Annotated in this window: 114 protein-coding genes, 1 tRNA gene, 1 other RNA gene and 1 pseudogene (1 of these 117 cut by a window edge); 22 read left to right on the forward strand and 95 right to left on the reverse strand. The window is 39.0% G+C overall.

Translation table 11 applies throughout. The features are described from left to right. A protein-coding gene (locus IHV12_RS12360) for a formate--tetrahydrofolate ligase (RefSeq protein ID WP_197127868.1) crosses the window boundary here: on the reverse strand, nucleotides 1–1,621 show its 5' portion. The gene continues 68 nt to the left of window position 1, outside the view; 1,621 of the gene's 1,689 nt are visible here — the first part of the coding sequence; its start codon is at nucleotides 1,619–1,621; the stop codon falls past the left edge of the window. A 179-nt stretch (nucleotides 1,622–1,800) separates the two neighbouring features. Here IHV12_RS12360 and IHV12_RS12365 point away from each other — a divergent pair, with 179 nt between their 5' ends. Further along, nucleotides 1,801–2,127: a 2Fe-2S iron-sulfur cluster-binding protein gene (locus tag IHV12_RS12365; protein ID WP_137789531.1), complete on the forward strand. Its 327-nt coding sequence runs from the start codon at nucleotides 1,801–1,803 to the stop codon at nucleotides 2,125–2,127. A 132-nt stretch (nucleotides 2,128–2,259) separates the two neighbouring features. Here IHV12_RS12365 and IHV12_RS12370 read toward each other — a convergent pair whose 3' ends face one another. Genes IHV12_RS12370 through IHV12_RS12380 form a run of 3 tightly spaced genes read right to left on the reverse strand, consistent with a single transcriptional unit; the run spans nucleotide 2,260 to nucleotide 4,014 of the window. Further along, nucleotides 2,260–2,904 (reverse strand): HD domain-containing protein, encoded by a 645-nt coding sequence (locus IHV12_RS12370; RefSeq protein WP_197191078.1) that lies wholly within the window; start codon nucleotides 2,902–2,904, stop codon nucleotides 2,260–2,262. Nucleotides 2,905–2,906: 2 nt separating this feature from the next. Continuing rightward, the gene (locus tag IHV12_RS12375; protein ID WP_197191079.1) at nucleotides 2,907–3,272 is read right to left on the reverse strand and encodes a DUF6123 family protein; all 366 of its coding nucleotides are present in this window, start codon (nucleotides 3,270–3,272) and stop codon (nucleotides 2,907–2,909) included. Further along, nucleotides 3,259–4,014, reverse strand: coding sequence for a reverse transcriptase-like protein (locus tag IHV12_RS12380; RefSeq protein ID WP_370568806.1), 756 nt, complete (start codon nucleotides 4,012–4,014; stop codon nucleotides 3,259–3,261). Before IHV12_RS12380 ends, IHV12_RS12375 begins: the two co-directional genes overlap by 14 nt. Between IHV12_RS12380 and IHV12_RS12385 the strand changes: the two genes are divergently transcribed. Further along, on the forward strand, nucleotides 3,998–4,405 hold the full coding sequence (locus IHV12_RS12385; protein WP_197127864.1) for a reverse transcriptase-like protein: 408 nt from the start codon (nucleotides 3,998–4,000) through the stop codon (nucleotides 4,403–4,405). The genes IHV12_RS12380 and IHV12_RS12385 overlap by 17 nt on opposite strands. Beyond that, nucleotides 4,398–5,327 (forward strand): DMT family transporter, encoded by a 930-nt coding sequence (locus tag IHV12_RS12390; RefSeq protein ID WP_197191081.1) that lies wholly within the window; start codon nucleotides 4,398–4,400, stop codon nucleotides 5,325–5,327. Before IHV12_RS12385 ends, IHV12_RS12390 begins: the two co-directional genes overlap by 8 nt. Here the strand turns inward: IHV12_RS12390 and IHV12_RS12395 are convergent. The 3 genes from IHV12_RS12395 to IHV12_RS12405 all read right to left on the reverse strand — a co-directional run bounded on the left by IHV12_RS12395 (nucleotide 5,324) and on the right by IHV12_RS12405 (nucleotide 6,649). After that, nucleotides 5,324–6,211 carry a 5'-3' exonuclease gene (locus IHV12_RS12395; protein WP_197127862.1) on the reverse strand — a complete coding sequence of 296 codons (888 nt, stop codon included), beginning with the start codon at nucleotides 6,209–6,211 and terminating at the stop codon, nucleotides 5,324–5,326. The genes IHV12_RS12390 and IHV12_RS12395 overlap by 4 nt on opposite strands. A gap of 82 nt (nucleotides 6,212–6,293) precedes the next feature. Beyond that, a non-coding RNA gene (gene ssrS, locus IHV12_RS12400) (6S RNA) lies at nucleotides 6,294–6,478 on the reverse strand. Nucleotides 6,479–6,508: 30 nt separating this feature from the next. Beyond that, complete coding sequence (locus IHV12_RS12405; protein ID WP_197127861.1) at nucleotides 6,509–6,649, reverse strand: hypothetical protein; 141 nt, start codon at nucleotides 6,647–6,649, stop codon at nucleotides 6,509–6,511. A 106-nt stretch (nucleotides 6,650–6,755) separates the two neighbouring features. Between IHV12_RS12405 and IHV12_RS12410 the strand changes: the two genes are divergently transcribed. Next, nucleotides 6,756–7,007 carry a DNA alkylation repair protein gene (locus IHV12_RS12410; RefSeq protein WP_197191082.1) on the forward strand — a complete coding sequence of 84 codons (252 nt, stop codon included), beginning with the start codon at nucleotides 6,756–6,758 and terminating at the stop codon, nucleotides 7,005–7,007. A 38-nt stretch (nucleotides 7,008–7,045) separates the two neighbouring features. On the opposite strand, the gene IHV12_RS12415 is transcribed toward IHV12_RS12410, so the two are convergent. The 14 genes from IHV12_RS12415 to IHV12_RS12480 form a co-directional block, all read right to left on the reverse strand. Next, nucleotides 7,046–8,482, reverse strand: a complete 1,437-nt coding sequence (locus IHV12_RS12415) for a hypothetical protein (protein WP_197191083.1) — start codon at nucleotides 8,480–8,482, stop codon at nucleotides 7,046–7,048. A 36-nt stretch (nucleotides 8,483–8,518) separates the two neighbouring features. Continuing rightward, nucleotides 8,519–9,973, reverse strand: coding sequence for a hypothetical protein (locus IHV12_RS12420; protein ID WP_197191084.1), 1,455 nt, complete (start codon nucleotides 9,971–9,973; stop codon nucleotides 8,519–8,521). 141 nt (nucleotides 9,974–10,114) lie between these two features. Further along, nucleotides 10,115–11,422 carry a 4-aminobutyrate--2-oxoglutarate transaminase gene (gabT, locus tag IHV12_RS12425; RefSeq protein WP_197127858.1) on the reverse strand — a complete coding sequence of 436 codons (1,308 nt, stop codon included), beginning with the start codon at nucleotides 11,420–11,422 and terminating at the stop codon, nucleotides 10,115–10,117. Next, nucleotides 11,419–12,681: a peptidase gene (locus tag IHV12_RS12430; protein ID WP_197191085.1), complete on the reverse strand. Its 1,263-nt coding sequence runs from the start codon at nucleotides 12,679–12,681 to the stop codon at nucleotides 11,419–11,421. The genes gabT and IHV12_RS12430 overlap by 4 nt, the downstream gene beginning before the upstream one ends. A 19-nt stretch (nucleotides 12,682–12,700) precedes the next feature. Beyond that, entirely contained in the window at nucleotides 12,701–13,363 is a 663-nt protein-coding gene (locus IHV12_RS12435; RefSeq protein ID WP_197127856.1) for a 3-oxoacid CoA-transferase subunit B, read from the reverse strand. After that, nucleotides 13,306–14,037, reverse strand: coding sequence for a CoA transferase subunit A (locus tag IHV12_RS12440; RefSeq protein ID WP_197191086.1), 732 nt, complete (start codon nucleotides 14,035–14,037; stop codon nucleotides 13,306–13,308). The genes IHV12_RS12435 and IHV12_RS12440 overlap by 58 nt, the downstream gene beginning before the upstream one ends. Before the next feature lie 14 nt (nucleotides 14,038–14,051). Then, nucleotides 14,052–15,419 carry an aspartate aminotransferase family protein gene (locus IHV12_RS12445; protein WP_197191087.1) on the reverse strand — a complete coding sequence of 456 codons (1,368 nt, stop codon included), beginning with the start codon at nucleotides 15,417–15,419 and terminating at the stop codon, nucleotides 14,052–14,054. 175 nt (nucleotides 15,420–15,594) lie between these two features. Then, the gene (locus IHV12_RS12450; RefSeq protein ID WP_197127853.1) at nucleotides 15,595–15,867 is read right to left on the reverse strand and encodes a YokU family protein; all 273 of its coding nucleotides are present in this window, start codon (nucleotides 15,865–15,867) and stop codon (nucleotides 15,595–15,597) included. Nucleotides 15,868–15,880: 13 nt separating this feature from the next. Continuing rightward, entirely contained in the window at nucleotides 15,881–17,308 is a 1,428-nt protein-coding gene (gene ablA / locus IHV12_RS12455; protein ID WP_197127852.1) for a lysine 2,3-aminomutase, read from the reverse strand. A 168-nt stretch (nucleotides 17,309–17,476) separates the two neighbouring features. Further along, complete coding sequence (locus IHV12_RS12460; RefSeq protein ID WP_370568807.1) at nucleotides 17,477–18,883, reverse strand: sigma-54 interaction domain-containing protein; 1,407 nt, start codon at nucleotides 18,881–18,883, stop codon at nucleotides 17,477–17,479. Between the two features lie 46 nt (nucleotides 18,884–18,929). Continuing rightward, entirely contained in the window at nucleotides 18,930–19,784 is an 855-nt protein-coding gene (gene ablB, locus IHV12_RS12465; RefSeq protein WP_197191088.1) for a putative beta-lysine N-acetyltransferase, read from the reverse strand. Between the two features lie 234 nt (nucleotides 19,785–20,018). After that, entirely contained in the window at nucleotides 20,019–20,615 is a 597-nt protein-coding gene (locus tag IHV12_RS12470) for a trimeric intracellular cation channel family protein (RefSeq protein ID WP_197128232.1), read from the reverse strand. Between the two features lie 70 nt (nucleotides 20,616–20,685). After that, the gene (locus IHV12_RS12475) at nucleotides 20,686–21,516 is read right to left on the reverse strand and encodes a PHP domain-containing protein (RefSeq protein WP_197191089.1); all 831 of its coding nucleotides are present in this window, start codon (nucleotides 21,514–21,516) and stop codon (nucleotides 20,686–20,688) included. Between the two features lie 43 nt (nucleotides 21,517–21,559). Continuing rightward, nucleotides 21,560–22,399, reverse strand: coding sequence for a sulfurtransferase (locus tag IHV12_RS12480; RefSeq protein WP_197191090.1), 840 nt, complete (start codon nucleotides 22,397–22,399; stop codon nucleotides 21,560–21,562). A gap of 95 nt (nucleotides 22,400–22,494) precedes the next feature. Here IHV12_RS12480 and zwf point away from each other — a divergent pair, with 95 nt between their 5' ends. Continuing rightward, nucleotides 22,495–23,997 (forward strand): glucose-6-phosphate dehydrogenase, encoded by a 1,503-nt coding sequence (gene zwf, locus IHV12_RS12485; RefSeq protein ID WP_197191091.1) that lies wholly within the window; start codon nucleotides 22,495–22,497, stop codon nucleotides 23,995–23,997. 3 nt (nucleotides 23,998–24,000) lie between these two features. Continuing rightward, nucleotides 24,001–24,612, forward strand: a complete 612-nt coding sequence (locus IHV12_RS12490) for a cyclase family protein (protein WP_197127848.1) — start codon at nucleotides 24,001–24,003, stop codon at nucleotides 24,610–24,612. A 59-nt stretch (nucleotides 24,613–24,671) separates the two neighbouring features. Here the strand turns inward: IHV12_RS12490 and IHV12_RS12495 are convergent, their stop codons facing one another. Beyond that, nucleotides 24,672–25,931 (reverse strand): MFS transporter, encoded by a 1,260-nt coding sequence (locus IHV12_RS12495; protein ID WP_197191092.1) that lies wholly within the window; start codon nucleotides 25,929–25,931, stop codon nucleotides 24,672–24,674. Nucleotides 25,932–26,092: 161 nt separating this feature from the next. Here IHV12_RS12495 and IHV12_RS12500 point away from each other — a divergent pair, with 161 nt between their 5' ends. Beyond that, nucleotides 26,093–27,250 carry an aminotransferase A gene (locus tag IHV12_RS12500; protein ID WP_197191093.1) on the forward strand — a complete coding sequence of 386 codons (1,158 nt, stop codon included), beginning with the start codon at nucleotides 26,093–26,095 and terminating at the stop codon, nucleotides 27,248–27,250. Between the two features lie 128 nt (nucleotides 27,251–27,378). Then, nucleotides 27,379–28,833, forward strand: coding sequence for a UDP-N-acetylmuramoyl-L-alanyl-D-glutamate--2,6-diaminopimelate ligase (locus tag IHV12_RS12505; protein ID WP_197191094.1), 1,455 nt, complete (start codon nucleotides 27,379–27,381; stop codon nucleotides 28,831–28,833). A gap of 155 nt (nucleotides 28,834–28,988) precedes the next feature. Here IHV12_RS12505 and IHV12_RS12510 read toward each other — a convergent pair whose 3' ends face one another. From IHV12_RS12510 to IHV12_RS12525, 4 genes are all read right to left on the reverse strand, one after another. Beyond that, on the reverse strand, nucleotides 28,989–32,510 hold the full coding sequence (locus IHV12_RS12510; RefSeq protein WP_197191095.1) for a dynamin family protein: 3,522 nt from the start codon (nucleotides 32,508–32,510) through the stop codon (nucleotides 28,989–28,991). 100 nt (nucleotides 32,511–32,610) lie between these two features. Next, the gene (locus IHV12_RS12515) at nucleotides 32,611–33,159 is read right to left on the reverse strand and encodes a GNAT family N-acetyltransferase (RefSeq protein WP_197127843.1); all 549 of its coding nucleotides are present in this window, start codon (nucleotides 33,157–33,159) and stop codon (nucleotides 32,611–32,613) included. Nucleotides 33,160–33,226: 67 nt separating this feature from the next. Continuing rightward, nucleotides 33,227–33,727, reverse strand: a complete 501-nt coding sequence (locus tag IHV12_RS12520; protein ID WP_197191096.1) for a metallophosphoesterase family protein — start codon at nucleotides 33,725–33,727, stop codon at nucleotides 33,227–33,229. A 149-nt stretch (nucleotides 33,728–33,876) separates the two neighbouring features. Continuing rightward, nucleotides 33,877–35,415 carry a DEAD/DEAH box helicase gene (locus IHV12_RS12525; RefSeq protein WP_197127841.1) on the reverse strand — a complete coding sequence of 513 codons (1,539 nt, stop codon included), beginning with the start codon at nucleotides 35,413–35,415 and terminating at the stop codon, nucleotides 33,877–33,879. A gap of 472 nt (nucleotides 35,416–35,887) precedes the next feature. Here IHV12_RS12525 and IHV12_RS12530 point away from each other — a divergent pair, with 472 nt between their 5' ends. Next, nucleotides 35,888–37,300: a Na+/H+ antiporter NhaC family protein gene (locus IHV12_RS12530; protein ID WP_197191097.1), complete on the forward strand. Its 1,413-nt coding sequence runs from the start codon at nucleotides 35,888–35,890 to the stop codon at nucleotides 37,298–37,300. Nucleotides 37,301–37,311: 11 nt separating this feature from the next. Here the strand turns inward: IHV12_RS12530 and IHV12_RS12535 are convergent, their stop codons facing one another. Further along, a complete protein-coding gene (locus IHV12_RS12535) occupies nucleotides 37,312–37,938 on the reverse strand; it encodes a uracil-DNA glycosylase family protein (protein WP_197191098.1) in 627 nt (208 codons plus the stop codon). Between the two features lie 99 nt (nucleotides 37,939–38,037). On the opposite strand from IHV12_RS12535, the gene IHV12_RS12540 reads away from it, so the two are divergent. Next, the gene (locus IHV12_RS12540) at nucleotides 38,038–38,331 is read left to right on the forward strand and encodes a HesB/YadR/YfhF family protein (protein WP_231619427.1); all 294 of its coding nucleotides are present in this window, start codon (nucleotides 38,038–38,040) and stop codon (nucleotides 38,329–38,331) included. A gap of 1 nt (nucleotide 38,332) precedes the next feature. Here IHV12_RS12540 and IHV12_RS12545 read toward each other — a convergent pair whose 3' ends face one another. From IHV12_RS12545 to IHV12_RS12565, 5 genes are all read right to left on the reverse strand, one after another. After that, nucleotides 38,333–38,629, reverse strand: a complete 297-nt coding sequence (locus IHV12_RS12545; RefSeq protein WP_137789564.1) for a hypothetical protein — start codon at nucleotides 38,627–38,629, stop codon at nucleotides 38,333–38,335. Further along, the gene (locus IHV12_RS12550) at nucleotides 38,629–39,051 is read right to left on the reverse strand and encodes an acyl-CoA thioesterase (protein WP_197191099.1); all 423 of its coding nucleotides are present in this window, start codon (nucleotides 39,049–39,051) and stop codon (nucleotides 38,629–38,631) included. The genes IHV12_RS12545 and IHV12_RS12550 overlap by 1 nt, the downstream gene beginning before the upstream one ends. An 86-nt stretch (nucleotides 39,052–39,137) precedes the next feature. Next, entirely contained in the window at nucleotides 39,138–39,374 is a 237-nt protein-coding gene (tlp, locus tag IHV12_RS12555; protein WP_066393949.1) for a small acid-soluble spore protein Tlp, read from the reverse strand. Nucleotides 39,375–39,440: 66 nt separating this feature from the next. Further along, nucleotides 39,441–39,950, reverse strand: a complete 510-nt coding sequence (locus IHV12_RS12560; RefSeq protein WP_066393947.1) for a hypothetical protein — start codon at nucleotides 39,948–39,950, stop codon at nucleotides 39,441–39,443. Between the two features lie 108 nt (nucleotides 39,951–40,058). Beyond that, nucleotides 40,059–40,202 (reverse strand): acid-soluble spore protein N, encoded by a 144-nt coding sequence (locus IHV12_RS12565; protein ID WP_066241162.1) that lies wholly within the window; start codon nucleotides 40,200–40,202, stop codon nucleotides 40,059–40,061. Nucleotides 40,203–40,349: 147 nt separating this feature from the next. Here IHV12_RS12565 and IHV12_RS12570 point away from each other — a divergent pair, with 147 nt between their 5' ends. Then, entirely contained in the window at nucleotides 40,350–40,478 is a 129-nt protein-coding gene (locus IHV12_RS12570; RefSeq protein WP_197127837.1) for an FbpB family small basic protein, read from the forward strand. Nucleotides 40,479–40,518: 40 nt separating this feature from the next. Here IHV12_RS12570 and acnA read toward each other — a convergent pair whose 3' ends face one another. Next, entirely contained in the window at nucleotides 40,519–43,245 is a 2,727-nt protein-coding gene (gene acnA, locus IHV12_RS12575; RefSeq protein WP_197191100.1) for an aconitate hydratase AcnA, read from the reverse strand. A 283-nt stretch (nucleotides 43,246–43,528) separates the two neighbouring features. On the opposite strand from acnA, the gene IHV12_RS12580 reads away from it, so the two are divergent. Further along, a complete protein-coding gene (locus tag IHV12_RS12580) occupies nucleotides 43,529–43,717 on the forward strand; it encodes a DUF378 domain-containing protein (RefSeq protein ID WP_197127835.1) in 189 nt (62 codons plus the stop codon). A gap of 81 nt (nucleotides 43,718–43,798) precedes the next feature. After that, complete coding sequence (sspO, locus tag IHV12_RS12585) at nucleotides 43,799–43,969, forward strand: small acid-soluble spore protein O (RefSeq protein ID WP_137789569.1); 171 nt, start codon at nucleotides 43,799–43,801, stop codon at nucleotides 43,967–43,969. Here the strand turns inward: sspO and IHV12_RS12590 are convergent. Next, nucleotides 43,966–44,223, reverse strand: a complete 258-nt coding sequence (locus tag IHV12_RS12590) for a hypothetical protein (RefSeq protein WP_197127834.1) — start codon at nucleotides 44,221–44,223, stop codon at nucleotides 43,966–43,968. The two genes, sspO and IHV12_RS12590, sit on opposite strands and share 4 nt — an antisense overlap. 280 nt (nucleotides 44,224–44,503) lie before the next feature. On the opposite strand from IHV12_RS12590, the gene IHV12_RS12595 reads away from it, so the two are divergent. Beyond that, the gene (locus IHV12_RS12595; protein ID WP_137789571.1) at nucleotides 44,504–44,644 is read left to right on the forward strand and encodes a small acid-soluble spore protein P; all 141 of its coding nucleotides are present in this window, start codon (nucleotides 44,504–44,506) and stop codon (nucleotides 44,642–44,644) included. Between the two features lie 46 nt (nucleotides 44,645–44,690). On the opposite strand, the gene selA is transcribed toward IHV12_RS12595, so the two are convergent. Continuing rightward, a complete protein-coding gene (gene selA / locus IHV12_RS12600; protein WP_231620734.1) occupies nucleotides 44,691–46,070 on the reverse strand; it encodes an L-seryl-tRNA(Sec) selenium transferase in 1,380 nt (459 codons plus the stop codon). 50 nt (nucleotides 46,071–46,120) lie between these two features. Continuing rightward, nucleotides 46,121–46,357, reverse strand: coding sequence for an Rdx family protein (locus IHV12_RS22900; RefSeq protein WP_305069352.1), 237 nt, complete (start codon nucleotides 46,355–46,357; stop codon nucleotides 46,121–46,123). Nucleotides 46,358–46,451: 94 nt separating this feature from the next. On the opposite strand from IHV12_RS22900, the gene selD reads away from it, so the two are divergent. Next, nucleotides 46,452–47,507, forward strand: coding sequence for a selenide, water dikinase SelD (gene selD, locus IHV12_RS12610; RefSeq protein ID WP_197191101.1), 1,056 nt, complete (start codon nucleotides 46,452–46,454; stop codon nucleotides 47,505–47,507). A gap of 36 nt (nucleotides 47,508–47,543) precedes the next feature. Here selD and phnC read toward each other — a convergent pair whose 3' ends face one another. Genes phnC through selB form a run of 5 tightly spaced genes read right to left on the reverse strand, consistent with a single transcriptional unit; the run spans nucleotide 47,544 to nucleotide 52,864 of the window. Further along, on the reverse strand, nucleotides 47,544–48,284 hold the full coding sequence (gene phnC / locus IHV12_RS12615; RefSeq protein WP_197191102.1) for a phosphonate ABC transporter ATP-binding protein: 741 nt from the start codon (nucleotides 48,282–48,284) through the stop codon (nucleotides 47,544–47,546). An 8-nt stretch (nucleotides 48,285–48,292) separates the two neighbouring features. After that, the gene (gene phnE, locus IHV12_RS12620; RefSeq protein WP_197127831.1) at nucleotides 48,293–49,051 is read right to left on the reverse strand and encodes a phosphonate ABC transporter, permease protein PhnE; all 759 of its coding nucleotides are present in this window, start codon (nucleotides 49,049–49,051) and stop codon (nucleotides 48,293–48,295) included. 9 nt (nucleotides 49,052–49,060) lie between these two features. Next, nucleotides 49,061–49,954, reverse strand: coding sequence for a phosphate/phosphite/phosphonate ABC transporter substrate-binding protein (phnD, locus tag IHV12_RS12625; protein ID WP_197191103.1), 894 nt, complete (start codon nucleotides 49,952–49,954; stop codon nucleotides 49,061–49,063). Nucleotides 49,955–49,975: 21 nt separating this feature from the next. Then, nucleotides 49,976–50,971, reverse strand: a complete 996-nt coding sequence (locus tag IHV12_RS12630; RefSeq protein ID WP_197191104.1) for a glycosyltransferase — start codon at nucleotides 50,969–50,971, stop codon at nucleotides 49,976–49,978. Beyond that, nucleotides 50,972–52,864 (reverse strand): selenocysteine-specific translation elongation factor, encoded by a 1,893-nt coding sequence (gene selB, locus IHV12_RS12635; RefSeq protein ID WP_197191105.1) that lies wholly within the window; start codon nucleotides 52,862–52,864, stop codon nucleotides 50,972–50,974. It lies immediately after the preceding gene. A 401-nt stretch (nucleotides 52,865–53,265) separates the two neighbouring features. On the opposite strand from selB, the gene IHV12_RS12640 reads away from it, so the two are divergent. Next, a tRNA-Sec gene (locus tag IHV12_RS12640) sits at nucleotides 53,266–53,362 on the forward strand. A gap of 28 nt (nucleotides 53,363–53,390) precedes the next feature. Next, nucleotides 53,391–53,816: a DUF2621 domain-containing protein gene (locus IHV12_RS12645; RefSeq protein WP_191753544.1), complete on the forward strand. Its 426-nt coding sequence runs from the start codon at nucleotides 53,391–53,393 to the stop codon at nucleotides 53,814–53,816. A gap of 44 nt (nucleotides 53,817–53,860) precedes the next feature. On the opposite strand, the gene IHV12_RS12650 is transcribed toward IHV12_RS12645, so the two are convergent. The 15 genes from IHV12_RS12650 to yneA all read right to left on the reverse strand — a co-directional run bounded on the left by IHV12_RS12650 (nucleotide 53,861) and on the right by yneA (nucleotide 66,428). Then, a complete protein-coding gene (locus tag IHV12_RS12650) occupies nucleotides 53,861–54,325 on the reverse strand; it encodes a CcdC family protein (protein ID WP_197127828.1) in 465 nt (154 codons plus the stop codon). A 2-nt stretch (nucleotides 54,326–54,327) separates the two neighbouring features. Further along, nucleotides 54,328–54,786, reverse strand: coding sequence for a Na(+)/H(+) antiporter subunit B (locus IHV12_RS12655; RefSeq protein ID WP_260858765.1), 459 nt, complete (start codon nucleotides 54,784–54,786; stop codon nucleotides 54,328–54,330). Nucleotides 54,787–54,810: 24 nt separating this feature from the next. After that, nucleotides 54,811–55,521: a cytochrome c biogenesis CcdA family protein gene (locus IHV12_RS12660; protein WP_197127827.1), complete on the reverse strand. Its 711-nt coding sequence runs from the start codon at nucleotides 55,519–55,521 to the stop codon at nucleotides 54,811–54,813. A 105-nt stretch (nucleotides 55,522–55,626) separates the two neighbouring features. Continuing rightward, entirely contained in the window at nucleotides 55,627–56,472 is an 846-nt protein-coding gene (locus tag IHV12_RS12665) for a M15 family metallopeptidase (RefSeq protein WP_231618139.1), read from the reverse strand. Nucleotides 56,473–56,565: 93 nt separating this feature from the next. Next, entirely contained in the window at nucleotides 56,566–56,694 is a 129-nt protein-coding gene (locus IHV12_RS22905; RefSeq protein WP_255552597.1) for a hypothetical protein, read from the reverse strand. 227 nt (nucleotides 56,695–56,921) lie between these two features. After that, nucleotides 56,922–58,724 (reverse strand): ABC transporter ATP-binding protein, encoded by a 1,803-nt coding sequence (locus IHV12_RS12670; protein WP_370568808.1) that lies wholly within the window; start codon nucleotides 58,722–58,724, stop codon nucleotides 56,922–56,924. Continuing rightward, a complete protein-coding gene (locus IHV12_RS12675; RefSeq protein WP_197191106.1) occupies nucleotides 58,721–60,472 on the reverse strand; it encodes an ABC transporter transmembrane domain-containing protein in 1,752 nt (583 codons plus the stop codon). The genes IHV12_RS12670 and IHV12_RS12675 overlap by 4 nt, the downstream gene beginning before the upstream one ends. 138 nt (nucleotides 60,473–60,610) lie before the next feature. Next, nucleotides 60,611–61,657, reverse strand: a complete 1,047-nt coding sequence (gene mnmH, locus IHV12_RS12680) for a tRNA 2-selenouridine(34) synthase MnmH (RefSeq protein WP_197127825.1) — start codon at nucleotides 61,655–61,657, stop codon at nucleotides 60,611–60,613. 88 nt (nucleotides 61,658–61,745) lie between these two features. Next, on the reverse strand, nucleotides 61,746–61,964 hold the full coding sequence (locus IHV12_RS12685; protein WP_066241071.1) for a YneF family protein: 219 nt from the start codon (nucleotides 61,962–61,964) through the stop codon (nucleotides 61,746–61,748). A gap of 77 nt (nucleotides 61,965–62,041) precedes the next feature. Next, nucleotides 62,042–62,482 (reverse strand): sporulation inhibitor of replication protein SirA, encoded by a 441-nt coding sequence (gene sirA, locus IHV12_RS12690; RefSeq protein ID WP_197127802.1) that lies wholly within the window; start codon nucleotides 62,480–62,482, stop codon nucleotides 62,042–62,044. A 150-nt stretch (nucleotides 62,483–62,632) separates the two neighbouring features. Beyond that, nucleotides 62,633–64,636 carry a transketolase gene (gene tkt, locus IHV12_RS12695; protein WP_370568809.1) on the reverse strand — a complete coding sequence of 668 codons (2,004 nt, stop codon included), beginning with the start codon at nucleotides 64,634–64,636 and terminating at the stop codon, nucleotides 62,633–62,635. 173 nt (nucleotides 64,637–64,809) lie between these two features. Then, a complete protein-coding gene (locus IHV12_RS12700; RefSeq protein WP_197127800.1) occupies nucleotides 64,810–65,094 on the reverse strand; it encodes a HesB/YadR/YfhF family protein in 285 nt (94 codons plus the stop codon). A 104-nt stretch (nucleotides 65,095–65,198) separates the two neighbouring features. Continuing rightward, nucleotides 65,199–65,438, reverse strand: a complete 240-nt coding sequence (locus IHV12_RS12705; RefSeq protein WP_197127799.1) for a DUF896 domain-containing protein — start codon at nucleotides 65,436–65,438, stop codon at nucleotides 65,199–65,201. Between the two features lie 60 nt (nucleotides 65,439–65,498). Next, entirely contained in the window at nucleotides 65,499–66,143 is a 645-nt protein-coding gene (locus tag IHV12_RS12710; RefSeq protein WP_197127798.1) for a YneB family resolvase-like protein, read from the reverse strand. 18 nt (nucleotides 66,144–66,161) lie between these two features. After that, a complete protein-coding gene (gene yneA / locus IHV12_RS12715; protein ID WP_066393884.1) occupies nucleotides 66,162–66,428 on the reverse strand; it encodes a cell division suppressor protein YneA in 267 nt (88 codons plus the stop codon). Between the two features lie 160 nt (nucleotides 66,429–66,588). On the opposite strand from yneA, the gene lexA reads away from it, so the two are divergent. After that, nucleotides 66,589–67,203 (forward strand): transcriptional repressor LexA, encoded by a 615-nt coding sequence (lexA, locus tag IHV12_RS12720; protein WP_197127797.1) that lies wholly within the window; start codon nucleotides 66,589–66,591, stop codon nucleotides 67,201–67,203. Between the two features lie 442 nt (nucleotides 67,204–67,645). Next, nucleotides 67,646–68,155, forward strand: a pseudogene (locus tag IHV12_RS12725) (hypothetical protein); the annotation flags it as partial. A 57-nt stretch (nucleotides 68,156–68,212) separates the two neighbouring features. Here the strand turns inward: IHV12_RS12725 and IHV12_RS12730 are convergent. Together IHV12_RS12730 and IHV12_RS12735 are read right to left on the reverse strand one after the other, a co-directional pair. Continuing rightward, a complete protein-coding gene (locus IHV12_RS12730; protein WP_197191108.1) occupies nucleotides 68,213–68,509 on the reverse strand; it encodes a rhodanese-like domain-containing protein in 297 nt (98 codons plus the stop codon). Nucleotides 68,510–68,602: 93 nt separating this feature from the next. Continuing rightward, on the reverse strand, nucleotides 68,603–69,445 hold the full coding sequence (locus IHV12_RS12735) for a sulfite exporter TauE/SafE family protein (RefSeq protein WP_197191109.1): 843 nt from the start codon (nucleotides 69,443–69,445) through the stop codon (nucleotides 68,603–68,605). A gap of 103 nt (nucleotides 69,446–69,548) precedes the next feature. Here IHV12_RS12735 and IHV12_RS12740 point away from each other — a divergent pair, with 103 nt between their 5' ends. Then, entirely contained in the window at nucleotides 69,549–70,388 is an 840-nt protein-coding gene (locus IHV12_RS12740) for a LysR family transcriptional regulator (protein ID WP_197191110.1), read from the forward strand. Between the two features lie 41 nt (nucleotides 70,389–70,429). On the opposite strand, the gene glnA is transcribed toward IHV12_RS12740, so the two are convergent. From glnA to spoVK, 5 genes are all read right to left on the reverse strand, one after another. Next, nucleotides 70,430–71,764, reverse strand: a complete 1,335-nt coding sequence (glnA, locus tag IHV12_RS12745) for a type I glutamate--ammonia ligase (RefSeq protein ID WP_191753558.1) — start codon at nucleotides 71,762–71,764, stop codon at nucleotides 70,430–70,432. Between the two features lie 73 nt (nucleotides 71,765–71,837). Next, complete coding sequence (locus tag IHV12_RS12750) at nucleotides 71,838–72,239, reverse strand: MerR family transcriptional regulator (RefSeq protein WP_066393870.1); 402 nt, start codon at nucleotides 72,237–72,239, stop codon at nucleotides 71,838–71,840. A 136-nt stretch (nucleotides 72,240–72,375) separates the two neighbouring features. Beyond that, nucleotides 72,376–73,644 (reverse strand): aminotransferase class I/II-fold pyridoxal phosphate-dependent enzyme, encoded by a 1,269-nt coding sequence (locus IHV12_RS12755; RefSeq protein WP_197191111.1) that lies wholly within the window; start codon nucleotides 73,642–73,644, stop codon nucleotides 72,376–72,378. Between the two features lies 1 nt (nucleotide 73,645). Further along, nucleotides 73,646–74,902: a GTPase HflX gene (hflX, locus tag IHV12_RS12760; RefSeq protein WP_197191112.1), complete on the reverse strand. Its 1,257-nt coding sequence runs from the start codon at nucleotides 74,900–74,902 to the stop codon at nucleotides 73,646–73,648. A 39-nt stretch (nucleotides 74,903–74,941) separates the two neighbouring features. Further along, nucleotides 74,942–75,895 carry a stage V sporulation protein K gene (gene spoVK / locus IHV12_RS12765; RefSeq protein ID WP_197191113.1) on the reverse strand — a complete coding sequence of 318 codons (954 nt, stop codon included), beginning with the start codon at nucleotides 75,893–75,895 and terminating at the stop codon, nucleotides 74,942–74,944. Between the two features lie 274 nt (nucleotides 75,896–76,169). Here spoVK and IHV12_RS12770 point away from each other — a divergent pair, with 274 nt between their 5' ends. Beyond that, complete coding sequence (locus IHV12_RS12770) at nucleotides 76,170–76,793, forward strand: YitT family protein (protein WP_197127788.1); 624 nt, start codon at nucleotides 76,170–76,172, stop codon at nucleotides 76,791–76,793. A gap of 127 nt (nucleotides 76,794–76,920) precedes the next feature. Here IHV12_RS12770 and IHV12_RS12775 read toward each other — a convergent pair whose 3' ends face one another. Beyond that, nucleotides 76,921–77,499, reverse strand: coding sequence for a YhcN/YlaJ family sporulation lipoprotein (locus IHV12_RS12775; protein WP_197191114.1), 579 nt, complete (start codon nucleotides 77,497–77,499; stop codon nucleotides 76,921–76,923). A gap of 102 nt (nucleotides 77,500–77,601) precedes the next feature. On the opposite strand from IHV12_RS12775, the gene IHV12_RS12780 reads away from it, so the two are divergent. After that, on the forward strand, nucleotides 77,602–78,579 hold the full coding sequence (locus IHV12_RS12780) for a tyrosine-type recombinase/integrase (RefSeq protein ID WP_197191115.1): 978 nt from the start codon (nucleotides 77,602–77,604) through the stop codon (nucleotides 78,577–78,579). 62 nt (nucleotides 78,580–78,641) lie between these two features. On the opposite strand, the gene hfq is transcribed toward IHV12_RS12780, so the two are convergent. The 31 genes from hfq to IHV12_RS12935 form a co-directional block, all read right to left on the reverse strand. Beyond that, on the reverse strand, nucleotides 78,642–78,878 hold the full coding sequence (gene hfq, locus IHV12_RS12785) for an RNA chaperone Hfq (protein WP_066393852.1): 237 nt from the start codon (nucleotides 78,876–78,878) through the stop codon (nucleotides 78,642–78,644). A 31-nt stretch (nucleotides 78,879–78,909) separates the two neighbouring features. Beyond that, nucleotides 78,910–79,860: a tRNA (adenosine(37)-N6)-dimethylallyltransferase MiaA gene (gene miaA / locus IHV12_RS12790; protein WP_305069389.1), complete on the reverse strand. Its 951-nt coding sequence runs from the start codon at nucleotides 79,858–79,860 to the stop codon at nucleotides 78,910–78,912. Nucleotides 79,861–79,869: 9 nt separating this feature from the next. Further along, nucleotides 79,870–81,744: a DNA mismatch repair endonuclease MutL gene (gene mutL, locus IHV12_RS12795; protein ID WP_197191117.1), complete on the reverse strand. Its 1,875-nt coding sequence runs from the start codon at nucleotides 81,742–81,744 to the stop codon at nucleotides 79,870–79,872. Nucleotides 81,745–81,758: 14 nt separating this feature from the next. Then, nucleotides 81,759–84,350 carry a DNA mismatch repair protein MutS gene (gene mutS / locus IHV12_RS12800; RefSeq protein ID WP_197127783.1) on the reverse strand — a complete coding sequence of 864 codons (2,592 nt, stop codon included), beginning with the start codon at nucleotides 84,348–84,350 and terminating at the stop codon, nucleotides 81,759–81,761. Between the two features lie 104 nt (nucleotides 84,351–84,454). After that, nucleotides 84,455–85,027 carry an outer spore coat protein CotE gene (gene cotE, locus IHV12_RS12805; protein ID WP_144700658.1) on the reverse strand — a complete coding sequence of 191 codons (573 nt, stop codon included), beginning with the start codon at nucleotides 85,025–85,027 and terminating at the stop codon, nucleotides 84,455–84,457. A 458-nt stretch (nucleotides 85,028–85,485) separates the two neighbouring features. Next, entirely contained in the window at nucleotides 85,486–85,920 is a 435-nt protein-coding gene (locus IHV12_RS12810; RefSeq protein ID WP_197127782.1) for a RicAFT regulatory complex protein RicA family protein, read from the reverse strand. Beyond that, nucleotides 85,920–87,440 (reverse strand): tRNA (N6-isopentenyl adenosine(37)-C2)-methylthiotransferase MiaB, encoded by a 1,521-nt coding sequence (miaB, locus tag IHV12_RS12815; protein ID WP_197191118.1) that lies wholly within the window; start codon nucleotides 87,438–87,440, stop codon nucleotides 85,920–85,922. Before miaB ends, IHV12_RS12810 begins: the two co-directional genes overlap by 1 nt. Nucleotides 87,441–87,669: 229 nt before the next feature. Further along, nucleotides 87,670–88,845 (reverse strand): glycine C-acetyltransferase, encoded by a 1,176-nt coding sequence (locus tag IHV12_RS12820; RefSeq protein ID WP_197191344.1) that lies wholly within the window; start codon nucleotides 88,843–88,845, stop codon nucleotides 87,670–87,672. A 23-nt stretch (nucleotides 88,846–88,868) separates the two neighbouring features. Beyond that, nucleotides 88,869–89,897: an L-threonine 3-dehydrogenase gene (tdh, locus tag IHV12_RS12825; RefSeq protein ID WP_231620735.1), complete on the reverse strand. Its 1,029-nt coding sequence runs from the start codon at nucleotides 89,895–89,897 to the stop codon at nucleotides 88,869–88,871. A 190-nt stretch (nucleotides 89,898–90,087) separates the two neighbouring features. Next, a complete protein-coding gene (locus IHV12_RS12830) occupies nucleotides 90,088–90,954 on the reverse strand; it encodes a 2-oxoacid:ferredoxin oxidoreductase subunit beta (RefSeq protein ID WP_197191119.1) in 867 nt (288 codons plus the stop codon). A 1-nt stretch (nucleotide 90,955) separates the two neighbouring features. Then, nucleotides 90,956–92,698, reverse strand: a complete 1,743-nt coding sequence (locus IHV12_RS12835) for a 2-oxoacid:acceptor oxidoreductase subunit alpha (RefSeq protein WP_197127779.1) — start codon at nucleotides 92,696–92,698, stop codon at nucleotides 90,956–90,958. Nucleotides 92,699–93,053: 355 nt separating this feature from the next. Further along, on the reverse strand, nucleotides 93,054–93,314 hold the full coding sequence (gene spoVS / locus IHV12_RS12840) for a stage V sporulation protein SpoVS (RefSeq protein ID WP_010193268.1): 261 nt from the start codon (nucleotides 93,312–93,314) through the stop codon (nucleotides 93,054–93,056). A gap of 340 nt (nucleotides 93,315–93,654) precedes the next feature. Then, entirely contained in the window at nucleotides 93,655–95,220 is a 1,566-nt protein-coding gene (gene rny, locus IHV12_RS12845; protein WP_197127778.1) for a ribonuclease Y, read from the reverse strand. A gap of 404 nt (nucleotides 95,221–95,624) precedes the next feature. Next, nucleotides 95,625–96,671, reverse strand: coding sequence for a recombinase RecA (gene recA / locus IHV12_RS12850; protein WP_197127777.1), 1,047 nt, complete (start codon nucleotides 96,669–96,671; stop codon nucleotides 95,625–95,627). 126 nt (nucleotides 96,672–96,797) lie between these two features. Then, on the reverse strand, nucleotides 96,798–98,039 hold the full coding sequence (locus tag IHV12_RS12855; RefSeq protein ID WP_197191120.1) for a competence/damage-inducible protein A: 1,242 nt from the start codon (nucleotides 98,037–98,039) through the stop codon (nucleotides 96,798–96,800). 154 nt (nucleotides 98,040–98,193) lie between these two features. Continuing rightward, the gene (gene pgsA, locus IHV12_RS12860; RefSeq protein ID WP_066393829.1) at nucleotides 98,194–98,772 is read right to left on the reverse strand and encodes a CDP-diacylglycerol--glycerol-3-phosphate 3-phosphatidyltransferase; all 579 of its coding nucleotides are present in this window, start codon (nucleotides 98,770–98,772) and stop codon (nucleotides 98,194–98,196) included. Nucleotides 98,773–98,814: 42 nt separating this feature from the next. Further along, nucleotides 98,815–99,684, reverse strand: coding sequence for a helix-turn-helix domain-containing protein (locus tag IHV12_RS12865; protein WP_197191121.1), 870 nt, complete (start codon nucleotides 99,682–99,684; stop codon nucleotides 98,815–98,817). 18 nt (nucleotides 99,685–99,702) lie between these two features. Beyond that, on the reverse strand, nucleotides 99,703–100,479 hold the full coding sequence (locus IHV12_RS12870) for a DUF3388 domain-containing protein (RefSeq protein ID WP_066393823.1): 777 nt from the start codon (nucleotides 100,477–100,479) through the stop codon (nucleotides 99,703–99,705). A 134-nt stretch (nucleotides 100,480–100,613) separates the two neighbouring features. Further along, nucleotides 100,614–100,871, reverse strand: coding sequence for a DUF3243 domain-containing protein (locus IHV12_RS12875; RefSeq protein ID WP_066393818.1), 258 nt, complete (start codon nucleotides 100,869–100,871; stop codon nucleotides 100,614–100,616). A gap of 69 nt (nucleotides 100,872–100,940) precedes the next feature. Continuing rightward, nucleotides 100,941–101,666 (reverse strand): elongation factor P 5-aminopentanone reductase, encoded by a 726-nt coding sequence (ymfI, locus tag IHV12_RS12880; protein ID WP_197191122.1) that lies wholly within the window; start codon nucleotides 101,664–101,666, stop codon nucleotides 100,941–100,943. Between the two features lie 60 nt (nucleotides 101,667–101,726). Further along, a complete protein-coding gene (gene yfmH / locus IHV12_RS12885) occupies nucleotides 101,727–103,016 on the reverse strand; it encodes an EF-P 5-aminopentanol modification-associated protein YfmH (RefSeq protein ID WP_197127774.1) in 1,290 nt (429 codons plus the stop codon). Next, nucleotides 102,997–104,301, reverse strand: coding sequence for an EF-P 5-aminopentanol modification-associated protein YfmF (gene yfmF, locus IHV12_RS12890; RefSeq protein WP_197191123.1), 1,305 nt, complete (start codon nucleotides 104,299–104,301; stop codon nucleotides 102,997–102,999). Before yfmF ends, yfmH begins: the two co-directional genes overlap by 20 nt. A 113-nt stretch (nucleotides 104,302–104,414) precedes the next feature. Beyond that, nucleotides 104,415–105,377 carry an ABC transporter permease gene (locus IHV12_RS12895; RefSeq protein WP_197191124.1) on the reverse strand — a complete coding sequence of 321 codons (963 nt, stop codon included), beginning with the start codon at nucleotides 105,375–105,377 and terminating at the stop codon, nucleotides 104,415–104,417. After that, a complete protein-coding gene (locus tag IHV12_RS12900; protein WP_197191125.1) occupies nucleotides 105,377–106,429 on the reverse strand; it encodes an ABC transporter permease in 1,053 nt (350 codons plus the stop codon). Before IHV12_RS12900 ends, IHV12_RS12895 begins: the two co-directional genes overlap by 1 nt. Beyond that, nucleotides 106,419–107,945, reverse strand: coding sequence for an ABC transporter ATP-binding protein (locus tag IHV12_RS12905; protein ID WP_197191126.1), 1,527 nt, complete (start codon nucleotides 107,943–107,945; stop codon nucleotides 106,419–106,421). The genes IHV12_RS12900 and IHV12_RS12905 overlap by 11 nt, the downstream gene beginning before the upstream one ends. An 82-nt stretch (nucleotides 107,946–108,027) precedes the next feature. Beyond that, nucleotides 108,028–109,095 (reverse strand): BMP family lipoprotein, encoded by a 1,068-nt coding sequence (locus IHV12_RS12910; RefSeq protein WP_305069354.1) that lies wholly within the window; start codon nucleotides 109,093–109,095, stop codon nucleotides 108,028–108,030. A 90-nt stretch (nucleotides 109,096–109,185) separates the two neighbouring features. Next, nucleotides 109,186–109,911: a GntR family transcriptional regulator gene (locus IHV12_RS12915; protein ID WP_197127769.1), complete on the reverse strand. Its 726-nt coding sequence runs from the start codon at nucleotides 109,909–109,911 to the stop codon at nucleotides 109,186–109,188. A gap of 196 nt (nucleotides 109,912–110,107) precedes the next feature. Beyond that, complete coding sequence (locus IHV12_RS12920) at nucleotides 110,108–112,468, reverse strand: DNA translocase FtsK (protein ID WP_197191127.1); 2,361 nt, start codon at nucleotides 112,466–112,468, stop codon at nucleotides 110,108–110,110. Nucleotides 112,469–112,587: 119 nt separating this feature from the next. Next, on the reverse strand, nucleotides 112,588–112,797 hold the full coding sequence (locus IHV12_RS12925) for a YlzJ-like family protein (RefSeq protein WP_197191128.1): 210 nt from the start codon (nucleotides 112,795–112,797) through the stop codon (nucleotides 112,588–112,590). Further along, nucleotides 112,794–113,537 (reverse strand): ClpP family protease, encoded by a 744-nt coding sequence (locus tag IHV12_RS12930; protein ID WP_197127766.1) that lies wholly within the window; start codon nucleotides 113,535–113,537, stop codon nucleotides 112,794–112,796. Before IHV12_RS12930 ends, IHV12_RS12925 begins: the two co-directional genes overlap by 4 nt. Nucleotides 113,538–113,628: 91 nt before the next feature. Further along, on the reverse strand, nucleotides 113,629–115,296 hold the full coding sequence (locus IHV12_RS12935) for a ribonuclease J (protein WP_197127765.1): 1,668 nt from the start codon (nucleotides 115,294–115,296) through the stop codon (nucleotides 113,629–113,631). Nucleotides 115,297–115,343: the final 47 nt, after the last annotated feature.

The following is a 115,343-nucleotide window of genomic DNA, read 5'->3' on the forward strand; positions in this document are numbered from 1 at the left end:
GTCCTGGCATCGTCATGACATCACCTGTAAGAGCAACGATGAACCCAGCTCCAATCGACGGTTTAAGTTCTCTAATCGTAATCGTAAAGTTTTCTGGACGACCGAGTTTTTTTGGATCATCTGAGAATGAATATTGAGTCTTAGCCATACATACAGGTAATTGATCCCATCCGAAATCAGTGTACTGCTTCATTTGCTTTACAGCTTTGGGTGAGAACTGTACTTCTCCTGCTCCGTACACTTTTTTACAGATCGTCTCTATTTTTTCCTGTAAAGAAACGTTCAGTTCATAAAGAGGTTTGTAGTTATTCGCTTCTGTTTCAATGGTTTCCAACACTCTATTCGCCAATGCCTCTCCACCTTGTCCGCCTTTAGCCCAAACATCAGCTTCTTCGGCAGCAACACCTTTTCTATTGCACCAATCTTTTATGAAAGCGACCTCTTCGTCCGTGTCCGTCACAAATTTGTTGATCGCAACAACAACAGGTACCCCAAATTCTTTCAATGTTTCTAAATGTTTCTCAAGGTTTGGCATCCCTTTTTGAAGAGCATCTAAGTCCGGGTTCTTCAAATATTCTTTTGCAAGACCTCCATGCATCTTAAGTGCTCTTACTGTAGCAACAATAACAACTGCACTTGGATGGATACCCGCATATCGCGCTTTAATATCTAAGAACTTCTCCGCTCCAAGGTCAGCCCCGAATCCTGCTTCTGTTACGACCATCTCACCGAGTTTAGAAGCTAGCTTTGTCGCGATAACACTGTTACAGCCATGAGCAATGTTTGCAAAAGGGCCACCATGTACAAGTGCTGGCGTGTTTTCTAATGTTTGTACAATATTCGGGCGAATCGCATCTTTTAAAAGTAATGTAAGTGCTCCATGAGCATTCAGATGTCCGGCGGTAACGGGTTGATTGTCGTAATCAAACGCCACTACCATCTTAGAAAGTCTCATTTTCAAGTCTTCTAGGTCATTTGCCAAACAGAAGATCGCCATCACTTCTGATGCAACCGTAATATCGAATCCATCCTCTCGTGGAACACCTTGAACGGGTCCGCCTAAGCCGATGACGATCTTTCTTAATGCTCGATCATTCATATCTAATGCACGCTTCCAAACGATTCGGCGCGGATCTATGTTCAATTCATTTCCTTGGTGTATATGGTTATCGATCAATGCTGCTAATGCGTTATTAGCAGTTGTTATGGCATGCAGGTCTCCTGTGAAGTGAAGATTAATATCTTCCATCGGCATCACTTGAGAGTATCCTCCACCTGCTGCACCACCTTTAATACCCATGCTAGGGCCAAGTGATGGTTCACGTAAAGCGATAATCGTTTTCTTTCCAACACGATTGAGTGCTTGTCCAAGCCCCACGGTTACCGTAGACTTGCCCTCTCCAGCTGGTGTTGGACTAATTGCTGTTACTAAGACGACTTTTCCATCTTCAACATTCTGAAGTTTTTGAAACAGATCTAATGATAGCTTTCCTTTGTATCTTCCATAAGGCTCCCAATCATCTTCTTCAATTCCTAGTTGTCCTACAATTTCTTCGATTCGAAGCATTTTCGCTGATTGGGCAATCTCGATATCACTTTTGAACGTAACCTTTTCTAGCATGTTGATTTAACCCTCCATCATATGTAATTGACTCCACTCTCTATTGTATATGAAACAAGTATGTGATGCGATTAGTTTTTCTATTACAACTTCTAATCATGTAGTTTACTTGCTAAGAGGTTATCGTATAATAAGAATGGAAAGAAATACTAAGTGTTAATTTTAAGGAGGCAGGTAAAATGGCAAAAATTGATGTACGTGGATTTGGTACATATGAGATTGAAAATGGAAAAAAACTTGTAAATGCACTTGAAGACAACGGAATTGACATTCTTCACCGCTGTGGAGGCAAAGCGAAATGTACAACATGCCGAGTGGAAGTATTGTCAGGAGATCTAGGACCGATCGGTGAGAATGAAGCTAATATTATCGCTACGAAGGGTCTATCAGGTAATGTAAGGTTGTCTTGCCAGATTTGTGTGAGTGAAGATGCATCGATCAATCCAGTTCTTACAGTAACATCAGAAGGATTAGACGCTGGACCTCGACCAGCAGAAGAGTGTTAGTCTAGATTCTAAATAACTAAAAAAGGCCATTATTTTGGCCTTTTTTTAATACAGATCATTCACTTTGTAATGACAACCTAAATTAAGAATGTTGATTTTGGATGTTTATTTTCTCTTCCTATGAAAACTTACTCACTTTTTGCCTTCCCACTCTCCAAAAAACTGCTCTAGAAAGTTTTCTAGAAAGGCATGCCGGTCATCTGCTAGTTTTTTTGCATAAGGAGTATTCATCCCATGCTTTAATTTTAACAACTTTTCGTAGAAGTGATTAATAGCTGTACTTCTTTCATTCCGATACTGCTCTTTTGTCATCGTCTCTCGAACAGGAATCGCAGGGTCATACATTAATTGTCCTTTTGCTCCGGAATACGCAAATGTTCTTCCGATTCCGATCGCTCCAATCGCGTCTAAACGGTCGGCATCCTGGACGACCTTACCCTCAATTGATTCCATCTCTTTTCCACTGCCGCCTTTAAATGACATCGTAGAGATGATCGTCATAATATGCGTGATGTATGCTTTTTCCACGGAAATGGATTCTAACCATTGTTTCACTTCTTTTAGACCTTCTTCTTCAGTTTCAGCAATTTTTTCGTCAGCTATGTCGTGTAAAAGTGCAGCCATCACACAAACAAAATGGTCTGCACCTTCTTTTTCTGCAATGTTCAGAGCTAGATTTTTAACACGATAGATGTGATACCAATCATGACCACTGCTCTCATCTCTTAACTTATCTTTTACAAACGTCTCTGTTTGTTCAATCATTTTCTCTTTCATGCTTACCCCACTGTACAAGAATGTTTTCTTTCGTTGTTGGTTTGTAACCGGTCTAGTAGTTCATACGCTTTTTGCTTTGAGGTGATATTTTCGTTTACTAAAGACTCTAGTACTGCAATAAAGTAACTTCCGTCAAACGATAACTGTTTAATTAATGTGACTTCTAATGCTATTTTCACTTGAGGTTCACTTGCGTCCGTGTAATGTCTCCCGAAATCTACAAAATGAAGGTCTCCATCACTTAGACGAAACCCTTTTGAAGCTAATAATGCTATATAGTCGTCTAGAACGTTCTCATTCATGTCTACCTCAACCCCAAAATCAAAAGATTCTAGTAAATTGTACCAGTTATATTTAGGAATTATCAATGACTTCTTTCTTAGCTCTTATGATTTTTCCGTTCAATGCTTGTGTTACAAGATGATCTGCATCTTTGTTCTTGTTTCTAGCCACCCATTCATAAACAGGTTCGATCTGAAGTTTCTTCAATAGTGTTTCGATTTTATCTGCCCAGTTCTGGAGGTTCGTTTCATAACATGGCCATTCCCCTTTGAGCTGCTCGATGACAACCTTCGAATCTCCTTGAATCCTAACTTCTTCATATTGGACGCCAAGTTCTTCAAGTTCTTTTACAGCAATCCACAATGCAGCATACTCCGATTCATTATTCGATTCAATATTGGTTAGACTTGCATTCTTTTTAATACGATAGGTTATACCGTTTTGAGAAAAATGAATAATAATGCCTTGACCACTAGTTCTCGTTTCCGACTTAAAACCTCCATCAAAATAAATAGAGATATCTTTTGGTTCTTCTTTTTTGACTTGCGTTAATTTAGTCAGCTCTTTCTTCGTCCAAGTTACATCTTTTGTATCGATGAAGACCAATTCAGACACTCTTCCGGTCTTCTCTAAATCAGTTGCAGTAAAAAGGGCTTCAGTAAGCGGCATAGGGTCAGAAACAAACCGAACCTTAAAGGGGGATTTTGGATGTTTATACATATACTCGATTGAGAAGTTCATAGTAATCTCCTTTTTGTTTTTTATAAAGTCCTTTATAATACGAATATAATCATATAGAGGAGAGAAAGAATTGATAGAGATATACATTGATGGTGCAAGTGCAGGGGATCCCGGGCTTTCAGGAGCTGGCGTATATGTAAAAGTCGGAAACGGCACTACACATTCGTATCGTTTTCCAATCGGTACGATGAGTAACCATGAAGCAGAATATAGAGCTCTTATACATGGTTTAGAATTATGTATTGAACATAATTGGAGAATCGTATCGTTCCGAACAGACTCTCAAGCAGTTGAGAGCGCTGTGGATAAAAAATTTGCTAAAGATAAACGGTATACAAAACTTTTAGAAGAAGCTCTAGCGCTTTCAGAGCAATTGGATCTGTTCTTTATTAAGTGGATTCCTTCAAAGCAAAATAAGATCGCTGACGAACTTGCACGACAAGCCATTCAATTAAACAAGAGACCGTCAGATGTTTAGAAAGACTTGGTTTGCAGACTTCAATCTACTCCTTGTAGCTCTGATCTGGGGTTCGACTTTCGTTATCGTCCAGAAAGCAATTGCATTTTTAGAACCTTATTCATTTAACAGCGTGCGTTTTTCCATTGCCGCCATAACATTATTGCTAATTATCTTCTTGTTTAACCGTTCGTCACTCAGTCATTTTACAGACAAAAGTATATGGATCAGCGGTATCATACTTGGCTTTTGGCTATTTTTAGGGTACGGATTTCAGACCGTCGGATTGTTATATACCACGTCTTCAAAAGCTGGGTTCATAACAGGATTAAGTGTTGTCTTAGTGCCTTTGTTCAGCTATTTATTGTTAAGAAACAAACTGAATTGGCAAGTAGGGATTAGCTCTCTTTTAGCTGTAATCGGTTTATATTTATTAACGATCCACAACAGCCTCTCGTTGAACACTGGCGATGGTTATGTACTATTATGTGCTATTTCATTTGCTCTTCATATCGTGTTCACAGGAAAGTTTGCTTCATCATACAACGCTATATGTCTAACGATTATCCAACTTGTGACCGTTGCTGTATTTAGTTTTATAACTGCAATCATGATGGAAGATTGGCAGCAGTTGTTCACGGCCCAGTTGGTTCAACAGCCGGAAGTAATCAGTGCTCTACTAATTACCTCATTCTTTGCAACTGCTCTCGCTTTTTTGGCTCAAACACACTTTCAATCGTTTACAACGCCTGCACGAGTGGCTTTAATCTTTGCGATGGAACCTGTTTTTGCGGCACTTACTGCTTATATCATGCTGAATGAACGACTGGGTTCAAAATCATTGTTAGGATGCGGGTTGATTTTACTCGGCATGATTTTATCTGAAATAAGGTTCAATAAAAAGTTGATAAAACGCAAACAAAAAGAGTGGGATCTTACTTAACCCACTCTTATTTGAATCTCTAATTCTTCTAATGCGCTTCGAACACTCTGTTTATCTAAAGTATATCTGCATTCTTCTAAGTCTCTGTCGACTACTTCAGGAACATCTGTAAAAATCGTACATAAATCTTTGCTAAGAACAGCCATCTCGCGCCCTGCTTCAAGTTTCTTCAGATACCTCTTATATCTAGGATCTAGAGTCTCAAAATTTTCATAAATCGATTCAACAGCACCATATTGTTGTATGAGTGGAAGTGCCGCTTTATCACCAACTCCCGCTACACCAGGAATATTATCACTCTTATCACCTAATAAAGCTTTCACATCAATCCACTGTGCAGGTGTGATTCCATACTCTTCTTGGAAGTGATTCAGTGTATACTTCAGCTCATCTCTTTTTACTGTAATAAGCTGCGAAGTCTTCTCGCATAGAAGCTGTAAAAGATCGCGGTCGTTGCTGTAGATGATACATTCTCCGTCACGTTCGTTTCTCCAGCGATACGCAAGTGTACCGATGATATCATCCGCTTCATATCTAGGAATCGTAAGCTGCGTGATTCCGATGTTATCAAAAAGTTGAACAAGTGTCTCAAATTGCTGGATAAGAGGCTCAGGCAACTCGTTTCTTGTCCCTTTGTAATCAGCAAACTTTTCTCTTCGGAGTGTCTCATCACGTTTAACATCCCAAGCTACTACAATGTGAGAAGGCTCATGATCTCGAACGAGCATAAGCAGTTTCTGAATGGTAACACGTATGGCATTCGTAAACTGCCCTTTTGAGTTTCGAGGAAGATCATGCATTTCTTTTCCATAAGCTGTTGCAAAATAACATCTGCTAAGGAGATTAAATCCATCAATTAACAGTAATACTTCTTTCTTTTCCATCTTCTTTTTATCCCCCGGTAGAAATATGTTATGAAAAAAGCGCATTTTACATGTGATGTAAAATACGCTTGTTGTCGTTTAAGTAAAATCCGCTCTGCCGTGACTTTATATGCCTTTGGAACCTGATCTCTCAGGTGGGTATCCGCAGCTGCCGTTACAGCCTTCCAAGTCGAATGCTAGGCTTGACTGTCTGACAGATCATATTGGATTCCCGTCATTAGCACATAGGTTAAAGACATGGAAAAGCCACGAACATCGCAGAATTTTATTATACTACCAGTTACTTAAGAAGTAAAATCATTTTGTTTTTTTGCCGTGATGCATCTTTTCCACTTCCATCTCAGCATAAGACGCAAATTCGGTTTGGTGTTCTGCACCATTTTCTTTCACGTTGTTATTACGCTGTGCATTAGCGTTGGCTTTTTTCTGTTTACCCATAATGTATCCCTCCTTTTTCTTACTATGGCTAAAGAAAATAAAAATATAACTTACATAATATTTCCTTGACTGGTTAACTTAAGACTAAAAAGGAGGGTTTCGTTAAATGGCAAATCCTTATTTATGTCCAAACTGCAAGACGAACAGAACGCGTTTTAACGTGATCGAACAAAATCCTGTAGCTGTTAAGCTAGATCCATCCACTGGTGATGTTGTTCAGCAATACGTTGATGGCGAGTTAGATATGTTTCATCTTCCGTATAAAGGTTCAGAACGATTGATTCAGTGTGGCGCATGTGGAATCGTTGGAGAAGAAGAGATGTATATCAAACGTGCTCAAAGTAATCCGAGAGCGTAGAAAAAAGACTGCCGTTTAGCATTGCGGCAGTCTTTTTTCTACTGTTTATTAAGTCCAGGAAGTTTTAAAGGAACTTCTACCTTTTCTTTTAAAGGGTGAATTTTTGCTATTTTTGAAAGAGTAACGGTGAGGTCACCTTTCGGAAGTCCGTCATGAAAAAATAATAAGAACCCCGATTGCTCACTGTCGTAAGTTCCCATCACATCAAAATTTTGCAGTGTTTCTCCTGATGAATTTTTGATCGTGACGAGGTTGTTCATAAAACGTTCTTCGTTTTGGATTCTATTCTCATTATAGTTGGGCTGAAAATAAAGGTATTCGTCGTGTCCTACATTCTCTACTTTGCTTTCTATAGAAAACCGAATTCCTTTTTCGTTATTGGAAACATCATTTTCAATTCCTCTGTAAACCACTTTAAAATCAGTGTCGTCAGCGATCACTTCATTTTTCTTAATATCTTTTTCAGGATTGCTGGCAAATTGCACTAGATCTTGTTTAGATACTGAAAATGCATACGATTTGTCCGTTCTATGAACGGAGTGAGTAAACGACAATCTTAAAGAATCTGAATCATTCATATTAAGAAGTTCATCTAGAGCTGAATACGTTTCCAGATAGTAATCTAAATCCTCATTTTCTGTGATATCTGTATGTAACGTGTAAAGACTCTGTCCATTTTCAATGGTTCCAAATAGCGAAACAAGATCCTGATCAACCTTTGAATCCAACTTGATTCTAGATCCCATTTGATAGACTTCAAATGCATCTAAATGAATCTTTTGGTCATTGAAAAGCTCTAGGGATTTATCAATCGTTTCGGTAGCCAGAACAGGCGGTACGTCAAAGACATTATGAGGCTTGATATTAAAAGTTAAGTTATCAATTTTCGTCTTTCCTTTGTTCGAAGTGAATGTTGGGTTAAGCAGCTTAACCGTCTCACTGCTAAGAACCTCTTTCCACTCTTCATCCGTTTCAACTTTATCGTATTGGATATGTATCGTCATGGACCGGTACAATTTATGCTTGTACACAACACCACCGATCGCGCCTTCTCCTTCATAGATATCGATAGGAAAATGAAAAGTTTTTCCCTTCTTGGATGTAATCTCAACTTGATTAAACGATAATCGAGGAATATCACTCTCCTCTTTATCCCGTTCTGCAAGGTCTACACTGTATAGTATGTACAGCTGTTGCCCGAAGCTATATGTTCTTTCAACCTGGAACTTCCGCTGATTATTCGCTAACGGAATAGAGATCTGACTATTTTCTAATAACTTGAAATGATCGGCAAACTTAAGGTCACTAAATTTTAATTTCTCTGCATCCATTAGTTCTTCCCAGTCTTTCATCACAAGAAAATTTTCATCGTTAACTTGCCATGTTGGCTCTGCATTTTTTTCATATTGCGTGTATATAACAAATCCAATTAATAACAAAAGCCCAATGATGATCTTATTTCGCTTGGTGCTCAAAGTAACCTATCTCCTTTACCACATTCATCGGTATGATCAGTTCACGATCATGATGTTCTTATACTTAATGTCCACCGGATTTTTAAGAGGCTTTAAATAAGAGAGATTCGATATCGTGATCGTCAAGTCACTCTCAGGAATCATGATTGGTTTCATCTCACCATTTTCCATCTCTTCTTTGTTATAAAACGTGATATAGTAGGTAGCTTTATTTTTTTCTTCTGAACTATGCACTTCAAAGTTATTGATTCTCGTTTTCTTCTCATCTGAAATCGAGATAGTATTGTTTTTATACACCCGTTCATAATCGTCAGGTACTTCGGCATCACTATAATAATGATCAGGAATAAGGCGCAGGTGATGTAAAAGCTGACTAGAATCCGTGGATATGCTCACCTTAATCCTAGGGCTCCCCTCAAACATGGTCATCCCTTCATAAACTATAATCGTATTACCGATCTTTATTATTTCTTGGTTTTTTAATTCCGGTTGATTTTTAGTCGCTAAAAACGTTTCAATATCTTTCTTTGGAATTGTCCATGAGAATGAACGAGGATCTTTATGTACAGAAGAAGTAAACGTGACAGACCTTTCTTTTTTCTTGTTAACATCGCCTGTCATATCATAGATGGGAATGTAAAACCCATTTTTATTAGTTCCAAGAATTCCATATGTCAAAGGTTGATCTTGTAATTGATTGTCTTTGCTAGAAAAGCCGATTAAATCTTCATCATTTGGGATTTCTACGCTTAGTCTCTGTTCATAAAGTAATGCATCTATTGATTTAATCTTTACTTTTTTGTTATCTTCATATGTAAACGTTTGATCGATCGGCTCACTTTTCAATACTTTTGTGTAAGGATCATCTGAGGGCAGCGTTAATGCAATATCCTCAATCGAGACTACCCCATTGTTTTTAGAAGAAATCGTAAGATCCTGTAGCCGAACGATGTTAGCTTTTGATACGATCGACCAATCGTTCTCTGAAGAATCGAACATACTAGGCATCAGCATCATAGAACGGTATAAACGATGCTTATAAACGAACCCTTCGTCCCTTGTACCTGGCTGACCCATCTCTTCACCAGCCTTGAGGACGAGCTCCTTACCTTCTTTTGTTCGAAACTGCATGTTATTAACAGAGAGCCGTGGAATATTATACTCGTCCTTATCTCTCTCTTTTACATCCACACTGTATAACAGATACATACGACCATTCATATTCCAAATCTTTTCGATTTTTAACGTCCGATACGATTCTTTTAGCGTCACTGTCTTGTTTACCTTTTTAAGAAAACCGTATCTATCTATCATCTCTAATTCATCGAACTTAATATATTCTCTTTTCATTCCATCTTTGAATGAGTTTACGACCGAAAATTGTTCCTTATTTACTGTCCAAGTTGGTTCAGCACTTTTTTCGTACTGTGTATAAACAACAAATCCTCCGATTAAGACAGAACCAATCATCAATTTTTTTATGATTTGCAAATCGTACAGCCCCTTTTGTATCTATACCATCATATTAGCATAATTTTCCGAATTTTCATTCCGTTAATATCCATTAATTTGAAAAAAACCTTTGAAATAATAAAGTAACCTCGTCTGAAGAGACGAGGTTACAATCCGTATTTATGACGATACCATTTCACTTACCTTTGCGAGCTGTTTCTCAATCACGTTCAAACCTTTAAGAAGCTGTTCATCAGAGATTACAAGTGGAGAAAGAATACGGATAACGTTACTGTAAAGGCCAGCCCCCATAATGGCTACACCATTTTGGTTACAAAGTGCAATGATTTTTTTCGCACGATCTGGGTCGGGGGTTTTCGTCACTTTATCTTTGACGATTTCGAGCGCACACATGGCTCCTATACCTCTGACATCACCGATAAATTCGTATTGGTCTCTCCATTTTGAAAAGGTATTGGTGATCATTTCACCAATCTGATTTGCTCTTGTCAACAATCCTTCTTCTTCAATCATGGAGATGACCTCTAACGCAGCAACGCATCCTAATGGGCTTCCTCCATAGGTACCCCCGATCTCACCAGGAGCTGGTGCATCCATGATTTCCGCTCTGCCTGTTACAGCTGAGATCGGCAGGCCAGCCGCTATCGATTTTGACAGGGTCATGAGATCTGGGACAACATCAAAGTGTTCCATCGCAAACATTTTTCCTGTACGGCCAAATCCAGTCTGTATCTCATCGGCGATTAACAGGATATTGTATTTATCACAAATCTCGCGAAGACCTTTAACGAACGTTTTAGAAGGAATAACGAATCCTCCTTCACCTTGAACGGGTTCAAAGATGATCGCTGCAATTTCCTCAGGTGGAACCTCTCCTAAGAAAAAGTCTTCGAATTTCTTTAAGATCGCTTTATCGGTTTCTTCAACGTTACGGTCTTCTCGGTAATAATATGGATAGGGCATCTTATATGTTTCTGGCGCAAAAGGTCCAAACTCAAACTTATATGGTTTTACTTTGCTTGTTAAAGACATGGCGAGCAACGTCCTGCCGTGAAATCCTCGTTCGAATGAGATGATGGCTTTTCTGCCCGTATATTTTCTTGCGATTTTAACCGCGTTTTCTACAGCTTCTGCACCACTATTCAAAAAGAACGTTTTTTTATGATGGTCTCCTGGTGTGATTTCGTTTAGTTTTTCTGCTAGCTGAACATAAGGTTCGTACATCATCACGTGAAAACATGGATGGATGTATTTTTCTATTTGGTTTTTTAGGGCTTCCACTACTCTAGGCGGACAATGACCGACGTTTAACGTTCCGATCGCTCCAGCAAAATCAATATATTCGTTACCATCAACATCAACCATCATACTTCCGCTAGCATGATCCACAAAATTTAAGACCGTATTAAAAGGGCCCCTTGGGACGTTTAATTCTTTTCGTTTTAATAGCTCTTCTGATTTCTTCATCCATTCTCGCCTCCACACCAGTCATAGATTGTTAAAGCTATGATTTCAGCTGCTTCCATGATCTTTGAAATCTCAATATATTCGTTCGGATAATGGGCGACCGAAGTAACGCCTGGCCCGAACACGATCGCCGGAGTGTCGCCTACATGAGATAATAAGCCACCATCCGTTCCCCATGGGGACGCTTCGATAATGGGTTGACCTCCAACTACATCTTCATAATTCTTTGAGAGCATGTTCATGAGGGGATGATGAGTTTCAATCAATCCTGGCAGCCACTGTGCACCGAACCATTCAACAGAGATCTTATGCTCTTCTAGCCACGGATCAGAAAGATTGGATAGATAGCTCTCTAGTTCGTTTTTTACTTCTTCCAATGTTTCATTAGGAGCAACGCCAATCCTTCCTTCAACTTCAACTGTATCTGGAACGGATGATGGCCAGTTACCTCCTGAGATCTTCCCTACATTGATCGGGACGGGGATAGGAATATCCTTGTATAGAGGATCTGTCACTCTATCATTTCTGATGATTTCCAATTGTTTAATAGCATCTAGTACGACTACCGCTTTTTCGATAGCACTAACTCCTTCATAACGAGTTCCGCCGTGTGCTGCTTTCCCTTTCACGGTTAACCGGAACCACATAGAACCTTGTTGAGCAGGAAAGATCTTCATATTAGTAGGTTCTGGAATAATAGCTGCGTCTGCTTTGTACCCGCGTAGTACCGCAGCAAGCGTACCTGCACCGCCACTCTCTTCTTCTATTACACTATGAAAAAATAAATCGCCTTGTAATTGGATCCCGGTTTCTTTAAGTGCTTGAATGGCTAGTAAAAGAGAGAGGTTTCCACCTTTCATATCTGTTGACCCTCTGCCGTAAAGTTTGCCATCTATTATTTTCCCACTGTAAGGATGGTCGTTCCATTGGTTCAGATCACCTTCTGGGACGACATCAACATGACCGTTTAGAACAAGTGAACGCCCGTTTCCTTTTCCCCGCCAGATCCCAACAACGTTAGGACTTGTACTGAAATCTGTCCGGCTAGCACAAAAATTAGGATGGCTCGCTAATTCTTCACCGTCCGGATACCACATATCCACCTCGAGTCCAATTTCCTTAAGTTTTTTTGCGATCAATTTTTGTACACCCGTTTCATTTCCAGTCGTGCTCGCTTCTTGAACCGTCTTTTGTAAAAAATGAATCGCGTTTTCTTGTTCGTTCATCAACCAGTTTGAGAGTTTTTCTTTAACTAACATGTTTTACCTCCCTAACTTCTCATTGGAAAACAGAAATGTGTTCATCTACAACGATAGAAGCACCTGTTGTCTGGATAACATCCTCTAACGTATAAGGACTCATGATCTCACGAAGAACTAGCTTTCCATCTTCACAATGAAAAACTGCTTTCTCTGTGATGATCATGTCTGCGCCTTCCTTGACAGTAAGCGGAAGTGAACAGTTTCTCACAATCTTAGGATTTCCATACTTATCGGTGTGGTTCATTAAGATGATGACTTTCTTTGCTTTTTGGGCAAGATCGATCGCACCACCCATTCCAGGAACCCGCTTTCCTGGTACGATCCAATTGGCAATATCACCACGTTCACTTACTTCTAGAGCTCCTAGTATCGTCACATCAAGCAATCCTTTTCTAATGATTCCAAACGCAGTAGCGCTATCAAAATAAGAGGCACCTGGGTGAATGGAAACGGGATATCCCCCTGCATTGGATAAGTTACCATCCTCACTGCCTGCTTCTGGTGACCCACCCATACCTAAGATACCGTTCTCTGTGTGCAGCATGATATGTAGGTCATTTTCAATATAATCTGCAACGAGAGTGGGAATACCGATGCCAAGATTAACGATCATTCCATAACTTATTTCGAGGGCTGCCCTTCTTGCGATCCTGTGCCTTGTTTCAATTCCCAGACCCATTTCCAGTCCACTCCTTTACTCTGAATGATATAGTCAATAAAGACACCTGGCGTGACGATCTCTTCCGGGTCAAGGGAGCCTACCGGCACGATCTCTTCTACTTCTGCAATCGTTATCTGTCCGGCTGTAGCCACGAGTGGATTCGTATTTCTCGCACTCTTATCATAGATAAGGTTTCCATACCGATCGGCTTTTTTTGCATATACGATCGACACATCTGCAATTAAAGCGGGTTCGATCATATATTCTTTGTTGTTTACACTAACTTTCTCTTTGTTCACTTCAACAACCGTTCCAAGACCAACATCGACCAATATACCGCCAAGCCCCATACCACCAGCTCTTATTTTTTCAGCGAGAGTGCCCTGCGGAACAAATTGCACTTCTAATGAACCTTCTTGCATCTGTTTACCCGCTTCAGGATTTGAGCCTATATGAGAGGCGATTAATTTCTTCACCCTTTTTTCCGTAATCAGCTTACCAGGTCCGATCCAAGGAAAACCTGTATCGTTACTAATAAGAAAGATATCGTTAATATTCTTTTCCAATATCAGATTAACAAGTGTAGGAGGAGCACCTACTCCTCCAAAACCACCGATCATTAGTGACATGCCATTACGAAAATAGGCAGAAGCACTTTCAAGTGTAATTTGTTTATCTACACCTTTGGCCATTCACAACACCTCTTTCAACTGGTCGCCTCAGTAATATATAAACCTTCTGTAATAAGCTCTTTGGTCAGTTCTCCGATGGATTGATCTAGGATCTCCATGATATCTGTAATCTGTTCCTTCGTAACGTTCAATGGTGGGGAGATTAAAATAGAGTCTCCTGAAAACCCTGTTACTCCACCTACTGCCGGGTAAACGAGCAGTCCGTTGTCAAAACAGATGGATAATAGCCGGTCTGTAACTTTTGAAGTGATCTCAAAAGGTTCTCTTGTGATCGGATCCTTAACAAATTCAATGCCACATAATAAACCCTTACCTCTTACATCACCGATTAACGGGTACTTCCACTGAAGACGTTGCAGATGATTAATCAGATATTGGCCCATAGCTTCTGCATTTTCCTGAAGTCTATTTCTTTCCATATAATCGATAACAGCAAGGCAAACCGCAGCTGATTGTGGATTTGCACTAAACGTGTGTCCGCTCATAATAACTTTACTTCCTGATTCGATGACGTTCATAATACGGTCTGACACGATGGTTGCCGCCATCGGTGTATAGCCTGCACTCATGCCTTTTCCTATCGCAATAATGTCAGGAGTTACATTCCAATGATCCATCGCAAACATTTTTCCGGTACGACCCATACCTGTCATCACTTCATCTGCTATCAATAAAATATTATATTTATCACATATCTCTCTTATTTTTCCGAAGTATTCGTCTGGTGGAACGATCGCTCCTCCAGATGCACCGATGATCGGTTCTGCTATAAATGCAGCGATTTGATCTGGACCAATGGCTTGAATCGATGTTTCCAAATCATCTGCACATTTCACACCGCAACCAGGGTATGTCTCTTTTAATGGACACTGATAACAATAAGGTGGGTGCGCAGCAGGGAAATCTTCAAGCAATGATGTGAATCGTTGTCGTCTTAATTTGTGACCAGACATTGATAGTGCGCCGAGTGTGATTCCATGATAACTGGTCCATCTTGATATGATTTTTGTTTTCGTCATGTTTCCTTGTTCTTGAAAATACTGAATAGCAACCTTTAGTGCTGTCTCGGTTGCTTCTGATCCACTATTAACAAAGAATACTGAATTTAAATCGCCTGGCGCATAATGAGCTATTTTTTCTGCTAGATGTTCTGCTGATTCACTCGTAAACTGCGAACGGTATACGAATGATACATGATTTGCTTGATTCCACATTGCTTCTGCAACTTCATGAACACCGTGACCGATATTACATGTGATCGCACCTGACGATCCATCAATATATTGCTTACCGTCTTTATCGTATAAATAGATTCCTTTGCCGTGACTAATTACAGGATAATCGCTTCCTAGAACCGGTTTGATGAGATGTGATTTTCTCATAAAAAAGGCTCCTTCCTCATGAAGGTTAAAAAGGAAATATCTTTATTTAAAGCTATTTTCACTGTCTCTATCAAAAAGTTTAGCGAGCAGCCTGAAACGGAATTCAACACTTCCAATAGCAACAAAGTTTGCGAAAACAACCATATAAAAAAGATATTTCCTTACTCTACTGATGTTACAACTTAAAATAATTTTTCTTTAAAAACCTCGGTATGCTCATTAATTCTGAATAGGAAATCTTTGAATCTATCTTCTTTGTATCTATTAACATGAGTTGATCTTCAATCTCATCTACAATATGATCCTCTTGATATTCCATACCACAAGAAGAACAGGATACAGAAGGGATTACAGTTATTTGAACGGCTCTTGAACCATCCGGCAGTTCCCAATACCCTGTTAATCCTGCCTGCTCTGCTTCTTCACTCTCACACCATAAGCACTTCATGTTATCCTCCTCTCTATGCATTTCTTTGTTCTTCAGTAGTCGCTGAAATTCCTTCGTCTTTTGTCTGTTCAAACTTATATTTTTTCTCTTTCAATTCATCACGTTTATCACGCTTATCTTTTAATGAACTATGCTCCGGATTCGTATCATAATTTTCTCTTCGTTCAAGGCGTTTTAATCCTTTAGGAACGAGGTTGAACGCTTCATCGCTCATGAGCGCCGAAACTCCAATCGCAGGTTTGATGTGATCTGTTCCCATCACTTCATTGAAATAAGCATCCGCTCTGCCAGCTTGATAGTTTTGAGGCTCAGGATAAGAGGTAATCACTCCTTCAAAGTTACGTAGCACTACTTTTTCTGGTGATTGAGAGATAAGATAGTTTGGTTGAACAGCTATTTTCCCTCCGCCTCCAGGAGCATCTACCACGAACGTTGGAACAGCATAACCAGACGTATGACCTCGCAAACCTTCAATAATCTCTAAACCTTTTGAAACAGGTGCACGGAAATGTCCGATACCTTCAGATAGATCACATTGATAGATATAGTATGGTCTGACTCTAATCTTAACGAGATCATGCATCAGCTTTTTCATGATAGGAACACTATCATTGATCCCTGCAAGAATAACAGATTGATTGCCTACAGGGACCCCAGCATTCGCGAGCATTTCACACGCTCTTTTAGACTCTTCCGTAATCTCGATTGAGGTGTTGAAATGCGTGTTTAACCAAACCGGGTGATACTTCTTTAAGATGTTGCATAAATTCTCTGTAATTCTTTGCGGAAAAACCACCGGAGCACGTGTGCCGATCCTAATGATCTCTAGATGAGGAATTTCTCTTAAGTTCTTTAATATATATTCTAAGATGTTGTCATTAATTAATAACCCGTCGCCGCCTGAGATCAAACAATCTCTAACTTGTGGATTATTTCTAATATAATTAATGGCTGCATCCAATTGTTTCTTTGGTACCCCCATACCGATCTGCCCAGAAAAACGTCTTCTCGTACAATAACGGCAATACATGGAGCACTGATTCGTTACAAGAAAAAGAACACGGTCAGGATAGCGATGTGTAAGACCTGGAACAGGCGAATCTTCATCTTCGTGCAAAGGATCTTCCAAGTCGTATTTCGTCTTTAAGATTTCTTTACCGATCGGAACGGACTGCATACGAATCGGACATCTAGGGTCATCTTGGTCCATGAGCCATGCATAATAAGGTGTAATGTTTAAAGGTATCGTCATCGTGGAAATTTTGACACCTTCTTCTTCTTCAGGCGTCAAGTTAATGATGCTCTTAAGATCTTTTAAATTTCTGATGGTGTTAGTAAGCTGCCACAGCCAATCATTCCATTGCTCTTCTGTGACATCTTTCCATAATTCAAATTCACTCCAATGTTTCTTCGGTTTGAATAATCCATTCACTACAGGCATTCTAATGACCTCCTTTATTTCTACACTATTGTTTCATGCAAGAAGCGTGCCAAGTTACAGAAATTTCAGAATATAACGATTAATACTATAGTTTATGCATACTCCTTTCAATGTGGGCCTTTAATTGAGAGGAATAAAACAAAAATGAACTGCCGAAAATTCGGCAGTTCATTTTTGTTTTATTTTATATTGCAGGGTTTGTCTCGGTACTCCTAGAATTTTTGCAGCTTGAAGAATATTGCCAGAAGTATGTTGGAGTGCCATCTCAATGATTTGTTTCTCATAATCTCCTAGCGCCTGTCTCAATGAAGGTATGGTTGTTAATTCTTGTCTTATTGCTACTTCAGGTTCATTATTGATCGTTACATGTTTCGGAAGTAATGAAGCCTCGATTAATGAATCATCTTCAGCAAAATTCATACAGTGCTCAATCGCATGTTTGAGTTCTCGAACATTACCTGGCCAGGAATAACGTTGTATGAGCTTTTCAGCTTCAGGTGTGAACCCTCTTACCTTTTTGCCGAACTTAAGATTAAAGTGGTTGATAAAATAATTCACTAAGTAAGCAATATCTCTTTTTCTATCCCTTAAAGGTGGGAGTTCAAAATAAACAACATTCAATCGATAATAAAGGTCCCTTCGCAACTTTCCTTTATCCATACAAACGTCAGGTCGTTCGTTTAACGCAGAAATAATCCTAACATCCACGCTTCGAGAAACATGACTTCCTATTCGCTCTACTACTCCTTCTTGAACGACCCTCAAGAGCTTTGCTTGTAGTTCAACAGGCATCGAATTGAGTTCATCTAAGAATAAAGTGCCTCCATCTGCCAATTCAAACACTCCTGGCCGATCAATGGCACCTGTAAAGCTGCCTTTAGTCGTACCGAATAAGATCCCTTCAAGCAGTGGCCCCGGAATCGCAGCGCAGTTTTGAACGACAAAAGGTTGGGAAACACGTTGAGAAGAATTGTGTATCGCTTGAACAAACATCTCTTTACCTGTACCTGTTTCTCCAAATAACATGATCGGCGAGTTGGTTTGAGAAGCTTGGTTACATTGTAGTTTAACCTCTTTTAGCTCGGAATCGGTCGTGATGATATCAGAAAAATGATAAGCAGCAAAAGGTTGATCTTTATTTGTTTTTTTCTTAACTTTCATCTTTTTTTGCAGATCGATCAGCTGTTCAGAAAGCACTTTTATTTTCGATAGATCTTTCGCTACCTCTACAGCCCCGACCAGTTCTCCATTCAACCAAAGTGGCAGCGTAGAATTCACCGTATCGATCTGTTTACCTTTGCGATTCGTGTAGGATTGATGTTCATTATAGATGGGTTTACCTGTTTCTATTACTTTGAGTAGTGTGCTCGTTTCCTTTGTTAGAGATGGAAACGCATCAAGTACATGATGATGATGAACCTCATCTGTTGTTAATCCATCTAATGAAGCCGCTACTGAATTATAAAAAATAGTGATTCCATCTGCATCCACGACATGAATTCCTTCATCAATCGTCTTTAAAATAGCATTTAGAGTTTCTGCCGTTTCTAATGATTTAGATATCAAAGTGATCACCACCAAGAGTGCTTAATTTTTGTCACTTATGCCTAAAATTCGGCACTCATACTGATAAATCCTTTACCCAAATGTTCATATCCTCGTATTTATCAAAAATCTTACAGTTGTTCGCGAGCCTTCCTTTATATACATAGCTTTTATGATGAAACACAGCATTCATTCCAAAAGATAGCGCTCTAGCGATCGAATAAGAACAATAGATGTTTCTTTGAAACAACTCTTTTTCAAGCTGATCGATCAAATGCTTCATAAGACCAAACTTTCGGTGCTCGGGTGTTGTTGCACAATCTGTTATCTCCGCGTTGTTATACGTTTCGTTCACATCTGCAGAAGCAGCACTGATGATTCTTTTTTCATGCTCAATTACACAAAAAAGAGTGCCTGATTCGATCATCTTCCTTACATACTCTGCATCGTTCATAGGTGTTGGATATACTTCAAACACTTCTCCATAAAGCTCTGCTAGGGACTTTGCATCCTGAATGTCAGCCATCCTTAACAAATAGTTGCTCGGTAAAGGAAGATTTTTTGCCCCTTTTGGTATCTTTATGACATCACTTAAAATGCGATCTTCGTCCACCCAGTACTCACTGTTTCTTCTTTCTTTTTTTAAGTATTTGCACATTGCGAATGCTGATCCACCATTAAAGTAACCTTTAAACTCACCTTCATTCACATAGCCAAGCTCCTGCCAATAAGAGACATCATCTACTTTGGATTTTACAATGATTTTATGAAAATTATTCTTTTGCGATTCTTCTTCAAGCCATTCTGCAAATAGAGTTACGTTACCTCGATAATCATCTGCTCTTAAGCGTTCGCTATAATAATCAAAACATATATCTGCGATAAAATGAGTCTCTTTGATTTTTCTGTTTTCGTAATATGTAGTCTTCATTGTTTCGCCTCCTATAACTTCCTGTTTCATAATTTCCATAATATATGCTTAAATTCCTGCACAAAAAACCACCCTCTCTATAGGGTGGTTAAGATCAAAGGCTATTAAATTTAGGTTGTTTTCGTATATTTGATGCTTTGACAGGAGTTGATTTCCGTTCACACTTGCTCGCATTCCATAGGGCGTGCTGTGAGCCTCTTGCTGATTCATTCTTTTAGAAAACATAAAATCAAATCACAAAGCTCTATGTGGAAGTCTCCAATTCAGTTTGAGTGACAACATTCTAAATATAACTAAAGAAACAAAGAGAATCATATATTCCACTGTGCTGTTCACTATGTTAAGGCCAACGACTAAACCGCCTAATAAGGCCCATACTGCATATATTTCTTCACGCAATACGACCGGCTTACGACCAGCCAACACGTCACGAATCATTCCACCGCCAATACCTGTTAAGATCGCGGCAACGATAACCGCACTTATAGGATGATTCATGCTTGAAGCAGCGATCGCACCTTGAATCGCAAATGCTGAAAGGCCGATTGCATCAAAAAAGTGAAGGCTTCTCTTTGAAAATTGAATCATGCTCTCTGGCATAAAGAATACGATCCCCATAGAGGCAAGTGCTGATTTTAAAAGAAGCCCTTGCTCCCAAATCGAATCTACAGGGAGACCGATCAATACATTACGCAATATTCCTCCACCAAATGCCGTGACTAGCCCTAAAATAAATACGCCTAGAATATCATAATCTTCTTCCATTGCAACTAATGCACCTGAAATGGCAAATGCGATCGTTCCAATGATGTTTAATAAATCCCAAGTCAAACCCTTTCTTCCTCTCCAATCAATATGTTCCGTATTGAATCTTATAAGGTTCTCGGCCGACTGGCAAGCATTATTTTCTAAAACTTCTCAAAACATCTAACGTGCTGATCGGGACAGAACAGCTGCCAAGGTCTCCATGAAAAACTTCTCCGTTACGGAACCCATGAAAATCACTACCTGCTGTTTTTATTAAGGAGTGTTTATCTGCTAGATCTTCATAAAAGGCAACTTGCTTTCTCGTATGATCAGGGTGATTATACTCAAGTCCAACCAAGCCGTTCTCACTTAAGATTGGAATGAGTTCATCTGCTCCGTAAATGCCAGGATGAGCTAGTACAGGAACTCCCTTAGCTTTCTTGATCATTTGGACCGCTTCGATCGGAGAGATGCGGTCAGTTGAAGCGTAAGCAGGTTTTCCCTTTCCTAAATACTTTTCAAAAGCTTCAGGAAGAGATTTTACGATCCCTTTTTCCATTAGAATCTCTGCAATGTGCCCTCTTCCTACATTTCCTTTGCCATGTCTTTTCGCTTCTAACTCAGATTCCTTTACAGGGATTCCAAGGTTGTTTAAATTTTCTAGGATCATTCTATTTCTTTTATCTCTGACAGAAGTTAGCTTGCTTAATGCTTCTAAAAATTCTACATCTTCATAGTCAATAAAATAGCCTAACATATGAATATCTTGACCTTCGTATAAAGTACTTATCTCAATACCTGGAATACAAGAAAAACCTTCATGCTTCTTGGCTTCTATCATCGCTTCATGAATTCCATTGACTGTATCATGATCTGTGATTGCTATCGCGCCAAGACCCTTTTCAACCGCTCGCCTAATATTTGAAGCAGGAGTAAAGGTCCCGTCAGATGCAGTGGTATGGGTATGTAAGTCGCTTTGTTTCATTTTCATCTCCTAAAAACATTATTTAATTACGGTACGTGAAATTTTATTTAGTGATTTCTTTTATTATTGGATTCTCATCATAGCTGATCCAATCACTCCAACTGCCAGCATATAAAGCTTTATTCGTGATTCCCGCTTCATCCATAGCCAGTATGTTGACGCAGGCCGTTACACCAGAACCACAATATACTACAACAGGTTTGCTTTCATTCATTCCACTATACTTCGCTTCTAGTTCTTGTCGGCTTTTCCACCATCCGGGCTTTTGTATATGACTTTCCCAAGGTATGTTTATGGCATTCGGTATATGCCCTGCCTTATGATCGATTGGCTCGATCTCTCCTTTAAATCGTTTTGGTTCTCGTGCATCTATGATAAGAGTATCTTTATTGTTCATTTCATGAATGACGTCATCTTTATTCCTTAACATTTCATCTCTTACTTTTGGTGTAAAATGTACAGGTTTTTCGACAGGCATTTTACTTGAGATGACATATCCTTTTTCTTTATAGTGTGTATAGCCGCCTTGCATGACATATACGTTACCGTGCCCTAAGTATTTCAAGATCCACCAAAGTCTTGCAGCCATGCTGCCGGATTGATCATCATAGGCGACGACAATTTTTTCTTCGTCAACTCCACAACGGCCAAAAAATTGTGATAGTATGTTTACGGAAGGTAATGGATGCCGGCCACCATGGGTTGATACGGTGCTCGAGAGATGTTGCTCAAGATCAGCATAAATGGCACCTTCGATGTGATCGTTCTTATACAGTTCATAACCCTTTAATGGTTCAGCTAGTGAGAATCTGCAATCAAAGATCACGATATCAGCACTGTTTACTTTTTGGTTCACCCATTCAGGACTTACGAAATTTGACATATTTGACCTCCTGTTTTATGAAGTAGTTCGTTATTTTAACTACATCTAGGGAAAGCTGTAACTATTAGAAAAAGATAGAAAGAAGTGACGTACAGATGATACATAGTATTCCTAACGCATCCATCGTTTTGTTCGGAGCGACTGGTGACCTTGCTCACAGAAAACTTTTCCCTGCTCTATATCAATTGTATCAAAAGGGACATATGAAAGAGAACTTTTCTGTTGTTGGTGTTTCAAGAAAAGAATTCTCTCACGAAGAGTTTCAAACTGAAGTTATATCTGCTATTCATGAACATGCACAAGGTGCAGATCAACAAATCGTAGAAAAGTTTGCATCTCATTTTTATTACCTAAAGATGGATGTATCGAGTGAAGCGAGCTATCATGAGCTCGAAGAACTATTGAACGTACTTGATAGAGATTATCAAACAAACGGAAATCGCCTGTACTATCTTGCGATGGCACCAAGGTTCTTCGGAACGATTCCTACTTTCTTAAAGTCAGAAGGAATCACGAACACTGAGGGCTGGCAACGAATCGTAATCGAAAAACCATTCGGTAATGACTTGCCTTCTGCGACAAAATTGAACGAAGAGATTCAACAAAGTTTTAATGAAAATGATATTTACCGTATCGACCACTATCTTGGAAAAGAGATGGTTCAAAATATACAAGTGATCCGTTTTGGAAATGCGATCTTTGAATCGATCTGGAACAACAAGTATATTGACTCTGTACAGATTACATCGAGTGAAACACTAGGTGTTGAAGATCGAGCCGCTTATTATGAAAAATCGGGTGCTCTACTTGATATGGTTCAAAACCATATGCTACAGATGGTCATGATGGTTGCAATGGAACCACCAGGTGAACTGAAACCTGAACATATTCGAGACGAAAAAGTAAAAGTTCTTCGATCCCTCCGCTTCTTTAATGAAGAAGAAGTGAAGAAGAATGTGATCCGCGGACAATACTCTGAAGGAACGATGAATGGCAAACAAGTACCTCGTTATTTGAACGAAGATAATGTTGACCCTGAGTCTAAGACTGAAACATTTGTTGCAGCTAAGCTATTTATTGATAATTTCCGTTGGACAGGCGTCCCATTCTACATCAGAACAGGTAAGCGCATGGCTGTGAAATCTACTGAGATCGTCATTCAATTTAAACAAGGTCCGATGGCACTCTATCATGCCAACACAGAAAATTATCAGCCTAATTTATTAAGAATTCATGTTCAACCAGATGAAGGTGTTAGCCTTACACTTAATGCTAAACCAAAAGGTGATACTCCTGATCTGTTACCGATCGATATGACTTACAACAACAATAATACGGCAGAAATGAATTCACCTGAAGCATACGAGAAGCTTCTGCACGATTGTCTTCTAGGTAATTCCACTTATTTCACAAGATGGGACGAAGTTGCACTCAGCTGGGATTTTATTGACCGCATCACAAAATCTTGGGCTGAAGGAACAGGAGCTCCGATCACAAATTATCCATCAGGCAGCATGGGACCCATCGAAGCAGACGAACTTTTAAAAGCTGATGGGCATTCTTGGTGGGAACCTACAAAAGTTAGAGAGGAATGTTAGTACGTGAAAATATTTGATGTTTCGTTACCGATTTTTGAAGGAATGCCAGTCTATAAAAACAAGCCTGAAAAACAACCAGAGTTCAACACAGCACAAAATGGTCATGTAACCGAAACACGTATTTCTATGGATGTTCATACAGGCACACATGTGGATGCTCCTCTGCACATGGTTCCTGGTGGAGATACGATTGAAACCCTTCCGATCGAAAAACTCGTTCGTAAAGCTAAAGTAATCGACCTTACAAGTTCCACAGGTTTCATTTCAGCTGAAGATCTGGCTGATAAAGATATTCAAAAAGATGATTTTGTCCTTTTTAAAACAAAAAATTCCTGGGACACAGAATTCAATTTTGAATTTATCTACGTTAACAGTGATGCGGCTAAAGTATTGGCTGAAATCGGTGTAGCAGGTGTTGGAATCGATGCTTTAGGTGTAGAGAGAGCACAAGAAAATCATCCAACTCATAAACAGCTTTTCCAAAACAACATCATTATTATAGAAGGACTTCAGTTAAAGGACGTTCCTGAAGGTGAATATTTAATGGTGGCTGCTCCTCTTAAAATAAGAGGGCTAGATGCATCACCTGCAAGAATCGTACTCATTGAACAATAATAAAAACAAGGGCTTGCATATATTTTCATGCAATGCCCTTGTTTTTTCACTGTCTTTTTCTATTCTAAAGCAGGTTTTAATGGTTGCGTTGGTTTAGGGTCTTTTTTCTCTTCGTCTCCCCCACCCTTTTCCTTTTCTGGCTTGATAGCAAAAAATGCAGCTATCGCACCAACCATACTCACACCTGCGGAAGTGTAGAAAACAATCTCATGTGACTGTTTCATCAAGATAGCATAGATGGGAGGTCCGAGCGCGACACCAACAAACCTCATCGAACTATAGATCGAGGTTATCGTCCCTCTTGCCTCTTTTTCAATTCCTTCTGTAATAAGGGCATCTAAACTCGGTAGAGCAGCACCAATCCCTATACCAGCCACAAATAGAGCACCTAAAAGAAAATAGACGTTCTCTGTAAACGTAATTAAAAAGACTGACCCGCCTAACAACGCCATAGAGATAAACGTACACCACTTCATGACGATTTTATTTTGTTTGATCTTCTTTCCTGCAATAAAGGAGGCTATGGAAAGTGCTAATAACGGTACAGCGATTACTAATCCTTTCATAACACCCTTCACACCATATTTCTCTTCTAATATGGTCGATAGATAAAACAAGATACCAAACAGAACAAACATGATGATGCCACCGATTAAAAAAATGGCAAACAGCCATCTTCCTTCGTTATGGAAAATTTTCTTTACATTTTTTAAATATTCTTTAAAAGGTTGTTGTTCTTGTTCCTTCTTTGGGACTTTGACTAAGAACATGACTAACAAAATAGAGAGAACACAAAACACAGGGATGAGCCAAAACGGTAAAAACCATACGATTGTTGCAAGAAATGCCCCTAGGATAGGACTTAATACTTTTCCGACTGTATTGGATGTTTCGATCAACCCTAACCCTGAACTCACTTCTTCTTCATCCTTAAACATGTCTCCTACTAATGGCAGGACGACGGGTGCAGCTCCTGAAGAACCAACACCTTGAAAAAATCTTCCAATAAGTATAAAAGTAAATGCATGATCGGATTGCCATGCTGCCCAACCACAGATTAAACCTCCGATTCCGGCTATAAAAAGACTTGGGATGATTACTTTTTTACGCCCAAAACGGTCTGACAGATATCCAGCGATTGGTATTAGCAAGATCGCAACGATCGAATACACCGTAATGATCAACGAAACCTGAAAAGAGCTTATATTTAGTTCTTTACCGATTTCAGGCAAAACGGGTATGAGCATAGAATTCCCCAACGTCATCACAAGGGGAATGGATGCGAGTGCAAGTAAGTCCCACTTTTTCTTTGCTTCCATAATTTCCTCCAAAACCGTACTATTACATCTTTAGTATTGTAAAAAGTCATAAAACCATACAAGAAAATCCACCCATTGACTCATGAAAGCAAATAAAGCTACACTAATGGCAACGTTTAATTTGTCAAATGGTGCTATATGAAGAAAGGAAGTTATTATTTGTGGAACATTTATTAAACAACAGAGCAAAAGACATACAAATTTCAGGCATTCGAAAATTCTTTAATGAAGTGACTCAGTTCCCAAACGCGATCTCTTTAACTTTAGGACAACCTGACTTTCCAACTCCAAGGCATGTAAAAGAAGCTGCGATAAGAGCGATACATAATAATCAAACGGTATATTCTCATAACGCAGGATATATAGAGCTAAGAGAAGCAGCATCTTCTTTCTTACAAGAAAAATATTCTCTTACTTATGATCCTGCTTCAGAAATAATCGTCACAGCCGGGGCGAGTGAAGCGATCGACATAACCTTGCGAACCATCTTAAGTGAAGGTGATGATGTTCTTCTTCCTGCTCCCATCTATCCTGGTTATGAACCCGTAATTACCCTTTGCGGTGCGAACACTATCTATATAGATACAACACAAACAGGTTTTAAAGTGACGCCCGAACTAATTGAAAAACATATAACAAAAAAGACGAAAGCCATCATCATTCCCTCTCCTTCTAATCCGACAGGTATTGTTTTAGAGGATCATGATTTACAGGCTCTTGCTCACTACTTTTCTAATAAAGAAATCTTTGTAATATCTGATGAGATCTATAGCGAACTAAAATACGAAGGTGAACATCGATCGATCGCGAACTATGAAGGCATGCGGGAAAAAACATTTGTTATCAACGGACTTTCAAAGTCACACAGCATGACCGGTTGGAGAATCGGATTGCTTTTCGGACCAAGTAATCTCATGCAGCATGTTTTGAAAGTTCATCAGTATAATGTCACATGTGCTTCAACCATTTCTCAGGCCGCTGCGATCCGGGCATTAACGGAAGGCAAGAATGACGCGTTCGATATGCGTAACGCTTACAAAGAACGGTTAGATTATTGTTACGATCGACTTCACGAGATGGGGTTAACGTTCGAAAAACCAAATGGTGCATTTTATCTCTTTATTTCGATAAAAAAATATGGACTCTCCTCTTATGATTTTGCTTTAAAGCTTTTACAAGAACAAGAAGTGGCTGTTGTACCAGGTGATGCTTTTACAGTTATCGGAGAAGGATATGTACGAATCTCCTATGCAGCTTCGCTAGAACAGTTAAAAAAAGGTATGGATGGCATAGAAAACTTTATAAATTCCCTTACGTAAACTGCCCTCAAACTGGGCAGTTTTTTCGAATAAGTTAACATAAACATATTACGGTTAATTTAAAGTTCCTGAATAAGAACTTAAATTAGAAAAAAACTAAAATTAATTTATTCAAAGGATGCGTTTTTGTGAAGTTAAAAGCTATATTAAGTCACTTATCTATACGATCTATCATTGAGGATGACCCAGAGATCACCGGCATTACATCCCACTCTAAGAAAGTTAAGCCCGGAAACTTGTTTTTTGCGATCTCAGGTGTTCAAGCTGATGGCCATCAGTACATACAAGAGGCATTTGAGAATGGGGCAGCAGCTGTGATCGGTGAATATGATGAGAACATCGGTCCTGGTGTTTATATTTACGCTGAAGAAACGAAGCGTTTATTAAGTCTAGCCGCTTCCTACTTTTATGAAGAGCCCTATAAGAAACATAAGATGACGGGTATTACAGGAACGAACGGAAAAACAACAACATCCTTTTTATTACAGCATATCCTCCATGTTCACGGTATGACTTCCGCTCTTCTCGGTACGGTATATCATTATATCAATTCTGAAATTGTGAAAAGTTCACACACTACACCAGATCCTGTTACTCTACAGAAGATGCTCTTAGAAAGTAATGATGATGTAGTTGTTATGGAAGTGAGTTCACATGGGATCGAACAGAATAGGATTGATGGGATTACGTATGATCAAGCGATCTTTCTCAATTTAACTCACGATCATCTTGATTATCATGGAACGATGGAATCATATTTCCTCTGTAAATCTAAATTATTTTCATATTTGAAGAATAGAGGAACGGCCATCATCTGCAGTGAAGGTGAATACGGCAAGCGGTTACGGGATGAACTGCGGTCAGAAAATGACTTGCAGATTTGGACCTATGGTAAACGAAAGTCTGATGATTTTTATATTGAAGACGTCGGAATAGATTCCTTTAACCTTGTGCATGAAACACTACAGGTAACCGTTTCGTTACCATTACCAGGAGAATATAACGCCCTTAACACGACTGCCGCGATCGCCGCTGCTTTAGATTATGGGATTCCTATAAAAAACTCTGTTGAATATCTAAAAAGCTTCGGTGGAATCCCTGGTCGCTTTGAAGAGATCACACTTCATAACGGGACAGAAGTGATCGTGGATTATGCGCATACTCCTGATGGAGTCTCTCAAGTGCTTGAAGCAGCGAGTAAAAAAGCGGGAGACAGACCCCTTTATCATGTATTTGGTTTTAGAGGAAACAGAGATCTAACAAAACGGACTGATATGATTAAGATCTCTTTAGAGTACAGTACGAAGACTGTCTTAACGGTAGATGATTTGAACGGTATAGATCGTGATCAACTTCTTCTAGAAACAAAAGAAGCGATCCCTAGATCTTCTCAGCAACCTGTAATCATAGGAGATCGGACTGATGCTATATTCTTTGCTCTAAAAGAAGCTCCAGCAAACTCAGTAGTAATCATAACGGGTAAAGGACCTGAAAAGTATAAAGAAACATACAATCATCCTTCAACCTCTGATCTTGCTTCTGTAGAGCTGTATAAGACTTTAAACAAACCGACTTTCATATAAAAAATAGCAATCCTTATAAAAGAACAGCATCCTCATCAATGAGGATGCTGTTCTTATTTTTTTAAAGTCTTTATGAAATCTTAGTTGCATTTGGATGTAGTTGGTCTTCGTTCCAGGTGCTTGCTTTCCACGAAGCTATCGAGTACATGTTAAGATTATTCTTCAAGTTGTTCAAACTTTGATAAAGATTGATTTAATTCTTGAATTCTTGCCTCTAGATCGCCAGGCTTTTTCAATTCTTCAAAGTAGGAAACTACCTGATTTACAATGTAAGTCTTTGCTTCTTTTTCTGTGTTGACTAACACATCTTCATAATGCTGTGTAAGCTTTTTATCAGCTTCTACCAACCAATTCTCTACTTCATGATCTATCTCATCCACAAGATGATTTTTCAGCTCATTCGAACCACTTTGTTCAAAGAACTGCTTCGGATTTTTAAAATATGATAACCATTTCTTAAGTTTCGTTTCATCCTTATTTTCAAAATCTAAGGAAAAGGATGGTGTTTTAAATTGATTCCCTGTTTCATCTCTCTCCTGTAAACTCACACCTTCTTGAGCTGCTTTAGAGATCAGATGCTCCATTTTATCTTTCATATCTTTTTGTATCCAATGATCTAATCGTAATGAACAGGCTTTAAATTCTTGGTGCAAATCGTGTGAGATCTTTGCGTGAAGTTCTCTTATACATTCAGCTAAAGCATTCTTAGAATTTTGAACCGCAGCTGGATGGATCGTCTCTTTATAAAAATCATGATAACGAATCAATACACGCTGTTTTATATAATAGAGAAGTTCTTTTTGTTCTTGCAGAAATTGTTTTTTCGATAAACTAATGAAATCATTACTGAAATCAACTAACGTGTTCTCTCTCTTTTGAAGACTCTCTAAATACTCGTCTTCTTTCTCCATTCTTTGAACGGTTTCTTTGATCATATTTTCTATGACCGCGCTTGCGTGTTTTAAAGATGATCTTGCACTCTTGATCATTGCATTTTCTAACTCATGTTCGATGTAATGAGTTAAGCTAGATGAAAATGCATGAAAACCACTTTCTGCACGCTTACTAGGAATCAGTTCATTTTTACTAGAAACCGGAAATAATCTTGGATTTCGGATACCAAATGTCAGAAGATTGCTCTTCACATGATGTACGACATCGTTCTTGTCTTCTTCCGTTTCAGCTAGATCGGCAGCATTGATCGCAAAGAACATCTTATCTGATGAAAAAGTATCTTTAATTCTTCCTAACTGGATCAAAAATTCGCGGTCTGCATATGAAAATGCATGGTTAAAGTACGTAAGATAAATGATGATATCTGCATGCTTCATGTATTCAAACGCGACTTCAGTATGGCGAGAATGAATCGAGTTAGCTCCTGGTGTATCAACGAGCACAAGACCTTTTTCTGTTAACGGACAGCTGTAATAGATCGTGATTTTTTTAATGAAACAAGCTTTTGTTTCATCTGCAGCATATTCGCCAATCTCAGAAATTTCTTTATTTAGTACATTGCCTAGATGTTCTCTCGCCCATGCGTAGCCTGCTTTGTATGAAGCCAGTTCCTTGTCTGATGAATCCAATAAATCGTTCAATTCTTTATCTGTTGTTTTTAAGACATTGTTAAGCTCTTGTTTTAGTTCTTCTTCACTCTTCATCTCAATCATGATCGAACCATGGTGGTGATCACGATCTGGGCATCGTATCTCATTAATTGCAGCTGTCGTAGGGTTTGGTGAGGAAGGAAGAATACTTTCCCCGAATAAGGCGTTGGCAAACGATGATTTACCAGCTGAAAACGCACCAAAGAGAACCATCGTAAACGATCGTTTATCTAGTCTCTTCTGCAGCTCTTCCATCTCTGACGCTAGGTGAGAAAGCCCTCTGATCGGCTTTAGTATAGAAGCGGCTATTGATAATTTTTCGGTTTCTTTCAAGAGAGAATCATTACTTGAATGTAACGTAACGTTATGTTCCTCTTCATATTGCTCCTTCAAGTTATCAATTGGTTCTTTTTCAAACTTTTTCTTAAACATCTCGATAGATAAAGGCTGATATTCAGCAAGAAACTTTCTTTCAAATTCATATACAGATCGATCACCTGGTAAATCAGCATACAGCACCTCATGAAGTTCATGTTTTTGCTCATCCCAATTTTCTGCGATCTCTTTTTCCTGCTGCAGCGTTTTTATCTCATCTTCTAACCTATTCAACTCTTCTTTTAAGTTGGATAACTCACGGCCAACTTTTATGTTTAAACATGCTTTTACAGAATTTATACAATTTGTAATCTGGTGACGGGCTAGCCTTTTCACTTCATTTGAAATGTTGTTGCAATAGTTTAAAAGACCTTGCCCTTGAGCTGAAAGACCTGGTGTAACGAATGAATGTAACAATTCTTTATTTACTTTAACAGGTTCCCAATCTGGGAGGTTATGGTCCACTTCTTTTTGAAGAGTGCTTACATAGTTTTGCGCATGCCAGTTGATATGAGCATCGATCGACTTTTGTAGTTTTTCTGATAAATCTTTTGTTCGATCGTTTCGTTCTTGTTCTGTTTTTTGTTTAGAGAAGAAAATCCCTACTTTAAAGTCTTTTTTAGCAGATTCGATAAACAAGCCTGCGCTTTCTCTTGTCTCATAGGGCATTAATTGCGCAGATTCTAAAATGTTAACAAGTTGGTTCTTAACACTTTCCTCTTTTTCGATGATAACCTGTTCTTTTTGTGATAGTCGTTTTAAAAGATCTTCATGTTCTTTAGAAAAAGAAGCTAGTCTCTGACTTACAACATCAATAGTTGCTATACCTTCTTCTGTTCTTTCTACATAGTCATGCACAAAATGCTGAAGCTGATTATTCACTTGTTTTAATAGAAGAGCATCTTTGTTTTGCTCGATTCTTTTGATATAAGCCATAAGAGCAGTTAGGTCATTATGAGCAACATTTTGTTTCTTAACACTTGTGAAAAAGATATGTTCTTTCGGTATTCCATGAGATTGAAAAGAGTCAAAAACGTTTTCTTTAAAAGCTGTAAACTTCAACTCTTCTTCACGATGCTTATCAATTTGGTTAACGATTAGGCGGACATCTTTTCCTCTCTGAATCAAAGATGAAATGAATTCTATGTTCGTCTCAGAGAGTATATGGTTATAGTCCATTACATAAAAGATCAGATCAGCTAAATAGACAACGTTTTCAGTCGCTTTTTTATGGAGCGGATCTGTAGAATCGATTCCTGGTGTGTCGTAGTATGCTATATTCTCTGTATCCTCTTCATTACCGCCGTAATAGATCTCGATCGCCTCAACTAGTTCGGCATCTTTACATAGTTCTTTTATTTCATTTACGTCATAAGGATGCTCAAAAGTAACCACTTCTTTACTTTTGAGCTGAACAACCGCCTTTTCCTCTCCCTTGACCATTTTGACGATGTTTGCACTTGTAGGAATTGGAGAGGATGGTAGAATTCCTGTTTGAGAAAGTGCATTGATCAAGCTTGATTTTCCTGCAGAAAAATGGCCGCAAAAAGCTATAGCAAACTCTTCCTTCGCTACTTTGAGGAATAGTTTGCTTAATTGTTCTTCTTCTTTTCGATTGTTCATTTTTTGGAATGCTTCATATAAACCGATCAATCTTTGTTTTTCTGTTATCAATAATTCTTTTTCAGTTGACTTCATCGTATCCACCTGTCTTCAATACTGTATCACTATCCACTTTACCATATATATGATAGCGATTTCACCATTGATTATCTATTCTCTTGGAATCCGATTGAGTTTATTTTGAAGTAGATCTAAAAAAATACGCCATGAAGTATTCATCTTCAAACTCACCTTCTATGATCACCTGATCTTTTTGTTTCCCTTCTATAATAAAACCGGCTTTCTCATAAACCTTTACTGCCTTCTCGTTTCCGGAGAAAACAGTAAGCCATATCTTATGTAGGTTATTTTTCTCACCCCACCTTAACGTATGAGCCAGCAGTTCTTTTCCTATTCCTAGACCTTGAGCCTCGGGATGAATCCAAGTTCTAAAGACACCGGTGTGTCTTTTCATTTGAAGTTCACCTTTTAGTACTCTAGCTATACCTACTACCTTTCCGTTTCGTTCGACCGCTGTGTACAAATTACCCTTACGCTTAACATCAAGAATAAACTCAACCTCTTCTTCAACTGAATGAGGCTCCTCTTTTTGAAGATATCTACCTGCTTTTACGATTGCTTCTACGTGTCGAGTAATATCTGCTGCATCTTTTTCTTCTACGGGTCTTAAGGTGATCTCTTCACCATTTTTCGCTGTAAAGAAGAAGTTATCCCCATTCGGCATGATTTTTATTCCTCCAAGTGTTGTGTTGTGATTGTATTATTATGTCTTCTTTACAGGTTGTCATTCATCAGGAAAAATAATGATGAGTGAGTATAATGGTTGATTGATCAATCTCAGCAATACCAAACGAGAATTGTTTCTGCCTTCTTTTATCTGTTGGCGAACCGGGATTAAAAAGTATACTATCACCTTTTTCATCATGAAAAGGAATGTGGGAATGACCAAATATGATCAGATCAGCTCCATCTCTTTGACATTCCCTGTATGCACGTTCAGGTGTCGATCTTCCCTTTCCAAGATGACCATGAACCATCGCAACCTTCACATTCTCAATATCTACAAGTACTTTATCAGGAAGAGTACTACTCCAGCTATCCTGATCTACGTTACCTCTCACTGCATAGACAGGTGCAAACGTTTTAAGTTCTTCGTATACAGATTTCGCCGTCCAGTCTCCTGCATGAAATATGTAATCGATATGCTTGCTTAATATATCTAGAATGGGTTCAGGAAACGCCGTTCCTTTTTTAGGCATGTGGGTATCAGAAATGATTAATATTTTTTTCAAATCCCATTATTCTCCCTTCATTATGAGCTGTTAGTTTGAAATCAGTGTTTTTTGCTGTGAGATAGAAACATTATATTTTTAATTTAATCATAGCTTTCGTCCAACACAAAAAAAAGCAAGGGAAAACTTCTCCCTTGCTTCCTAAATTCTTATCTGTTTTTAAAATCTTCACGAACACGTTTTTGTGAACGATATGATTGATCACGGCTGCCGCTGCTACTGCGGTTTCCACCATCGCGAGAACCACTGCGCTCGCCTTTAGAGTATCCAGAACGGCGATTATCTCTTCCGCCTCCACCCTCTCTTTTAGGGCCTCCTCCAGAACGTCTACGATCAGAGAAACGATTATTAGGACGTCTCTTTTTAACTGATAGTGGCGGCTCATCTGTAAGATTGATCGGAGTCATATCAGGTTCTTTTGTAAGAAGCTTAAGCGCTGCAGCTAAAAGTGTAACAGAATCGTTCTCTTCTAGTAACTCAACTGCTGTTTGCTTATAACCGTTAAAGTTATCTTCTCCAACAACTTCCATCAGCTTTTCAAGCGTGATTTGCTGTTGTCCTTCCATTGCTTCTGAAACAGAAGGAATCGCACGTTTTACCATTTTACGCTTTGTGATTTTTTCGATCGTGTAAAGGTGATCGATTTCACGAGGCGTGATAAATGTTAATGCATAACCTGTTTTTCCTGCACGGCCAGTACGTCCAATACGGTGAACATAGCTTTCTGGATCTTGAGGAATATCGAAGTTATAAACGTGAGAAACACCAGAGATGTCAAGACCACGAGCAGCTACGTCAGTTGCAACAAGAACTTCAATCGTGTTGTTCTTAAACGCACGTAACACTTTGTCACGTTTTGCTTGCGGAAGGTCACCGTGAATCCCTTCAGCGGAATAACCGCGTTTGCTTAAAGCTTCAGACAATTCATCTACACGACGCTTCGTACGTCCGAAAACGATCGCAAGCTCTGGAGAGTGAATATCCATGAAACGGCATAGCGCATCAAACTTTTGACGTTCTTTTACTTCAACATATTCTTGCTCAATGTTCTTAACTGTCATTTCAGAAGCTTTTACTTTAATAAGCAGAACATCCTTCATGAATTTAGCAGCCAAGTTTTGAATCTGCTTAGGCATTGTTGCAGAGAAAAGCATCGTGTGACGTTCTGTAGGAACGTTTTCTAAGATCTTTTCAATATCTTCAACGAATCCCATGTTAAGCATTTCATCCGCTTCATCAAGCACAACTGTATGAACGCTATCAAGCTTCAATGTTTTTCTATTGATGTGGTCTTGCACACGTCCTGGTGTACCTACTACGATGTGTGGACCATTTTTTAATGCTTTAATTTGTCGAACAATGGATTGTCCACCATAAATCGGCAATGTTTTAATTCCTTTAAATTGACCGATTTTGTTGAGTTCTTCTGCTACTTGAACAGCTAACTCACGAGTTGGAGCTAATACGATTCCTTGAACGAATCGTGATCTAGTATCCATTTTTTCGATTAGCGGTATACCAAACGCAGCTGTCTTACCAGTCCCTGTTTGTGCCTGGCCAATAAGGTCAGTCCCCTTAAGTGCTGTTGGAATGGTATCACGCTGAATCGGTGTTGCTTCCTCAAATCCCATATTATTAATGGATTGAAGCAACTCAGGACTTAGTCCTAGTTCTTGAAATGTTGTCAATGTTCTATCTCCTTTTCTGTGACGAAAAAGGTTTTACGATAACCTCGTGGATCCGGCATGGTTTGTAATGTTAAGCTGCCGGCCAATTTGTTTTTTCAAAATACATCATGATTTGCACATAAAATAGCATTTCCTTATAACATATTGATGGGAAATGCTTAGCCATGTGAATATGCGTAAAAATTAAACGTTAATAGTTACAAGGCTATCCGTAATTCAAACTTGTTCCGTCCATATATATTCCGTTGTTAAACTTATCACGTAAACCTAATAAATGCAACTCTTTACATTTAGAAGTGGTGTTTAAAGTTTATTCACCCCACTCTTTAAACATGTGATGTTTCACTTGGACGCTATTATTCTAACCAATGGGGTTTTAGATGAAACGTCTTTTCTTTTGTTAATAAAGAATAAATTTTAAAAAGCATCACACGCTAACAGTATTATCTCTTGTATGAAAGAAGGACCTCTCATGGATCAAAATTGGGTTTCTGTTATTCCGTTCTTAGTGGTAATCCCTATAGCTATCAAGACTAAACAAGTTCTCCCAGGTTTGATCGCTGGTCTTTTGACCGGCTCATACCTTCTACACCCAACTCTTGTGGGTGGTTTAGAGAAGATGGTCCAATTTCTAGTCAAAGGGCTTGTAGACCCTAAAAACATAAAAATATTAGTGTTTTTGTATGCTTTTTCCGGACTCATTTCCATGATTAAACTTTCTGGTGGAATCAAAGGCTTTGTAGAAGAAGCTTCTAACAGGATTGAAACAAAAAAAGGGGCCTTGTTGCTTACTTATGTGTCTACGATCGGCACTTTTGCTGCTCCAAGTTTTCGTTTCGTCACGATTGCTCCGATCATGAGAGCTCTTTTAAAAAAGGTAAAGATGTCTACCCAAGAGCTCGGCTTTGTCATTGAAACAACAGCAACTCCCATCATTGTGTTGATACCAATCGCTACCGCTTTTGTTGGATACATGACTTCTATTGTAGATATCTCGTTGAAAAACGAAAACATTAACGCAGATCCATACTCTCTTTTTATACAAAGCATCCCGTTTAATTTTTTCTCTTTTGTCATGATCATCGTAGGGGTATACCTCAGCTTCTTTCACCATTCAAAATCAACAGAAGAAACAGATCCTAAAGATGTTGGAGAAAGTGAAGAGGACGACTGGCATAGTTGTGATCCTGCCGTTAATAGAGAACTTCCGAACAAACCATTGAACTTACTCATTCCGCTCATCTTAGTCGTCTTCCTTACTCTATTGTTAACATGGTGGGATGGTTACAAAAAAACGAAAGGTAGTTTTTTTGAGGCTTTCATTTCAGCAGATGTTATGGATGCGATGCTGATCGCTCTATTGTTTACAACCATATTCACGTTTCTTTTTCTACGATTTCAGAAAATGAAAACGGGTGATCTGTTGAATGGATTTATTTTCGGTGGCAACGAATTGATGAGTGTTATCGTGCTGTTAGCTGTTGTTTGGGGCTTATCGTCTGTTACTGAAGAACTTGGTTTCTCTGCTTTTGTAACACGATACGCAGGATGGATCCCTGGATCAGTTATCGTCCCATTGCTGTTTATCTTCGGTTGTGCCGTCTCCTATTTTATCGGATCTGCCTGGGGTACGTGGGGAATATTAATGCCTCTAGGTGTATCAATGGCAGGAGTGGCAGATGTTTCTCTTCCGCTTGTGATTGGAGCGGTCTTTGCAAGTGGGACGTTCGGAGCATTCGCTTCACCGTTAAGTGATGATACGAATACGATTGCCCGTATTTTAAACCTATCTGTTATCACCTATGCACGATACAAGTTAAAACCTGCACTAATTGCTGCTGGCATAACAGCGGTACTATACGGAGCAACTGTATTCTTCATTTGAACCTCCTGATTTTAGGAGGTTCTTTTTTTTCCTTCTTCTCTTACTTTATCTATCACTTCTTGATAGCGATCTCGAGACCATGAATGATAAGAAGGATGTGGTACACCTTCTATAATGGTTAACCTGTCTTTATTAGACAGTTTGTTAACGTATTTTTCTGCAAATCTTCCGCATGGAACGATGACCGTGTTTTCTTTAATCAGTGAGGTTAACCTACTTTCGAATTGGTTTAAAAGCAATTGATCGAAATGAGCTCTCGCTTCGTCTTTATATACTTTTACCGAACTCGTTCTTACTGCTTCAGCAACTTTAATCTCATCTCTATATCTGTTAACAAAAGTATGATCGGGAAATGCAGCACCTTGCAAAGGAAACGGACAAACATTTACGATTCCAAATACTGTCTTCTTTTTTTCGTCTATGTACTGTTTTAACACCTTTCCCATCGGAGGACTATCTTCGACTGCAAATAATTCTTTTGCCATCGATCTGCCTGAGAGACCGGCCAAAGGTACTCCAAATTTGATTTCCTCTTTATGAGGCGATTCTAAAATAAATATCATATTCGTATGTTCAGAAATTAGATCTTGAACACGATATCGTTCTGATGCTTCTTCAAAAAATGAATGAATGTCCACCAAATCTGCCTCCTTCAATCGTAAATAATTGTGCTTTCTTTATTCGTATGCCACAATATCATCATTACTTTAAAGACATTCTTAAGGAGTGAATATACTTTGAAAATCATTATGAATGAAGATACTGCAAATTATGTGATCAATGACCTACAAGCATCATCGGACGATTCCATCCGTTTTTTCGTTCGCCTTGGAGGATGCAGCACGGTTCAAGACGGCTTTTCATTAGGACTTACAAAAGATACACCAAAACATCCTGCTGCTGAAATCGTTGTAGAAAATCATAAATTCTTCATCGAGCAAGAAGATGAATGGTTCTTTGACGGAAACGATCTAACGGTTTCCATTACGGATGGAGAAATTAAATACGATTTTAACGAGAACAAAAACTAGGCTATATGAACTTTTGAAGTTCCTGGATTCTTCCTTCTCTTTTCATGATCTCTACTTGCTTATCCCCGATAAGGTCAAAATGGGGGTAAGCATCTCGTTCATGAATCCACTCTTCCTTTAAACCGTAAGTTCTTCCCCACTCAGATAATCTTTTCCGATCGTTACAACCTACTTTTGTTACACTCTTTGCTGTTGGAAATCGTGAATCATACCAAAAATGGGTGAGGAATGCGATGTTACCCATCTCTACTTCATCTTTCCATCTTTTTAAGTCAGCACGTTTTATTCCGAAAGCCATTATTCTGCTGAGCTCATTTCTACGTAGGCTTCATGCCAATCAGGAAAATATTTTTTTATAGAGATCGGTCGAAAATTTTCTTTTTTTACACAAACATGAGTGGATTCGCCTATAACACATAACTCGTTTTGATCGTTAAAGATCTCATAATAATAAACAACCTTGATTCCCGAATATTCTTTTACAGCTGTTTTAATATGGGCTTTTTGTCCATAAGTCAATGGCCGTTTATAGGAAGCTTGAATATCTGTTACGGGAGAAAGTATACCTTCCCTTTCCATGTCTGCATATTTAAACCCCAAATGTTCAATCAACTTTGTTCTTCCAATTTCAAACCATACCAAATAATTTGCATGATACACGACACCCATTTGATCTGTTTCTGCATATCTAACATCAACGCTATTTTCAACAAATTTCATAAATCATCTGTTTCCCTTCGTGTTGTCTTTTCTTAACACTTTAGTAGAAAATGAAAAAAAAGACCAGCAATATGCCGGTCTTTCTCTTATTGAAGGTCGTTACCTTCTCTATAAGCCTTTTCTTCTTGAATCTCATTTTGAAACTGCTCTATGGATTCTTGTCTATGTTGATTCTTCTCTTTGATCTGCTCTTTTTGGCTTGCAGTCAGCTCTGTGTTAGCAGCAGTCTGATTAGCTTCAGAAATATTTTGTTCTGTGTTCTGAACCATTTGTTCTAATCGTTCAACGTTATTACTTCTATCGTCTCGGTTTGGTTTGTTCATGATGATTCTCCTTTGTAGAAAGTTCGTACCATCATAGTTTGTACTAATCACCAATGGGATTATTCTTTAATTTTTTTGTAATAAGATCGGACTCATGTTTTGAACGCTGGATTGACAAAGTTCAGACAGGTATTTCCAATATTCCACTACACTGTCATCTTCAAGATTTTTCATTGTAATCTCAAGCCATGCTAACTCTTCGGCGAGCCTGATCGATGAACCAATCCAATATTTTTTATTTTTCACTGTTATTTGAAATGGTTCTTCAAATCGAAACGGAAGATAGAATCCTTCCGTGTTCGGATGCAGGATAATATGCTGATAAACGGTTCCTTTTGTAAGCTTGGCATAGAACAAAAATACCCCATCATTTTTTGCTGCGGCTTTTTTTAACTTTTCTAGCGTTTCTACATTTCCTAGTTCCATCGTTGTAATTTCTTTATCCCAGTTCAACTCTTCACGAAAAGGAACAAGATGCCCTAATCGCTGCATTTCAATCTCTAACTGACGATATAAATAATCCTGATCATCTTTGTTATGTGATACAGGTAATGGTTTGACAGATGCCGTGATCAAACGTACCCCTCCTAATTCTTTCACTACATACACTTTTTCGACAAAATCTTTCGTATATGGGAGTCAAAAGAAAAAATTATGGAGAGGTAATTTTTAGAAAGTACTTTGTTATTTCCCTTTAGGTGGTACATAATCTGCATGATCGTGCGACTTATTAGCCATCTTTTTTCCATTATTACTGTTGCTCTCACGCGGCTGAGTGCCAATATGATTTGGTACGAAATCTTCTGGAAAACGTTTTGGATTACTCAAAGGTCCAACCTCCTTTCGTCTTCTTTATACTTTTCCATTAATCAAAATCAACTATTCATAAGTAAAGTGGCAATTATTTTTTCAAAGTCTGATTATTTCGATTTTATCTTGGCTATATTGGTACTATCCCAATAAAGAGGTGCAGTGATGAGGAAAAATAGAAAAATGAATTTCAGAGAGCTCGTGAACGAGAACAAAAGACAATTGTTGAAAGATGAGTCCTATATTGAACAACTCGAGATCAAACTCGACGAAAAACATACGAAAAAAGCATAAAAAAATCCTTTGCCTAAAGATATTGGCAAAGGATTTTTTTTTAGTTTTGCGTTTGAGAAGAATGAGCAAGCTTGTTACGAAGCACCATTGGAAGGATACCACCATGACGGTAGTACTCAATTTCAACTTCGCTGTCAAAACGAGCTACAACTTCAAATGTTTTTTCAGTTCCATCTTCAAAAACTGCTTTAACTTGAACAAGATCACGCGGTTTAACCGTTTCATCAACAGAAACCGTGAAAGACTCTTTTCCTGTAAGTCCAAATGTCTCAGCACTCTCACCATCTTTGAATTGAAGAGGAAGTACACCCATCAACACAAGGTTTGAACGGTGGATACGTTCGAAGCTTTCAGCAAGTACAGTTTGAATTCCTAGTAAAGTAGTACCTTTTGCTGCCCAATCACGAGATGATCCCATTCCGTAATCTTTTCCTGCGATTACCATAAGACCCGTACCATTCTCTTTGTATTTCATCGCAGCATCATAAATGCTCATCACTTGGTTAGTCGGCCAGAAAGTTGTCCAGCCACCTTCAGTACCAGGAGCTACAGCATTACGAATACGGATATTCGCAAACGTACCACGCATCATTACTTCATGGTTACCACGACGAGAACCGTAAGAGTTAAAGTCACGTGGCTCAACACCATTTTGAATCAAGTATCTTCCTGCAGGAGTATCTTTTCCGATCGCACCAGCCGGAGAAATGTGGTCAGTCGTTACAGAATCTCCGAATTTAGCGATAAGCTTAAGATCTTTAAGCGGTTGGATCTCTTTAAGTTCTGCAGAAAGCTCTTCAAAGAACGGAGGGTTTTGAATGTATGTTGATGATGTATCAAAACCATACAATTGGTCAGCTGAAGTCTTCAGTTCGTTCCAGCGTTCGTTCTCATCAAATACACGCTCGTATTCCTTTTTGAACAATTCTGGAGTAACTGCCTTCTTCATCGCTTCATTGATCTCTTCTGATGAAGGCCAGATATCTTTAAAGTAAACTTCGTTGCCCTCTTTGTCTGTTCCGAAAGAATCAGATTGAAGGTTGAAATCTACAGTTCCAGCTAGTGCATACGCTACTACTAACGGTGGAGAAGCTAAGTAGTTAGCTTTTACAAGCGGATGGATACGTCCTTCAAAGTTTCTATTACCTGAAAGGACTGAAGTTACAGTAAGATCGTTCTTAGAGATCGCATTTTCAACTTCAAGCGCCAAAGGACCTGAGTTACCGATACATGTTGTACAGCCGTAACCAACAAGATTGAACCCTAACTGATCCATATAGCTCATTAAGCCTGCTTCTTCTAAATAACGTGTAACAACTTTAGAACCTGGGGCTAATGATGTTTTTACATAGCCAGGAACTTTTAAGCCTTTTTCAATCGCTTTCTTAGCAACTAATCCAGCACCTAACATAACGTATGGATTAGAAGTGTTCGTACAGCTTGTGATCGCAGCGATCGCAACAGCACCAGTCTTCATCGTCGAAGTTTCGTTGTTCGGATGCTTAACAGTAACTTCTTTGTTGATCTCATCAGCTGTTAGTCCGAACCCTGCATTTCCTTGTGGAGCTACAAGCGCTTTATTAAAGCTTTCTTTCATCTGAGATAAAGGAATCAAATCTTGTGGGCGTTTTGGTCCTGACAAGTTTGGTTCGATTTCAGAAAGATTGATTTCGACTACGTCTGTAAATTCAGGATCAGCATCTCCTGCTGTGTAGAACAATCCGTTTGCTTTGCAATACGCTTCTACAAGCTGAATTTGATCTTCAGTTCTACCTGTCAGACGAAGATAGTTTAATGCTTCTTCGTCAACTGGGAAGAAACCACAAGTTGCTCCATATTCAGGAGCCATGTTTGAAACCGTTGCACGGTCTGCAAGCGGCATATCCGCAAGTCCTGGACCGAAGAACTCGACGAACTTCCCTACTACTTTCTTTTCACGCAATACTTGCGTTACTTTAAGTGCAAGGTCAGTTGCAGTCGTTCCGTTTGGAAGCGTTCCTGTTAATTTAACACCGATTACTTCTGGAACTGGGAAGTAAGAAGGCTGTCCTAACATGCCTGCTTCTGCTTCAATCCCACCGACACCCCATCCTAATACACCAAGACCGTTGATCATTGTTGTATGAGAATCAGTACCTACTAATGAATCAGGGAATGCGATTGTTTCACCTTCAGATTCGCTCGTAAGGACTACAGGCGCCAAGTACTCTAAGTTAACTTGGTGGACGATTCCTGTTGCAGGAGGTACAGCACGGTAGTTGTCAAACGCAGATTGAGCCCAGCTCAAGAGTTTGTAACGTTCTTCATTTCGAGCAAATTCAAGGTTCATGTTGAAAGCAAGTGAGTCTTCAGTACCTGCCTTATCAACTTGTACAGAGTGGTCAACTACAAGATCAACTGGAATTTCAGGGTTGATCTGAGAAGGGTCTCCACCCATATCCTTCATTGCTTTACGAAGAGAAGCTAAGTCAACAACAGCTGGTACTCCTGTAAAATCCTGAAGAATAACACGTGAAGGCTTAAAAGGAACATCGATATCTTTTAGTTCACTCGTGCCCCACTTTGCAAGATTTTCAACGTGTTCTTTGTTGATTACTTTTCCATCAAATTGTCTTAATACAGATTCCAATAATACTTTTACAGAGTAGGGTAATTTCGATACATTACCAATTCCCGCTTCTTCTAACGCTCCTAAACGGTAATAGCTATATTCCTTACCGTTCACATCAAAAGTAGAACGGGCATTAAATACATCATTTCTTTTCATGTTCCACTCTCTCCCTTCACTAACAATCATACACGATTATGAGAAAAATTGTCGAAAAAATGTGTTCAATTTCACAGTCAATCACACAGAATCTTTTTTTCCCTCTATTATCATACGTAAAACCCTTTCATAAGTAAAATAGTTAATGGTTATCAATCGACATAAGTTTTACTTATGGTGTGAATATCACCATCATTCTCTTGCTCGCATATAGTAATTTACGTAATACTTCTTTTTGTTTTCCGCTTAAAAACCACTCTTCAATAGATCGGAGGGAAACAGGATGGAATGGTTAAAAAAACTTGCTGCGTTACTCGTGTTGATCGGAGCATTAAACTGGGGAGCGATCGGACTTTTTGATACAAACTTTGTTACAGAAATTTTTGGAAGCGCTACCACGGTGACAAAAGTTTTATACAGTTTGATCGGACTTTCTGGCGTCTGGCTCTTGCTCAGTAAATATAAATCGTGAACGTAAAGAGGCACTCCTTATTTTGGAGTGCTTCTTCTTTTTGATATTGTGCAAACTAATGATTACGGAGGTGACAAAAAAATGGGAAGAAATAAAGCAAATCACTCGCGTCCTGGAATGAACGCAGCAAAAGCTCAAGGTAAAGGTGCTGGGTATGATACCGAATTTGGTAATGAATCGCTTTCCTTACCGAACGAAAAGTTAAGTGAAGCTGAGCGTCAAAACAATAAGAAAACGAAAAAACGACATTAAGGTTTTGGAAACTGGCTCTGAAGCTGTTGAAGCTCATTTAGAAAGCTTTCTAACTGTGGCTGTTGATGTTCTGAAGCCGTTTCAAGTGCGTTTTGTATTTGTTGACAAGCCTTTTCATTTTCTGTCATAAAATGAGCATAGAACACTCCATATTCACTGTTTGAAGCATCCAATGTTTTGGAGATATCCATCGCATGTTGATAACCTTGCTCAGCAGCTTGATATGCTTGTTGTTTGTTTTTATGATAGGGCATAATTACCATCCTTTGTTTTGGTTTACCTTTAACGTTCCAATTCTAGCTATAATTATTCAATAAATTGCTTTCTGTTGTTGATTAAGGTGTCCATACGAAAGACATCTTTGACAAGTTGGTTGGAGTGTAAGGTGTGAGACTCCTGGGGGATCGGTGGGACAGGTGAGGCACCTAAGGGCGCATAGTGCCGAGGTGGCTCACCGCCCGCCCCCCGGAAAGCGAGCACCTGAAGCGGAAATCAACTGCTTTCAAGGCGCCGGATAAAAAAAGGAGGCTTATTATGGGAGAGCATAATACGTTTAAAGATATTCGAAAGAACGCGCCAAAAGGGGAAAACCCTGGACAACCAGCTCCTATGAGCGGTTCTAAAAAAGTGAAGCAGCGTAATCATACAGGACAAAACTCTGGAGAAGGCAGATAATACAAAAAACATAAAGGACTGACAGATTCTCTGTCAGTCCCTTTTCTTAGTCGATTGAACGTATCGCATCTTCAAGTGTCAAAAGCTCTTCTTCTGAAATCGTTCTAAGATCTAATAGAACTTCTTCCTCTTTGATCCTCACGATAATAGGGGTTTGATAGTTCCGAAAAGCTCTTGCTAAGTAATCTGCACCTTTAGAGTGTTTAATACCAAGACAAAAAGTTGGCAACTTCACATCTGGCATCGTCCCTCCCCCAACTTGAGAGAAATCTTCCAGAATTCTGATTGTTAAAGAAGAATGATCTTCAACCTTTCTTTTTAGTCTCCATACTATCTCTCTGATCTCTTCAGGAGTTTTTAAAATATCTCTAACTGTAGGAATCGTTGAATATTCTTCGTTTAAATACGCCTGCAACGTTTCGTTTAAGGCTGCGATCGTAAATTTATCCACTCTTAAAACGCGAGCTAGTTGATGTTTCTTTAATAAGCCGATGATTTCCTTTTTCCCTGCAATAATCCCAGCTTGTGGGCCTCCCAAAAGTTTATCTCCGCTAAAAGAAACAACATCTATACCTTTGTTGATAACAGAGGAGATTAAGGGTTCATCACCTATTCCAACGGACTGAAAAGGATAGAGTGCACCACTTCCCAGATCTTCATATACAATCAGTTCCGGGTGATTCTTTTTCAACTGCATCAACTCGCTAGAAGAAACTTCTTTTGTGAACCCAATCACCTTGAAATTACTTGTGTGAACCTTCATGATCATACCGGTTTTATCCGTTATCGCTCGTTCATAATCAAAAAAATGTGTTTTATTCGTAGTTCCAACTTCCCGCAGCTCCGCACCACTTTCTTCCATTATAGAAGAAACACGAAATGAGCCTCCGATCTCTACAAGTTCACCTCTTGAAACAATGACTTCTTTATTTTTTGCTAGTGCTTTGAGAACTAAATAAACGGCTGCAGCATTATTGTTCACGACCATTGCTGCTTCTGATCCTGTCACTTGTTTAATTAGCTCCTCTGTTAGATCATGCCTAGAGCCTCGTTTCCCTTCCTCCAAGTTATATTCTAAATTCGAATACATTCTTGCTGTTTCACTCATCCGCGCTACGCTTTTTTCACTGAGTCTAGAGCGACCAAGATTTGTATGAATAACGATTCCGCTAGCATTGATCAGTGAACGGATCTGATCGGTAGGATGAGCTAATTTTACCCTTGCTGAATTCAGTACAAGTATTCTGATATCAGTTTTCAAGTCAATAGCATGGGGGTCTTTAAGAATATACTCTCGCCAATGATTGATCGCATCTTGAACAGCTCGTGTTATTTCCTTTTCTGGTTTGCCATTCACTTCAGAACTGATATCTTTCACTGCCTCATGCACGGCAGGAAGCTGCCTTAATAAATCTGATTTTGACAAAATGAAGCCTCCTTAAGGTATCAACGATCTCCTTAAGGAGGCTATCGTTGTTAAGCCTTTAATTTTTCTAAGTGTTGAATGATCAGGTCGTGATCCGGAAATTCTCCGGTCTCTTTTTTTGAATAAATCTTATCACCATCAACAATAACTTCAAAAACTCCGCCAGAACTTGGAATCAGTTCAAGCGATGAAACTTTAGATCGAAAATGGTTGAACAGGTCTTCCGCGAGACTCGCGGCTTTTGGTGCAAAGTTTCACATCATGCAGAATTCAATAGATACTTTCATAATACATCCTCCTTTTTTTAAGACTATTTTAGTATATCCTTAGGCAAATCACAAAAATAATGTTTATACTAACAAAAGGAGGTGTCGTTAAATTATGACAAGCGAAGATAAAGTAAAGCTCACTCACCTTTCCTCAAAAGGTGGTTGAGGCTGTAAAATTGGTCCAGAAGACCTGGCGCAAGTTTTGCGTCATCTACCAAAACGCGAATATGACCCTAACCTTTTAGTTGGTTTAGATACTTCAGACGATGCAGGTGTCTATAAGTTAACTGATGACCTTGCCATGATCCAGACAGTCGACTTTTTCACACCTATTGTAGATGATCCATATATGTTCGGACAAATCGCCGCTGCTAATTCACTAAGTGACGTTTATGCGATGGGGGGACACCCTACAACAGTAATGAATATTGTAGGCTTTCCGATCAACACACTTGGTCATGATGTGCTCGCCGAGATTCTAAAAGGAGCAGCTGACAAAGTGAAGGAATCAGGTGCGGTGCTTGTTGGAGGACACTCGATCGATGATTCTGAACCTAAGTTTGGTCTGTCCGTCACAGGACTCGTACATCCTTCTAAAGTATATAAAAATGTAGGAGCAAGACCAGGAGATGTTCTTGTATTAACAAAACCTATCGGTGTCGGTATTCAAACCACTGCTATTAAAAAAGACAAGCTTACTGACGATCAGCTTCAGTTAGTCAGCAAAACGATGGCCACATTGAATAAAACAGCAGCAGAATGCTTGGAAGGTCTATTTCCAAACGCTGTAACCGATGTAACAGGTTTCGGCCTTCTCGGTCATGCGACTGAGATGGCAAAAGGAACGGGAGATATTACCATCGAGATTGATTATCACAGTGTACCTCTTTTACCAGGTACCACAGAGCTTGCGCAAGAAGGAATCGTGCCTGGTGGTACTAAAGCAAATCATCGCTGGATAAAAGATGATGTGCTCTATGGCAATGAACTTTATGAGTGGCAGCAATGGATTTTATGTGATGCTGTGACTTCTGGCGGTTTACTCGTGAGTCTTTCTGAAGAAGAAGCTGCAGAATATCTTAAGAGACTTCACGATAAAGGTATAGATGACGCAAGTATCGTCGGTCGTGTTCATGAGATCTCTGAAAAACCGATCAAAGCCAATTAAAAACAAAAAACTCCGACATCGGAGTTTTTTTGTTTTTTATAGATGGTTATAAATCTCCGCGTACACGGTTTCATCAAAATCTTTAGGTGCACCGTCAAAAACTAGCTTTCCGTTTTTTAGCGCAATAATTCTTGTGGCGAATTTTTTTGCAAGAACCACATCATGCACATTAATGATTGATACGAGATTTCGTTTTACATGTGTTTCTTTTAATAGTTGAAAAATCCTTTCAGCTGTTCCAGGATCTAAGCTTGCGACAGGTTCGTCTCCCAAAAACACTTTAGGGTTCTGCACGAGTGCTCGCGCGATCGCAACTCTTTGTTTTTGTCCACCGCTTAACTTCTCCACTCTTCTTGTTGGTTCAACCGTTAGCTCAACTTGTTCAATAGCTTCTAGAGCTTGCAATCGATCAGTGGGTTTAAACAAACCTAACAGATTTTCATAAGATTTTTTGTATCCGAAAAGACCTGTTAAGATGTTCTGAACCACACTCATCCTCGGTATTAAGTTAAAATGCTGAAAGATCATACCTGTTTTACGCCGGACTTCTAACGTTTCTTTGTGAGTCATCTCACTCAACGTTTTATCTCCCCATTTCACATAACCCTCAGAAACAGGCTGGAGACCGTTAATACATCTTATAAACGTTGATTTACCTGCACCGCTTCTACCTAGTACACAAACGAACTCCCCTTTTTGGAAAGTAATATTTACATCTGTTAAAGCAGGTTCTTTAGCACCAGGATATGTGACAGATACATTCTCAAATTCAATCATGTTATCACCTAAATAACCTTTTCCCGAATTTTCCCGCCAATATAATCCACCAAGATCACCATGATCATGATGAGTAGAACGTCAACAGAGACTAGCTGATATTGAAACGTTTTAAAATGAATAAACAACTGTTGTCCGATTCCCCCACCACCAATAAGACCTAAGATGAGTGAAGTACGTATAGCTACTTCAAATCTGTAAAAGAATTGAGACAGTACATTCGGCCATATTTGTGGTAGCACTGCAAATAGATTTCCGATCCACTTACTTGCTCCAACCGCCGACATCGCTTCGATCGGACCCTTATCTGCCGCCTCGATCAGTTCTGAAATCAACTTACCTAATACCCCGATGTTATGCAAGACGATGGCGATAACAGCAGGAAATGGTCCTAGTCCGAGCGTTGTTAAAAGAATTAAGCCGAACACGAATTCAGGAACTGATCGTAAGAAGCTAAGTAAGAAACGTGTCATTGAATATACAAAACGATTTCTACTCGTGTTTCGAGCGGCGATAAAGCTTAACGGAAGTGCGATGATTAATCCGAATAAGCTCCCCAAAAATGCGATAGCGATCGTTAATAAACTTTCTTGAAACAGATATGGTAGACTCTCTGTGTTCATCGGAAACCATTTCGACAAAAAGTCACCCATATTCTGAAAGTCACTAAATTTTGAAAGATCAAACTCGGTTAACTTCATGCTACCTAACACGAGTATTGTTAAGCATAATATGATTAATAATTGGCTCCTCTTAAACCAAACCATGGTTCCCCTCTATTCTTGAATGGTACCCTCTTTAATAGCCGCTTTTCGGATACTTTCGTAATCCTTATTTGCGGCTTTCGTAAATCCAGTTGCGCCAAAAGCATCCAAAATTTCTTTATCTTTAATATCTAAAAAGATCTCTTGAAGTTTTGTCATCGTTTTCTCATCTGTACTTTTAGATACAGCCCAAGGATATTGGAACAATTTCTCTGACTTCCAGATCACTTTAAACTGATCTCCGTCGATCGTTCCTTCTTCGATTAATTTATCGTATATCGCGCTGTCGATCGCACCAACATTTACTTGTTTGTTTTGAACAGCAAGAGCGGTTGCATCATGAGAACCGGTAAACCTAACATTATTAAAATCACTATCAGATTCACTTCTATAGATGCCTTCATCTTTTAGTTTGATACTCGGAATCAAAGAGCCCGAAGTTGAGGATGGATCACCAAAAGCAAACTTTACGTTCTTAGCATCAGATACCATATCCTCAAGGTTTGAATATTTGCTGTCTTTATGGGTGATCAAATAAGAATAATAGAATGGTTCACCTTTGATCAATTGTGTTACGATCGCTTTAGCTCCACTTTCTTCATGAGCAACAACGTATGTAAGAGGTCCGAAATAAGCCATGTCGATCTTATCATAGTTCATCGCCTCAACAACACCGTTGTAATCCGGATAAGATGTGATCTTAACTTCTCTGTCCATCTTCTCACTAAGCACTTTCTGAAGTTTATCAAGTGCCCCCTTCATCTCACCTTCCGTTTGGGCTGGGATTACCCCAATCGTAAAGACCTCATCTTTATTCGATTTTGCATTCTTCTTATCATCGTTATTCGTTCCGCAAGCTGATAAGAGTAAGATCATAGTCAGCAGCAACAAACTAAGTTTTTTCATTATATTCTCTCCTTTTTTCTATTAATTTTTATATAGTTCCATGTATGAAGCTATTTCTTTTTTAATAGTGTGCTTCAATTCTATGGTTTGAAACCCTCTATCACTAAGTTGTTTATAAAATTCTTGATCAGATATCACAATCTTTATAGATTGGTATAATTCTTCATGAGATTGAAACAGCAATCCGTTATTTCCGTGTTGTATGATGCTAGAGTTTCCAACGTTCTCCCTTGCGATTACAGGCTTCTTAAAACTCATCGCTTCTAATAATGCTGTCGACTGTCCTTCTGAGATCGATGTATTCAATACAACATCTCCCCATTCATAAAGCTTTTTCATCTGACCGAGCTCTACTTCTGGTAAATAATACAGCCAATCATACTTATTTTCTGCTTCTTTCATTTTTTTAAATTCTTCAGAATCTAAGTTGGGTCCTACTATTAAAAAGGTGAGATCAGGATAATCGCTAGACAATTTAATCATACTCCGCAATGCAAAAAGAACATCCTTAACTGGGCGAATTCCAGCTGGCAGTAACAGTTTAGGCTTTCCATCAGGCAAAGTGAACGGTTCATTCTTATTTTCAATAGAAGGTAAATAAATACTTTGAGGTATTACATGGATCGAATGATCACTTAGTCCATAGTCTTCGACGAGCAATTGTTTAGCTTTTTGAGTAAAAACTGTGATTGCTTTCGCTTCACGCAACAGAGGAAGATACCTTTTTTCGTCTTCTTCTAGCGAGTGGTTGAGATCTGTTCCTCCAGAAGTAACGATATAAGGTTTATCCAACGTAACCTCATTTTTTTCAGCCCATTGAACGAATCTAGAAAAATGAAGGATGTGATAGATATCCGCTTTCTCCATCCATTCAAAAAGAGTAGGATTAACACCAATTTCTTCATATGGAAAAAAAGAAAACTCAACTTTCTCAGACAATCCATGTTCTAATCGTTTGGCCGTAGTAGAATTTCCACGATTTTGTTTATAATACGGAGTGAAAAAGACGACTCTCACTTATTGCACCCATTTCCTAACATTAGATTCCCGCATCGTATGCCCTTTTGAATCCATACATTCCAAGATCGGTATTAAGAACTTTCTTGATGTATGAAGAACCGCTTTAGCATCCTGCACGGAAAACGTTGAATCCGTATTGATTCGCAAATGTTCAACTGCTGAATCAAATGCCTTTCTACTCAACATCACTTCATCAAACAGCAATACCACTTCATTGGATTTAATCAAAAAGTACTTAAACTCATGATAAAGAGGTTCTGGAAGTTGTTGAGCGTTATAGATGTTCTGTAGGTCATCCGGCTCGAGCTGTGCTTCTTCCAAGGCGGCAAGAACATTCGCCATCCTTTTCGCCCATTTTTCCGGATAATGCGGTTTAAAATGTGATAAATGAACAAAATGGTCTGTGATCGAAACGGTTGAATCTGTTATCCATTTTTCAAGAAGCGTGTTAACTATTTTCGGATTTACTTCATTTTGGAACGATTGAACAATTTCTGCCTTTGGAATACCTTGCCTTAAACTATACTCGCTATGGAAGTTTTGAAGTTTGTTCATGATGCTAGATTTTATATGCTTTACCTTAGAATCAGCAACCAAAAAATTTTGTATTCGAGCAACAGAACCCTCACTTATTAGTTCATCCAACGTGTGTTGAAGAACTTCATCATCCATTCCACTCGAGCTCTTAAGTTCTCGTTCTGTCATCGATCCTACTTTATTAAGCAACTGTAGGACCCGCTCATTTGGAGTTCCTTCATGTTTACTCCTCAATCGTTCGATCGTCTCCGTTCCAAATCTATAAACAGATCCGTTCGGGTCGATAACCTCTCCTCCTCCGATCGTTTCCTCAGGAGTCGGCCGTCTTAAGATGAAACGATCACCTCGTTTTGTTACGACCTCTTGATCTAATCGAACTTGACAATATATTTGATCTTCATTGACATCTAACTCATTTCGGTCAAAAAGAACGAGTTTACCCATCACTTCCGACGTACCACTATAAAACTTCACGGAAGAGCGCTGTTTCAACTTCCCTTTCCACCCTTCACCCGTTGATAATACGAGATCGATAGTGTTCGTGGTCGAATAGACATTCGGTTCTACTAAAACATGCCCTCTTTTCCAATCCGCTTTAGAACCTCCTGAAAGATTTATCGCTGCTCTTTGACCGGCTCTAGCGGAATGAACTTCTTGTTTATGCACTTGAAGTTTTCGAATCTTCACTTTAACGTTCCCAGGCTGAACAAAAAGTTCATCACCTTCCTGTACTTCACCTTCATAGACAGTACCTCTTATAACAGTCCCTTGCCCTTTCACGGTAAAGATATGATCGATCGGCATGCGAAAAGCGCCTTGTGAAGATCTAACAGGTGTGTCTTTTAAGAGGTTAATGATTTCACTCTTCAACTGGTCTATTCCAGCAGAAGAAACACTGTCTACAAAATGTATTGGAAAACGTTCAAACACCGATGAGTTTGTAAGTTCCAAAATGTCTTCTTCAACTAACAAACGCATCTCGTCATCAATCATATCTGACTTCGTAACAACGATGATTCCCTTTTCAATGCCTAAGAAGGAAAGAATTTCAAAGTGTTCTCTCGTTTGAGGCATCACTCCTTCATCTCCCGCGATTACAAGGAGAACAAGATCAATTCCTGCTACACCAGCGATCATTTGACGGATGAGCTTTTCATGCCCTGGTACATCCACGATGGAAGTATGCAGATCCTTCGTTAACGAAAAAGGTGCAAACCCTGGTTCTATCGTTATCTTGCGAGCTTTTTCTTCTTTGAGCGTGTCTGTGTCGATGCCACTTAAAGCTTTTGTAAGCGTCGTTTTTCCATGATCGATGTGTCCTGCCATTCCGATCGTATAATATTTAATCGTCATATGTTTAACCACCTATATGTACATACTCTTCTACACTTTATGAAAAGGAGATGTAAAAAACAAGGATAACGCATTATTCATTGTTGAAAAATAGCGAAGTTTGCCTGAACACTATTATTTCCCAAGTCGCCATAAACGGATGTATATTTATTCACGCCTGTATACCCACAGGTTATCCACAGAACAAGTTATTCACACTTGTCCACAGGGCAAACTGTTATAGTGGTGAAAACAATCTGTTATAGTGGAAAGCTGTTATAGTTCGTTATCCTCTCTGTTACAGTCGTTCTTTTCCATCGTTCGACAAACCTACACTCCCCTATCGTATGTAATAATTCACAAGCCTTGTCCTAACGTGGTAAAATGCTGTATAATGCAATAGCGAGCTAGAGATTCTATTTGGGGCCAGATGCGTAGCTGGTGCTTGCCTGGGTCTTCAAAACCTTTTGGGAGGCGCGTGACGTCTCCGGTGGGTTCGATTCCCACATGGTCCCGCCAAAAAATTTATACATATGAGGTGGACGCATTGTCTGGATGGTTCATCACTTTTATCGTGTTATGGTCCGTTTTTTTATTTACAATGTTTGCGATCGGTGGATATTTTATGTTCCGTAAGTTCTTAAAACGTCTTCCAAAAGAAGATGGAAAATCGATTTTAGATTGGCAAGAACATTACATCAACCAAACCATTCATCTTTGGACGGATGATCAGAAAAAGCTTCTCAATGAATTGGTAGCCCCGGTCCCTGAACTCTTTAGGGATGTAGCTAAAGAGAAGATCGCTGGCAAGATCGGTGAGTTAGCGTTACAAGAAAAAGCAAGTTCTATGTCACAAGACTTAATCATTCGCGGCTATATTATCGCAACTCCAAAAAGAGACCACAAATGGCTGATTAAGACTTTAAAAAAGAAAAACATCGACATTAAACCTTATCATTCTTTACTCGCATAAAAAACCCCCTGAATCTAAGGATTCAGGGGGTTCTCTTCTCTATGTTATAATGCGATCTCATTTTTCTTTTTGTTGAACAAAACGAGCATGGCAAGTCTCCACGGTAAGATCATCCCAAACGCAACGATGAAGAATAATGAACTTGTTTCAAAGATAGATATTGTAGAACCAATATACCATTTTAAAGCTAAACGGATGGCAAACAATCCGATAATGATAAAGATAAAAGCTTTCGATCGAACCAAGTATACATGATCACCTTTAATTTCGAATTTACTTGTCATGATAAGAAATATCGAAAACATGATACCTACTAAGAACGCCTCCCCTGCTTCCGTCCAGGTGATGTGAAAAGCAGGAATCACGAACTGAAGAAAGCCTGTGCTCATAGCCAACGGGGGAATGATGATCTTTTTTGTGGTAACCGGTTCTCTTGTTTCTTTCATTCGAAAATTAAAAATAATCACTGCCATAATAATGGCAAAGCATGTACTCGCAATAAAAAACACGGTTAGTTCCCTTCCCCTACTTCTTTCTCGATCTTATCTTCTGCAATTGAGAGGATAATGGTCATCGTAACTCCGATTACTGTCAAATATACACCTAAATCAAAAAGCATCGCTGTAGCAAGCTCTGTTTTCCCTAACAAAGGGAGTTGAAAATAGCCAAAACTGTGACTCAAAAACGGAACACCTAAAACAAAGGAACCTGCGCCGGTGAGAATGGCGATCAATAATCCAGCTGCGATCATGTACGTAAAGTTTATCGGCAATATTCTATGTACAGGTTGTAACCCGTAGGAAACATAGAGAAGAAGAAATGCTCCCGCTCCCATCAATCCTCCGATAAATCCTCCACCTGGAGCATTATGCCCTGAAAAAAGCATGTTAATTGAAAAAGCTAGAATAACAAAAACAATGATATTTGTTGTTGTTTTTAAGATAAGGTCATTCGATCGTGAATGCATGATGTATATCCCCTTTCCATATTACTCTTAAAAACCTTTGAATCCTCCAAACACACGGTTTGTTAGAAATGACGTTAATTGTGTCAGCCAATCAAAGTATAGCAGGATTCCCATAACGACCATAAGAGTCCCTCCTACCAACATAAACTGACGGTTGAACTTTTTTATTACCTTTAGTTTATCCAAAAAGAAGCTTAAAACAAAGAAAGGAACAGCAAATCCTAAAACATACGCGACCATATACGTCATAGATGCTGCCGGATTTGACACCCCAAGCGCAATAACGCCTGCTAGAATGGGACCCATACAAGGTGTCCATCCTGCTGCAAAACCAATACCGATCAACACGGAACCTAGATAACCAGTAGGACGAGATTGAAACCTTACCTTCTTATCCTTCATCAAAAATGTAGGAGTTATGAATCCCATCACGACAAGACCGAAAAAGATGATTACAATAGCTCCAATTTGCCTTAACAGTGTTTGATATTGTACGAATAGATCACCGATTATCGTAGTCGATAGACCAAGGAAAATAAATATGATCGAAAATCCTATTAAGAAAAATGTAGTATGTAGAAGCGCCGTTTTTCTTAGCATGGCGTTTTCTTCTTTAAGTTCCTGAACAGAGATCCCAGTTATGTAAGATAGAAAAGCAGGATACAATGGTAAACAGCAAGGTGAAATAAAGGAGAGCAAGCCAGCTCCAAAAGCAAGCAGAATATTAAGATCGGTCATTTTTTAGTAAGCCCCTTTTTTACAGTTCTCTCTCTATATTAAAGGGAATATCCATTTTGTTCAAACATAAAGAAAGACAGCTTAGAAAAAAGCTGTCAGAGATGTTTATGGTTTTTGTAAATACTCTTCGAGCGTGATGCCCTGCTCGTGAATTGCTTTGGCATGATCTACCCCAACATATCGGAGATGCCAAGGTTCATATTGATATCCAGTAATATCTTCTTTCCCTTTCAGATATCTGATGATGAATCCATACTTATGAGCATTATCTGCTAGCCATTTTCCTTCTTTTGTTTCGCCAAAGGCTTCTACAAGTTCAAAGTTCACTTCTTGTGATGTAACATCCATTGATAATCCAGTCTGATGTTCACTCTGACCTGGCTTGGAGCTCGTTTTGTTCGCTACTTCTTCCCCTTTTTGCTCAGCATTAAAGGCGAAGATAGACACTTGCGTATCATAAGAGCGATACCCGGATTGTGCTAGCAACTCGAGACCGTCCTCTTCAGCTGCCTTAAACAATACTTCTAAAGAAAGAGCGGCCTCTTTTCTTAATTTTTTCTTAGGTAGATCCTCTTTAAAAGGAAACGGAACATTTGGTGTAACTAGATCTTTCGGTTCATAATTATCGGGTAGGTTTCTTTCCTTGTTCGCAACGATTAAAAGATCGTCTAGATTCTGTACCACCGCTTTCCCGTCTCCAGATACCGTTACCGTTTCTTCTAACCAAGGCAGATCAGCTTCTGCTGATGGTTGTTCATCGTTATTTTCTGTTTTGTTTTCATCATTTGGTTTTGGCTTTGTTTGTTCATTTGAAATCTGTTTTTCGTTCTTTTCAGAATTTTCTTCATTAAAGGCAGCGTCCCATTTCTTTTCTGCCCAATCAACTGGCTTACATGCCGAAAGGACAAACATGCTGCCGATCAACATTGTTGGTAGAACATATTTCTTCAAAGCATTCTCATCCTTTTATTCAGTTTGTCTGTACGTGTATGCTATCTTATAATAGAATAATTTGCAAATAAGTCAATCACTTAAAACAGAAGTTCATATTTTCGAAAAATTAAAGTAAAAAATTTGTAGCTCTTGGAAGTAGTTGATTTCCGTTACAGGTGCTCGCTTTCCGCGGGGCAGGCGGTCAGCCGCATCCTTGCGATTCACTTTTAAGTGTCTCATACTAGATTCCATGCTCCTGCGCCTACAAGTTAAAGCTACCGAATTTAGCTTCCTCGTCGCATGCCTTGCGAGATGTATTTCAGGAGGTAGGCACTCACCTTCCACTCCAATCAACTATCAGATAAGACAAAGATTTGAAAGCAAAAATCTTTTTTATAGAAAGTCATACAAATTAAAACAGCTCTTCTTGGAAGAGCTGTCACATAATACATAAACCATTAAGTATGTTAACCTACATCGTTCATAGAATCTTTTCCATGTTGCAATAGGAACATCTTATGATATAAACCTCGCTGTCTTAAAAGTTCTTGGTGAGTCCCTCTTTCAACAATTTCTCCTTTATGCAACACAAGAATGAGTTCTGCGTCTTGTATCGTGGATAGTCTGTGTGCAATAGCAATTGTCGTTCTGCCGCTGCGCATTTTATGAAGCGCTTCTTGTATCTCTTCTTCGGTCTCTGTATCGATGTTTGCCGTCGCTTCGTCAAGTATCAAGATTTTAGGAGAGAAAGCCATCGTTCTCGCAAAAGAGATCAGTTGTCTTTGTCCACTTGAAAAGGTTGCCCCTCTTTCTCCTAACTCTGTTTGATAACCCTCAGGAAGTCTTTCGATAAACGATGATGCCTGAACAAATCTTGCTGCATTCATTACGTCTTCGTCCGTAATGGTTTTGTCGTATAATCTTACGTTTTGCATAATATCACCAACAAATAAAAAGGGATCTTGCAAAACGAGTCCCATCTTGTTTCTTAACTCATTGTTTTCGTAGTTTGATAAAGGAATGTCATCGATCAAAATCTGACCTTTATTCACTTCATAAAAGCGCATGAGCAAATTGATGATCGAGCTCTTACCACTTCCGGTATGACCGACAAGAGCCACTGTTTGACCCGGCTCTGCAGTGAAAGAGATCCCTTTAAGAACTTCCTGCTCTCCATCATAAGAAAATGAAACATGTTTAAATTCAATCTTACCTCTTGAAATCGCCGGAACCGTATTCCCTTTCTTCACCGGTGCAAACTCTTCTTCATCCATGACTGTAAATACGCGTCCTGCTGATACGATAGCTTGCTGAAAAATAGAAAGGCGCATCATCATCATATTAACCGGTTCAAAAAAGCGATCCAGATAATTGATAAAAGCATAAATCACACCGATCTCAACAGGAGAATTAAATGATTTAATGCCAAAAAAGGAAAGAATCATCAACAATGCAAGCATATAAACAAGATCAACGGCAGGTCTAAGCAACAAACCGTTGTATTTTATATTTCTGAACTGTGCATCATTATGTTCTTGATTGATTTTTGCAAACTCTTTTCGAAGCCTCTTTTGCTGGTTGAACGCTTGTACGATGGACATCCCTTGAAGAGATTCATTTAATTTTGCATTCAACTGGCTAAGTTTTTCTCTCATGTCATAAAACGACCTAGAACTATATTTACGATACAGCCACATGATCAAAACAATGAACGGCAAGATACACAAACAGAATAGTGCAAGTTTGACATTCAAATAGAACATGAATCCAAAGATACCAAATAAGAATACGATATTTTGAACAAACGTCGAGAGTACACTTACATAAAGATCTTTAACTGCTTCTGTGTCGTTCGTAATTCGTGAAACTAAGCTTCCTACTGGTGTGCGATCAAAGAATTTTAATCCTAATGAATGGACCTTTGTATACACTTGGATCCGCAGAGTTTGAATAATGTCAAGTGCTACAGATTGGAACAAAACAAATTGAACATAGTTTACAACCGCTGAGATTATGATTAATCCAATGTATCCTGTAGCGAGTATCACCAAAGCTCTTTGTTCAAAATTTCGAGGTGTGACAAAATCGTCGATGAACGTTTTAACGAGAATTGGACCCGTTAATTCAGCTGCTGTTGCGACTAATAACAAAAAGAAGGCGAATGCCAAACGTTTTTTGTGTGGTTTTGTATAAGACATGAGTCTTTTAAAAACAGTCCACTGCTTCATTTGCTGCAATTCATCGAGTGTAGGTTCTTGTTCGGCACTCATTTGATCACACCTCCCTGTGAAATCAGCGTTTCCAAAGCTTGTTTTTCATATGTTTCTTTGTACCATCCTTCTTCGTTCAACAAGCTGTGATGAGTACCTCGTTGTACGATTGTTCCATTTTCCAAAACGATGATTAGATCGCAATGCGCGATCGATGATAGTCGATGAGCAGTTATAATCGTCGTTTGATTTTGCCGTTTGTTCTTTAATTGCTGAAGGATGGATTCCTCTGTTTTAGCATCAACTGCAGAAAGGGAGTCGTCTAGAATTAACATTTCTGGATTTTTTATCAATGCCCTTGCAATTGAGATTCTTTGCTTTTGTCCTCCAGAAAGTGTGACTCCCCTCTCACCTACTACTGTTTCATATCCATATTTAAACTGAGAAATGTCTTTATGAATCGAGGCAAGCTCTGCCGCTTCTTTTATTTCTGAAAAAGGTGAATCGACTTTTGAAAAAGCAATATTTTCTGCAATGGTAGCTGAAAATAAAAAATGGTCCTGTGGTACATAACCGATCGAACTTCGTAACGCATCCAATTTGTATTCACAAATATCATGATTATCTAAAATAATGTCGTCTGATCTTAATTGAAATTCACGCAGCAATAACTTGCATAGTGTTGTTTTACCGCTACCTGTCTTTCCGACGACCCCAAGAGTCTGACCTCGTTTTAAAGTAAAATGAATATCACTTAAAACAGAAGCACCTGTAGTGTAAGAAAATTGCTTTAATTGAAATGAAATATCACCTTTGGGACTGTTTTCGATTGAACCATTGTCTTCAATCTCTTCTTTTACAGCAAGAAGTGATTCAACACGATCATAAGAAGCTCTTCCTCGCTCTACAATATTAAACAACCAGCCAAATGCAAGCATCGGCCATATTAACAATCCGAGATAACTAGTAAATGAAACAAGTTCTCCTATTGTTAGTTCATTACGCGTTACGAGAATCGATCCATAACCGACCGCTAGAAAAAAGGAGAATCCAATGATCAGAGATATAGTAGGGTCGAACAAAGAATCAACACGAGCAACAGCCATATTTTTCCTAACTGCATCTTTCGAGAGATCCGAAAAGCTGTCAATATCATCTTTTTCTTGACCAAAAGCTTTAATTACCCTCGTACCAGAGATACTTTCTTGCACTTTATCGTTCAAAGTTGAGAATGCTTCTTGTGCACTATGAAACCTTTTGTGCAGCATCGTACCATATTTGTTTGTTGCCCACGCCATAATTGGTAAGGGCAGAAGACTGACAAGTGTTAATTTCCAACTGATCGTTGTTGCCATTGCGATTAATGTAAAACCACCCATCATCAATGAATCTACTAGCGTTAAAACGCCATCCCCAGCAGTCTGTTGAATAGCCTGAAGATCGTTCGTAGAATGAGCCATCAAGTCTCCTACACGTCTCTTTTGATAGAACTCCTGTGATTTTTTCGTAAAATGTTCGTACAGCCTATTTCTTAGTAACATCGCCAATTTAACAGCTGAACCGAAAATTAATATTCTCCAGATATACCGAAGAACATAGATACCTATCGCAATGCCGATTAAAACTGCAGCATATTTCCATAAGATCTCTTCGGTTATCGTACCTTCTTCAATATGATCGACAATGAGCCCGACCACTTTTGGAGGGACCAATAATCCCAGTGACACGAAGGCAAGCATTACGATTCCGCCTATATACCGCCACTTTTCTTGTTTAAAATACCACATCAACTGCAGAAAAACCCTCAACGCCCGTTCCCCCTTGATTCTATATCAAAACAATTCTAGTTTACCAATATATGAAAATTCCGAAAAGGAAAAAGTTTCACAAAAATAGACCCCATTAAAAGGGCCTTTTTGAAATCATCTGTAACTGATTTAGATTTTTTAGCGCAAATACTGATCTAATACGTTCTTTACTTTTGTATAGACGCCTTGATAGGAATCACTATTCAGTTTGATGCACTCACTTTCATATTGCTGTTGTGCGTAATCATATTTAGGATCATAATAATTCTCAAGCAGCAGTGATACTACATTTTCATAATTTAACGTTTTCAAGTTTTCTTGAATGTCTAACATGATTGCTGTGGGAATTCTTTTTGACAGCTTATTGACCGCTTCAATAATCTCATCTTTATGCAGAAGCGGCTCGTACACATTACAAATATATTTAACCCTTAAATGAAAAGGTAGCTCCACATGAATTCGAACACCGCTGTATTTACCTTCTAACAGAAAATTGGGAACGACTACTCTCCCAATACGTTTACTCTCTGATTCAATAATAATCGCTGTAGATTTCTCCGACTTCTGAAGTTGTTCATAAAGTCTTGATTCAAACTTCTTCTGCGAAGAGGGGTGTTCTCCGATCTTTCCGAAAATCGAGCCTTTATGTCCTGCCATTTCTTCAAGGTTCAGTACTGGATATCCTTCTTCTTGCAGTTGTTTCAGTAGTTTCGTTTTCATCGTACCAGTATGACCTTCAAGTACGATGATCTTTCTTGGTTCAGCCTCCATCTCTCTAAAAAAAGCATCAATCTTCTTTCTATACGACCGTATGCCTCCATCGAGCTGTAGGGTCTTTATCCCCATCATGCTCATCGTTTGAGCGATACTCCTTGAACGAAATCCACCTCTTGCGCAATAAATAACAACCTGTTTTTCAGGATTTTCTTTACTTTGGGAATTTATCTGATTATATAAAGACGGAAGTTTGGGTGCAACAACTTGCAGTCCACGCTCCATCGCAGCTTCTTTACTTTCCTGTTTGTACAACGTACCTATTTCTGCTCTTTCCTCATTTGAAAATATACTCACATTAAACGCACCAGGAATATGATACTCTTCAAATTCTTTCGGAGATCTTACATCAAAAAGCAAATAATGATTTGCATCTATCTCATCTATGGAAATCGTCTCAACGTTGTTCATTGCCATCATCCTTTATTGATACATAACGCTATTTGTAAAGAGAACGAAAACAAGCACCCGATTATTCATCAGGGTGCTTGTCCAACTCTTACTTCATCTGCTTGTTCATAGCCTGCATCATTTGATTAATTTTCTTCTGTGAAGGCTTTTGCCCCATCTGCATCATCATCACACGCAACATATTTTCATTAATCGGTGGATTTTTTTGTAAATAACTCATCATATACTTGCGGGCAATAAAAAATCCGATCGCAACACCTGCAATCAGTGAGAGTGCACACACAAGGATTATCATACCAGTACCCATTGTTAAAACTTCCTCCTTCATGTTGTCTAGAACTAGTTTACTACAAGTTTACCTACACATACAAGATTGAAAGAGAATTAAGTGGCATAGACCATGTTCAATTTAAACGGTGAAAGCCATCCAAATTTTCTTTCACCATAGTCCATCGCAAGAAAGTAAGGTTCATATTGGCGAAGCGCCTCAAATATAATCGTTTCTGCTTCAAAGTTTCCGATACTGTAAAGGTGGATATATTGATCAGTGAGTTCTATTCTCACGATGCTATCTTTGCAAGATAAAGAATATGTTTCTCCTTCTGAACGCCATTCCTGTGCACCACTTAAATGGTTCCAAAAGTGTTTTTCTAGTTGAGAAACAGATAATAGAGAGGTTATGTAACTGATCTGCTTTTGTAGGATGGTTTTAGATAAGCCATTTGAGCGCTGTTCTTCGAAAAACAACTGAAACAGCTTATTTTCCTTGCCATAATAGGAATGAGCAACTTCTTTTGTGATTAGATAGATATAAAATTCTCTCATGAACAAGCTCCTCTCCAATCATTTTCTAAAAGTATATACAATATACGTAAAGAAGCTTGTCTAAAAAGGTGTGCAGATTCTAACTACTTTTGTCGAATCAGTAAGAAAAGGAGGTTTCCTCTCGGAAACCTCCTTATTCATGCGAATTTTTTATTTATTTAACATGTCTTTAACACGTTTTACGATGTTCTCTGGAGTAAATCCGAATTCTTTTTGAATGACTTCTCCAGGAGCAGATGCACCAAACGTATCGATTGTTAGCGTATCTCCTTCAAGGCCAACATATTTATGCCAACCGAGTGAAGCTCCCATTTCAATCGCTAAACGCTTCGTAATATTCTTTGGAAGTACAGATTCTTTATAGTCGTTATCTTGCTTATCAAAACTTTCCCAAGATGGCATAGAAACGACTGAAGCTGAAATTCCTTCTTTTTGAAGTAGTTCTTGTGCAGCAACTGCAATACTAACTTCAGATCCTGCAGAAAGAAGCAATACATCTGCATCAGCTTCAGCTGGCGAAACAACATAAGCTCCTCGCTTAACACCTTCATAAGCATTCTCTTTTGTGTTCTTTAAGATCGGTAGGTCATGACGGCTTAATACCAATGCAGTCGGCTGGTTCTTGCTCTCAAGCGCTAACTTCCAAGCTGCGTTTGACTCATATCCATCAGCCGGACGAATCACGTTAAGATTTGGCATCGCACGAAGAGAAGCAAGTTGCTCAACTGGTTCATGAGTTGGACCATCTTCTCCTACCATTACACTGTCATGCGTTAATACATACGTTACAGGAAGCCCCATTAGAGCAGATAATCGAATAGCAGGTCTTACATAATCAGAGAACACAAAGAATGTTCCACCGAACACATTCAGTCCGCCATGCAGAGCCATTCCGTTCAGTGCTGCTCCCATAGCGAACTCACGAACACCAAACCAGATGTTACGTCCGCTGTAGTCGTTGCGACTGAAATTATTTTCGCCTTCAATAAGTGTTTTATTTGATCCTGCTAAGTCAGCAGATCCACCAAATAGTGATGGCACACTCTTAGCTAAAGCATTGATCGCCTTACCTGAAGATGAACGAGTAGCTATAGCTTTGTCGTAGTCAGGAAGGTCTTTGTCCCAATTCTCAGGAAGATTTCCTTTGATCGCTTCTTGAAGCTCGTTAGCTAATTCTGGATAAGCTTCTGCATAAGCATCGAATTGCTTGTTCCACTCTTCTTCTTTTGTTTGTCCTTCACTCTTCAGTTGTTCAAAATGTGATTGTACTTCTTCAGGAACATGGAAATCTTGCTCAAACGTCCATTTGTACGCTTCTTTTGTTAGTAAGATCTCATCTTTACCTAGCGGCGCTCCATGAGAAGCAGATTTTCCTGATTTATTTGGTGAACCATGTCCAATCACAGTCTTCACTTCAATTAGAGTAGGCTTGTTAAGTTCTTCACGCGCTTCTGATAGTGCTTTTTCGATCTCATCAAGATCTGTTCCATCTTCCACATAAAGGACTTGCCAGCCATAAGCTTCAAATCTTTGTTTTACACTTTCAGAGAATGAGTGATGAAGGTCACCATCCAAAGAAATATCATTTGAATCGTAAAGTACGATCATTCTACCAAGCGCAAGATGACCTGCAAGTGAAGCTGCTTCAGCAGAAACACCCTCCATAAGGTCTCCATCACCACAGATAGAATAAGTAAAGTGATCGATCACTTCATGTCCATCACGGTTATATTTTGCAGCTAAGTGACGCTCAGCCATAGCCATACCTACAGCCATCGCAATCCCTTGACCAAGCGGGCCAGTTGTTGCTTCAACACCAACCGTATGACCGAATTCTGGGTGACCTGGAGTCTTACTTCCCCATTGTCTGAAATTCTTCAGATCATCAATTGTTAATCCATATCCACTCAAATGTAGCAAGCTATATAACAACATCGATCCATGTCCTGCTGATAGTACAAAACGGTCACGGTTGAACCATTCAGGATTTGCAGGATTATGGTTCATGAATTTAGACCATAAGCTATATGCCATAGGCGCAGCACCCATCGGCATACCTGGATGCCCTGAGTTCGCTTTTTCTATGCTGTCGATAGAAAGTGTTCTTATTGTATTAATTGCTAATTCATCAATAGTTCGTGACAAAAAAATCATCCCTTCATATGTACTAAACAGTTTTGACTTTCATAATAAACGTTCAAATGCAATTAGACAAGACAAACACATTTTTAACTATAGTTATTTTACCATCTACTCATGAAAACATACAAAAACCGCCTGTTATCCTACAACTTTTTCGTTGTATTAGAACAGGCGGTTAAATTTTATTATGCAAGACCTGGTAAGTGACATGAAAAATGATCCGTATTTTCATCATAATCAAGTTTCATATTCTCAACGAACCATTTATCTTCGTTTCGAACAAAAAATCGAAGACCTTCAATCTCTTGAATGTAATCGTTCTCTTCAGGCACATCAGCGGTCACACCAAGGGAAAAACCTCCCGAGTCACCACTTCCTGCATATTTTACAAAAAGTCTTAAAGCCTCAGACGCTTCTAAAGCAATATCCTTATAAAGGTTCGCAGCTGCACTTGTAATTGAAAAAGTCAAAATATTCTCCCCTTTCAAAGTTGTTATATAACAGTATATACTAATATGTATAGATTGCAACAGAAAAAAATGCCTATTTACAGTGAGTAAATAGGCATTTCTTATTAATGTTTGAGGTTATTTTTATTATCTTTACTTCGTTTTAATTTTTCAGGTGTTACATCATCCCCGTTCGGATCAACAAAGGTCATACCATGCAAATCTTGAACGAAGGATTTACGGAAAACTTGTAAATATTCTTCTCGTAGTTTTTTTTGTTCAGCTTTTTCTGCTGATGTTAAATCTGATTGTTTAGATTTTCTAGACAGTTCATTTATACGTTGCATCTTATCTTTAGATAACATAGTAAAAACTCCTTTTTAAAGCATTCTTCACTCTATCCTACAGCAGAATGAAAGGAATTTCTAGTTATCTGTATTTTCCACATGTTCTTTATATCTTCTATGTACGGTTGCTTTAGACACATCAAAGCCCAGCCCTCTAAGCGTTAAAGCAATGTCATGAAATGTAAGCTTCATGTTCTTTAATCGTACGATTTCAGAGATTGGCACTTCCTTTTTGTCTCTGCCACCACCAGTTTGATTTTTTAAATTCTTTTGAGGTTTATACCCTTCTTTAACAGCTTTTCTCATTCCACGCTTGATCTTCATATTATGAAGCTTTCGTTGGTATTCTTCTACAGTAGACACAATATCAAGCACCATTTCGTCCGCTTCTGTTAATGTGTATTCTCCGTTATTAGAGAGCGTATAAACTTTAATGTTGTATTTGATCAACTGATGAAGTAATGCCATCTTAGCTTTTCCTCTGCCTAAACGAGTATCATCTTGTACAAGAAGGCACTGAAACTCTCCATCCCTTGCAAGATCTAATATATTTAGCAACTCTTCTCGATCTAAAGAGAAACCACTTGCTTTTTCACGGTAACAATTCACAACTTCAAATTTAAATTGTAGTGCTAACTTCTTTAGTTCCGCTTCTTGTCTTTCTAATGAAGTTATTTGTTCATCTTTATCTGTACTAACTCTGGAGTAAATGATTGCTTTCATTGTTTAAAACCCGCTTTTTTATTTATTGACTGGTATGATTACTTTCTGACCTGGAAAAACAGCTGCCGCATTTACACTGTTCTTCTTTTCGACCCATTTTATAAATTCCCAATTGGAATAATGGTGTTTGGCATTATACTCTTCAGAAAGACTCCACAGTGAGTCCCCCTCCTGTATGGTTACTTCGATATATTGAGCTTCTTGTGAGGCAAGATTTGATAACGTAAAAAATATACCACCTAACAACCCTAAAAATACAATAACATGCATTGTCCCTTGTTTCATTGTGATATCCCCTTTCAACAAACGTTTGTTCGCATCTCTTACATTCATAATAACTGGAACGTTTGTTCGGTGTCAACTATTTTTTCGAACTTATGTTTGTATCTCTTAATTCTCCATGATATACTTTTTATAGATAAAAAATTCGGTGAGGTGCTAAAAAATGACTAAATTATCCAGACGACAATTGGATATATTGGCTTTCATAAAAGAGGAAGTATCACAAAAAGGGTATCCGCCTTCAGTTCGTGAAATCGGAGAGGCAGTTGGCCTTGCATCAAGCTCTACCGTTCACGGACATTTAGCAAGACTTGAAAAAAAGGGGCTTATAAGGCGAGATCCAACAAAGCCAAGAGCAATTGAAGTATTAGGTCTAGAAGACAACATCCCTTCTGTTCGTTCTGTTTCAATCCCTGTGATCGGTAAAGTTACGGCAGGTCTTCCAATCAGTGCAGTTGAGAACGTAGAAGAATACTTCCCTCTACCTGAGCACGTTGTTGGGGACGAGAACGTATTCATGTTATCTGTTGTTGGTGATAGTATGATTGAAGCAGGAATTTTCAATAGGGACTTAGTTGTTGTAAAACAGCAGCCTACAGCAAATAATGGAGATATCATCGTAGCTATGACCGATGAAGATGAAGCGACCGTAAAAAGATTCTTCAAAGAAAGAAACCATATCCGCTTGCAACCTGAAAATTCATCGATGGAACCGATCATCTTACAGAGCTGTACGATTTTAGGTAAAGTAATCGGCGTATACCGAAGTATTCATTAATCTAATAATTCTGAATTTTCCTTAGAAGAAGTATCTAATTGACTAGATACTTCTTTTTTTCGTCCTATTACTTTACTAATTCATAGATTAATAATACTTTTAAAAGATCATTCATAGGCACTCCGGTACTCGACTAATGAAGGATTAGTTCTATTAATTGACTGAATATTAAGTCTTTTTATCCATTTACATATTATACCTAAATAGTTTAAATTGGCAATGTAACGAGGTTAACCAAAACTCCTTTGCTCTTCGTTTAACTTTAATCATTTTAATAACAATCGTATGAATTGATAGGAGGTGATCGAAGGGAGGACAAGTGTTATTATTTCAGAATAAAAAATTACGAATAATGGGAGTGAGAATAATGCGCAAAAAACTATATCTTTATATGATTTGTTTTGCTCTTGCCGCAGTAGTATTTTCACCTAAGACATATGCAGAAAAAGAGTATACGATTAAGTCATTTGACTACGTGAATGTGGACGGTAAAGCTGTCGAATCTAATGCTTTTAAGCTACTAGATGATCACATCAAAGTGACTATGGTACTTCCAAAACAGAATAAGAGCGGCGATTGGTTGGCATATGGATTCACAAACATGAAAGAATTAAATGCCTATATCGAAAAGGACAAGCTTAAACAACAAAAGAAAATCGATACGATGGGTACAGGTGCTTGTTGTACAGACTTTTATGAGAACAAGAACAAAGGTGGCGCCTACATTTATTGGAGAGACGGTTTTAAGAACCTCCCTTCAAGCTGGAATGATAGAATCTCATCACTAAGCACTGCATCACCTTCATCAAGCTACTCGACCACGCTCTGGCAGCATACTTCATCACAAGGCTATGGAAAAGGAGTCTTATTTAAGCACTCTGATTGGTATGGTAAGACTGCAAACATGGCATCTGACTGGAACAATATTGCATCCGCTATCGAGATCAAATGATTTTAAAACCCCTGACTTCTTATGCTGTCAGGGGTTTTGTTTCTAAGTAGTATAAAGTTATTCAGTGTTCCCTTCCCATTCTTCCATACCACCTACCATATTGATCACATTAAAACCGTAGCTTTGAAGAAGCTTATATGCCCGACTGCTTCTACCTCCAGAACGACAAACTAATACGTACTCTTTAGATTTGTCCAATTCATGTATACGAAACTCTAACAAACCTAGTGGGATATTCATGGTTGTTGGTATTTTTCCTTCTTTCACTTCAGATGTTTCACGAACATCAATCATATGAAGAGATTGCCCTTCTTTTAATTTTTTCTCAAGTTCTTTAGCCGTTAACTGTTTCACTCTCTATTCCTCCTATACATGTGACCGCAATATACCCTGATGGGGTATATTGTCAAGGTGTTCCTCTCTCCCAAATGTCAGAAGCCAATCTCATTAAGCTCTTAATAATCGAGAAACTTTGTTATACAATAGTACGATAAAGAATAGTCCTACCGCTGTGAGTAACAGTCCAAGAGACAATATCGTTAAAGATAACATTTTAAAAACTACACTCAATGCGACTACAATATAAAAGAGAGCAAGCATTTCTTTCACCCTATCTTCAGAAAACTTCTTCAAATTGAAGATACCAAATGGAGTACCAATAAGTGCTCCGACGATCAGTAGCAAACCGTGGCGATAATCCATTTCTGCTCCTCCATACACATAAGATCCGATTCCAGAGATCACAATAATCGAAGCTGCCGCAATACTTGTACCGATTGCTTTATTGAGTTCAATACCAACTTTCTTTGTAAGTAATGGTGTCATCACGAAACCACCACTAACCCCCATAAGTGATGATATGATTCCTGTAAACAAACCAATTAATGGAATCCAAGACTTTCCCCTCTCTTTTCTAACAGATTGTTTATTGGTTAAAAATTGAAGTGCGAACCAGCTCAAGATCAGAACATATACAGTTGAAATAACCGTTGATGCTCCATTTATTTTTTCGAGCCAATGTACGATTGGCACAGTTGAAACAGCCCCTATTACCCCGAATAATCCGAGTATACACGCCAAACGAACGTTTACATTTTTCATTTTTATGTGAGATAGTGTGCCCGTAACTGTTGAGCCCAATGTCAACATTAAAGAGAGTATAATGGCTCCGCTAGGTTCGTAACCAAGTACTAAAAGGACAGGAGTCAGTATAATACCCCCGCCAATCCCAAAAAAACCGGAGATAACACCGATTGCTGCTCCACCAATAATAAACAAAAGCCACTCCATTTCATAACACTTCCTTCCTCCTTTAATTGTAACTTCAGTTAATTTATAATAAAAATGAATAAATATTATTGGAACCATTACGAATCTTAATGGAGGAATCATTATGCAATTAGATTGGATCAGAAGTTTTGTGACACTTGCTCACCTAAAACATTTTACAAAAACAAGCGAATTCCTAAACCTATCTCAACCCACTATAAGCGTCCACATCAGAAAGCTAGAGGATTATTTAGGTTTGAAGCTTATTCAAAGGTCTGGAATGAATCAATCTTTTGAATTAACAAACGCTGGGGTACAAGTATTCGAACAAGGTAAGAAAATGTTAGAAATATCAAGAACGATTGAATCAATAAAAGAAAAAAATGAAGAAATTCTACTCCGAATCGGAGCAACACATACCGTAAGCGACGTATTATTACCAGACTTCGTAAAGAAGATAAAGTTACTCTATCCATTTATCCGTCTAAAGCTCATGATTCATAATCACGAACAAATAGTCGAGGAATTACAAAAGAAGAAGATTGATATAGCTTTAGTTGAAGGAACAAGTGGATTAGATCCTTTTCAGGTAGAAGTAGTCAGCAGAGATGAGCTGCGCTTTTATGCACAGCATAAAATGTCTATTGAAAACTCTCCACTTATTCTTAGAGAGAAAGGATCTGGTACAAGGGAATATGCTGATCAACTTCTGCGTTCCGAAAGAATTGAACCGACGGAGATCATTGAAGCAAGCAGTCATTATTTGATTAAACAGTTAGCTGTTAGAGGACTTGGCATTGGATTTCTATCCTATTGGATGGTTAAGGATGAAGTATCAGAAGGAAAGCTTGTCCCACTCGATCCACATGTTGTTTATCGTCCCTTTTATGCGGTATATGCTGAAGAGTACGCCTCAGGGACCATTTACTCAGAAGTATTGAAGCTACTTCGGAAATTTTCTTAAGAACAAAAAAACCCCTGATAATGATATCAGGGGTAATCCTTTTAGTACATGCTCATATATTGTTCGCGTTCCCAAGGGTGAACTTGTGTACGGAACATATCCCACTCGATCTCTTTCGCTTCAATGAAGTGCTCTGTAGCATGTGCTCCTAGAGCTGTTGTAAGAACTTCGTTTTTGCTGAATAGAGTTAGGGCTTCTTTTAATGTTGCTGGAAGATCTTTGATTCCTTCTGCTTCGCGCTCTTCTTTATCCATCACATAGATGTTTCTATCGATTGGCTTTGGAGCGTTTAGCTTGTTCTTGATTCCATCAAGACCTGCTGCAAGCAATACTGCCATAGCAAGATAAGGGTTAGCCGTTGGGTCAACGCTTCTTACCTCAATACGAGTACTGATGCCGCGAGAAGCTGGAATACGAATAAGCGGGCTTCTGTTTTGCATAGACCATGCAACGTAACAAGGCGCTTCGTAACCAGGTACAAGACGCTTATAAGAGTTTACAGTCGGGTTCGTGATCGCTGTAAAATCTTGTGCATGCTTTAAGATACCTGCTAGGAAATGCATTGCTGTTTCGCTTAATCCTGTTTCAGATTTTGCATCATAAAACACGTTTTCTCCATCTTTGAATAGAGACATATTTGCGTGCATACCTGATCCGTTCACACCGAACAATGGTTTAGCCATGAATGTTGCATGAAGACCATGTTTACGTGCGATTGTTTTTACAGCTAACTTAAACGTTTGAATGTTATCACAAGTGCTTACTGCATCAGCATATTTAAAATCGATCTCATGCTGTCCAGGTGCTACTTCATGGTGAGAAGCTTCGATTTCAAAGCCCATATCTTCAAGTTCTAAAACGATATCTCTACGGCAGTTTTCACCAAGGTCAGTTGGAGCTAAGTCGAAATATCCACCTTTATCGTTTAGTTCTAGAGTCGGCTCACCCTTCTCGTCATTCTTGAATAAGAAGAATTCTGGTTCAGGTCCAATATTGAAATCAGAGAAACCTAGGTCTTCCATCTCTTTTAATACGCGCTTTAAGATTCCACGAGGATCTCCATCAAACGGATTTCCGTCAGGCATGAAAATGTCACAGATCAAACGTGCAACTTTGCCTTTTTCAGAAGTCCATGGGAAGATCATGAATGTATCTAAATCAGGATAAAGATTCATATCTGATTCTTCTATTCGAACGAATCCTTCAATAGAAGATCCGTCAAACATCATCTTGTTCTCTAAAGCTTTTTCAAGTTGACCAATCGGAATCTCAACATTTTTGATAACACCCAATAAATCAGTAAATTGCAAACGGATAAATCTTACGTTTTCTTCTTTTACCATTCTTAAGATATCTTCTTTAGTGTACTTAGACAAATCTTTCTCCTCCTTTAAATATAAAGCGCCTGGTTATGGCGATTGTTCACATCGTAAGTATTATTAAATGATTTTAATGAAAAAACCTGGATAGTTCGCCTTGAATCAATGAGGTTTTTCCATGTCTGCCAGCATGAATCAATTCCCTTTTTAACCTGCGATGAAGCGCAGATTCGGAAATTTGTTGAACACCTTGCACATTCGGCTGGTTCTTAATTAATTCTGCTGCCTGTTCATTTAGCTCAAAGACTCGTTTGATACCGGCTAAATTCACACCTTGTTCAAGAAGTGCTTTGATCTCAAGAAGTTTATCAACATCATTAAATGAGAATAAACGACGGTTCCCTTCAGTTCGTGCAGGATGAATAAGATCATGCTCTTCGTAATAACGAATCTGACGAGCTGATAGTTCAGTCAGCTGCATGACGATGCTGATGGGGAACAAAGGTAAGTTCCTACGATTCATATCGTTCATATTGCCTACCTCCTTTCAACTTCTTTTTATATCTTATGTCACAAAAGCTCACATGTCAATCCTAATGTTAGAAAAATTAACATCAAAACAAAAAAGAGGCTTACCGCCTCTTTTTCTTGTTTCTTTTAAGGATAAGTTATCTACTAATAAGCCCTTGTGTTAAAAGTTCATCGACAGCTGATAATACGGCAATCTTAACATGTTCAAAGGTAAGACCACCCTGTACGAATGCAATATACGGCGGACGGATCGGACCATCAGCTGTTAGCTCGATGCTTGCACCTTGAATAAAAGTACCTGCAGCCATGATTACATCGTCTTCATAACCAGGCATATAATCAGGGTATGGAATCGCATAAGAGTTGATCGGAGATGCCTTTTGAATAGCTTGACAGAATTTGATCATACGCTCGCGATCATTAAAGACTACAGATTGGATAAGATCTGTTCTCTTTGCATCATATGAAGGACGCGTTTCCATTCCTAATTCTTCTAAGAAAGCAGCTGTAAACACCGCTCCTTTCAATGCTTGTGCCGTTACATGAGGCGCAAGGAAGAACCCTTGATACATCTCTTGAAGACTGTAAAGTGACGCTCCTGCTTCACGGCCGATTCCAGGGGAAGTTAATCGGTAAGAGATCCTGTCGATCAAATTCTCTTTTCCAGCGATATAGCCACCTGTTTTAGCAAGACCACCGCCAGGATTTTTAATCAAGGAACCTGCAATAACATCGGCTCCTGCTTCGATCGGTTCTCTTTCTTCAACAAACTCTCCATAACAATTATCCACAAATACGATCACATCAGATTTGATTTCTTTTACGAAAGATATCATTTCTTCTATTTCATTCACTGTAAAAGATGGACGATCAGCATAACCTTTTGAGCGTTGAATTCCGATCACTTTCGTTTTTTCCGAAATTGCACGTTGGACTTCTGTAAAGTTAATCGCTCCTTCAGAAGTCAGATCTACATGTTGATACGAAATGTTGTAATCTTTTAAGGACCCTTCACCTGTTCCCCTGATCCCTACGATTTCTTCGAGCGTATCATAAGGTTTCCCCGTGATATAGAGGAGTTCATCTCCAGGACGGAGCATTCCGAATAAAGAGAGAGTGATCGCATGAGTACCAGAGATGATTTGTGGCCTAACGATTGCAGCCTCTGCTCCAAAAACATCCGCATATACCTTTTCGAGAGTATCACGACCCGTATCATCGTATCCATATCCTGTTGAAGGATGAAAATGGTGATCTCCTACTTGATTATTTTGAAAGGCTCTCAACACCTTTAACTGATTAAATTCACTTTTCTCATCGATCAGTTTATGTTGTTCTGCAATTCGTTCTGTTACTTTTTCAGTAGTTTTTTTAAGTACGTCTTCATTTTGAAACTGTGAATACATGTTATTCTCCTTTGTTGCTGATGGACGGAATGGAAGAGGAAGATAACGCGTATCCCTTGCATTCATAGACCAATTCTTCTTTATTGAATTCTTGTGTGATAAGTATGGTTTCTCCACGAAGTTGTGATAGAAGCTTACCATCATGTGCTAAAACTTTAACTTCATAGTATGTCATCTGCTTCATCACTTCTTTTTCAATCGTTTCAAGTAATGAAGAAATATCCTTATTCTCTAATGCAGAAATAGAAATGGACGGATTCTCTGGAATGAAATCGTCTTTGAACTGGTCTTTTTTATTATAAACCGTGAGCATCGGTATGTGAGATGCCTTCAACTCGCTTAAAATACGTTTAACCGTTTGTTCATGTTGAATGCGATCCTCACTAGAACCGTCGATCACATGAATAAGAAGATTTGCTTCTGCGGCTTCTTCTAAAGTTGACCTGAAGGCCGCGATCAATGATGTTGGTAGATCTTGAATGAAGCCTACCGTATCTGTTAACAGCATCTGAAACCCGCTTTTCAGTTTTACTTTTCGAGTCAACGGATCTAACGTCGCAAATAATTGATCTTCTTCATAACTATCAGCTTCTGCTAATTTGTTAAAGATCGTCGACTTTCCTGCGTTCGTATAACCAACAAGTGCTGCTTGAAAAGCGCCTTGATGTTTGCGGCGTTCTCTATATCTTTCTCTATGACTTACAACAGAATTGATCTGTGTTTTAAGCTCATGTATACGAAACCGAATATGACGTCTATCTTTTTCAAGTTTGGTCTCACCAGGACCACGTGTTCCGATTCCCCCACCTAACCTCGAAAGACTGGCGCCGATACCTGATAAACGGGGCAGTAAGTATTCAAGCTGAGCGAGTTCTACTTGAAGCTTCCCTTCTCTCGTCTTCGCTCTTTGCGCAAAGATATCCAATATCAGTTGTGTTCGATCAATGACTCTTGCGTTGAAATGCGATGATAAATTGCGAACTTGAGAAGGAGATAATTCACTGTTAAAAATAATGATATCTGCTTCAAGTTCTTCTTCAAGGGTGATAATTTCCTCTACTTTACCTTTACCAATAAAAGTAGCTGAATCATATCGGTCTCTTTTTTGTGTAACAACAGCACACACAGTCCCTTGAGCTGTTTTTGTTAAAGATTTTAATTCTTCCATTGAATAAAAAAAACGCTCGTCGTTCTGCCGTGGAAGCTGACATCCGACGAGTATCGCTTTTTCATGAACTGAATCTTTGTTTTTGTTCAAATTTGCGATCCCTGCTTTCCATAGTCTCCTCTCATCATATCAAATCGAATCCCGTTCTTCTAGCACAAGGTCATCACTTTGAATCGTCATTAACGCTCTTCTGTCTTGATTCGTTTCGTTCAGTAGCCTTACTGATTGCCTTCTGACCGCTTTTTCAACCATATTACGAATGTATCTTCCATTTGAAAATGATCCGGGATTGCTGTTCTTTATCCGCTCGATATGACTTTTTAGTTTCCATTCACAATCTCTTGTCAGCATGTATTCCCTTTCTGCGATCATTCTTTTAGCAATTTCCATTAATTCTTCGACCGAATAATCAGGAAACGATATAACAATTGGAAACCTAGAAGGTAAACCCGGATTGAGTTTTAAGAAACGATCCATTTCTTTAGGATAACCTGCCAAAATGAGTATAAAATCGTGTTGCTGGTCTTCCATAGCTTTTACGAGTGTATCAATGGCCTCTTTCCCAAAGTCTTTTTCTCCTCCGCGGCCTAAGGAATAGGCTTCATCTATGAACAATATCCCACCGCTTGCCTTCTTTAAGAGCTCTCGCGTTTTTTGAGCAGTATGCCCAATATATTCACCGACAAGATCAGCGCGCTCTGCTTCGATCAGATGACCTTTTGAGAGTACTTTCATCTCATGAAACAAAGTGCCTAATTTTCTAGCTACCGTGGTTTTTCCAGTACCTGGGTTTCCTTTGAATAACATATGAAGAGCTTGTTTCTCAGCTTTTAACCCTAATTCTTGACGACATTTATTAATATGAAGCCATGCATAGATCTCTTTAACATGAAATTTTAAATCATCCATTCCGACTAAACGGTTCAAATCTTTTTCCATCTTTATTAGCGGTTGGTGCTTTTCAATTGTCTTCTCTTTTTTTCCTGCTAGTGCAGCTCCATCATCAATCTTTGATTTTTCATTCGTTTGATTCAAAACGATATTGATCTGCCTTTGCTTTTTTATCGCAATAGGTTCATTCAAAAGGAACCACCTCACTTTGCCAGTCAAATCATTATACGCAACACTATATGTTTCCGTGACAGATGCCTAAATTGTTTCTTGATCCACTGTTATCAATTTATGTTGTAGTCTTATGATCTACTACAAAGACAAGCCTTGTTTTTACAATGAATAAATACCAATGAATTTGTAAGCGTTTTCTATTTTCAGATGAATAAAAATACTCAAGTATGCAGTATTTCCGTGTTATGTTAAATAATGTGAAAAAAGTACGAATTGAATGGAAGAAGAAATCATGCATATAAAATTACAGAAAAGCTTGTATATCTTGATCGGGCTGTTTTTAACAGCGATCGGGATAAAATTACTAAACATACACACATTAACGTTCGGTGGAACTGCAGGAATCGCAACTTTGGTTTCATTTATGACGAATTGGACATGGGGCATTCTATTCCTTATTGTGAACCTACCTTTCTTTATTTTATCAATCAAAAAATTGGGATGGAATTTCTCACTTTTAACGTTTCTTTGCATCATCCTCATTTCAGCCATATCCGATCTCATGGATTATCTTGCTCTTCCGCTAATATCCCCGATTGCTGCTGCGATCATTGCCGGAAGTTTGATAGGTATTGGCGTAAGTTTTGTATTGAATTCAGGAGCATCATTAGGTGGCATACATATTCTAGCTCTATATTTAGAGCAAAAATCTAATATAAATCGAGGAATCTCCTTGTTTGTTACAGATTTTATTATCGTGTCATCTGCTGTAGTCATGTTTGGTTTTAGAAACGCTCTGATATCCATCATTGCAATAACTATAGCTTCCTTCTTAACTGGAAAATTAAAAAGCACAGTTAAGCCATCAGAAGCTGTGTATCGATCAACTGATACAGAAACACTTCAAAATAGTTAAAAGCACTCTCCGCAATAGGAGAATGCTTTTTTTATTCCTCTAAACACCATTTGTTTACATAGTAATTATTATGTAAACAAATGTCTATTGTTGTCATTTTCTGCGCTTGCTTAGGAAATAAAAGCTTTTATTGGTAGAGGTCATCCCGCGTGCGGTTCTTCTCTTCGTGCATTTCTTGCCTCTCGGTTGATTTCGACTGCCCTTTTAACGGCTTAATTTTCCCAATTAATATCCCTAGCTCATTATAGACTCCACTTTTTGAATCATGTTTACTATGTGACGCAGTGTTTCCAAGTTTCTTTATTTGCTCTATCTTATCAGGGTCCGTAGTGATCGCTGCATTCCTTCCATGTGCATTCCCCTTAATTCCATTATAAACTTCTCTTCTTAGTTGATCGTTTTCTTTCCCCGGTGAAACAGGCTCATTCGGAACGATGCCAACTAGTGTGTAAATACCACTTACAATGACATACGCCTGATCTACTCCGTTTATTTTTTCCGCAAGCTGCACAAGATCCTTTGATTGATGAACTTCATCAGACTTTTCAACGACTAATGGTGAATCTATCTGTGTGTTTGGTTTTCTTTCTGATGAATCGTATTTCACTTGCTCTGTATCTAGAGTTTCATCTCCAGAACCGGTTTTGCCTGAACAAGCACTAAAAATGAAAACTGAAGATAGAACGAGCACTCCTAATTTCCGCATATTTAACCATCCTTTTTTCTATAGTTTCCTTTGGACATTGTAGAAATATGCAAAAAAAACACCCTTTGTTATAATGGGAAAAAGAGGTTATAGGAGGCAATTATGGAAGATTATCCACACTTACCCGAATATGCCGATTCATTTATTGTGCACTTACAGAAAAAAGATAGAACAAAGAGTACGATAAAGCGTTATTATTATGATCTTTTAGATTTTTTTGCATGGGTTCGAGTTATTAAGAAAACAGATGACTTACGAGTGATAGAAAGCCTAGATACGTTGACGCTAAAAGAATATTTTCTTTTTCTTTCAGAGCAGAGAGAATATCGAACTGCCACAAGCAAACGAGTTTTCACAGTTATAAAAAGTCTCTTTTCCTATCTGCATACAAATAGAAAAATTTCATCGAATCCATTTAATGAACTGGAACAAACCCTTAAAGAAGACACTCAATTTACAGATGATGACTTTATTTCGGATGAAGAATACAAGACCCTTTTCCAAACTCTCTCTTCTTATGAGGGACTAACGGAGAAACAACAAAAATATAGGCACCTGTTGATCAAAAGAAATGAAGCCATCCTTTCACTTCTTTATCGGTATGGCATTACACTACAGGAAATCACGAATATTGAAATGAAACATGTTCATTTCACACAGCATGAATTAACAGTGATCAACAAAAAAGAAACAAGACTGATCGCTCTTGATGATGAGACACAACAATTATTATATGAATACAAGGAAAAGATTCCTGAAGTTATTCGGCCAAGGGTTTATTCTTCAGATCGTTTCTTTATCGCGTTTGATTACCAGAGAGGAACGTATCGATTTGATTATGGGAAGTATGAGCCAAAACCGTTAACTGTTATCGCTATACAGAAGATGCTGAGACAAGAGGTCCGTCGTTCTGGACTAAGAGAAGGGATCAGTTCTCAACACTTAAGAAGAACAGCCATTTTAAATCTTTTAAAAGAAGGAAAAGATGAAGAAGATGTTCAATTGTGGTTCGGATTAAAATCAAACCTTACTTTAAACCGCTATGAAGCTTACTTAGAAGCAGCTGAAGTAAAGCAATAAGACGAATATGTAGACATTAAAAACTCCCTATCGACCTCTTAAAGGTCAACAGGGAGTATTTTTTATTCATTTGTATTTGCAGAAGACAAATCGACATTTCGATGTGGGGTGAACGTTGAAATGGCATGCTTGTAAATGAGGTGCTGTTTTCCTTCTGCCTCTAGTACAACCGTAAAGTTGTCAAACCCCTTTACTAAACCTTTAAGCTGAAAACCATTCAGCAAATATACGGTCACATAAATGTTTTCGCGACGTAATTGGTTTAAGTAATGATCCTGTAAATTGATTGATTGCTTCATGTGAACAGATCCTCCTCTTTGGGCATTACCCTTATACATTCTCGGAAATTTCTAATTTCCCTTCAACAAAGTGCTGAATTTCTTGAAATTTTTTGTGAAAGGGATCTTCGTCCATACTAAACCATTCTACATCCATCTGGTTGCGAAACCATGTGAATTGTCTTTTTGCGTATCGCCTTGAGTCTCTTTTTAACAAGGTGATCGCTTCTTCTAAAGTACTTTCCCCTGAAAGATATGGAAAAAACTCTTTGTAGCCTATCGCTTTAGCTGCCAGACTATTCGTAATGTCTTGTTCAAAAAGCATCTTCGCTTCGTTAAGAACCCCTTGTTGAACCATAAGGTCCACTCGCTCGTTTATTCGTTTGTATAAGTGCTCTCTATCCATCGTTAATCCAACTAAAGCTAGCTGATAAAGCGATTCCTCATCACTCTTTTTCTTTCCTTGTTCAATAGAAGGAGCATTTCCTGTTGTATAGTAAATTTCAAGCGCTCTTATTACACGTTGTACATTGTTCGGATGAATTTCTTTAGCACGCTCCTGGTCGACTTCTAGTAGTTCAGCGTGCAATGCCTCTGGCCCTTCGATTTCTGCCTTTTTTTGAAGTTCATTTCGCATCTCGTTATTTCGGTTCGCATCAGAAAATTCATAGTGATGAGTAACAGCCCTTACGTACAACCCCGTACCACCAACAATAATCGGAATCTTACCTCTTCTATTTATATCTGATATTCGTTCTCTAGCTAACTTTTGGAACTCAGCAACTGAGAATGCTTCCTTAGGATCTTTAATATCAATAAGATAATGAGGGATCCCTTCTTTCTCTTCCTCCGTAATCTTTGCTGTACCTATGTCGAGACCTCTATAGATCTGCATAGAGTCCCCGCTAATGATCTCACCATCAATCGCCTTAGCAAGTTCGATACTGGTTCTTGTTTTCCCAACAGCCGTTGGGCCTACGATCACAACTAATTTATCTTTCATCATTAACTCCTACATCACTCTTTTGAACATCTTCTCAAGTTCATACGTTGATAGATGGATCGTTATTGGTCTGCCATGTGGACAAGTATAAGGATCTCTTGAAGTTCGAAGAGATTCTAACAAAGCAAAAATTTCATCGTTCCTTAAATGATGGTTCGCTTTGATAGATCCTTTACATGACATCATGATCGCTGCATCTTCTCTTAATTTCTCGATATCGATTTTTTTATCATCGAGTACCTGCTGGATAATATCGAGTATGATCTCTTTTTCATATCCGTTCGGAAACCATTGTGGATGCTCTCTAACGATAAAAGTATTCTGTCCAAAGGTTTCTAAAAACAGACCCACTTCGCTGAGAGTCTCTAAGTGACTCTCTAGAAAGGAAGATTCACTCGCTGTAAATTCAAAGGTATATGGAACTGCTAACAGTTGAGTTTCTCGATCCACTTGCCCCACCTTTTTTCTGAAATACTCATATTTAATGCGTTCTTGGGCAGCATGCTGATCGATTAGATATAATCCCTTCTCATTTTGAGCAATGATATACGTACCATGCATCTGTCCGATCGGATACATAACGGGAATTTTATCAATTGACTTATCTTCAATATGTTCTTGCTCTAGGAATTCTGGTGCTTGATTCAATTCGGGATGAAATGATTCCACCGGAAGATCCTCATTCTCGATAACTGGATGCGATGCTTCTCTAATATGAGAAGGAACAGCATCAGATTCAATAATTGAACGGTTGGCACTTAGAGTCGTTTCTAAAATTGCATTTATGTCGGTTTGAACTTCTTCCTTTTTCCTTTGATAATCAAAAGAAAATGAAGGCTGTTCTTCTCGATCATTCGGTCTTTGTTCTTTTTTCTTAAACTGAACATCAGGGATCAACTGCTGATTTCTGATCACATTTCTGAGTTCGTTTTCAATAAGCTGAACCAGTTCAGTTTCTTTACTCAACCTTGCTTCATGTTTTGAGGGATGAACGTTGACATCAATAATTGTCGGATCCATCTTAACCGATAAGATAGCGATCGGAAAGCGACCGATCGGCAGGAACGTATGATAAGCATTCTGTACAGCTTTTGATAGTGCATAGTTCTTAATATATCTTCCGTTCATAAAGAAGGACATATACTGACGTGAAGCTCGGTTCATCTCTGGTTTTGCTATATATCCCCTTACTTCATAATCTAATGAAGAAAAAGAGACTGAGATCATGTTTTTAGCTGTTTGTATCCCATAAACAGATGCAATGATCTGCAGCATATTTCCGTTACCAGATGTGTGAAGAAGTTCTTTTCCGTTATGCTTTAAACGAAAAGAAACATCTGGGTTAGCAAGAGCCAGTCTGTTCACTAGATCACTGATCGTGCCTAGTTCCGTCTGAATGGTCTTAACATGCTTCAATCTAGCTGGTGTGTTATAGAATAAGTTACGAACAGTAAAGTCTGTGCCTTTTCTGCTGTTCGTCTGCTGCTGTTTTATGATTTTACCATTCTCGATAAACAAGTAAGCACCTGGTCCGTCACCCGTTGATGATTTCAGTTCGACTTGAGAAACAGAGGAGATACTCGGTAATGCTTCTCCTCTAAACCCCATGGTACGAATGTGGATTAAATCTTGCTCACTTTTAATCTTACTCGTTGCATGGCGGTTAAAAGCGAGCACGCAATCCTCCGGCTCGATTCCGTCCCCGTTATCTAGTACACGAATGAGTGATAACCCACCTTCTTCAACTTCGATCTCTATTCTCGTCGCGTTTGCATCGATTGAATTTTCAACTAGCTCTTTAACGACAGAGGCTGGGCGTTCAACAACTTCACCAGCTGCGATTTTATTGGAAAGATGTTCATCTAGTTGTACAATTTTGCCCATTCGTCACGCCTCCTTTATCTTACTTTTTTTTGCAGTTTATATAACGCGTTCATCGCATCAAGAGGAGTCATCTCTAATACGTTTAAATTTCTTAACTCTTTGATCAACTCTTGCTCTTTATTGTCTCTTCTATTCGTCGTATCCTTTTTTTCTACAAAAAGACTCAATTGACTTTCTTGAAGATCCTCTTCCCTGGTCACTGAAACTTCTTGAATGGGAAGCGCCTCTCGTTTTTCTTGATTTTCATAGGTTTGTAAAATTGTTTTTGCTCTAGAGATCACTGGTTCTGGTAGTTCAGCGAGTTCTGCCACTTGTATACCAAAACTTTTATCTGCTTGTCCATCAATGACTTTATGCAAAAATACGAGACTTCCATTCTCTTCAACTGCACTTACAAACACATTTTTTAGAGATTGAAGAGACTCTTCTAAGACAGTAAGTTCATGATAATGAGTAGAGAATAATGTTTTTGCTGCTATTTCTTCATGAATGAATTCAATGATTGATTGCGCTAATGCCATCCCATCATATGTGGAAGTCCCTCGTCCGATCTCATCTAAAAGGATCAAACTGTTCTCAGTTGCACTCGTTAGAGCAAAGTTCGTCTCGAGCATCTCGACCATAAACGTACTTTGCCCTCCTACTAGATCATCAGCAGCTCCAATCCGCGTAAAGATCTGATCAAACATTGGAAGCTCAGCACGATCTGCTGGAACAAAGCAGCCGATCTGCATCATGACCGCTGTAAGTGCCAACTGGCGCATATACGTACTCTTACCTGCCATGTTTGGACCCGTTATAAGGAGCATATTTCTATCATTATTTAGAACAATGTCGTTAGGTACGTATTCTTGGGCATCCATGACTTTTTCTACAACCGGATGTCTGCCGTTCACAATATTAACGATTCCATCCTCTGATACTATCGGTCTTACATAACGGTACTGCTCACTGATTGCAGCAAAAGATTGCATGACATCTAGTTCAGAAATGGCTGATGCAAGCTCTTGAAGCCCTGGAATGAATTGTTTTACATACTCTCTCACTTCCAAAAAGAGTGTATATTCTAATCCTGAGATCTTCTCTTCCGCTTCTAATATGATTCTTTCTTTCTCTTTCAGTTCTGGCGTAACATATCTTTCAGCGTTCGCGAGCGTCTGTTTTCGTTCATAACGATCTGGTACTTGTGAAAGGTTCGATTTTGTAACCTCAATGTAGTATCCAAAAATCTTATTAAAACCTATTTTTAAAGACTTAATGCCTGAAGCTGCCTTTTCTTGTTGCTCAAGAGAAGCGATCCAGGCTTTACCGTTACTGCTCGCATCTTTATATTGATCCAGCTGCTCATTGTAACCTGCTTTGATCAGACCACCTTCTTTAATTTGAATGGGTGCATCATCATGAATAGCAGAATCTAAATAGTCTCTGAGTGTTTTATGTTCATTCATCTTCGCATGAAGCTCGAGTGCGTATTTCCCTTCAATACTCTTGATCTTTTCTTTTAAGACCGGAACACTGAACAGAGATCTTTTCAATTGTACAAGATCTCTTGGACTAGCGTTTCCATAAGATATTTTGGCTATCAATCGTTCCATATCATAAACAGACTTCAATTGTTCTTTGATCTCTTCACGAATAAAGAATTCTCCGATTAAGTTTTCAACGAGCTGAAGCCGCTTCTCAATCGTTTCTTTTACGAACAACGGCTCTTCCACCCATTGTTTAAGCTTTCTAGCACCCATTGCTGTCATGGTGGCATCTAACAGCCATAATAGTGAACCTTTTTTTCCTTTTGCTCGGATTGATTCTGTTAATTCTAAATTCCGTTTTGAAAAGGCATCAAGCTTCATTCTTTTATCGTTCTGCTGAAATTCAACAGCTTTTATATGGTGGAAAGATCGTTTTTGCGTATGAGATAGATAGTTGAACAACCGTCCTGAAGCACGTAATAAGATTGGATCAGAGATCGTCTGAACAAGTTGATTAAACTGACTATCAATAGAATTCTCTTCCTGGATAGAAACGGAAGCTTGTCCTGTCTGTGTAACTGTGTGCGTCCAAGCATCATACAATTCTTTGTTTCCAACAATCTCTTTTACACCGTGACTTAAAAGTAATTGAATGAACGATAACTGATTTCCGTCATATGTATATCCCTTCAACTCACCTGTTGAAAGATCACAAAGAACGTATCCATAAGAATCGTTTTCTTTTTCTATCGATACAAGAAAATTGTTCTCTCTATCTTGAAGAAGGTGGTCATCAATAACCGTTCCTGGCGTAATAATCTGGATGACTTCACGTTTCACTACCCCAACAGATAGTTTAGGATCTTCTACTTGTTCACAGATCGCTACTCTATGTCCGTTCTCAACTAATGTTTTTATATAACCTGCTGACGAATGATAAGGTATCCCACACATCGGAATTCGATCTTGAGAGCCTCCATCTCTGCTTGTTAGTGTAATTTCAAGGATTTGAGATGCTCGAACAGCATCTTCAAAAAACATTTCATAAAAATCTCCTAGACGGAAAAATAAAAAGGCATCCTGATGAGCTGCCTTAATTGATAAATATTGTTGTATCATTGGAGTATATTGAGCCATAATTTCACCTTTTTCATAACATTTCAATGTCGCTATTATAACATAATTCACAGCATCTATCGTTTTCTCTGCATGAAAAAAACGGGAAGCTCTCTCCCCGTTTTCTATTCTTCCAAATCACCTATTAAAAAGTTCGGATCCAGGTCTTCAAAATTCTCATCTTCTACATCATATTCCCAATCTCTTGTCTCTACATCATCAAAACCGTCCGGATTCACATATACACAAACTTTTGTTTCTCCGATAATTTCACAAACGAACTCTCTTTCTACTTGAACGATCACTTTATTTCCGTTCGGAGAGATCGTCGCTTCTAACGTATTGGGTTCTTGAAGTGCACGGCACGTAACTTCATATTGATTGCCTAACGCATTCTTATCTCTTACACTGAGATCCACTTTATCTACAAAATGAATGGTCTCTGTTACGACTTCCGTACGAGTATTATCATTGTATGAATACCACACGTTGATATCATAGCTTCCTTCTACATCTACTGCTTCACCATTCCGCTTCGGTTTATATGCATGGTTGATGATCCAGCATCCTAAAATGCTGCTCGGACGATGACTCGGTGCAATGGTATGCGTTGCTTGAGAAAATTTTCTCCCTTTGCCGCAGACCGCTTTTGTGATGATTTCTCTGTAAGTCAACTCTTGTTCTACGCGTCTTGACATACATGAATCCCTCCTCTACCAATCTCCATACAGTATATGCTGGGCGGATGCCTATTGTGTCTTCATTTATTTGAAACACAATTAGTCTAAGTATATGGGCGTTTGTTGTCCAATGTTCTCAAAATATTATATGTGGTGAACGGTACGTGAAATTATTTTTGCGTTTTTATTGCTTTTGCAAGTGGTTGATTATCCCTCTAGGATACTCTCTTAACGGGTATGTGAGTCTAAAACGCAATGCGGAATTTGTCGAGGTTTGTAGACTCGTGGATAAATGGGGAAAACTTTTGGATTGAGAGCCAAATCTCGTGGATAAACAGCAGAAACTTTTGGATTGCATACCAAAACTTCTGGATTGAAGGAACCTAATACCTCTATGGGTATGTGCGAAACATCCAATAAACTGGAATGAATCTCAAATAAAAACACGATGTCTACAAAAGACATCGTGTTTATGGTTAGTGACAACCGCAGCCGCCCGGAGAACAGCCTTCTTGAGAACCAGTAGTTCCTTTTAAAAGGTCCCCGCCAGTGGATTCAATGATCTCATCTGTTACTTTGTTCGAGATCGTATGTGAAACCATCTGTAAGATATCATTCACATCACTTTGAGATTGTTTGAACTCTTGTACGACTGGAATGCTATCAAGCTCTGCCATCAGTGCATCGATTTTTTCTTCTACTTCTCTTGATGCTTCATGCTTTTGATAATGTTGAAGATTGACAGCTTGTTTTTGAAGATTCTTAATCTGTCCCATCAATCTTGCTACATTTGAATTTGTATTGATCTGAGCTTCTGCTTTTTTGAAGAATTCTACTTCATCAGTCGTTGCGATCATTTTAGCCAGTTCTTTAGCTTTTCCCAAGATTTCTTCTTTCGTATATGTGCTCATTAGCCTACCACCTCTGATTTTTCTTCTACCCAATCGCCGCCAAGGTTCCATGTTTTAGCATCGGTAATCTGAACTTTGACGATTTCACCTATTAAGTGCTTAGGAGCTTTAAAGTTTACTACTTTATTGGAACCCGTGTGACCTGTTAGTACATCGGGATTCTTTTTACTTTCTCCCTCCACTAACACTTCTACAACTTTACCAACGTATTCTTTGTTCTTTTCTAATGAGATATCATTTAGCATAGCGTTAAGCCTCTGCAGACGTTCTCGTTTCACTTCCATCGGAACATTGTCTTGCATCTTCGCAGCTGGAGTGCCTTCACGCGGGGAATAGATAAACGTGTAAGCAGCATCATACTGCACTTCTTTTACTAGAGATAAAGTCTCTTGGAATTGTTCTTCCGTCTCATTTGGAAACCCAACAATAATATCCGTAGTTAATGCTACATTCGGCATTGCAACTTTGATCTTGTTTACAAGCTCTATATAATGTTCACGTGTATATTTACGAGCCATTAATTTGAGTACATCGCTGTTTCCGTGTTGGACAGGCAGATGCACATGATCTACAATGTTACCGCCTTTAGCTAGTACTTCAATTAACCGATCATCAAAATCTCGTGGATGACTTGTTGTAAAACGCAGTCTTGGAATATCGATCTTACGGATCTCATCCATTAGATCGCCAAGACCATACTCTAGATCTTCAAAATCTTTGCCGTATGCATTCACGTTCTGACCGAGAAGGGTTACTTCTTTATATCCTTCTCTCGCAAGCTGTCTTACTTCTTCGATGATATCTTGAGGGTAACGGCTTCTTTCTTTTCCTCGCGTGTAAGGAACAATGCAATATGTACAGAATTTGTCGCAGCCGTACATAATGTTGACCCAACCTTTAACGTTCCCTTTACGCTTTCTAGGAAGATTCTCAACGATATCTCCTTCTTTAGACCAAACTTCAACTACCATCTCTTTTGAGAATAACGCGTTCTCAATAATTTGAGGCAAACGATGAATGTTATGAGTACCAAAGATCATATCGACTTGTGGGTACGTAGAAAGTATACGGTTAACAACAGATTCTTCTTGTGACATACATCCACAAACCCCTAGCAGAAGATTAGGGTTGTTCGCTTTCGTATGTTTCAAATGTCCCAGTTCTCCAAACACTTTGTTCTCTGCATTTTCTCGAATGGCACATGTATTAAGAAGGATTACGTCCGCATCTTCAGTAGAATAAGTGATTTCATAACCCATTTCATTCAGAATTCCTGCCATAACCTCTGTATCATGCTCGTTCATCTGACAGCCATACGTACGAATATAGAACTTTTTACCAACACCAATATTTTTTAAATTTTCCGGAATAGAAAAATCTTTTAATATTTGTACTTGCTCTTTACCACGCTTTTTCGCGTCTTTTAAAGAAGGCGGTGCATACGTAGATTGAAAGTATTGTGAGTAGTCTCTTTCTTTTTCGTTCGTCTTCACTTTTTGATTGTCTTTCGTAATATCCAAGACATATTCACTCCTTATTGCCTTTACTGCTTGGTAATCCGTTCATCTTAAATCTAGTTTTTCATCCAACTGTAACATTATATCAAAAATTGGATTATAGTTAAACTTGTAATCGTTTTAGTTTACATAATAAAATTATGGTTTTCAAAAGAACCGTTTAATAGGGTCAATAAAAAAAGTTGACTCCAAAAGCTTCCTAATGCGCCTTTAAAGTCAACTTTACACGTATTTAAATGATATTTAATTCTTTTCCTGCTTTTTCAAATGCATCTAACGCAGCTTGTAGTTCTTCTTTCGTATGCTGAGCTGTTACGATCGTACGCACCCGAGCTTTTCCTTTAGCCACTGTTGGGAATGCGATGCCTTGAGCGAATATACCGTATTTTAATAAAGTATCCGATAGTTTATGCGCAAGCGCGTCATCACCTACAAGTACTGGTGTAATAGGTGTCTCACTTACTCCTGTATTGAATCCTAGTTCTTTTAATCCCGCTTTAAAGAACTTCGTGTTTTCCCATAGTCTTTCCATATGTTCTGGCTCTTCTTCTAAAACGTCAATCGCCGCTGAACTCGCTGCAATAACTGCAGGCGGATGTGATGTGCTGAACAAGAACGGACGACCTTTATGAATCAGGTAGTCTCTTAACGTTTGCGTACTTGCTATGTAACCACCAAGTACACCAATTGCTTTACTTAATGTTCCCACTTGAATGTGAACACGACCGTTCAAGTTAAAATGATCGATCGTACCGCGACCGTTCGTTCCTAGTACACCACTCGCATGAGCATCGTCTACCATTACGAGTGCATCGTACTTCTCAGCTAATTCTACGATTCCAGGAAGTGGTGCAATGTTTCCATCCATAGAGAAAACCCCGTCTGTTACGACGATTCTTTTTCTAAACTCTTGTGTCTCTTTTAAAGCCGCTTCTAAATCTTCTAGATCAACGTGTTTGTAAATTCTTCGTTTCGCTTTTGTCAAACGGATACCGTCAATGATTGACGCATGGTTCAACTCATCAGAAATAACAACGTCTTGATCTGTTAATATAGCAGAAAGAATTCCTTGGTTCGTTGAAAAACCAGATTGGAAGACAAGACATGCTTCTGTGTGTTTGAATTCAGCCAATTTTTTTTCAAATTCTTCATGCATAGAAAGTGTTCCAGCAATCGTACGCACAGAGCCCGTACCAACGCCAAATTCTTCTACAGCTTGTAGGGCTGCTTCTTTCATTTTAGGGTGACTTGTAAGTCCTAAGTAGTTGTTGGAAGAAAGCTGAATCACTTCTTTTCCGTTGATCACAACTTTAGAACCTTGCTCTGATTCTAGTGGTACAAGCTTTCTAAACGTACCTTCTTCTTTCATATGGTCCAATTCTTCTTGTAGGTATTCAAAACCTTTCATCACGATGTTTGCCCCTTTCGATTTTAAGGAATAAGTACTACTTTCCCGCAATTCCCCTTTATCATTAAATCAAAGCCTTCTTCAAACTTTTCAAGTGGAAGTGTATGAGTAATGATTGCTTCTGGGTGCATGCTTCCTGACTGTAAAAGTCCTGAGACTTGTTGCCATGTTTCATACATTTTTCTTCCTGTGATCCCTTGTACGGTAACTCCTTTAAACACAACATCGTTTGTTAGATCGATCTCAACAGGTTTAACAGGCAGACTTAAAATAGAAACACGACCGCCGTTTGTGATCATTTTAAACCCTTGGTCGATCGCAACAGGATGACCGCTCATCTCACAAACAACATCCACACCATTACCATCTGTTAGTTCCATTACTCTTTCAACAGGGTCGATCGATTTTGGATTGATCACTTCTGTCGCACCTATCTTTTTAGCAAGATCTAGACGATAATCATTCAGATCGATAGCGATCACCTGGCTTGCACCTGCCGCTTTAGCAACGTTAACCGCCATGACACCGATCGGTCCGCATCCGATGACAGCCACTGTTTTTCCAGCAACATCACCAGCTAAAACAGTATGAACAGCATTTCCCATCGGCTCTTGAATCGATCCATGTTCAAACGGCATCTTAGGATCGTTTTTCCAGATGTTCTCAGATGGCATTGCTACATACTCTGCAAAACACCCATGCGTATCGACACCGATGATCTTCGTGTTCTTACAGATGTGAAACTGTCCTTTTAAACATTGTGGACAAGAATGACAGACTATATGTGTTTCAGCTGATACATGATCTCCAACAGATACATTAGTAACAGCGCTTCCAACTTTTTCAACAACCCCTGAAAACTCATGTCCAAATACATATGGCGTCTTCACACGACTCTGTGACCACTCATCCCATGTGTAAATATGGACATCTGTTCCACAGATTGAAGTCGCTTTAACTTTGATTAATACTTCACTCTCGTTGATTTCAGGAATATCTACTGTTTCTAATCTAGCTCCATAACCCGCATGATGCTTAACAATTGCTTTCATTTTTCCTTGCACAGAAACACCCCTCACTAAAACCTTAAATATCATATCCATAATAATTGTACATGGATTGAACAACAAGGTAAAGAGCAGTGTCCATTTCACGTGGACAATCGCAGATACCAAAAAAAATTGCGGAAATTTTTTTATTTAGAAAAAGCCCCTCTCCTAATTTTAGGAGAAGGGCTCGGTCTTACATGAATTCTGACATCAATTGATTGAACTTTTCCTCAGGTAAATTCAAGTCTACCTTCGCAAGTGCTTCCTTACTGTATCCATGAGCCAGATCTTGGTATGAAGGCTTTACCTTGTCTTGATAGATGATCCCTTTTACAAGACCTTTGTTTTCCATCAATGTCTGCATAGCCATCATACGGTTTGAAGAATCATAGTCTTCGATCGTGCCTAAGGATACGAGATGCTCTTTAAACCAATCATATGTGTTTACTTTATTGTAAGTAACACATGGAGAGAATACATTGATCAACGAGAACCCTTTATGATTGATCCCAGCTTCGATAATCGAAGTTAACTCTTTTAAGTCTGTTGAGAAACTTTGAGCCACAAACGTAGCACCAGCCGTTAAAGCAAGTTCCATAACGCCAATCGCTGACTCTACAGATCCTTCTGGCGTACTCTTCGTTTTAAAACCAACATCAGATCGAGGTGATGTTTGTCCTTTTGTTAAACCATAAATCTGGTTGTCCATAACAATATAGGTAATATCGATGTTTCTTCTGATCGCATGTACGGTATGACCCATTCCGATCGCGAACCCATCTCCATCTCCACCTGAAGCAATTACAGTCAGATCACGGTTTGCCATCTTAACACCTTGTGCGATCGGCAACGAACGGCCATGGATTCCATGGAAACCATAAGACTTAATATACCCTGAAATACGTCCTGAACAGCCGATTCCTGATACTACAGCTAGATTATCTGGTTCTAAACCTACATTTGCAGCTGCTCTTTGAATAGCCGCCTGTACAGAAAAATCTCCACATCCTGGACACCAGTTCGGTTTGATGCTGTTACGAAAATCTTTAAATGTAGCCATATTAAACCAGCTCCTTGCATTTCATGACAACTTCTGATGGCAAGAAAGGATTCCCATCATATTTTAACAAGTTTTTAATCTTCTCATGCTGTCCAACATTCATCTTTAAAATGTTCGCCAGCTGTCCTGTCGCATTGTTCTCGACTACAATTACGTTCTTTGCTTTGTCGATCATTGATCTCATCTCATCGGCAGGGAACGGATGAATCAAACGAATATGAGCATGATTGACTTTTAATCCATCTGCTTCTAAACGAGGGATCGCTTCTTCAATAACTCCTCTTGTTGAATTGAACCCGACTAAAAGGATATCTGCTTCTTCATGAGGGGCCTGCTTAACAACCGGAACGTTAAAACGCAGATTTTGAAGTTTACGTAAACGTTTATCCATCTGCTTTTGACGGTTAGCTGCTACTTCAGAAGGCTTTCCTGTCTCATCATGCTCAACACCTGTTACATGGTGGATACCATTCTTCATACCTGGTATTACACGAGGAGAAATACCGTCTTCTGTTACTTCATAGCGCTTAAAGTACCCATCTTTATCATCCGTATCAGGTAGCTCTTCTTTCGGATCAAGCTTACCGCGACGAATCTCTACGCGGCTATAATCTAACGGTTCTACCGATTGCTTCCCTAGAGAAAGTTGAAGATCTGTCAGTAAGATAACAGGAATCTGATATTCTTCTGCAATATTTAACGCCTCAACAGCATCATAGAAGGCTTCTTCAACCGTACTTGGTGCCATAACCACTTTTGGAATCTCACCATGAGTACCATAGATCATCGCCATCAAATCAGATTGTTCTTGTTTTGTAGGCAGTCCTGTTGATGGACCTCCACGCTGTGTATCTACGACAACTAAAGGAACTTCTGTCATTCCAGATAGACCTAACGCTTCCATCATTAATGATAGACCTGGTCCTGCTGATGATGTAATCGTACGAACACCTGCATAGTTCGCTCCGATCGCCATCGTACAAGCGGCAATCTCATCTTCTGTTTGAATGACAGTCCCGCCAAACTCAGGCAGTTTTTTAATCAGGTATTCCATGATCTCAGATGCCGGTGTGATCGGATAAGCGGACATGAACCGTACGCCTCCTGCAACGAATCCTAGAGCAATCGCATCGTTTCCGATCATGAACATTCTCTTCTTGCCATCCGCTTTATTTAATTGAAAACCATCGATCTGGCCACCAGATAATTCATTGAAACGATCAGCGCCTTTTTGGATAGCTTCCATATTCTTTTCTACTACTTTTGCTCCTTTACGAGCAAAAATCTCTTCTACAACTTCTAAATAGCTTTCTACAGGAAGACCTAAAACAGCGCTCGTCGCTCCGATCGCTACCATGTTTTTCATTAGAGATGTGCCAAGTTCACTTGCAATCTCTGTAAATGGTACAGCATATAATCTAACATTAAGGTCCTCAGGAACAGTAGGATTGAATTTTGAATCTCCAATCACAACTCCTCCATCGCGAAGCTCATGTACATTCACATCAATTGTTTCTTGATCGAATGCTATTAAAATATCAAGATCATCAGAGATCGAACGGGTTTCACTCGTGCTTACACGAATTTTATTGTTGGTATGACCGCCTTTAATTCTGGAAGAAAAGTGTCGATAGCTATACAGATAGTAGCCTTGGCGGTTGAGTGCCATCGCAAAAATTTCACCTGTACTATCAATTCCTTCACCTTGCTGTCCGCCAACTTTCCAAGAAAGTTGATCAATCATGTACTCCACCCTTTCAGTAACCCAAACGTTAATTTTTTCAATCAATAGTTTGATTTAGTATGGTTTCATGTTGTGTTGAACGCGCATTATCACGTTTACTTAAATTATGTACTAAACGTCTACAATTCTAGACTTAACTTCATAAAAATGCAAGTATTCGCCTAGTATAATTCAAACTATTACAAAAAAAGTAAATAGATGAAAACGCTTTAATTAAGATGCTGTTCTGTATAAATTCTAGATTTGTTTCCGCATTTCCTTCTACGATTCTCGGCATCCCTTACAAAATGAAAATAAGTCTACAAAACTAAAAACCTGCTTGCTCTATCGAACGAGCAAGCAGGTTTCACTTTAATTAGCGCGGTTCAACAATTAATTTAATGGCCGTTCTTTCTTCCCCATCGATTAAGATATCGGTAAATGCTGGAATACAAATGAGGTCAACTCCGCTCGGTGCTACGAACCCTCGTGCGATAGCTACTGCTTTAACAGCTTGGTTTAATGCACCTGCTCCGATTGCCTGAATTTCAGCGCCTCCACGTTCCCGGAGAACACCAGCAAGTGCACCAGCTACAGAGTTGGGGTTGGATTTTGCTGAAACTTTTAATATTTCCATTGTTTTGAACCTCCTTCAGGATAGATACCTGTTCTACTATATTCATTGATTAAGGCTTGTATTCCTGCCGAAACAAAATTGTGCTTACTCTCTCTATTTTGTTGTTTTGTTAAAGCAGCTGCCCTATGAATAAACCCCGGTATTCTAGTACCCTTAACAAACTTCTTTCAAACCATAATGTGGTTTTTTCGGAAAAAAACTGCGATTCACTGTATTCGTATACAGCTTTTTATGTGAGCGAACTTCGGTTTACTCCTGCTCAAATTCCACACCTTCTACTAGTTACGAAATTTCTTCATATAAAAAAGCGATGGGATTGATCTCCCACCGCTTTGTTTGTTTATTTTGCGTATTCAACTGCTCGAGTCTCACGAATGACTGTAACTTTAATGTGTCCTGGATAATCCAGTTCACTTTCAATCTTTTTCGTAATATCACGTGCTAGTCGGTATGATGCTACATCATCGATCAGATCCGGTTTAACCATGATACGTATCTCACGGCCTGCTTGTATCGCAAAAGATTTTTCAACACCATCAAATGATTCTGAAATCTCTTCTAACTTTTCAAGTCTGCGTATATACGTTTCAAGTGTTTCACGGCGTGCTCCTGGTCTTGCTGCAGAAAGTGCATCTGCTGCTGCAACTAGAGTAGCTATGATCGAAGTTGCTTCAGTGTCTCCGTGATGAGACGCAATGCTGTTGATGACTACTGGGTGTTCCTTGTACTTCGTAGCAAGTTCCACACCAATGTCAACGTGACTGCCTTCAACTTCATGATCAATCGCCTTACCAATGTCATGAAGCAAACCAGCTCGTCTTGCAAGATGAACGTCTTCTCCTACTTCAGCTGCCATTAATCCAGCTAAGTAAGCCACTTCAGTTGAATGTTTTAGTACGTTTTGACCGTAACTTGTACGATACTTCAAACGACCAAGAATTTTAATCAAATCAGGATGAAGTCCGTGAACACCAACTTCGAACGTTGTCTGCTCTCCTACTTCGCGGATATACTCATCCACTTCTCGACGTGATTTTTCAACCATCTCTTCAATTCGTGCAGGGTGAATTCTTCCATCCTGTACAAGCTTGTCCAAAGCCATCCGTGCAATTTCACGGCGGATCGGATCAAATCCAGACAGAATAACGGCTTCTGGAGTATCATCAATAATTAAGTCAATTCCAGTTAACGTTTCTAACGTCCTGATGTTTCGCCCTTCACGTCCAATAATTCTTCCCTTCATTTCATCGTTAGGAAGGTTTACTACAGAAACTGTAGTTTCTGCTACGTGATCGGCTGCACAGCGTTGGATAGCTAGGGAAAGAATTTCTTTTGCTTTCTTGTCCGCTTCTTCTTTTGCACGGTTTTCCATCTCTTTTACCATCATCGCCAACTCATGTGTCATCTCGTTCTCAGTTTCCGTCATGATAATTTGGCGGGCTTCATCCCTGGTAATGCTGGAAATGCGCTCAAGCTCTCGCTGTTGTTCTTTCAGCAATTCCTCCACTTTGCTTTCAATCTCTTCAATTTGTCGCTGTTTTTTGGTGAGAGACTCCTCACGTCGCTCTAAAGATTCCTCTTTTTTGTCAAGAGTTTCACTTTTTCTGTCTAGGATCTCTTCTTTTTGAACCAATCGATGTTCTTGTTTTTGAAGCTCGTTTCGACGTTCGCGAATTTCGCGTTCAGCTTCGGTACGTAGCTTATGGATTTCATCTTTTGCTTCTAACAGCGCTTCTTTCTTGCTGGCGTCAGCATCGCGCTTTGCATCTTCAACAATTTGCGCAGCTGCTCGTTCTGCGCTTGAAATCTTCGCTTCAGCAATTGATTTCCTAACAAGATATCCGACAATAGCACCGACACCTAGTGAGACAAGCAAACTGGAGATGAATACTGCTAAACTTGGCATATTCCCACCTCCTCTTGCTTTCTGCTTTTCATACTGCATTTTTGGCGTCAATCGTCTTACATGTGCTGTGCACCATTCATGTCGTACAAATTCTATACATATCTTTTAATTTCATAAGAAATCAAAATATATCTTCATTTTATAGGTGTGCCAAAGGCTTGTCAAGAGAGTCAATCTTCTATAATAATTGGTTGACTTAAAAATAGCAAGGAGCATATTTTGCCTGCAATATTCGCTATTATTGCTTTGGTTATATTGTTACACTCGAAAAGGAGTTCACCTCCATCTCCAACTTTTGCTCTTCACTTGGCTATGAAAATATATCGTTTTAAGCAACCATTCTTTTAAAAATGATCCGGTTAAAGAAAAAAGACCGGTCGCACTTGACCAGTCTTCACTCTTGACTATTCTGTTAACTCAAACTCTTCTTCTGCTGAAGGAGCTTCTACTTCAGCTGTTGCTTTGCCTTCTAGCTGATAATAGTTGCGGATCTCTGCAACGATTGCTGATGCAATCTCAGGGTTTTCTTTAAGGAATTGCTTAGAGTTCTCACGTCCTTGACCTAAACGTTCGCCTTCGTAAGAATACCAAGCACCACTCTTTTGAACGATATCAATGTCCGAACCGATATCGAGAATCTCACCTTGATATGAAATTCCTTCTCCGTACATAATATCCACTTCAGCCGTTCTAAACGGAGGAGCAACTTTATTTTTTACAACTTTAATCTTTGTTTTATTACCAACAACATCCTGACCTTGTTTCAACTGTTCAGCACGACGTACTTCTAAACGAACGGATGAGTAGAATTTAAGCGCTCTTCCCCCTGGTGTCGTTTCAGGGTTTCCGAACATAACGCCAACTTTTTCACGAATTTGGTTGATAAACACTGCGATGGTTTTCGATTTATTAATGGCACCCGAAAGTTTACGAAGTGCTTGGGACATAAGACGAGCTTGAAGACCAACATGAGAATCTCCCATTTCCCCTTCAATCTCAGCTTTAGGAACAAGGGCAGCAACGGAGTCAATAATTAAAATATCTACTGCTCCACTTCTTACAAGAGCTTCAGCGATCTCTAGTGCTTGTTCACCTGTATCCGGCTGAGACAACAAGAGCTCATCGATATTCACGCCTAGCTTTTGTGCATATTCAGGATCAAGCGCATGCTCTGCATCAATAAATGCAGCTTGTCCACCATTACGTTGAACTTCTGCGATGGCATGAAGGGCAACAGTTGTTTTACCTGATGATTCAGGACCGTAAACTTCGATAATTCTTCCGCGAGGATATCCACCGATTCCAAGTGCGATGTCCAAAGTGATCGATCCACTGGATACTGTTGAAATTCGCTGTTCGGTTTGTTCACCCAGTTTCATAATAGAACCTTTACCGAACTGCTTTTCAATTTGGCGTAGAGCCATATCTAAAGCTGCTTTTCTATCGCTCATTCAATTCACTCCTCAAATTCATTTTACATGTATTTTTGTTTCATTAATTCTGTTACTTGCTACTTCTCTATCATATCTCTTTTTAGTTCATTTGCCAATCATTTTGCGAACATTTATTCGATTTTTTTATTGTCCTTCTTTGACCAATTGATTTAAATAGCGAAATCCATGCTTTACTGCTCTTTCACGAATCCCTTTTCTTGATCCTGCAAGTTTTAATGAATATGAATAGGTTTGATCCCCAATTGAAATTCCGATGAAGACTGTTCCTGCAGGCTTGTCTTCTTGTCCATCAGGACCCGCAACACCAGTAAAGCTGATGCCGATGTCAGTCTTTGACTGCTTTCTAATCTCCTCTGCCATCCACTCTGCACATTCTGAGCTAACAACACCATGATCTGTGATCAAGTTATGAGGTACTTTAAGCATCGATTGTTTTAATGCGTTTGAATAAACAACGACTCCTCCCTGATAAACGGCAGAAGCACCAGGAAAATCAGTGATGATCTTGCTGAATTGCCCTCCAGTCAAACTCTCTGCCGAAGCGATCGTCAGCTGATTATTTAGAAGAAGGTCGAAAGTTTGACTCTCTAGCGTTTCATCGTTATATCCATAAAAATAGGAACCTGTACGACTTAATATTTCTTGTTCTACTTCATCTAGCAGTCTCTTCGCCTCAGTTTCTGAAGGGTGAGCTGCAGTTAGCCGAATCGTAACTTCATGTTCAGATGCTAACGGCGCAATAGTAGGATTGCTTTGTTTTTCAATCAAATCTTGAAGCTTCGTTTCTAAGACCGATTCTCCAATACCAAAAAACTTTAATACCCGCGAATGAAACTTAGTCTGTACATCCATCTTAGAATAAAGATAAGGAATAACATAGTTGTTAAACATCGGTCTCATCTCACTAGGTGGTCCAGGTAGGAGTATACACGTGTTGTTACCATGAGTAAACGCCATTCCAGGCGCCATACCGTTATCGTTTGGCAAGACGACAGATCCTTCTATTATGAGGGCTTGCTTCTTATTGTTAGGTGTCATCTCTCGGTTGGTTTGAACAAAATAATTGGTTATATACTCTAACGCAGCTTCGTCATGAACCAATTCCTTCTGAAACAGTTTTGCGATTGTTTCTTTAGTAAGATCGTCTTTTGTTGGTCCAAGACCTCCAGTAAAGATGATCAGATCGGATCTTGTCCTAGCTGTTTGAATGACAGATGAGAGACGGTTTTGATTATCACCCGCTACTGAGTGATAAAAGACGTTCACTCCGATGTCAGCCAGTTTTTTTGAAATAAATTGAGCATTCGTGTTTGCGATCTGTCCTAATAAAAGTTCACTGCCAACTGCTATGATTTCTGCGTTCAACTCATACACGCTCCCTGATTGTATTCTCTGATATCACATCATTCAACTTTAACTATTCTAAGATTCTCTATCTTTTCTTCATGTTTTCTGCAATTTCTACTACGGCTAATAAAAAAACAGGAGTTATCTGCTCCTGTTTTTTCTTCATTCTGGATTACTTTGATTTTAATAGAATATGTTTGCTGTTCACGAAATACTCCCAGCCAGAATATAAGGTAATGAGTGTTGCTGCCCAAAGACTGATCGTTGCAAATGGTAATCCGATCCATGCAAATGGAAGATTATGAAGCAACAACGCGGAGATCGCAATAATTTGAATCCACATCTTCAGCTTGCCCATCTGTCCTGCTGCAATGACCTCGCCTTCTGCTGAAGCAACAGCACGGATGCCTGTAACAGCAAACTCTCGGCTAAGGATAACGATAACCATCCATGCAGGTGCAGCTCCAAGTTCAACTAATCCTACAAGTGCAGCCGAAACGAGTAGCTTGTCTGCTAGTGGGTCCAAGAATTTCCCCAAATTCGTAACGAGATTATATTTTCGTGCATAATAGCCGTCAACCCAATCGGTGCTGGATGCAAAGATAAAGATCAGCGCAGCAACAAAATGAGTGACAGGCAATTCTTCACCAGCAATTTTCCAGACTCCCCAATCAAAATCGCCTAAAAGAACGATCATAAAGAGTGGAATTAAAAAAATTCTAGAAATGGTAATCTTATTAGGTAAGTTCAATGAAATTCCTCCAAAATACGGTCAAAATCAATTTTGTTATAACTATTGTTGAGCCTTACGAATCACGATTTTTTGATGGATCAGATCAGTAGCAGGGACAGGATATGTGAATGCTTCCCCATTGATCTTAATAGATGTTACATGAGACGCGCCAATATTTAGTGTTACCTCTTTTGCAGAAGATAGATCAAAAGTTTCTGTTTGACCCTTTTTCATCTGGTTATCGAAATAGCTTTTCTTCGTCTCATCTTGAATACCTACGTAACTAGGACCATTTGCGCTAAGCTCTACAACGAGTTTATCCGTATCTTTCAGATCATAAGTCGTTACTTTTCCAATCGTTTCAAGCTTTGTTAAGGTTTGTTGTTTCACTTCTTCTTTTGGAACTTCAGAATCTTTTTCTTCAGTAGAATCATCTTCTTTGTCTTTTTTTGTTTCTTCTTTTTTCTGTGGTTTGTTTTCATCTGCATCTAATAAAACACCTGGCGCATCATTCCCGCTTTTAGCTTGATCATTCCCATCAGGAAGAAGCTTCCAAACGACAAAGAGAACAACCACGATTAAGATTCCAATAAGTATGATTGGAATCAATCTCTTTAAAAGTGAATGGTCTTCTGATACTCCCGATCTCTCTCTTTTTGAACGGGGTTCGAACTCTGTTGTCGGTTCTTTTGCCGATTTTGGAATCTCATGAGAATATTCATCAAAGATGGTCTCATAATGCAAACCTACAGCTTCACAATAATTTTTAATAAACGCTCGAGCATAAAACGATCCAGGAAGTACTTCATACTTTCCTTCTTCAATCGCTACCAGATATCGTTTTTGTATCTTTGTCGCTGTTTGAAGTTCTTCGAGTGACATTCCTTTTTCTTCACGTTTTTCTTTTAATAACTTACCGAGTTCTGTCAACCTTCCCACCTACTTACGTCATTCTAAATTTCCGAATCCTGTTTGATCTTGTTTCAGAGCTTCATATGTAATTTCTTCATCACGATGACTTTTTAGCTCGATAATGTAGTCAAAATCATCAAGTGTATATTCCGTTTGCTGAACAAAAAGATCAGGATGTTCCACAACTTTCGCTGCAGGAAGCCTCATGATCTCTCGTATGAGCTGCCAATGCTTATCATTCATATTACGTGCTGAGACTGCACCATCAATAATAAAAACGTGGTCAGAATCGTATTCATCATCCGCTAGCATGCTCCTAACGGTCTGACGCAATAACGTAGATGAAATAAAGACCCAACGTTTATTCGCACAAACACTGGATGCAACGATACTCTCAGTTTTCCCCACACGCGGCATGCCTCTAACGCCGATTAATTTATGTCCTTCAACTTTATATAATTCAGCTAAAAAGTCAACTAATATACCAAGTTCATCTCTAATAAAACGAAACGTTTTCTTATCGTCAGCGTCGCGTTCAATATATCTGCCGTGTCTTACAGCGAGACGATCGCGAAGCTTCGGTTTTCGAAACTTGGTTACTGTAATGTTATCCATTGAATCTAAGATCGATTGAAGCCGGTTAATCTTTTCTTCGTTATCAATGATCAGAAGCATTCCACGTCGCTCGTTATCAACACCGTTAATCGTGACGATGTTAATTCCAAGCATACCTAATAAGGAAGATATATCCCCTAGGAGACCCGGCCGGTTTTTATGTATCTCATACTCTAAATACCATTCTTGCTCTCCCATAATTCATCTCCTTATTCTTTCAAAATGAAACAAAATTCTACATCTATTCTTGTTTCTAATAATAAATGATTTCAATTTATTATGAAAGCAAAATAAAAGGATGTTAAGAAAAAATTCTTAACATCCTTCACCATTTAGCGGCTACCGTCGTTTTGAACTAGCTTTACCATCATGTTAGCGATGGCGTGTCTTTCGTTTTCATCAGCCACTTTCCAAAGATCGGCAAGAACTTTTTCTTCCTCGTTTTTTGGTTCAACGTGGTTCGCTAAGTATCCACCGATCTCCGTTGCTAAGTTCGAGATCGTATCGTGGTTCATACCTTCGTGTTCCGCGTGATTTAAACGCTCTGCCAAGAAATCTTTCCATTGACCAAAGTTGTCTAATACAGACATGCTGTCTCCTCCTTCAAGGTTGATACAGCATTAATATCTCTTAGTTTCACTCTTTTTATACATGTTTTTTTAAGTAAACCACGATCCGTTTATAGAAAGGATGTGACCCGAGATATAGTCTGCCTTTTCGCTCAATAAAAATTCAACAGCATGAGCAACTTCACGTGGTTCTCCAAAACGTCCAGCAGGTATGTCCTCAGTTAACATACGCTTCTCCTCGTCTGAAAACTGATCCATCATTGGCGTCGAGATCACCCCAGGAGAAACACCATTCACTTGAATGTGACTAGGAGCTAATTCTTTTGACAGTGCTTTAACAAACGTATTCAACCCGCCTTTTGCAGCAGAGTATACAGTTTCACACGCAGCACCTACTTCTCCCCAAACAGAAGAGATCATGACGATCTTTCCTGATTTTTTCTGAATCATGTTAGGAACAATGGCTTTTGTTAGTGAGATCGCACTTAAAAGGTGCAACTGCATCGTCTCTGTTATGGATTGTTCAGTAAAATCAGTGAGTAGACCAAATTGAGCAGAACCACAATTAAAAACGAACACATCGATGGGCTCTTGAATTTGATTCAACAATGCTTTTGGTCCTTCTGCTTTAGACAGGTCAGCAGACACGATAAAGACAGGTACTCCGTATTTATCCTTTAATTCTTTCTGCAGCTTTTCTGCTACACTTAGATTGGTGTTGTAGTGAAGGTATAATCCACAACCATTTGATGCCAACATATGGCTGATCTCGCTCCCGATTGCTCCGGATGCTCCTGTGACAAGCGCATTTTTCAATGTTAATCCCTCATTGCTCTAAAAAAACACCCTACCTCAGCAGGATGTTTTTTTCATTTATTATGACTTCTTTTTTTGAACTTGGCAAACGGTCATCGCTTCTTTTTTAAAGTGATTCTGTAAGACTTCTTCAACATCGGGAACTGTAAGTGATTCGAAAACCGGAATCACATCAAAAAGGTCCATTTCATTAAACGCATAGCGAGTGAACTGATTTGCAATAAACTCCGGTGAGTTCAATGATCTTAAAAAAGCACCGATCTTCTTTTTACGAGCACGATTAAATGAACCTTCATCGATCGACTGTTGTTTAAAGGCTTCAACCATCCCAGAGATTCTTTCAACAAATCCATCTGGAGACCGAGTATCTCCTCCGAGCATGCTGAATCCAAATCCATTCTCTTCTGTGTAATCAAAAGAGAACGTCTGGTCGATCAATCCTTCTTCATACAATGTTTCATAATTTGGCGAGCTTTTCCCGAACATCATTTCTAGAAGAAGGTTGACACTTAGTTCATGTTTCATCAACTCTTTTCCTTGGCGATTAGGAGTAGCTTCTTTATAACCCATATAGCATTTCGGCGTCTGCACCGTCATCTCGATGACTTTCTTTGATTTTGCGACCGTTTGTGGCTCCTCATCAAAAAATCTTTCGATGTGTTCTTTTTCCTTAAACGATTTTTGTGATTGATTGTCTTTAACGAAATTTAAAATTTCTTTAGCATCTATTGGCCCTACGATAAAAAGAATCATGTTGCTAGGGTGATAAAACGTCTCATAACATTCATATAGATCATCTTTTGTAATCTTAGCGATGGATTTTTCTGTTCCAGCGATATCGATCTTGACCGGATGATGGTGATACATATTTTCAATCAGGCCAAAATAAACGCGCCAATCCGGGTTATCATCGTACATTCTGATCTCTTGACCGATGATTCCTTTTTCTTTCTCGACCGTCTTTTCTGTAAAATATGGTTCTTGTACGAAGTCGATCAAAGTGGTTAAGTTCTTCTTCACATCACCGGTTGTCGAAAACAGATAAGCGGTTCTGTTAAATGTCGTGAACGCGTTGGCAGATGCACCTTGTTTACTAAAATCTTGAAAAACATCTCCATGCTCTTTTTCAAAAAGTTTGTGCTCCAGAAAATGTGCGATTCCATCAGGAACTTTGACATTTTCATCTTTACCTAATGGTTTAAAGTGATTATCCACAGATCCGTAATGAGTCGTAAACGTAGCATAAGTCTTATTAAAGCCCTTCTTTTCTAAAACATATACCTTTAACCCGTTCGGCAGTTCTTCATAGTGTAGCGTTTCATCTAATTGATCAAACGTTTTCATTCCCATTCGTGCCAGCTCCCTTCAAGAAGAAAATCGTATCAAGTGTTACTTTTTTTGCTACTGCAACCACATCGTCTTTTGTTACTCTCTTTATTCCTTCCATCCACTCTTCGATGGAGCGATCTGTCCCTGCAACAACATTATGATATAGTACTTCCGATAGACCGATCGGATGGTCGATCGTCTCTAACACTTGGTTGTTGATCATCGCTTTCGTCTGTTCAAATTCAGAGTCCGTGATATTACCCTTTTTCATTTCTTCATGTTGTTCTTTAATGATTTTTACAGCTTTTTCGTAATTGGCAGTCTCAATTCCGCTCATTACAAAAACAGCTCCTTTATGGCTCTCGAACCGAGAAGCTGCATAATAAGCCAAACTTTCTTTTTCACGAACGTTCATGAACAACTTGGAATGAGAAAAACCTCCGAAAATACCGTTAAACACTTGTAGAGCGAAATAATCATCATCTGCATAAGTGGTATACGTGCGATAACCCATGTGCAGTTTTCCTTGTTGCACATCCTGTTCTTCAAAGATTTCTTTAACTTCAGAGATTCTTTTTTCATCTCTAGCATTCACAGCTTTAGTCTCATCTTCTTTTCTATCTTTCGAAAAACGAAAATGCTTACTAACCTTCTCAACCATCTCATCTGTTGAAATATCACCGATCACATAAAGATCGATCTTATCGTTTCTAATCACTTCTTGATAATAATCATACAGCTCTTTTGATGTTATCGAATCCACTTCATCACCGTTTCCATACACATTTAACCGGTATGGCTCTGTGTCATACATCTCTTCTAACAGTCGTTTATTTGCATAACGCATCTTGTCATCATAGATCGATTCGATCTGTTGTTTCAGACTGCGTTTTTCTTTTTTTACAATTCCCTCTTTAAACACATCACCTTCTAAAGGTGGGGCTAGAAGAACTTGAGATAATAGATGGAAGGCTTTATCTAGAACAGGTTCTGAATTGGATAAAAATTTCTCGTTCGCTACCTCCATCCGAATACTGATCACTTGATTCTCACCTTTTTTAGAAAGATCAGCATTCAATGTAGCTCCATAAAGATCATCCAAAGCACTTCTCAGCTCTTTTGAAGAAGGAAAATCCTTCGTTCCGCTCTGTAAAACATAAGCAAGCAGAGCTCGCTTTGTTACATTCTTTTCGTTGATCGGTTCTTTTACCTGAAGTATGAACGATGTGGTCTTATACTTTTTTGTTTCGATCGTATGTACAGTCATGCCGTGGAGATTGGTTTTTTTATGATTAACAATTCCCATTGAATAAGTACCCCTTTCATTATGTCTACATCCTAGTTTACCCATTTTCGATACCTGACATGACATTCCTCCTTGTAAAACAAAAAAAGTCCACCGAATGGCGGACTTTTTTGTTACCTTTTTCCTTTTTCGTAAGGTGTACCAAGAGCTTTCGGCGCATCCGCACGTCCTACTAGTCCAGCTAAAGCTAATATCGTAAGAACGTATGGTGCGATCAGCAGAAATACTTTTGGAATATCTTGAAGACCTGGAATCTGTGCTCCAGAGATGCTGATCGCTTGTGCTAGTCCGAAGAATAAAGCAGCTCCTAAAGCTCCAAGTGGATGCCATTTACCAAAGATCATAGCAGCTAGAGCCATGAAGCCTTGTCCTGTGATCGTAGAGTGCGTGAAGTTACCTGAGATAGAAGCTACATAAACAGCTCCACCTAGACCAGCTAGAGCACCACTTAACAGAACTCCGACATAACGCATCTTTTTAACATTGATTCCCATCGTATCTGCAGCCATCGGGTGTTCACCTACTGAACGAAGGCGAAGACCAAATGGGGTTTTGTAAAGAACATACCACACGATTAAGGCTACAAATACCGCTAGATAAGAAGTCAGATAGGCATTTGAGAAAAATAGTTTACCGATTATCGGAATATCTGATAAGAACGGAATGTCACTTTTTGAGATACGTTCAGAAATAACAGGTGTTTGTCCTGCATTAAAGATTTTTTTCGTTAAGAAGATTGCGAGTCCCGCTGCCAAGAAGTTGATTGCAACTCCACTAACAACTTGGTCCGCTTTTAACGAGATACTTGCAACGGCATGAATAGATGCAAATAGTGCTCCTACGATCATAGCTACAACAAAACTGACCCATGGTGCTGCACCAGCTAATCCGAACTGTTCTCCGTAATAGATCGTTACGGCTCCTGTAAAAGCACCAAAAAGCATGAGACCTTCTAATCCGATATTTACAACTCCAGACCTTTCACTAAAAACGCCACCTAGAGCGGTAAAGATTAAAGGAGCAGCAGACACGATTGCAGCAGGTATGATTAGTGCTAGAATATCCATAAAACTCATCAGATCTTACCTCCTCTGTTCACACGGTTCATCAACCAATGAACAAGATAGCTGCACGCTACAAAGAAGATGATTAGAGCAATTACAACACCTACAAGTTCAGTTGGAACACCTGCAATAGCTTGCATGTTCAGGGCACCAATCTTTAGTCCGCCGAATAGTGCAGCACCTAAAATAACACCGATCGCACTGTTCGCACCTAAAAGTGCAACGGCGATCCCATCAAATCCTACACCGGTAAATCCAGCATTGATCGTCATGTATTGATACGTACCCAATCCTTCCATACTTCCTGCAATCCCTGCGAATGCTCCTGAAATCGCCATGGATAGAACGATGTTTTTCGAAACGTTGATTCCAGCGTACTGAGATGCATGTTGATTGAAACCTACAGCACGTAGTTCATAACCTAATGTTGTTCTCCATAATAAGAACCACATGATTACTGCTGCAACGATTGCTACAATGATTCCAAAATGCAATGTCGAATATTCAGTAATACTTTGTAAAAACGGTGAAGCAAGAGAAGCAGATTCTTTTACGTTCTCCGTTCGCTCACCCGGAGCAAGCATAAAATTACGGATGATTTCATTTGTGCTATAAAGTGCGATATAGTTCATCATAATCGTTGTAATAACCTCATGAACTTTAAAGCGCGCTTTTAAAATACCAGGAACAGATCCCCATAATGCACCGGCAACACCTGCAGCAAGTACAGCGAGAGGAATATGAATGATCGCTGGGGCATCAACAAAAATCCCTACATAAACAGCAGCTAACCAACCGACTAAAAGCTGTCCTTCTACTCCGATATTAAATAATCCGGTTCTAAACGCAAATGCAACAGCAAGTCCTGACAAGATAAGAGGTGACATCTGCCTAATTGTTTCACCTATATAATATGATCCACCAAAAATACCTTGAAAAAGCGCTACATAAGCTTCAATCGGCTTATATCCGCTGATCAGCATGATGATGCCACCAATCAATAGACCTAGAAATACAGAAATAAGAGGCACTATAAATTTTATTTTTTTTGTATTATTCTGCATGAACGGTACCTCTCTTTCCTCCAGCCATCAGTAGACCCAGTTCTTGTTCTGTTGTTTCTTTCGGATTTACGATCGCAACGATCTTTCCTTCATACATCACTGCGATTCGGTCACTCACGTTGATGATCTCTTCCAACTCAAAAGAAACAAGCAGAACCGCTTTTCCATTATCCCTTTGTTCGATCAGCTTGGAATGAATGAATTCAATCGCCCCAACATCAAGACCGCGAGTTGGCTGAGCGGCGATCAAAAAGTCCGGATCACGGTCAACTTCTCTAGCGATAATCGCTTTTTGCTGATTTCCACCGGATAGTGCACGTGCTGGCGTATAAGCATCAGGTGTACGAACATCGTATTCTTCGATCAACTTTTTCGCTTTATCAAAAATCGGTTTAAAGTTTAAAATTCCAGACTTAGAATATGGCTTTTGATAATACGTTTGGAGTACCATGTTCTCTCCTACTGAAAAGTCCAATACAAGCCCATGTTTATGCCTATCTTGCGGAATATGACTCAGACCGTTCTCTGTAACATTTCGAGGAGACTTATTCGTAATCTCTTTATCACGCAGATGTATAGATCCTTCGTGAACTTTATGAAGACCTGTGATTGCTTCTAATAGTTCAGATTGTCCGTTTCCGTCAACGCCAGCGATTCCAACAATCTCCCCAGCATGAACAGTCAAGTTCAGTCCGTTAACCGCAGGCACTTTTCTGCTATCCTGAACGACAAGATCTTTAATCTTCAATACAGCCTCTTTAGGAACAGCATCATTTTTTTCAACTTTAAAGTTTACTTCACGACCAACCATCATCGCTGCTAAAGAATCAGGGTTAGAATCGCTAACGTCTACCGTACCAACGCCTCTCCCTCTTCTTATAACCGTACAGCGGTCACAAACTTCCATGATCTCTTTTAATTTATGAGTGATAAGGATGATAGACTTGCCTTCATTAACAAGCTTTTTCATGATCTGAATAAGTTCTACGATTTCTTGAGGAGTTAACACGGCAGTCGGCTCATCAAAAATGAGAATATCCGCTCCTCTATAAAGCGTTTTCAAAATTTCTACACGTTGCTGCATACCAACTGAGATATTTTCAATCTTTGCGTTAGGATCTACACGAAGTCCATATTGATCTGAAAGAGCTTGTACTTCTTTTGCAGCTGTTTGTAAATCTACTCTTCCGCCTTTAGTAGGTTCTTTTCCAAGAATGATATTTTCGGTAACAGTAAACTTATCAACGAGCATAAAGTGCTGATGAACCATCCCAATACCAAGCGAGTTGGCAATATTCGGATCATTGTTCACCACTTTATTTCCTTTTACGAAGATCTCCCCTTGTTCAGGTTCGTAAAGACCGAACAAAACATTCATTAACGTTGATTTTCCTGCACCATTCTCTCCTAGTAATGCATGGATCTCCCCTTTTTTTACTTGAAGCGTGATGTTATCATTCGCGACGATTCCAGGGAATTCTTTTCGGATGTTGCGCATATCGATTACATATTCCATATTCTTGCTCCCCCCTTATTGCATAAGGAAGGACTTGGCTTATGCCAAGTCCTGGCCAATTATTTAACTTGTTTCACTTGAATTATTTTAAGTTCTTCTTGAACTCTTCAAATTCAGCGTCTGTCTTAGGAACTTTCACTTCGCCAGCGATGATTTTCTTTTTGAAATCTTCTACAGATTGAAGTGATTTCTCTTCAACGTTCTCTTGAGTTGGAGCGATACCTACTCCATCTTCTTTAAGACCGAATTCTACGATTTTCCCACCTGGGAACTTACCGTTCATCGCTTGTTCAGAAACTTCGTAAACTGCTTGGTCTACACGTTTTACCATTGAAGTAAGTGTTACGTTCTCAGGCATACCTTCTTCGTGTTGGTCACGGTCAACTCCGATTACCCAAACATCTTCACCGTTTTTCTTACGATTCTTCGCTTCAGTGAACACACCCATACCTGTTCCACCAGCAGCATGATAGATTACATCAGCACCTTGTTGATAGAACGTGTTCGCGATCTGTTGTCCTTTTTCAGCTTTGTTGAAGTCTTCTGCATATTGAACAAGAACTTCAGCTTTAGGGTTCGCTGTTAGAACTCCCGCTTTAAATCCATTTTCAAACTTCTTGATCAGTTCACTGTTAACACCACCAACGAATCCTACTTTGTTCGATTTAGATTGCATACCAGCAACTAGACCTACTAAGAACGAACCTTCATGTTCAGAGAAAGTAATATTCGCTACGTTATCACCTTTAACAACCATATCAACGATTGCAAGTTTTGCATCAGGCTGTTGTTTTGCTACTGTTTCTACATCAGTTCCCATCAAGAAACCGATTCCAAAAACTACATCGTATTTTTGACGAATAAGTGAGTTTAGGTTCGGCTTGTAATCACTTTGTGCAGTAGATTGCAAGTACTTGTATCCTTTGCTCTCTTCTAAACTATTATCTTTACCAAACTTTGTTAGACCTTCCCAAGCTGACTGGTTGAAAGACTTATCGTCTACACCGCCAGTGTCTGTTACCATCGCTACTTTAAAGTCTTTTTTCTCTCCTCCGCCAGAAGACTTCCCGTCATCAGAAGATCCACATCCGGCAAGAATCGTACCGGCAGTTAACATTGCAGTTACCATTAATCCTAATTTCTTTTTCAAGTCATTTTCCCCCTGTAAGTGTTTTCATTTTAATGACTAAAACCAATGCTGCAAAATAAAGTACCGATCACCCCCTAAAAAAGACTTTAACTATAAGCGCTTTCTTAAAACAGAGAACAAAAACTTATCAGATCTAAAATAGTTGCAAGAATAGAGTACAGGTTCATCAAATTGATCGTAATGCATTTGTTTTAAGATGAGGAGTGGAACGCGTTCATCGCTTTCCAATATTTCAGAAACTCTTTCGTGATATCCGATTGGTTCAATGTTTGTTACCGCATACATAACACGTCTACCCGTTTCTTTTTCCAACATCTCTAAGAATGATTCATAATCGTGCAATCCTTTTGCAGGGAAAAGGTGTGCTGGCATATGATCTATACAAAAAACGACTGGTTCACCATCTGCCGTACGGACACGCTCCATCATCATGAGTCCTTCAGGCAATGAATCGTTAAACTTGCTAAGCAGTTCTTCTGTAACGTCAGTCATCTGCGACTTTAGGAAAATAGTCCCAGCACGTTTGCCGCCTCTTTCTATCATATCGGTCACACTGTAAAGTTCTTCAATGCCAGATGAGAACAAAGCACGAGTTCTTACAAAAGTACCCACACCATGTTTTCGAATGAGTACGTTTTCATCTTCTAAAATACGAAGCGCCTCACGCAGTGTAGCTCTTGAGATTCCAAGCTGTTTTGATAGTTCAAACTCAGAAGGAAGTTTTTCTCCTTCTTTATAAATACCTTCTTCAATATCTTTTTTTAACTTTTCAATCACTTTTATATATAACAAGCGATGGTCAGCCTTTATTGACATTCCAAAACCACCTTAACTAAGTTGTTCGACGTATGACAAATTATTAGTAGAATCGACATTACTATACCATTTTTATTTCTATAAATAAATACTATTTTTACAAATTTTTAATAGGTATTCTTTGGATTTTACATAAATTGAATTAAATTCCAACAGAAAAGGAAAACGAGCCCGTATGAGCCCGTTTTCCTATGACCTATGAACTAGAAGCTTCTTTTTCGTCCGGCATAGCAGATATCAGCACTTCACGAGGTTTGGATCCCTCATAGGGTCCTACGATTCCTTTCGATTCCATCGAGTCGATTAATCTTGCCGCCCTTGAATAACCGATGCGAAATCTTCTTTGAAGCATAGAAACTGAAGCTGTCTGCATATCAACGACTAATCTTACAGCGTCACCAAACAGGTCATCTTCAGACTCCATGACCGCAGGTTCTGCTTCTTCAGTAGGAATCATCTCTGCTTGGTATTGAGCTCTTTGCTGTGTCACACAGTGATCTACAATCGCTTCTACTTCTTCATCTGATAGAAACGCCCCTTGAACGCGAACGGGTTTTGATGCTCCTGAAGGGAAGAACAACATATCTCCTCTTCCTAAAAGCTTCTCTGCCCCTCCCATATCAAGTATCGTTCTAGAGTCAGTTTGTGAAGAAACACTAAACGCAATTCGTGACGGAATGTTCGCTTTAATAACACCTGTTATTACATCAACAGACGGACGCTGTGTCGCAATAATTAAGTGAATCCCTGCTGCTCGAGCCATCTGAGCAAGACGAGTGATCGCATCCTCTACGTCACCTGAAGCAACCATCATCAAATCAGCTAGTTCATCAACTATAACTACGATATAAGGTAAAAAAGGCTGTTTTGCATCACCTTTAGCATTTTGTTTTCTTATCGATTCATTGTAACCTTCGATGTTTCGTGTACCGCTATGGGAAAATAGCTCATACCTACGCTCCATCTCAGAGACCACTCTTTTTAATGCTTGAGCTGCCTTCTTCGGTTCAGTGACGACTGGCGCCAAGAGATGTGGTATCCCGTTATACATATTTAATTCCACCATCTTTGGATCAATCATCATCATTTTCACTTCGTGTGGTTTAGCTCTCATTAGAATACTCGTAATAATGCCGTTTACACACACACTTTTACCGCTTCCGGTTGCTCCTGCCACAAGTAAGTGAGGCATCTTAGAAAGATCTGCGATGATCGGTTCACCTGAGATATCTCTTCCTAGACCGATAGCGAGTGGTGATTGTTGTCCAGAGAATTGTGGTGCCTCCAGCACTTCTCTTAATGTTACCATCGAGATCTCCTGATTGGGCACCTCGATTCCAACAGCTGATTTTCCTGGTATCGGTGCTTCGATCCGTATATCTTTAGCTGCTAATGCAAGAGCCAAGTCATCTGATAAATTTACAATCTTACTTACTTTAACACCTACATCTGGGTACACTTCATACTTTGTAACGGCCGGTCCCAGGTGAACTTTAAGAACTTTTGCTTTTACCCCAAAGCTTTCAAACGTTTTTTCAAGTTTCTTCGCGTTGCTCTTGCTTGCAGCATATTGCTTGTCTTTGTGCTGACCACTATTTTGAGGCGTTCTAAGATGTTTCATCGTCGGAAGCTGATAATGTTCGTTCTGGATTACTTCATCACCAAAATTAACAGGTAAAGGTGAAGGTGTCGGCTCATCTTCAGACCCTCTAGCATCCTTTACATCTTCTTTTTCTTCATTCTCACCGTACACCTGAGGAGCAAATTTCAACTGAACGCCGCTCTCTGTTTGTTGAACCCTTTTTGTAAAATCTTCAATTACTGGATCTTCAGAGATGATGATCTCTTCTGTATCTTCTTCATCATCTACAGTTGCCGGCGTTAAATTTTTCTTTTCTTTTATTTTTTTTGTTCTTTCTTCAGCAAGTGACGTTTTCTTTTCTTGTATGTATTCTTTCATTTTAGAAGTTGCTGAACTGGATGTATCGACTAGTTTCTGAAGAAGAACGGATAACGATTTACCCGAGATCAACAAAAGGCTCCCTATTATTAAAAAGAAGATGACAAGCTTTGTTCCTCCAGCTCCAAACAAAAAATAAAATAGAGCAAAACCGATAGCTCCTACAAGTCCCCCGCCAATATCGTTGGTTGAGGTTTCCCCTTGAAGCTGCATCCAATACAGATCCCAAGTGTTTCTTATAACAGAAGCGTCTTTCCATTCCCCACCGTTTGTTAAATGTTCAAACAAGGTTAGGTGGCTCAATACTAGAAATGAGAAAAAGAGTATATACACACCTGTTAATTTTTTGGATACTAAGACCGGCCAGCTTCTTTTCCATATCAAATAAAAAGATAATAATATACAAGCAAGCAGAAGTATACCGTACCATTCTCCACTAAAGAATCGCAGTAGATGAACAAATGCCATGCCTACATTACCCATCTTAGCAAGTGCTAGAGATGATAATGCGAGGATGGTGAGTCCTGCAATCTCAAACGTCAGCTGCTCTTTCCATCTGCCTTTATTTTTAGCTTTCTTTTTTTTGTTTTTTGCCATTTTTTTCACCTCACTAGCATGCAATATTATGTATGTATGAACAAAAATAGAAAGAAAAGCAGCCCTGCAAATCAGAAGGCTGCTTTAAGATAGTATAGCATAATTCTTAGATGACTTTTTTAAAAATTTCGCAGCACCATTCCAGGTTGACAGTCTTCTAGTAAAAAATGAGAAGGATCTGTGCTCATGATTTGAACGATTCTTTTCTCATCACCGATACGTTCTACGAGGACAGGGACATCATTATAAAGTATTACATTCTGCGCCGACGGTTCGTTTCCTTCTTCCGGAAACATCAATTCAAAAGGCTGCATCGTATACCAGATCATTGCGGCAACCCTTTATCCTCTTCTTTTTTGTTCGCTTCGATCAACTCATTCAACTTCTTGATCGCTTGACCCACTCCGCCTACTGCGTTTATGAGTCCATCACTCACCGCATCTGTTCCAATGACATTCGTACCGATATCTCGTGTCAGGTTCCCTTTAGAAAACATCAGTTCTTTAAATCGCTCTTCCGTGATATCTGAATGGCTCGTTACGAATGAGATCACACGGTCCTGCATCTTATCTAAATACTCAAACGTTTGCGGTACCCCAATGACCAGACCTGTTAATCGAACTGGATGGATCGTCATGGTAGCCGTTGGTGCGATGAACGAGTAATTAGCGCTTACCGCTATTGGAACTCCTATGGAATGTCCTCCTCCTAATACGAGGGATACACTAGGCTTTGAAAGAGAAGCGATCATCTCAGAAATAGCAAGGCCAGCTTCCACATCTCCACCAACTGTGTTCAAGATTACAAGTAGCCCTTCGATCTTATGATTCTGTTCAATGGCTACTAATTGCGGAATCAAATGTTCGTATTTGGTCGCTTTGTTGTTAGGAGGAAGCTGCATATGTCCTTCGATCTGACCTACAATCGTCAAACAATGTATGCTTGAGCCTTCCATTGTGGGAACGTTCGTCTGTCCTAGCGACTGTATCTTCTGAATAAGTCCTGAGCTTTCATCTTTCTTTGATGGTGCATCTGTTTGTGGTGCTTCTGTTTCTGGTGTCTGATCCATAATTCATACCCCTTCTAAGTTAGGTTCTTCTTAGTATGGGCGTAATTTCCATTCATATGAGAAAAAAATAAAAACCCGCTTTATCAGCGGGTTAAATTTCCATAATAATCGGCATGATCATTGGTCTTCTCTTTGTTTTTTCAAATAGATACTGACTTAATGTATCTCTGACGTTTGATTTCAGACTAGACCATTCTTTCATATTTTCGTTCATGCACTTTTCAAGTACATCACGAACTTTTGTATTTGCTTCGTGAAGAAGAGCTTCACTTTCACGAACATATACAAAGCCTCTTGAGATGATCTCAGGTCCTGAGATCAGCTTATGTGAATCTTTGCTGATCGTAACGACAACGACTAAGATTCCATCTTGTGATAAAAGTTTACGGTCACGAAGCACGATGTTTCCGATATCTCCTACACCGAGTCCATCTACTAATACGTTTCCTGAAGGCACTTTTCCGGTTTTTTGCGCGAATCCGTTAGCGAACTCCACCACTTCACCTTTATCAACGATAAAAATGTTGTCTTTTTCAACTCCAACTTCAATCGCTAATTTTTGATGCGCTTTTTGCATCTTATATTCACCGTGAACCGGCATAAAATATTTAGGTCTCATCATACTGAGCATGAACTTAAGCTCTTCAGCACTACCGTGTCCTGATACATGAACCTTCTTCTGACCAAAGATAACATCTGCTCCTGTACGCATCAGTTTATCAACCATCTTCGCGACAGAAGTTTCATTGCCAGGTATCGGGGTAGCGGCAATAACGACTGTATCTGAAGGTCGAAGTGCGATCTGTTTATGTGATTTTTGCGCCATTCTAGACAACGCCGCCATTGATTCGCCTTGGCTTCCTGTTGTTAAGATGACAACCTTTTCATCGCTGTAATCGTTTGCTTGATCGATCGTAACTAACAGATCTTTTTCAATCGTCAAATAACCTAGCTGTGATGCAATATCAACAACTTTTACCATACTTCTTCCGTTAACAGCTACTTTTCTGTTTGTTTTGGCAGCTGCGTTCATTACTTGCTGAACACGATGTACATTTGAAGCGAATGATGCGATGATGATTCTTCCCTTTGCCGCTTGGAATACATCAAGGATCTCTTGTCCAACTTGTGCTTCTGGACCTGTAGATCCTGGTCGTTCTGCATTCGTACTGTCTGAAAGCAGACACAGTACTCCTTCTTCAGCTAGGCTTGAAATCTTCCCAAATTCGGTATGCTGTCCATCGATCGGTGTATGATCGATCTTAAAATCACCAGTATTTGCAATAATTCCCTGTGACGTGTGAATTGCAATTCCTACTGCATCTGGAATACTGTGATTTACGTGGAAGAAGCTTACCTTCGCACTGTTGAATGAAAGCTTTTGGTTCGTTTCAATCATATTTAATTCTGTGGAACGCAAAAGTCCCGCTTCTTTTAATTTTGCTTCTACTAGTCCTAATGTCAAACGCGTTCCATAAACAGGTACAGGTACTTGTCTTAAGACATATGGAAGGCCACCGATATGGTCTTCATGGGCATGAGTTAAGAAGATTCCAGTCACACGCTCCAGGTTTTCCTTCAAGTAGGTCACATCTGGTATGACGATGTCGATTCCAAGCATTTCCTCTTGAGGGAACATAAGACCTGAGTCCATAACAAAAATTTCCTCACCTGTATCCACTACATACATGTTTTTGCCGATCTCACCGACTCCGCCCAAGGCAAAAACTTTAATTTTATCTCTATTTTGTTTTGACAATGTGTATATTCCTCCTATGTTGTATGTAAAAAAATATTTCCCGATCA

Origin of the sequence: Fictibacillus sp. 7GRE50, assembly GCF_015903875.1 — a bacterium.
Classification (GTDB): domain Bacteria; phylum Bacillota; class Bacilli; order Bacillales; family Fictibacillaceae; genus Fictibacillus; species Fictibacillus phosphorivorans.

Coding starts and splice junctions, on each gene's coding strand:
- IHV12_RS12685 (WP_066241071.1), bottom strand. CDS start 61,964: ATGGGTACTGGTATGATAATCCTTGTGTGTGCACTCTCACTGATTGCA.
- IHV12_RS12370 (WP_197191078.1), bottom strand. CDS start 2,904: ATGAAAGAGAAAATGATTGAACAAACAGAGACGTTTGTAAAAGATAAG.
- tkt (WP_370568809.1), bottom strand. CDS start 64,636: ATGATTTTTTTGTCACGAACTATTGATGAATTAGCAATTAATACAATA.
- IHV12_RS22905 (WP_255552597.1), bottom strand. CDS start 56,694: ATGAGACACTTAAAAGTGAATCGCAAGGATGCGGCTGACCGCCTGCCC.
- lexA (WP_197127797.1), top strand. CDS start 66,589: ATGACTAAATTATCCAGACGACAATTGGATATATTGGCTTTCATAAAA.
- IHV12_RS12570 (WP_197127837.1), top strand. CDS start 40,350: ATGAGGAAAAATAGAAAAATGAATTTCAGAGAGCTCGTGAACGAGAAC.
- IHV12_RS12735 (WP_197191109.1), bottom strand. CDS start 69,445: ATGGAGTGGCTTTTGTTTATTATTGGTGGAGCAGCAATCGGTGTTATC.
- hfq (WP_066393852.1), bottom strand. CDS start 78,878: ATGAAGCAATCAATCAATTTACAGGATCATTACTTAAACCAATTACGT.
- IHV12_RS12895 (WP_197191124.1), bottom strand. CDS start 105,377: ATGAGTTTTATGGATATTCTAGCACTAATCATACCTGCTGCAATCGTG.
- mutL (WP_197191117.1), bottom strand. CDS start 81,744: ATGGGCAAAATTGTACAACTAGATGAACATCTTTCCAATAAAATCGCA.
- IHV12_RS12710 (WP_197127798.1), bottom strand. CDS start 66,143: ATGAAAGCAATCATTTACTCCAGAGTTAGTACAGATAAAGATGAACAA.
- phnC (WP_197191102.1), bottom strand. CDS start 48,284: ATGATTGAATTTGAGAATGTATCTGTCACATATCCTGGTGCTAAAGAA.
- tlp (WP_066393949.1), bottom strand. CDS start 39,374: ATGAACAAACCAAACCGAGACGATAGAAGTAATAACGTTGAACGATTA.
- tdh (WP_231620735.1), bottom strand. CDS start 89,897: ATGAAAGCAATTGTTAAGCATCATGCGGGTTATGGAGCTAGATTAGAA.
- recA (WP_197127777.1), bottom strand. CDS start 96,671: ATGAGCGATAGAAAAGCAGCTTTAGATATGGCTCTACGCCAAATTGAA.
- IHV12_RS12810 (WP_197127782.1), bottom strand. CDS start 85,920: ATGAGCACATATACGAAAGAAGAAATCTTGGGAAAAGCTAAAGAACTG.
- IHV12_RS12405 (WP_197127861.1), bottom strand. CDS start 6,649: ATGGGTAAACAGAAAAAAGCCAACGCTAATGCACAGCGTAATAACAAC.
- IHV12_RS12410 (WP_197191082.1), top strand. CDS start 6,756: ATGGCAAATCCTTATTTATGTCCAAACTGCAAGACGAACAGAACGCGT.
- mnmH (WP_197127825.1), bottom strand. CDS start 61,657: ATGAACAACGTTGAGACGATTTCCATAGATGAGATAGATGCAAATCAT.
- zwf (WP_197191091.1), top strand. CDS start 22,495: ATGATACATAGTATTCCTAACGCATCCATCGTTTTGTTCGGAGCGACT.
- IHV12_RS12660 (WP_197127827.1), bottom strand. CDS start 55,521: ATGACCGATCTTAATATTCTGCTTGCTTTTGGAGCTGGCTTGCTCTCC.
- IHV12_RS12380 (WP_370568806.1), bottom strand. CDS start 4,014: ATGTATATCTCTATCAATTCTTTCTCTCCTCTATATGATTATATTCGT.
- IHV12_RS12925 (WP_197191128.1), bottom strand. CDS start 112,797: ATGATCTGGTATACGATGCAGCCTTTTGAATTGATGTTTCCGGAAGAA.
- IHV12_RS12740 (WP_197191110.1), top strand. CDS start 69,549: ATGCAATTAGATTGGATCAGAAGTTTTGTGACACTTGCTCACCTAAAA.
- mutS (WP_197127783.1), bottom strand. CDS start 84,350: ATGGCTCAATATACTCCAATGATACAACAATATTTATCAATTAAGGCA.
- IHV12_RS12435 (WP_197127856.1), bottom strand. CDS start 13,363: ATGGGTCTGGGAATTGAAACAAGGCACAGGATCGCAAGAAGGGCAGCC.
- IHV12_RS12835 (WP_197127779.1), bottom strand. CDS start 92,698: ATGATTGATCAACTTTCTTGGAAAGTTGGCGGACAGCAAGGTGAAGGA.
- gabT (WP_197127858.1), bottom strand. CDS start 11,422: ATGAAGAAATCAGAAGAGCTATTAAAACGAAAAGAATTAAACGTCCCA.
- phnE (WP_197127831.1), bottom strand. CDS start 49,051: ATGGTTTGGTTTAAGAGGAGCCAATTATTAATCATATTATGCTTAACA.
- IHV12_RS12365 (WP_137789531.1), top strand. CDS start 1,801: ATGGCAAAAATTGATGTACGTGGATTTGGTACATATGAGATTGAAAAT.
- IHV12_RS12900 (WP_197191125.1), bottom strand. CDS start 106,429: ATGCAGAATAATACAAAAAAAATAAAATTTATAGTGCCTCTTATTTCT.
- sirA (WP_197127802.1), bottom strand. CDS start 62,482: ATGAGAGAATTTTATATCTATCTAATCACAAAAGAAGTTGCTCATTCC.
- yfmF (WP_197191123.1), bottom strand. CDS start 104,301: ATGGGAATTGTTAATCATAAAAAAACCAATCTCCACGGCATGACTGTA.
- IHV12_RS12870 (WP_066393823.1), bottom strand. CDS start 100,479: ATGGGAGAGCAAGAATGGTATTTAGAGTATGAGATACATAAAAACCGG.
- IHV12_RS12780 (WP_197191115.1), top strand. CDS start 77,602: ATGGAAGATTATCCACACTTACCCGAATATGCCGATTCATTTATTGTG.
- IHV12_RS12595 (WP_137789571.1), top strand. CDS start 44,504: ATGGGAGAGCATAATACGTTTAAAGATATTCGAAAGAACGCGCCAAAA.
- IHV12_RS12930 (WP_197127766.1), bottom strand. CDS start 113,537: ATGGATCAGACACCAGAAACAGAAGCACCACAAACAGATGCACCATCA.
- IHV12_RS12920 (WP_197191127.1), bottom strand. CDS start 112,468: ATGGCAAAAAACAAAAAAAAGAAAGCTAAAAATAAAGGCAGATGGAAA.
- acnA (WP_197191100.1), bottom strand. CDS start 43,245: ATGAAAAGAAATGATGTATTTAATGCCCGTTCTACTTTTGATGTGAAC.
- IHV12_RS12495 (WP_197191092.1), bottom strand. CDS start 25,931: ATGGAAGCAAAGAAAAAGTGGGACTTACTTGCACTCGCATCCATTCCC.
- IHV12_RS12510 (WP_197191095.1), bottom strand. CDS start 32,510: ATGAAGTCAACTGAAAAAGAATTATTGATAACAGAAAAACAAAGATTG.
- IHV12_RS12905 (WP_197191126.1), bottom strand. CDS start 107,945: ATGGAATATGTAATCGATATGCGCAACATCCGAAAAGAATTCCCTGGA.
- IHV12_RS12450 (WP_197127853.1), bottom strand. CDS start 15,867: ATGAAGTGCTTATGGTGTGAGAGTGAAGAAGCAGAGCAGGCAGGATTA.
- IHV12_RS12775 (WP_197191114.1), bottom strand. CDS start 77,499: ATGCGGAAATTAGGAGTGCTCGTTCTATCTTCAGTTTTCATTTTTAGT.
- IHV12_RS12480 (WP_197191090.1), bottom strand. CDS start 22,399: ATGTCAAATTTCGTAAGTCCTGAATGGGTGAACCAAAAAGTAAACAGT.
- IHV12_RS12515 (WP_197127843.1), bottom strand. CDS start 33,159: ATGCCGAATGGGGATAACTTCTTCTTTACAGCGAAAAATGGTGAAGAG.
- IHV12_RS12590 (WP_197127834.1), bottom strand. CDS start 44,223: ATGCCCTATCATAAAAACAAACAACAAGCATATCAAGCTGCTGAGCAA.
- IHV12_RS12705 (WP_197127799.1), bottom strand. CDS start 65,438: ATGTTATCTAAAGATAAGATGCAACGTATAAATGAACTGTCTAGAAAA.
- IHV12_RS12430 (WP_197191085.1), bottom strand. CDS start 12,681: ATGTTAGTTAAAGAAAAACTCTCAAACTGGTTGATGAACGAACAAGAA.
- IHV12_RS12395 (WP_197127862.1), bottom strand. CDS start 6,211: ATGGAAAAGAAAGAAGTATTACTGTTAATTGATGGATTTAATCTCCTT.
- IHV12_RS12390 (WP_197191081.1), top strand. CDS start 4,398: ATGTTTAGAAAGACTTGGTTTGCAGACTTCAATCTACTCCTTGTAGCT.
- IHV12_RS12820 (WP_197191344.1), bottom strand. CDS start 88,845: ATGAAAGGTTTTGAATACCTACAAGAAGAATTGGACCATATGAAAGAA.
- yfmH (WP_197127774.1), bottom strand. CDS start 103,016: ATGGGAATGAAAACGTTTGATCAATTAGATGAAACGCTACACTATGAA.
- IHV12_RS12440 (WP_197191086.1), bottom strand. CDS start 14,037: ATGGCCAAAGGTGTAGATAAACAAATTACACTTGAAAGTGCTTCTGCC.
- IHV12_RS12670 (WP_370568808.1), bottom strand. CDS start 58,724: ATGAGTGCCGAACAAGAACCTACACTCGATGAATTGCAGCAAATGAAG.
- miaA (WP_305069389.1), bottom strand. CDS start 79,860: ATGAAAGATAAATTAGTTGTGATCGTAGGCCCAACGGCTGTTGGGAAA.
- IHV12_RS12875 (WP_066393818.1), bottom strand. CDS start 100,871: ATGTCTGTATTAGACAACTTTGGTCAATGGAAAGATTTCTTGGCAGAG.
- IHV12_RS12915 (WP_197127769.1), bottom strand. CDS start 109,911: ATGTCAATAAAGGCTGACCATCGCTTGTTATATATAAAAGTGATTGAA.
- IHV12_RS12770 (WP_197127788.1), top strand. CDS start 76,170: ATGCATATAAAATTACAGAAAAGCTTGTATATCTTGATCGGGCTGTTT.
- sspO (WP_137789569.1), top strand. CDS start 43,799: ATGGGAAGAAATAAAGCAAATCACTCGCGTCCTGGAATGAACGCAGCA.
- IHV12_RS12445 (WP_197191087.1), bottom strand. CDS start 15,419: ATGAGAAAATCACATCTCATCAAACCGGTTCTAGGAAGCGATTATCCT.
- phnD (WP_197191103.1), bottom strand. CDS start 49,954: ATGAAAAAACTTAGTTTGTTGCTGCTGACTATGATCTTACTCTTATCA.
- spoVS (WP_010193268.1), bottom strand. CDS start 93,314: ATGGAAATATTAAAAGTTTCAGCAAAATCCAACCCCAACTCTGTAGCT.
- selB (WP_197191105.1), bottom strand. CDS start 52,864: ATGACGATTAAATATTATACGATCGGAATGGCAGGACACATCGATCAT.
- IHV12_RS12545 (WP_137789564.1), bottom strand. CDS start 38,629: ATGGCTTTCGGAATAAAACGTGCTGACTTAAAAAGATGGAAAGATGAA.
- IHV12_RS12750 (WP_066393870.1), bottom strand. CDS start 72,239: ATGAACGATATGAATCGTAGGAACTTACCTTTGTTCCCCATCAGCATC.
- IHV12_RS12830 (WP_197191119.1), bottom strand. CDS start 90,954: ATGGCTACATTTAAAGATTTTCGTAACAGCATCAAACCGAACTGGTGT.
- yneA (WP_066393884.1), bottom strand. CDS start 66,428: ATGAAACAAGGGACAATGCATGTTATTGTATTTTTAGGGTTGTTAGGT.
- IHV12_RS12550 (WP_197191099.1), bottom strand. CDS start 39,051: ATGAAATTTGTTGAAAATAGCGTTGATGTTAGATATGCAGAAACAGAT.
- ablB (WP_197191088.1), bottom strand. CDS start 19,784: ATGAAGACTACATATTACGAAAACAGAAAAATCAAAGAGACTCATTTT.
- IHV12_RS12475 (WP_197191089.1), bottom strand. CDS start 21,516: ATGAAACAAAGCGACTTACATACCCATACCACTGCATCTGACGGGACC.
- IHV12_RS12755 (WP_197191111.1), bottom strand. CDS start 73,644: ATGTATTCACAGTTTCAAAATGAAGACGTACTTAAAAAAACTACTGAA.
- IHV12_RS12530 (WP_197191097.1), top strand. CDS start 35,888: ATGGATCAAAATTGGGTTTCTGTTATTCCGTTCTTAGTGGTAATCCCT.
- cotE (WP_144700658.1), bottom strand. CDS start 85,027: ATGTCAAGACGCGTAGAACAAGAGTTGACTTACAGAGAAATCATCACA.
- ablA (WP_197127852.1), bottom strand. CDS start 17,308: ATGCCTGTAGTGAATGGATTATTCAAACCGAAGAAACATTGGAGTGAA.
- rny (WP_197127778.1), bottom strand. CDS start 95,220: ATGCCAAGTTTAGCAGTATTCATCTCCAGTTTGCTTGTCTCACTAGGT.
- IHV12_RS12580 (WP_197127835.1), top strand. CDS start 43,529: ATGGAATGGTTAAAAAAACTTGCTGCGTTACTCGTGTTGATCGGAGCA.